Origin of the sequence: Poritiphilus flavus (assembly GCF_009901585.1) — a bacterium.
GTDB classification, from domain to species: domain Bacteria; phylum Bacteroidota; class Bacteroidia; order Flavobacteriales; family Flavobacteriaceae; genus Poritiphilus; species Poritiphilus flavus.
On sequence record NZ_WXYO01000002.1, the window covers coordinates 346,030 to 461,372 of the forward strand.

The following is a 115,343-nucleotide window of genomic DNA, read 5'->3' on the forward strand; positions in this document are numbered from 1 at the left end:
GGCATAATTCGGCTTCAGTTTTCTGTCTAAGCGGGCGATAAATAGTTCTTTCCGCTCTTCTTCACTGTATTTGGACGTGTCAAAGGTGATCGTAAAGTTCCGGTGTGCGGGTACACTGTTATTGTGGATGGTGATGGTGTCGGATCCCTTTTTCAGATCAATATAAAAGTCATCGTAAAAGGTATTTGCGGGGAAGTACACCTTAGCAACACCAAGATCGAAGTTATTGGGCTTTTTGGCCACGATAAAATCCGCGGACTCCGGGTTTTCTTTAGGTACCTTAAGGGCGCCGCGTTTTCCTTCTACCGGGATCATGAGTTTGATCATATTATCGTCCAGATCCCGGATGCGGATCTCTACCTGATACGTCATCCCCTCTTGAATCGCGATCTTACCATCGTTATAGAGCTCGTTGTAAATGCTCAACCGGTTTCCCGGAGCTTTAAAGCAACGCTGAAGTCGCTGTTTAGACTTTCCAAAATGCTCATAATCGATCAAAGTGTTGATATATCTTGATTCCGAAAAAGAAAAGCTTTCAAAATCGTAATCCGTGTATACTTTGCCATTGACAATTTGCTGCACCCCGTAAACTCCGTTCCTGTTCGCCGCGAGATCCTGCCGGTCATAAGTCCCGATCGCAAATCCGATAGTGCCTGCGGCATACACTTTATCAGCGAGGAAAGTACCGTTGGATTGCTTCCTGAAATTTACCTGCACCTTTTGACTGCTCTGATTCACCTGCGCATTTCGCGAAAGGGGATAAGCGAATACCTTGGTAAGGATTGGGTTAGTGGCATCCCTTACCTCCAAGCCATAGAGAAGGGGATTGGTGGGTTTTTCAGATACGGAACTGCGTATTTCGAAATGGAGATGAGGACCTGAGGAGCCACCGGTATTCCCGGTAAAGGCGATTACCTGATCTTTACTTACTTTGAGTTCCCCAAAATCCGGAAACATCTCTACCTCATAGGACTTTTTCTGGTATTGAATCTTTTTGACATAGGCTTCTATTTCCGGTGAGAATTTTTGCAAATGGGCATAAACCGAAGTGTAGCCGTTGGGATGTGCAATATACAGAGCCTTGCCATACCCCCAATGAGAGATCTTTATACGGGTAACCGTTCCTTCTGCTATGGCGTAGATGGGAAGTCCCTGTCTTTGCTGTGTTTTGATATCTATTCCGGCGTGAAAGTGATTGGAACGGAGTTCTCCGAAAGTGCCGGCTAATACCAAAGGAATATCCAGAGGTGATCTGAATGCGTCCCGGGGATATTTTTCCTGGCTATTCAGGGCGATTGCCATTAAGAACAAGAAACAGAAAAATGTTCTTCTCATAGGTGCGGCGTTAATGCGAAATTAACCAATAGGTTTGAAAACGTAAAGATTCAGGAATCAAATTCCAGGCCATTTTTGTAAGTCAACGATTCTAAACCAATTAAAGTATTACTTCAAGAATAATTCGTAAAACTTTTGCGAGGTCTTAAAGGGAATGTTAACTTTGTGTATAACGCATTGACATTTGCACATGAGCGAATTGGCCGAAATCGTTGATTCTTTGGAAAATAAGATTAGCAAGTTGTTGCATAAGTTGGAATTGCTCAACCAGGCTAACACCAAATTGGAAGAGGAGTTGGTTACTCTTAAAAATAACCACCAAAGCGCGGCGGAGGCTGTTTCAGAATGGGAAGAAAAATATAAATCTCTCAAGCTCGCAAATACGATGCTGGGCAGTGATAAGGATAAGACAGAAGCAAAGCTCAAAATAAACGCATTGATCAGGGAGTTGGACTATTGTATGGCTCAACTTGCTGAATAGTATACAGTTATGACGGAAAAGCTGAAGATAAAGCTTTCTATTGCGGACAGGGTATACCCTCTTACGATCGACCCGAGTCAGGAGGAAGGATTGCGCAAGGCCGCGAAGAATATCGAACAGCTGGCGAAAAAATTTGAGCAGAACTATGCCGTTAGGGACAAACAGGACGTTTTGGCCATGTGCGCTCTTCAATTTGCATCTAAAATAGAGCAAAGAGGTATAGATAAATCGGAAGACACAAAAGAGGTTGCAGAGCGGTTAAAGGCTTTAGGCGATCTTGTGAATTCCAAGCTTAGCATAAAATAAGTTCTTTTAAATAGCATTTAAATTACTGCCCACATTGGTATCTAATTTTTGACAAACTCAACACTAATTTGTTTGAAAAGGGTGAGTTTAGTTTGTAAAAGCAGGCCTTCTCGAAAGGATCCTTGATCAAGCTGTTAGCCCTAAACCTGTTTATTGGAGTTTGTACAGAACTTCCATCAATGTGGGCTTTTTATATTAAATAATCTGGATATATGGATATAACAGCAATAGGAATAGGGGCAATCGCAGGACTTGTAATCGGGTTCATTATTGCGAAATTCCTGGAAAAAGGCAAGGCTTCCAAAACCATTGGAAATGCAAAAAAGGAAGCCGCGGCCATCATCAAAGATGCTAAAATAGAGGGGGAACAAGTTAAGAAAGACAAGATCTTCCAGGCTAAAGAGAAGTTTTTAGAACTCAAGGCTGAGCACGAAAAAGTAATCATCAATAAAGACAAAAAAATAGCGGAGGCTGAGAAGCGCACAAGGGATAAAGAATCCCAGGTGAGTGGCGAGCTTTCCAGGAATAAGAAACTAAACGATCAGCTTGAACAGCGCATCAAAGAAGTAAATCACCGTCGGGAGTTTTACGAGAAGAAACAATCTGAACTGGAAAAGCTGCACAAAAGCCAGATACAACAGCTGGAAGTGATCTCCGGCCTGTCCGCGGAAGAAGCCAAAAGCCAGTTGCTGGAATCGCTTAAGGAAACGGCAAAGACGGATGCCATGACCTATATGCAGGCCACTCTGGAAGAAGCGAAACTTACCGCTCAGCAGGAAGCCAAAAAAATAGTTATCAATACCATTCAACGTATTGGCACTGAGGAAGCTGTAGAAAACTGCGTATCGGTGTTCAACCTGGAGTCGGACGATGTAAAAGGAAGGATCATTGGGCGGGAAGGCCGCAATATTCGCGCTCTGGAGTCCGCAACCGGCGTTGAGATCATCGTGGACGATACCCCTGAAGCCATAATCCTCTCTTGTTTTGATTCTGTTCGGAGGGAGGTAGCCAGATTATCGCTTCACAAATTGGTCACAGACGGCAGGATACACCCGGCAAGAATAGAAGAAATCGTAAAAAAGACCGAAAGGCAGATCGAACAGGAGATCGTGGAGGTAGGTAAACGGACCGTCATCGATCTGGGTATTCACGGATTGCACCCGGAACTTATCCGGGCGGTAGGGCGTATGAAGTATCGTTCCTCATACGGCCAGAACCTGCTGCAACATTCCAGGGAGGTTGCCAAGCTCTGCGGTGTGATGGCCGCAGAATTAGGCCTGAACCCAAAGCTTGCCAAAAGGGCTGGTCTGTTGCACGATATAGGGAAGGTACCCAATACGGAAGTCGAGATTGAAACTCCTCACGCCATATTGGGAATGCAGTGGGCAGAAAAATTTGGTGAAAAGCCAGAGGTTTGCAACGCCATAGGCGCCCACCATGACGAAATTGAAATGAAACACCTTATTGCACCGGTGGTGCAGGTGTGCGACGCCATAAGCGGAGCCAGGCCGGGAGCCAGAAGACAGGTATTGGATTCCTACATCCAAAGGTTGAAGGACCTGGAAGAGATCGCCTTTGGTTTCGGTGGTGTACAAAAAGCTTACGCCATTCAGGCCGGAAGGGAGTTGCGGGTAATTGTTGAAAGCGAGAAGGTCAGCGACGATAAGGCAGCTCAGTTATCCTTTGAGATCTCACAAAAGATCCAGACTGATATGACTTACCCCGGGCAGGTGAAAGTTACCGTGATCCGGGAGACCAGATCGGTAAACGTTGCGAAGTAAACCAAATAAAGGTCTCTAAAGCCTGGAAGAACTACTGATCTAATAGAATTTACCATTGTCGGCATTCCTTTGGATCTCCGAAGCGGATTTGAGTATGCCGTGCATTGCAATGTATATGCCAGGATCCAGCAGGTTTGCGGCACCAATAGCCACTCCCAGATTTATCGGGGCATCAGAATTGGAAAATCTTTCTGGCCGCATAGCGCCAGTCAATATAACGACCTTCCTGTCTACCCTGGAACTTAAGAATGCTGCGGTGTCCATCATGGTATCCGTCCCGTGCGTAACCACATAGGCGTCTGCCACTTCCTTATTTATGAGATCTGCCAGGCTTTGCCGGTCTGCTTCCGTGATCTCAAGACTGTCTTTCTGACTGGCTGTGTGTATCTCGTATTCAAAAGATGGATCTAGTTTCGAAAGGATCCGTTCGGTAGCCGGTTCTCCAAACTCAAAGGCCCATCCGCCCTTAGTCTTAGGATAATCCTTATCTATGGTTCCCCCGGTTTGAATAAATAGGATTTTCATCGTGGTGTTTTATAGGTCTGTGGCCTGCTTTAGTGTGGGTGCTTATATAAATTCATTGGATCGCTCCATCGTGGAAGCCGGCCCGTTTCCAGGTACCCTCTTCCAATACCCATACCGTGGTGACCCTGAATGCCCGTTCTTCGCTGACGCTATCCCGGGTTTGTGAAACCAATACCTTAGCCGTTGCTATGGCAGAACCACCGAGTTGCTGAATTTTGAGCTCCTCCATGCGATAATCGTGCACCACCAGTTCGCCGGATTCTATGGCACTTTTCCTTTTAACCAGGTAAGATAACCAGGACGATTTCCCGATGGCTGGAGAATTGCCATTGGTGTGCTGGTATTCTTCCGTGATGAGCCCTTCCAGCTTTTCGATATCCGCTGAGGCAAATGCCTGATTAAAATTTTCTATGGAGGTTTTCAATGTGTCCTCATTCGCAGTCTTATCCGGGCTTTTTCCCGAGCAGGCGAATATCAGAACAAGGAGAAAAGACAGGAGAACAGCTTTCATATTTCGTCGATCGGTAGAAGTTGGAAGTTACTCTTCTTCTGAAGAAGCTTCAGTGTCAGGTGCTTCTTCAGCTTCTTTATTCAGGTTGTTTTCAAGGATATTTAATTTTTTAAGCTTCGCCTTCCAGGTAGCCAGAGCATCTTTATGCCTTTCAATATTCTGGATGACCTCCTGCACTACCGGACTGTTTTCTGAGGCATTGGAGAAAAATTGCAGATTGTTTTCCAGTTGGCGGATCTCGCTCTTACTTTCATCGATCTTTCGCCTGATGAAAGTACGTTCGTTCATTATGGCCCGATCGTTGTCTGCCTTCGCCAGTTGCTGGATCTTGTTTCCGTATCGCAAGAGCTCGGATTCCTGCCGGCTAACATCGAGCTTCTTAAAAAGGGCGTCAAGAATTTTATTGAATTTGCCGTTTATGCTTTTCTTGTTATAAGGCACTCGTCCATAGGTCTTCCATTCATCGATAAAACCTTTGATGGTGCTGATGTCTTTGTCCCGGTCTCCGGTCAGCTGAAAGGCCCTTAGCTTTTCTATGCATTCACTTTTTTTGAGGAAGTTTTCATTTTCTTCCTTAAATGCCGCATTTTTTAGGGCGTGAAGCCTATCGAAATAGTGATTACAGGCATCCTTGAACTCGTTCCAAATCTTATCCGAATATTTTCTGGGCACATGGCCAATGGTTTTCCACTCCTTTTGAATACGCTTCATTTCCGGAGTAACTGTATCCCAGTCTTCGCTATCCTTCAGGCTGATGGCCTTTTCAAGCAGAGCCCGCTTCTTATCAAGATTTAGCTGCTGTTCTTTTTTCAGGTTTTTGTAATAGGCATTCTTATTCCGGTTAAAACCGCGTACAGCTTCTTTGAAAGCAGCCCAGGTGGCCTCGTTCACCTTTTGAGGTACTTTACCAGCCTTGAAGAATTCCTCCCTTAGCGCCTCTACCTCTCTGATCTGTTGCTGCAAGGCCCTGTGGTTGGTGGAAACGTTGGCTCCAATAGCCTGTATTTTAGTAATAATCTCGTTTTTGGTTTCCAGGTTCTTTTCATAGACCTTATCTAGCTCTTTGTAATGCTCCTGCCTTCTCTGGTGCATTACTTTGGTCGCGTTACTGAAACGCTCCCAGATCTCTTCCCGATGTTCCTTGCCTACCGGGCCTATATCCTCTTTCCAGATCTTGTGAAGCGTCTGCAGCTCCCGGAATGCTTTGCTGAGGTCAGGCTCTTTGGTCAATGCCTCTGCCCGCTCCACGATCTTCATCTTTTCTTCCAGATTGTGTCTGAAATCCAGATCTCGAAGTTCACGGTTAAGGTGCAGAAAGTCGTAGAAGATCTCTATATGATGGTGGTAGGTCCGCCAGACGTCATTGTAGTTCGCCCTTGGGACGGGACCTGCGTTTCGCCACCTTTCCTGAAGGTCTTTAAAGTTTTTGTAAGTGGTATTGATATCCTCTTCAATATTGACAAGGCTCTTGAGTTCTTCTATGATCTCCAGCCTGTTCGCAAGATTCAGCTTTAGGTTTTGTTCCAGGTTCTTGTAATACTGGTTTCGCTTTTCGCGATAATCCGAGTAGACCTCATTGAACTGCCGTTTGGTGACTGAACTGTAACGGAAGTCTATTTCATTACCCCCTTTGCTGATGAACTCCTCTTTTTTGTGTTCTAAGAATTCCTGAAACTTAAGGTCGAACTCGTATTTAATACCATCCACATGCTTTCGAATGGCCTGTACTTTTTCGTTACGTACGAGTCGCTGTAGTTCTCCGACCAGGTTTTCCATGGACATGGAGTGGTAGTCCAGGATTGGAATGTGATGTCTTCGGTGATTATCTTCGTCCTCAGCGTCTTCAGCGTTGGATTCATCAATTTCTTCTATAACATCTTCTTCCGTTCCGGCTTCCTTAGCAGGGGCATTTTCGTCTAAGGTTTCCGATTTTATTTCAGTGCTTTTCTCTGAATCTGTTGTATTTTCAGTAGTTTCTGAATTTTCATCCCCCCCTACATCTTCCTGTAGTTTTTGATCTTTCTCTTCCAACATCCTTTAATGTTTTTCTTTCCACGCCCATTCTCCAATGTAAGATACTAACAACCTACTTAACTGACAAGGTTAAGAAACTTCTTTTTGGCGGATATTTCTGGCCTTAGGTAAGGCTAAAATCGTATAGGTAGAGGATAATAGACTATGAATTCCAGATACTCCAGGCCTTTTCTGCCTGAAGTTCAAGCATTTTCAGGCCGTTGCTGATGGCGGCACCCTGTTTTTCGCCTTCCAGCAGGAACCGGGTCTTTTCCGGGTTATAAATTAGATCGAAGAAAAGGTGAGTAGAAGAAACGAATTCATAGGGGATGTCCGGCCTCTGTTCAACATTGGGGTAGGTCCCCAATGGGGTACAATTCACAATCACGGAGTATTGTTCCATAACATCCTGATTGAGATCCGAATAAGCCAGGGCCTCTTCCCCGGGATTCCTGGACACAAAGCGAAAAGCTATGTTCAGTTCATTAAATACAAAGGCGACCGCCTTGGAAGCTCCTCCTGTACCGAGGATCAAAGCGGCCTTGTGAGCTGGTGTCAGCATAGGTTCAATGGCTTTTTGGAAGCCATATATGTCGGTATTAAAACCGGTAAGCCCATTGCCATCAAATTTGATGGTGTTCACTGCACCGATCTCAGCCGCTTGGGGATGTAATTGATCCAGAAAGGGGATCACATCCTCTTTGTAGGGAATAGTCACGTTTAGCCCTCGTAAGGCCTTATTTCGCAGTGTTTGGAAGTCTTTAATGTCTTCTATATCGTAATTCTCATAGATATGATCAGAAAGCCCTAGCAGCTCAAATTTCTCGGTAAAATATTTGCGTGAAAATGAATAGGATATGTTCCTGCCTACCAGGCCGAACTTATGCTTTTTGGTTTCTGTTTTTTCCATACCAATCCAAAGCTAATAAAATTAATACTCCAAGAAGGGCGAAAACCGCGGCCCACCAGGTCTCGCTTTGGCCAATTTCAGGAAGGTAACGCTCGTAATTCCTAATGATCTTATCTCCGTTGGAATCCAAAAGCGGAAGCCCTTCGGCATCCAGAACAAAGATCGTTCTTTTCCAGGGCCAGACCACCCCAAGGGATCCTGTTATAAAACCTATGATCACCGCAGTGGTAAGATGCTTAAAACGCTTCAAGACATAGCCAAGAAGATGTGAGAGGCTCACCAGTCCGGTCGCGGACCCCGCGGTAAAGACTGCCAGGATCTTAAGTGTATTCAATCGTTTCGGATTCTGTGCAAAACTGAAATCGCCCTGAAAAACCTCGGACATGGTGTCGTACAAAGCGTTTACCGAATCGACCAAAAGAAGTACGTAATTGCCGAGTAAAATGAGAATAAAGGAGCCGGAAAGACCTGGTAAGGTCATACCCGAAACACTGATAATCCCACAGAGAAAAATAAACAACAGGTTGTCATTTTCTTTGGCCGGGTTAAGAAAGCTTATGGATATTCCGACGATCAATCCCAGTATTCCAGCTGGTATTGTCCGCTTGTTCCAATGCTCAAAATCCTTGGCGATATAATAGATGGAACCGATGATCATCCCAAAAAACGCTGCCCATACAAACAATTCCTTTGTTTCGAGAAAATAGTCCAGCAATTTGGAGACGCTGAAATAGCTTACCAGCATGCCGAAAATCAGCAGGGTTAGGAATTGCCCGTTGGTATAGCGATAGAAGCTCCTGAACCTGCCGTTAAACAGCAATTTGAAAGCCTTCAGATTGATTTTCTGCAGGGAATAAATGAATTCCTCATAAAACCCTGCCACGAAGGCCACAATGCCCCCTGAAACACCGGGCACCTTGTTGGCCGCACCCATACAAAGTCCTTTGATGACCAAAAAAAACTTATCTAAGAACGATCTAGGTTGGTGCATATGAGGTCAGTGCTTATTTTTTAGATGCGGTTTTCTCCAGGATAAAAATAAGTGAAAACCCCAGAGCGGCAAGTACAACGGCATAGAGTAATTGAGGATCTCCATCAAAAGTCAGAGGCGATACGCTGGCTTCATTAACCGGAACGACCTTATCTCCAAAAGTTTTAGTTTCCAGCACTTTTTTCCAGGGCCAGATCTTGTTTAAAGAACCTAAAATAAAACCTGTCAATAATGCCAGGGTAGGGTTTCTGTAATTTTTAAACATCCATTTAAGGAGTCTGGCAAAACTGAGCAATCCAAACACGGCTCCTACGGCTACTGTGACCACTACGGTAATGTCTCGTTCGTGCACAGCATCCAATATGGTTTTATAGGAACCGAGCAGGACCAGGATAAAAGCTCCGGATATACCCGGCAGTATCATTGCACAGACTGCAAGCGCTCCTGAAAGGAACAGAAATGGCAGGCTTTCCGTGTTTTCCGAAACGGGGAGCGTAGTAATGTAGTAGGCAATACCGGCCCCAACCAAAAGCATGATCACTGCAGACAGGGACCACTTTTCTATGGACTTTCCCACAAAATAAACACTGGCCACCACCAGCCCAAAAAAGAATGCCCAAAGCAAAATGGCCTGGTTTTCCAGTAACCAGCTGATCAATTTTGCCAGGGAGACCACGCTAATGGCAATTCCTGAAAACAGCGCCAGCAAGAAATTCCCGTTTAGCTTTTTCCAGGCCGCCTTAAAGCCTTCATTCTTCAAGACTTTAAACAAACCCAGGTTGATGTTGTTGATGCTGCTGATGAGCTCTTCATAGATGCCTGAAATAAAGGCTATAGTTCCTCCTGAAACCCCTGGAACCACATCAGCTGCTCCCATGGCCATTCCCTTCAGGGCAATAAAGAAATATTGTAGTCGGTTGCGGTCTTCCATAAAAAAGAAAACACAAAAGTAGCCTTTTTATTCTGAAGCTTTTCGGGTATTTAACGTCCCTTTTAGGTTTTAGAAGCAGTCATACCCAGACCGGAATAAAACCCAGAGAACCGCCAGGGGTCTTGCAGATTATTTTCGAGCGTGTTTTTTGGTTGCAGCAATGATATTCTGAGCCCAGGCCGAGTGATAATAATCCGGAAATTCACTCTCAAAAAGCGCTACCTTGGCCGGATCCGCGGTAAGTGCCTGCAAAAACTTATAACGTGCCTCGATCCGCTCATTTAGCATCAGGTAGAGACCTACCATTTTGTATTGGATCTCCGCTTTTTCCGGATAGAATTCCAGGCCTTGTTTCAGGATTTGCACCCCGGCCTCAATTTCTTCATTGGCCACTACAACATCGGCCCATTTCAGCCAGGTATCCAACTCGTAATTCCCCAGGTCTACCGCTTGCTTATAGGCAAAATCGGCCTCGTCAAAGTTGCCCAGGGCTGTGTGTATCCTGGCACATTTCTTCCAGTACAAGGGGTTTTCTCCATCAATATTGATGGCTTTATTGACATAATAGAGCGCCCTTTTCAGGTTGTTCTTTTTGAAATAGAAGTCCGTAATGGCCAGCCATCCCTTGTCTAAGAGCGGGTCTTCGTGAACGGTCTGGTAGTAGTAATATCTGGCCAGATCATCGTTTTTCAACTGCTCATAGCATTTACCCATTCTCAAATAGGCATGCGAAGTAGGGTCTTCTATTTTAATAGTGGTTTCGTAATTCTCGATGGCCTCCTGGTACTTACCAAGTCTCTCCAGTACTTTTCCCTTTTCAAAATAAGCGCCAATGAAGGAATCATCAGATATAATAGCAAAATCAAAAGCTGCCAGCGCCTCCTGGAACATGTTTTCCGTGAAATATTGTTTGCCCAATTGATGCCAGGCCACTTGTGAATAAGGGTTCCTGTCCAGATAGTCGTTCAGGTATCGAATGGCACCTTTGAAATCCTCCAGAAATTCAAAACAGTAGATAACATTGTAAAGCGATGAATAGTCTTGTTGATCAAAGGAAACACAGACCTTAAAATTCTCTTTGGCCTTTTCAAAGTCGTCCATAAAAAGATATTCCATACCCAATAGGGAATAAATATCAAGGCTGCCTTCGGACAATTCGAGCGCCTTTTGCAACATGGCTACTGCCGCTTCATGGTTGTCTTTTTTGGAATAGATATTCGCCCGCTGAATGTAGATCTCATCGTTGTTCCCGTCCAGGGATTGAAGGTGGTCCAGGATGGTCTCGGCGGTGTCCAGATTGTTCTCAAAAACCAGGACTTCCACTTCCAGAAGTTTTAACTCCGTAGCATCGGGATGCTGCTGTAATCCAATCTTAATAGCTTTTTTCGCCAGGGATATCTTGCCATTATTCAGGTAGTGATGAATGATGTCTTCGAAGTCTTCTGCATCAAAGAAATAGACGTCATCTGTCTTCAACATTGATTCAAACTTGGCGATGGGGTGGCTGGGTCTTTCGTTAGGATCTAACGCCATAGAATGGTGCTTGGTTAAACTATGGAATTAAAAATAATCTTTTTGAGACTACAATTTCTTCCGAATTTGGGCTATATTATTAACAAAGTAGTTAACAGCTTTATTGCTTGTAACTTGTTAAAATTTCGAGGATCAGATCGCAACCCTTGTCAATCTCTTCCGAGGAAATAGTGAGCGGAGGGGTAATGCGCACGGCCCTTTTTTCAAAGAGCAACCAAAACAAAATCAACCTCTTTTTAGCAGATTCCAAAACCAGATAATTGGCAATTTCCTCATGTTTCAGGATCAATGCCAGCATCAGTCCCTTACCCCTGATCTCCTGGATATAGGGGTGCTTAAGTCTGTTCCTTATCTGTCTTTCCTTTTCATAGATATCATCAATTATGTTTTCGTCCCTTAGTGTTTTTAAGGTGGCCAAACTGGCTGCGGCTATTACCGGATTGCCTCCAAAAGTGGTGATATGACCAAGCTCCGGATCCCTGCTAAGTAATTTCATATGTTCCCCGGAAGCCGTAAAAGCGCCCACTGGCAGCCCGGAGGCCATACCTTTCCCCATAACCAGAATATCCGGGATGCAATTGTAGTGCTGAAATGCAAACCACTTACCAGTTCTGCCAAAACCCGGTTGTATTTCATCCAGTATCAGTAATGCTCCCGCTTCGGTACAACGCTTTCGGACCTGCTCCAGGTAATTGGGCTCCGGAACTATAAAACCGGCTCCGCCCTGAATGGTCTCCAATACCACAGCCGCGGTCTTATCCGTTATACGGGATAACTCATCTTCCCGGTTGAATTCGATATACGAAATATCAGGAAGCAACGGCCTGAAGGGAGCTTTCCGACTTTTAAAATCCATTAAGCTCAGGCTTCCGAGAGTATTTCCGTGATAGGCGTTTTTCGCTGCGATGATCTGAGACCGTCCCGTTACCCTTCGTGCGAGTTTTAGTGCCCCTTCCATGGCTTCGGTTCCCGAATTTACCAGGTAGGTGCTTTCCAATGGATCCGGAAGTATATTCGCCAGCATTTGGGTATAGGTCACGGCAGGTTCCAAAATGTATTCCCCGTATACCATAACATGCATGTACTTTTCGGCCTGTTTGCTGACCGCCTCCACAACATTAGGGTGGGAGTGCCCAAGCGTACAGGCGGAAACTCCTGCAACAAAATCGAGATGGGCTTTACCGTTCGCGTCATAGATATAACTTCCCTGAGCACGGGTTACCTCTAAAGCCAGGGGATGCGAAGTGGTTTGTGCCTGATATTTCAGGAACTCATTTTTCATTACTGCGGGAGGTTTTTTTGTCGGTTCCCTCTTGCTGCGGTTTTATTGCCTGTGTATTGGAAGGTGGGATCTTATTTATTGGATCTCCCTCATTGGCACTGCGCTGTTCTTCTTCCGCTTCAATATCTATGGGGTTGCTGATCCCCTTAATGACGGGCAGTACCAGATTGTTGTCATCCTCGTCAAAAATATCATCCTTAGACCGAATGCGCTCGTCTCCCCTCCAGATAAACCCTTTTAGTTTTCGGCTGTTTTCCGGAAGGTCCTTTTCCGGGAAGATATCCCCATCCGGATCGGTTATAAAAGTGATGTCCTCAATATCACTTTCTGCCAGGGTCATTCGGATTTTACTACATATGGTCTTGTTGATCCCTATGAGTTCCTGATCATCGTTATACATATAGTAGATCACTTCTGTATTCTTGATAAGGTCTACCAGTTTGAGCTCATTTTCGATGAATTTACCAAATAAGTCCTTCCCCTTTGCCTGATTAAAGCCTTTTTTACCGATGGTATCCTGAGAAATTATAAAGGCGTTATTCAATACTTTCAGGGAGTCCAGTTTATCTGTTTCCATGTCATTGAGCAGATGTATACTATCTCCTGTCATCTGATTTTCCATATTCCAGAGGATAGGATCAGTAATTAACTGGGTTATACCTGTGCGCTGCTCAAAGTGAATAGAGTCTGCCTTCCCGCTGAGGTCGGTTTTGTAGAATTTGGAATTGCGAAAAGCCCTCAGAATTCGTTCTTCAGGTTTTCCAGTGACCATTAAGGTATCTCCGTGTATATACATGGAGTCCTTCTCCACCAGGCCGATAAAAACACCTCTTTTGGTGGCAAAAACGGAGTCCCTTGCCTTAAAAACCTCGCCGTAATGGGCCTTTATCACCGTATTATTTAAGGTGTCCGTAACCTTGATGTTGTTGGTCGCTGAAGCAAATTCGGAAGCCTTGTCAAAAAACAAACTATCTCCTTCAATAATACGGTTGTTATAGTCTATACGGGTGTTCTGTATGCCGTAACCGCTTTCGATCTTGGTATCGTAAAAACCACGCTCGCAGTACATCTTATAGGTTTCTCCCGTTATGGTACTCGGCCCGTACATATACAGATTTTTGGAAGTGGTGTAGTAATCCAACCTCTCGGAATCTACTATATAGTCAGGGTTTTTGATGTGAACACTATCCAGGAATTGGTACTTTTTGATCTCCATAAAATACCTTCCGATCTCACTGGTGAGGGTGTTGGCAGAATCAATGACCGTACCTGAGGTATTGTAATAGGCTTCCTGTTTCTCACGGTCAAAATAGAGGGTATCCGTACGAAGGGTCATGTCTGCATTATTCAAAACCACCTGCTCCCTGGCTTTGGCTAAACGGGTGTTTCCGTCGTAGTCGATTTTTTTACTCCTCATTTGTACGGAGTCGCCCTGCTTTAGCAGTATATTACCCACCGCCTTCAGCTTGTTTTCTTTTTGGTAGAAAACAGCCGCATCGCACCATAGACGGGCTCCCTGATGCTCAAACTCTACCTGACGGGTATCTTTGCTGAAAATAGCCGCTCCCGGATAATTCTCCTCATCCTTGGTAAAGTTCGCCCCGTAAACAATGTTGATTTCCTTCTGCTCCTGGGGTTCTTCCTGGGGGTGAGCTGCCCAGACAAAAAATAAGATAAAGGTTAGAATAAAATGACTTCTCAAAACCCAAATTTTGCCCAAAAATAGCTTTTTTTGGAGGAGCCAGACAAAGATTAGCACCGATTTAGGATTTCACTGCCCGTTGATACCACCGATTACTTCAAGATCGGTATTGCTCTGTTTCAATTCATTTATGGCTTTAGGAGATACCTTTGTACCCCAGAGGTAGACCCTTTTCAGTGCAGGAAGGGCAGCGATGGACTCCATGGCGTCATCCGTAACCTGCGTCCCATATAAATTCAGAGCTTCAAGATGTTCCAGGCCTTGTAGTTTGCTGACTCCGGCATCTGTGATCGACGTTTTTTCCAGTTGCAGCCGGGTAAGGTTGGTGAATGCCGCGACGGGCTCCAGCCAATCATCCTGTACGTTGCTCCCGGCCAAAGAGAGCCATGTAATGTGTTCGCTGGCCTCGCCCAGTACTGCCAGGTTTTCTGCGGTAAGACTGTCACCAGAGAACTTCAGGTCCAGGAGATTATTTTCCGCCCCAAGCGACTTGATGCTAAAACCATTTTCTCTTATTTTGTTTAGATTCAGGCTGTCCAGCGGTTCCAAAGACACTGAGGCATACCAGGGTTTGATCTCGGTATCCAGTTGATAGAGTCCTAAAAGTACTGGTTTTACCCCTTCCTGGACCTCTTTAGGGTTCAGTACCTTTTCCGGATCTGCCCCCTGGCTTATCCACCAATGCAGTACCTGAATTTCGTTATACGATAGCGGTTCTCCTCTGGGAGGCATATATTTCTCACTAGAGGGGCTTAACGTAACTCTTCTAAAAAGTTCACTTTCCAATGGATTTCCCGCAGCGATTACCGGCCCATTGTCTCCACCTTCCTGAAAGGCTACCAGATCTTCCATGTTCAGACCACCCCGCTGCTCTTTATTGTTGTGACAGGCCACACATTTGGATTCTAATATAGGATAGACCATCTGCGGATAGATCAGTACCGTATCTACGTCACTCAGGCTGGGATATTCATTTTCGGGCTTTTCCTTGCTGAACAGGCCTTTAAGGGGTTCCGGTGCGTATTCCACCAGGTAATCTTCACCATGGGTGATATTTCCTCCTAAATGGCCTTCCAGGACCAGTATGAGAACAATCCCGGCAGAAAGCAGTTTGTGAATTACTTTGGAATAGTTACCCGGCTCGCGTTTTATCCACCATCCGACTGTGGCCGCAACAGCCAGGCCAACCCCTAACCATCTGTGCCAGAAAAGCTCACTTTCGGGATAGTCTCCTCCATTAGCCAACAGCCAACCGCAAAAGGCCGCCAAAATCGCACTTAGTGCACCCAGAAACCAGGCTGTAGAAACCAGGCTGTGATAAGAAGTAGCCTCTTTTCGCTTTTGTAGCCATTCAAATACTATGGCAAGCAGTAGAAATCCTATGGGAAGGTGAACGATTACGGGGTGAAACCTTCCCAGAAAAGTACTAAAGTCTAATGCGATCATATGCGGAGGAGTTCTTTGGTATTTTTTTTAGACCCTGTGAAGCTTTATGGGGTAAGTCTTTCCTGAGGCCCATTGAGGTACGTAAAGGTTTTCGTCATTATCTACCAGCACATCATGCGGATTTCTGAAAGTCACACCATCATAAAGTGGAGGCACCAGACCATCCTCTTTGTACTCGGGAGCGTTACCTCCTGGCAGGGAGACCACCTTGTTGTTGCTGTCCAGAACGGCCAGCATACCATCATAAGAATCCCAGGTTTTAGTAACTATAACGGCAAAGTAGATATTCTCTTTATGGATCACAGGGCGGCAGATCCAGCATCCGGGCAGCGAAATGGTCTCCAGGTGTTTACCATCCAGTGAAAATCTTTTGAATTCCTGTTTGGTACGCGAGGTGATCAGCAGGCTTGGATTTTCCGGATCCCTGTTGTCCAGGGTTACCCCGTGACAGCAATCGAACTGCTCTTTACCATTGCCTTTTCCACCAAAATGCCTGATATACTCTCCCTTGGAATTGTACTGCATGATGTAATTCTCACCGTATCCATCGGCAATATAGATATCGCCATTGGGTGCTACAGCGGTTTCTGTAGGCTTAAATTGCTCTTCTTTCTCATAGGCTGATACTTCCTTAGGGCTGCCAAAGGTCATCAGTATTTGGCCATCCAGGGTGGTTTTAAAGACCTTGTGCGTATCCGGGTCGGTGATCAGCAGAAACTGATCGCTTCCTTCGCCGCTTATGGTCAGCCCGTGAGCTCCGGGGAAATCTTTGCCCCAGGAGTCTAGTACTTTTCCTGATCTGTCATAGATCAGTATGTTGTTATTGTCCTTCCCGGTGGTGGTCATTAATATCCGTCCCTGGTGATCAAGCACCATTTCATGGCAGTCATTAACGGGGATCTTCGAAGGATCCTGAACTCCCCATTCTTTATCAACTTTATACTTGAATTCTCCATGTCCAATGACTTTGTCTTCCTTCCAGGGGTTAAAAGTATTGCGCCCAAAAGATAGATATGGAAGGGCGGCGCCTGCCGCAACGGCCATGGAGGAGGTTTTAATAAATTTTCTTCTCCTATTGGTTTTGTTGTTCATCGTATTAGGTTTTGTTATGCCAGAATTTCTTTTACCACTTCGCCGTGGACGTCTGTAAGCCTGTAACGTCTGCCCTGGAACTTAAAGGTTAATCTCTCATGGTCTACCCCCAGCAAATGCATTAGAGTGGCCTGGAAATCGTGGACATGTACGGGTCTTTGTACCACATTGTAGCCAAAATCATCAGTAGCTCCGAGCGTTAATCCTTTTTTGATCCCTGCGCCAGCCATGAATATAGTAAAACATTTGGGATGATGATCCCGACCGAAATTGTCTGCGGTAAGCTGTCCCTGGGAATAATTGGTACGTCCGAATTCTCCACCCCAAATCACCAGGGTGTCTTCCAACATTCCACGCTGTTTCAGATCGGAGATCAAGGCAGCGGTTGGCTGGTCCGTGTCCTTACACTGAACTCTGATGGCGTTTGGCAGGTCCCCGTGCTGGTCCCAACCCTGATGGTATAACTGAATGAATTTAACATCCCGTTCCGCCAGGCGTCTCGCCAATAAGCAATTGGCTGCAAAAGTTCCTGGTTTCCGGCTGTCTTCTCCGTACATTTCGTAAATATGATCTGGCTCATCAGAGGTGTCCATGATCTCAGGAACTGAAGTCTGCATGCGGAAGGCCATTTCGTACTGTGCCATTCGGGCCAGGATCTCAGGGTCTCCAATGTCTTCATGGTTCATTTGCTGAAGTTTTTGCAGATGATCCAATTGGTCCCTTCGGCCATGCCCGTCTACTCCTGGTGGATTGGTCAGGTACAATACCGGGTCTTTTCCCGACCTGAACTGAACCCCCTGGTGTTGTGATGGGAGGAAACCATTGCCCCACAGCCGGGCATAGAGCGGTTGTCCCATTTTACCTTTGGTAACCAAGACTACAAATTCGGGGAGGTTCCGATTGTCGCTTCCCAGTCCGTAACTCACCCATGATCCTATGGAAGGCCTTCCGGGAAGTTGGGAACCGGTCTGCAGAAAGGTAATTGCCGGGTCGTGATTAATGGCCTCTGTATACATTGATTTAATAAAACAAAGCTCGTCCACGATCTTGGAAGTATGCGGCATAAGGTCGCTCATCCAGGCACCACTTTCACCGTGTTGTTTAAAATTGAAAATGGTTCCCGCAAGAGGAAAAGAGGCCTGCCCCGCGGTCATACCCGTCAGGCGTTGCCCACCTAAAACACTTTCCGGAATATCCTGTCCGTTGAGTTTGTTCAATAAAGGTTTGTAGTCAAAAAGATCTATCTGAGAGGGTGCGCCACTTTGAAAAAGGTAGATCACACGTTTTACCCTCGGCGTGAAATGTGGTTGTCCAAGCGCGCCTCCACCGTTGAAAGAAGGGGCTAGCCCGCCTTTATCTTTGGCAAAAACTCCTAGCGGATCCAGCATGGAAGCCATGGAGAGGGCTCCCATTCCCAGGGAGGTTTTCGTCAGAAAGTCTCTTCTGCTATAATTCTTATTATGATGGTGGGTACACATGAGTTCTTAATTTGTGATTTTTAGCTTTTCTCAGCTATTCAATACCGATCTTATCTCTTCATATAGGTCTCGTCATGATTGAGTATCGTACTCGCTACCATGGTTAAAGCAGCGGTCTTTGCCGTCTTTAATTTGGGGTCAATCTGTTTCCGACCAACGGTCAGCAGGGCCTTCGCCTGTTGGGGGTCCTTCTCGAATTTTTCGGACTGGGAGTCGTAGAGGGAAGTCAATACTTCAATTTCCTCCTTCTTCGGGAAACGGCTTGTTGCCAGCCTGAATCCATGTACTATCTGATCCTCCCGATTATCCCCACCTTCCTCAAGCATCCTTACCGCCAGGATTTTGGAAGCTTCCACAAACTGTGTATCGTTCAGCAATACCAAAGCCTGCAGTGGGGTATTGGTATTCTCCCTTTTAATGGTACATACATCTCGTGGGGGAGCGTCAAAAGCGATCATAGCAGGGTGAGGAGCCGTTCTTCGGATAAAGGTGTATAAACCCCTTCTATACAAACTGTCTCCTCCGGATTCCTTGTATCTTAATAGTATATGTGAAAAATTCGTCTGTTCTATCCAGAGATCCGGAGGTTGATAGGGTTTTACACTTTTACCACCAACGGTTTGGACCAGCAGGCCGCTGGCCGCCAACGCATTGTCCCGGATCATTTCCGCCGGAAGACGATAGCTATTGCTCCTTGCCAGGTAATAGTTATTTGGATCTGCCTCGCGAAGCTCATCGGAAACCAGAGACGACTGCCTGTAAGTGTGAGACATGACCATTTGTTTCAGAAGGTATCTGATATCCCAATCGTTTTCCATGAATTCTGTGGCCAGCCAGTCCAGCATCTGCGGATGGGAGGGGAGGGACCCCTGAACTCCAAAGTCCTGAGGCGTGTCTACCAGTCCTTTTCCGAATATCATTTGCCAGTAGCGATTGACCGCAACACGAGCGGTGAGCGGATTCTCATCCGAAAATATCCATTGGGCAAGTCCCAGCCGGTTTGCGGGAAGTCCTTCCGGGAATTCTGGCAGTGTTTCCGGGGTACCTGGTTGAACCTCATAAGTTGGCTGCTCATAGTCTCCGCGATTATAAGCAAAAGCCTGCCTGCCATCTGAAAGTTCCTCCATGACCATTACTTCCATAACGGGTTCCATTAGGGAAAGCCAATCAGCTCTGAGTTTATGCAGGCTTTTTTCAGCTTCCCTGACCTCCGGATCCTTTTCAACCCAATAATCGGGTGCCGGATTTTCGTTAATCCCGGCTTTCTCGGCCAATACTTTTACCTCCTGATCCTGCAGCGCCCTGGAATAAAAGTAAATATCATCCAGCATACCTTTAAATATGCCGTTCTCACCCGTAAAAGCACGGCCACTTTTTGCGACCCGCACCGGTTGATCATTAAGTTGATGATCTCCAACCCTGATGGTCTTAATAGACTTATACAGCCTGTCATAAACTACTTCCATCTCCGGCCTTACCCCATTAACAAATAGGTTCAGGCCAGCGGCCTTACCCGTTCCCGAATATGAAAAGCCCAGGTGATACCATTGATTCGTTTTGATAGAATCCTTGCTTCGAACGTGAATGTAATTGTGAGGTAGCGAATTGATCAATCTGGCATTTACCCGGTTAAGGCTATCCAGGTAGAAATCCCATCCTCTCCAAAAGTTGTTTTTATTCCCGGAGGTCCCCAACAAGGTTTGGGTTTTTCCTACCTCTCTTTTGGTTGTATTCGCCCACAGCACCGCCGAGAACTTATCCGTTAATTCAAAATTGGGGATTTCACGAAGATAAACTTCATCGTATTCTCCCGTAAACCGCAGTGCTTTTCCTTTTACCCCTTCGGTCTGAATTGGAGCTTCCAGCGAGGTGACTTTTTTATTGCCATCCACAAAATAACCTCTCTTTTTATTCGGATCCTTGGTAAGGGCGTCAAATGGAAAATGGCCCAGCAGGCCTTGTTGCTTATGGCCTTTTGGCAATTGCCTGATATAGGTATCCAGGGCGATCTTTTCCTTTTTAGTTAGGGCCAGCTGTTTTTCTTTGATCTGTATCTCTTTCTGAAGGGATTCCAACTGCTTTTCAGTCTCAGGATCCGGAAGCGCCAGCATCGGACCGTAATTGCCGTCATCGCCCGTCATTCCCAGTTCCTTGACGTTGTTAAAGAAGGCCGTTAGCTTATAATAATCCTTTTGGGAGATCGGATCGAATTTATGATCGTGGCATCGTGCACAGTTCATCGTTAACCCTAGTAAAGAGGTACCTACCGTCTCTGCCCGGTCCCAGACGTAATTAAGCCGGAATTCTTCGTCTATGGCTCCACCCTCAGCAGTCATAGGGTGATTTCTATTAAATGCCGTGGCCAGTTTTTGTTCCTTACTTGCATCAGGCATCAGGTCGCCCGCAAGTTGCCAGGTCACAAACTGATCATATGGCATATTGTCCTTAAAGGCATTGATCACCCAGTCCCTCCAGGGCCACATCAGCCTCCATCCGTCCGCGTGCAGGCCGTGGGAGTCCGCGTAACGCGAAAGATCCATCCAATCCAATGCCATCCGTTCTGCGAAGGCATCGGTTGTCAATAGTTTATCCACTACTTTTTCGTAGGCTTCGGGAGTTTTGTCCTCTAAAAAGGAATCTAATTCGTCAATAGTTGGTGGCAAACCGGTCAGGTCCATATAAACCCTGCGCAATAGCCGCTCTTTCTCTGCTTCGGCTGATGGCTGAAAACCCTGCTCTTTCAACCTGCTTTGCACGAACTGATCTATGGCATTGTTCGAGCTCCATGAAGGTTCAGTGGCCGGTGGTTCCGGCTTTTGAGGTGTTGTAAAGGCCCAATGCTCTTTCCATTTTGCTCCTTGCTCTATCCATTTGATAATAATGGCTTTTTCCCTATCGGATAAATTCAGGTGGGAATCCTCAGGCGGCATTACGATCTCAGGATCTTCGCTAAGTATCCTGGTGACACTTTCACTTTTGGAAGCATTACCTGAAACAAAAGCCCTATTACCGCTTTTCAGACGGGCGAAAGCGTATTCTTCCAGGTCCAGTCGAAGACCGGCTTTTCTACTGTTTTCGTCAGGACCGTGACAAGCATAGCAACGGTCTGAAAGAATGGGTTTGACATGGAAGTTGAAGTCTATCTCTTCCGGTAGCTCTTCATAAGCCGTTTCCACCTCCTCAGGTAGGGACACACCGCATGAGGATAACAGTATAACTGCCATCAAGACATAAAAAATCCGAAGCTGCATATTTGATCAGAGTTGATCTTAAAGATATGGATTTTTGCCTAAAAGAGCTCGAAATGACGCCGTTTGAGCGGATTCGAAATGAATTTGATCAAATCCGTTATATTCCTGTAAAAAATGACAAAAAATGAGAAGTCTGGGCGGATTTTAGGCGAAAACTGCGGCTCAGGACTTGCGGTGGACCGTTTGTTTCCGGTCCGGACCAACGGAAACGATCTTAATGGGAACCTCAAGCTCCTTCTCGAGAAATGCGATGTAATCGTTTAGTGCCGGCGGAAAATCCTCCTCGGAGCTAAGTCCTGTCAGGTCCTTCTTCCAGCCTTTCATCTCGGTATAAATTGGGCTTACATTTCCATCTTCGATACTATATGGTAAATGGGTGATCTCTTTTCCATTGTATTTGTAGGCAGTGCATACCTGGATCTTTTCAAATCCACTTAGAACATCTGCCTTCATCATCATCAATTGTGTAACCCCATTGATCTGGACCGCGTATTTCAACGCTACCAGGTCTAACCATCCGCATCTTCTGGGTCTGCCTGTCGTAGCTCCGAATTCATTTCCGACCCTACCCATGGTTTCACCATTTTCGTCAAATAGTTCGGTGGGGAATGGACCGCTACCCACACGGGTTGCATAGGCTTTAAAAATGCCGAATACCTCACCGATCTGGCCGGGAGATACCCCCAAACCGGTACAGGCTCCTGCCGCTGTCGTATTGGAGCTGGTCACGTAGGGATAGGTCCCAAAATCAATGTCCAGTAGAGATCCCTGAGCGCCTTCGGCGAGTATCTTCTTGTTCTCTCGCTGTGCCTGGTAGATGTATTCCTCGCTGTCAATAAAGGTGAGTGATTTAAGAACTTCCACTGCTGCGCAGAATTCATCTTCCAATTCTTTGAGATCGTACTGAATATCTACATTGTAAAAGTCGATCATGGCTTCGTGCTTATTGGCCAAAGCCCGATATTTCTTTTTCCAGTTCGGCAGTTCCAGATCTCCTACCCGCATGCCGTTCCTTCCGGTCTTGTCCATATACGTAGGACCGATACCTTTTAATGTTGAGCCAATTTTGGCTTTTCCCTTGGCAGCTTCGGAAGCTGCATCAAGCAGGCGGTGTGTTGGCAGAATAAGGTGAGCCTTGCGGGAGATCAACAACTTGGATTTAATGTCGATATCGAATTTCGCGAGGTTGTCAAGTTCTTTCCTGAAGACAACAGGATCGATAACTACACCATTTCCTACCACGTTGACGGCATTTTCGTGAAATATCCCGGAAGGGATGGTATGAAGAACGTGTTTAATGCCGTCAAACTCCAAGGTGTGCCCTGCGTTAGGACCTCCTTGAAATCTGGCTATGATATCGTAATCTTTGGTAAGTACATCAACAATTTTTCCCTTTCCTTCGTCTCCCCACTGGAGTCCTAGTAGTAAATCTACCGCCATGTAATATATTGGTTAGTTTTTAGCTTCTTCTTCCCGGTTCCTTGTGCCGTAGAAGTATAGCGAGTGATTGTTGATTTTTATGTCGAAGACCTCTTCAATGGTTTTTTTGATGGATTGTATTCGGGGATCGCAGAATTCTACCACCTCCCCTGTATCCGTGAGTATAACATGATCGTGTTGGTGATCAAAATACGATTTCTCGTATTGCGCCTGATTTTCCCCGAATTGATGCTTGCGGACTAATTTGCATTCCAAAAGGAGTTCTATAGTGTTGTACAAAGTAGCCCGGCTAACACGATAGTTCTTATTCTTCATGTTGATATAGAGCTTTTCTATATCAAAATGGTCGTCCCGATCATAGATCTCCTGGAGAATGGCATATCTTTCAGGCGTTTTCCTGTGCCCGTTCTCTTCCAGAAAAGCGGTAAATACGCTCTTTACTATCTCTTGGTCTTTGGTGTTCCCCATAGCAAATTAAGCTACATCAATGTACAAAGGTACGTCGAAATTTTAAATTCTGGTGACTTTCTCAATACCGTTTATACGCCTGAGATTTTCCATGAGTTTTTTTAGGATGGACTTGTTTTTCACTACAACAGTTATCCGGCCTGTAAAGGTACCTCCGTCCGTGCTGAAATTGAGATTCCGCATATTTACATGCATATTGTCCGAAATGATCTCGGTGATCTCATTCATCAATCCCAGATTGTCAATACCTGTAAGTTTGATCTCTGATGTGAATTCTTCCTGTGTTGAATCTATCCATTTGGCACTGATAATGCGATAGGCATAATTAGATTGTAGTGAAATGGCATTCGGACAGCTTTTGGAGTGTACTTTGATTCCTTCATTCACACTGATAAAACCGAATACCTCGTCGCCTGGAATAGGATTACAACATTTGGATAACTTGTAGTTGAGCTTTTCCTCCTCCTTCCCGAACACCAGCATATCGTACTTAGAGGTAATCTCTTCCTTATCTATCCCTTCCGGAACAGCCTTTCTGCGGATCTTGTTCTTGAAGAAACTGATGAAAGCATTGTTGTAAGAAGATGCAAAATCCTTGATCTTTTGGTTATCAATAGCACCAATGCCTACCCTGTAGAAAAGATCTAAACTGGTTTGCAGCTTGAAGTAGACCACCATCTTATTGATGACATCCTCGTTGAGGTTGATTTTCTGTGATTTTAGTTTTCTGCGCAGTATTTCTTTGCCTTCTAATGCGATCTCCTTCTTCTCTTCGCGCAGGGATGAACGAATTTTGGACCTGGCTCTTGCAGTAGTAGCGTAGTCCAGCCAATTCTGATTCGGTTTGGCGCTGTCCGATGTAATGATCTCAACCTGATCCCCACTTTCCAGGCTACTGTTAAGCGGTACTAACTTACCGTTCACTTTGGCACCACGGGTTCGCATTCCCACTTCGGTGTGGATGTGGAATGCAAAATCCAGGGGGGTAGCCCCTTTTGGCAGGGATTTCAGCTCCCCTTTGGGTGTAAACACGAAGATCTCCTTGGAATAGAGGTTGAGCTTAAACTCTTCAACAAAATCCACCGCGTTCCCATTGGCATTTTCCAGGGCTTCCTGTAAGCGGTTCAGCCAATCCTCAATACCCTGTTCTTTTTGTTCCCCGTGTTTGTACTTAAAATGGGCAGCATAGCCTTTTTCCGCGATCTCGTGCATGCGCTCGCTACGGATCTGTACTTCAACCCATTTGCCTTCGGGACCCATTACAGTTATATGGAGGGCTTCGTACCCGGTTGACTTTGGAGAGCTTATCCAGTCCCTTAACCTGATAGGGTTAGGGGTAAAGTGGTCCGTTACTATAGAATATATCTTCCAGGCCAGGAACTTTTCATTCTCCCGGTCTGATTCGTAGATGATACGGATGGCGAATTTGTCATAGATCTCATCAAAGGCCACATTCTGAGCAAGCATTTTCTTTCGGATGGAGTAGATAGACTTCATCCGGCCCTTGATGTGATAGCTAAGCCCTTCCTTATCGAGCGAATCTTTGATGATATTGGAGAAATCTTCTATATAAGTGAGTTGCTCTTCCTTGGTATGCTCTATTTTTTCAAGGATATCCTTATAGACTTCCGGTTCGGTATACTTAAGACTGAGGTCTTCCAGCTCTGTTTTGATATTATAAAGTCCAATCCTATGAGCCAGCGGAGCATATATGTACAAGGTTTCGGAGGCCATTTTTACCTGTTTGTGCTCTGGCATGGCGTCCATAGTAAGCATATTGTGATAGCGGTCTGCGATCTTAATGATGATCACCCGAACATCGTCGTGCAGTGTCAACAGCATCTTGCGGAAGTTTTCCGCCTGCTGTGAAATGTTCATATCCTTTTTCAGGTGGGCAATCTTGGTAAGGCCATCTACGATACGCGCCACAGTCTCCCCGAACATACGTTCAATATCGTCCAGGGTGTACTCAGTATCCTCAACCACATCATGTAAAAGGGCAGAAGCAATGGAAATAGCGTCCAGGCCAATTTCCGAAGCTACGATCTTCGCCACGGCAATCGGATGAAATATATACGCTTCCCCGGACTTCCTGCGCTGATTCTTATGCGCATCTACGGCCACGTCAAATGCGGAGCGTATCAGTTTCTTGTCATCCTTTGACAAGGTCTGATAGCTTATTCGGAGTAGTTCCTTGTATTGCTTGGCAATCTCCTTGTTTTCCTCTTCTATTGCAATTTCCGTCCTCATGACTAGATCCTTATCCCAAATATTGCAAACGACTCCTCTTCTACGCTTTTTTGCTCCGGCTAAGCCGGCTTGTTTTGTGAAGAGCGGTTTGGTTCAAACTGACGCTTAGATTAAAATTACCACAATCTTTCTTAGGAACCAACAAAAATCGTGCCTCCAAAGGGTATCATCGATTAGCGGTAAATATGGCAGTTTGCCTGCCTTTGTGCTGAAAAACAGCCATCAAAGTGTCAGGGAGGGCTTATGTCCTTAAGTTGCGGATCCTTTCAATAAGTGGTGGGTGGGAGTAATGCATAAAGACATAGGCAGGGTGCGGAGTAAGGTTACTCAAACTGTTTTTGGAGAGCTTTTTTAGGGAGCTGATCAGCGGATGGGCCGCAAAAGTACTTTTGGCGTAGTCGTCTGCCTGGAACTCAAACTTTCTCGAAAGAAAGTTCATAGCCAGGCCGGTAATTTCTGAGATCGGACTGTAAAGAATCCCAAAACCGATGAGTGCGGCGTGAAAACTGGGTTGTGTAACCCTAATAGCCAGGGAAACGTCCGGATTATTGACAAAAAGGGACAACAGATAGAGTGTAAATCCTGTGAGCAAAACAGAGGTCAGTAAGTTGAAAATGATATGATGCCGTTTGTAATGACCTACTTCATGGGCCAATACGGCTACGATCTCTTCTTCATCCAGGTCCTCTATAAGTGTATCGTACAGCGTAACCCGCTTTTCCCCTCCAAAACCTGAAAAATAGGCATTCGCTTTTGTTGAACGTTTGGAGCCGTCTATCACGAAAATATTGCGCAACTCAAAACCCACCTGACGGGCATAGTTCTCGATTTTCTGCTTTAGGCTACCTTCTTGTAAGGGAGTCTGTTTATTGAATATGGGTACGATCAGCCGACTGTAAAAGAGGTTCATGAATATGGTGAATATCGCTATTACAGCCCAGGCATAGATCCAGAAATTGCGGCCAGCCCATTGAAAGAACCACAATATCAGCGCTAGAATAACCCCTCCCAGGATCAGCATCATTATCCAGGATTTGAGTTTGTCCAAAAAGAAGAGCTTAGGAGTGGTCTTGTTAAATCCGAACCTCTCCTCAATTACAAAAGTCTGATAGTAGGAAAAAGGGGTGGTTAACAGATCGCTTCCAATCAGAATAATCCCAAAGAAGCACAAGGCTATCAAAATCGGGTTTTCAAACTGAGCCCTTGCCAGGCCGTCAATCCAGTCAAATCCCCTAAATATCAGAAACGCCAGGGTAAGTAATAGGGAAAAGGTAGAAGAAAGCAAACCGAAACGGTGATTGGTTTTCTTGTAGGCCTGGGCCTTTGAGTATTCCTCTTCATCAAAAACATCCTTCAATTCCGCAGGTACGGGGTCCTGAAACTTAGAGGCATTCAAATACTCCAGGAAGGTGTCCAGTACAAATTGGATTACCAGGATAGCAATGATGATATAAAACAAAGTCGTGTGGTCCATATAAGGGTTGTTTGGTTCTGATTTGGCGCTACTTAAAGGCTCTTTGCCTTTTGGCCTCAAAGATAATTATTGCCGCTGAAACAGAGACATTCATAGAATCTATTTCCCCCTGCATAGGGATGATAATATTTTGATCCGCGTTTTGCAGCCAGGTTGCTGTTAGTCCGGTAGACTCAGTACCAACTGCAATAGCCGAAGGCCCTGTAAAATCTACCTGGTGATAGGGAATGGACGCACTAAGAGCCGCAGCGTATATGCCTATCTTTTTTTCTTTTAAATACCGGATGACTTCCTTAGAGGATGCCATGCCAATCTGGACGGTAAAAATGCATCCTACACTTGAGCGGATTACATTGGGGTTGTACAGGTCTCCCTTAGGGTCTGCGAGGATCACCGCATCCAGCTTTGCCGCGTCGGCGGTCCTGAGCATTGCTCCCAGGTTTCCCGGTTTCTCCGGAGACTCCGCTATCAGGATAAGCGGGTTCTTATTTTCAAATTTCAATTCCTCAAGGCCGTGGATTTTGGATTCAGCTATGGCGACTATCCCTTCCGTCTTTTCCCTATAGGCAATTCGCTGATATACTTCTTTGGAAACTTCCACCAGATCTGGCAGGTGGGCAAGGCCGTCCAGGTACTGCAAAACCCTGTTTTCTTCAACAATACCGGAGTAGAAAAGCACCGTATACATCTTATATCCGCTGTTTAGGGCCATTTGAAATTCCCGGGTACCTTCCAACACAAAAAGGCCTGACTTTTTCCTTCCTCTATGCTTCTCTTTTAGAAGTACTAGTTTTTTGATCAGCGGATTCTGCAGGCTTTCAATATATTTGCTTTTGTGCATAGGCACAAATGTAGGGCAATCCGTAAATATTGGATAAAAAGTTCGACAAAGCCCCAGTAATTAAATCCGGAATCATGAAAAAAAATGTCTTATTCCTCGCTTTTTTAGGGCTATTTGCCTGTAAGGAGGCACCTAAGGAGACTAAATCTGAATCTCAGCCACAGGAATTGTCCATGAAGAAAATGGAGAAAAAATTCCCTGCGGAATTACAAAAAGTATTTAATGCCCATGGGTCTCTGGAAACATGGAGGTCTTACCGCACCCTGGCCTACGAAATGCCCAAGGATGAAAACAGTGAAACACATACTGTTGATCTTTACAACCGTAAGGACAGGATTGACACCCCTGCTTATTCTATGGGTTTTGATGGGAAACAGGTTTGGTCTTTAGACCCTGACGAAGTGTATGGCGGAGATCCGGTATTTTATCATAACCTGATGTTCTACTTCTACGCAATGCCCTTTGTGCTTGCGGATGACGGGATTGTGTACGGGGAGACGGAAGATTTGGTATTTGAAGGCAAAAACTATCCTGGTATCGCCATCAGCTATGAAACCGGAATAGGCACCTCACCTAAGGACGAATACTATATTCACTACGATCCGGACACCAATCAAATGGCCTGGTTGGGATATACGGTGACCTATCGCACCGGGGAAAAATCAGAAAACGTCAAGTGGATCCGCTACAACAACTGGAATACAGTCGGTGAAGTTAGTCTTCCCGCCTCTATTACATGGTACAATTACGAAGGACGGGAGATCAAGGATGCGAGGAGCCCTGTTCCCTTTGAAAATGCAAGCCTGGAAAAAAATGCCAGACCTGATGCATTCTATGCCATGCCTGAAGGAGCCAGGGTCCGAGAGCGTGGGACAAAATAGGTCGGATAGCTAGAAATATACGGTTAATACCTGCCTGGTCTATTCTCCGGCGTATTTTTCCGAATACCTTTTCCACAGTTCAGTCTGGTGGGTTTCCAGGGAGATCTTCCGGCCATCAATGAAAGCGTGGATGAGTTGATTCCCACGCATATCTAGGGCATCACCTTCTGAGACAAACAAGGTCGCACTTTTGCCGACAGCGAGGGTGCCATAAAGATCGTCAATACCCAATATTTTAGCGGTATTCCCGCTGATCAATTGCAAGGCTATCTCTTTATCCAGACCCTGACCAGCAACCTGTCCGGCATAAAAAGGAAGATTCCGGGTTTGGAAGTTCGAAGAACTGGCATTCTGCAGGCCTACCAGAAGCCCAGCTTCCACAAGCAATTTTGGTAGTTTGTAGGGCAGGTCGTAATCATCGTCATCAAAGACCGGAAGGCGATGCGTATGGTTAACGAGAACCGGAATGTTGTGTTCTTTTAAGAATTCAGTAAGCTTATAGGCCTCATAGCCACCAACCAATACCAATTCCTTAACACCTGATTGCTTAATCAGCGTTATGGCATCAATGATCTCTTTCTCACCCTGGGCATAGATAAAGAGTTTTTTGGATCCTTCAAACAAGCCCTGAGCGGCAGCATAAGCAGGGTTTATCTCTGTTGCTTTCGCCTTTCCGTATGCCAGTGCATTTTGCAGAAAAACTTCCACTTCTTCAACCTGCTTTTTATAGTCTTTGTTGGGTTGATACCCTCTGGGTTCTCCAAGCCACCAACGCCCTCTTCGAAAGGTCCCGGGCCAATTGAGATGTATACCGTCGTCCTCCTTGATCACGGCGTCTTCCCAGTTCCACGCATCAAATTGAACGATTGATGAGGTTCCTGAAATCCGGCCGCCTTTAGGTGTTATCTGTGATAACAATACGCCATTCGGCCGCATACTCTCTACAACTTTAGACTCCGCATTATATGCTATAATGCTTCTTATATGGGGAATAATGTTTCCGATTTCGTCCTGATCGTTGCTGGCGCGTACCGCATTTACTTCAATGAGACCCAGGGATTTCCCCGGAGCTATAAAACCAGGGTAAAGGTGTTTGCCTTCCGCATTGATGATCTGACCTTTGGTCTCCACATTCGTACCAAGGGCGGTGATAAGACCGGCCTCGAATACCACAGTCCCGTTTTCCATTACGTTTCCGTCTCCCAGGTGTATAGTGGCAGCTGTAATGGAAATGGGTTCAGACTGTACTTTGCCTGGTGTTTGCTGAGAAAAGGCAGAAAACTGTAAAAACAGGGCTGCCAGAAAAAGGCTTAGTATATTTTTCATCCTTATTTGAATTTATAAGCTATCGCAGTGAAATCTTTCTTTTTTGTTCTGTCTGGGAGTTTGGGTCTTTCCTCCCGACTCCTTTTCCTTGAGCATTAGGTTGATGAGCTTGTTTCGCTCTTTTTTGATACTTTCCCGTAATTGACTGTCCTTCTCGAGGTCAAAATAAACGGCGCCCTCTATCAGGGTTTTTTCCGCTTTGGCGTAAACAGACATCGGATGCTTGTTCCATAATACAAGATCCGCGTCTTTGCCTATTTCAATACTGCCCACGCGATCATCAATGTGCAGCAACTTAGCCGGGTTGATGGTAACGGTTTTCCAAGCTTCTTCCTGGCTCATTCCGCCGTATTTAATAGTCTTGGCCGCCTCCTGATTCAGTCTCCTGGACATTTCGGCGTCATCGCTGTTAATTGCTACGGTCACACCCTGCTGTGCCATTATGGCCGCATTGTAGGGTATGGCGTCGTTTACCTCAAATTTATAGGCCCACCAGTCGCTAAAGGTAGATCCCCCAACACCGTGTTCCGCCATTTTATCCGCCACCTTATAGCCTTCCAGGATATGGGTAAAGGTGTTTACCGTGAAATCGAATTTTTCCGCCACCTTCATCAACATATTTATTTCGCTTTGAACATAAGAGTGGCAGCTTATAAAGCGTTCACCTTTCAGGATCTCACTGATCGCTTCCAGTTCTTCGTCAGCTCTGTAAGGTTTTCCGCTGTTTTTAAGGGCCTCATATTCTTTAGCGCGCTGGAAATAGTTGATAAAAACCTGTTCTACCCCCATTCGTGTCTGTGGAAAACGGGCAAAACTCTGCCAGTTACTCTGCTTAACGTTTTCACCCAGAGCGAATTTGATGAATTTTGGTGAATTGGGAAAGATCATATCATCCGCGCTCTCACTCCATTTCAGCCGCAAGATCGCGGACTGTCCTCCAATTGGATTGGCTGATCCGTGAAGCAATTGGATCGTCGTAACCCCTCCGGCCAGATTGCGGTAAATGTCCATGTCTTCATGGTCTACAACATCTGTCATTTTAACTTCCGCCGAGGAGTTATGACCTGCTTCATTAATCGCCAGACCTGCAATATGACTGTGCTCATCGATGATACCCGCGGTCAGGTGCTTTCCAGTGGCATCAATGACCTTTGCTCTGGAGGAATTTAGATCCTTGCCTATCTTCGATATCTTTCCGTCTCTTACCAGCACATCCGTATTTTCCATAATTCCCGCATCCGCTCCGGTCCAGACCGTGGCGTTCCGGAAAAGCAGGGTCTCCGACCTGGGTTTGCTGGTATAACCGTACCCGACATTGGGAAAGGTAACCGGAACTACTTCAGGTTTTTGGTCCTTTTCCGCGCTTTCGGACTTTTTATCTGCCAAAGCGCCGGTTTTGATCGCTTTAAAGGTGGATCCGTTCCCATTGGGAAGGATCAACCTTCCGGAAAGATTTTCAGTAGACTCATAGGTTCTGCCACTCATTCTGTAGCGTTTCTCTCCTTTATCTGTTTCAAAGGAGAGTTCAAGCCAATCATTCTTGTAAGCTATCTTGGATTTGAGTTTGTTGGTATCTTGTTTGACTTCTGATTTTAATTTCCCCGGTTCTCCGCTAATGGAAAGGGAATAGGTCATTCCGCCGGCTATCAGGTCATACTCTCCCCGAATGTCCTTCTGATCTTTATCACTGATCACATTTATCTGACCCTGCACCCAGTTTTCATATAAGGTGGTCTTGCGGTCAAATATATCCCCGGAGGTAATGAGAAAATTCGCGTAACTGCCAGGCTTTAAAGTGCCAATTTTATCGGATTTTCCCAGTATACTGGCGGGTGTGGTGGTCAGTGCCGCCAAAGCTTTTTCCTTAGGAAGGCCGTACTTCACTGCCTTGATCAGGCTCGCTTTGAATTTAGAAGGGGTTTTTAACTGATGAAGCGTAAAAGAGAAATCAATCCCCTTGTCTGCAAGGACTTTAGGATTGGCAGGTGCCTGGTTCCAATGCCTCATATCTGCAAGTGAGACATAATTCGCCTCGTACGGATCGGAAACATCGTAGGCGTCCGGAAAGTTAAGGGGTAGAATCAAAACAGCATTGGTATTTTTGATCGCGTCTGCAGCTTCGTACTCATCTCCTCCTCCCAAAATGGCGTATTGAATTCCCTGGGCATCCCCAATTTTATCAGCGCGAAGCACATTGCCTTTATCTCCTGCCGCAAAGATCTGAGGGAGGCTACGATTAGAGATCAGGGCCTCCAGGGAGCGGTCCTTGGTATCGGAATTTCCTTTGTCATACCAATCCGCATCTGAATACATTTGCCGTAGTAAGGCCATGGCCCCCATTAGTGAAGTAGGATAGGACTGCCTTTTCGCTATGCTCTTTTTGAAGGAAAAAAATTGGGCCGAGCGATCGTCCAGAATGCGGTCGGCATCATCTCCCGTAGCATTTAAAGCTACCAGCACGCCGGTGCCCCGGGCAATTCCATCCCTTATATGAGAATTCACCACTCCAAATCCGACTTTTCGCAGTTCCTCTGCTTTTTTATCGTCGTACTTGAATTTCGCGATAGCGTTATTCTCCGGAGTGATATGGTCATTCCAATAAAATCCCTCCCGGGTCGGGTTATATTGGGTTGATCTTCCCTGTGATTTAGCTTTCTTCGGCTGTGCTACTCCAAAATCAGAAAATACATCAATGAACGAGGGGTATATGGATTTGCCGTTTAAGTCGATCATAACGGTATTCTCGGGAATAGCCACTGAGGTTCCGGCCTGCACCACCTTTCCATGCTGTATCAGGAGTGTACCATTAGCAATCACCTGGCTTGGTGTTACATTTATCCTGGCATTTGTAAAGGCTGTGTAATTGTTGTTTTTGGCTTTAACTCCATCGTTGTCCGGAAAGTAGTCTTGAGCAAGCAGTGAAGCACCACACCATAGGAAGGTGAGGAGAACAAGTCTCATTTTCATCTGTAGTGAATTAGTTAATTAGTCGTTTTAAAAATAAGCGAAGTCTCAGGATTTATCGGCCTATTTTGTTTTTTTAACACTATAAGGGATGGTCTTGGTGATAGGTTACCAGCAGGGTCACCACCCTACTGTAGCTCTTAAGACCATCTTCCTGATTGTTTGCCTTTAAATACGTATTAAAAATGCTCTTGAAAACCGGTTCCAGAGGGTTTTCAAAAGCCTTCCAAAACTCATTCATGGCCTGGAACTCCAATTGTATGCCTTTGTTCACCTTGCCGTAGAGCTCTTCAAATTGTTTCTTGTCCTTCCTACGGATATCAGAAAGACAATAGCCCAGGGCATAAGTAAGGGCCGTGTATTGGAAATAAACATCATCATTATTTAAAGTCACCAGGTATCCTATAAAGTTGGTCTCGTTCTCAGCCGCATACCCTATCTGATGCCCAATTTCGTGCCCTGCAACCACGGGAAACCTGAAATTCGGAAGACGGCCGTTTACCTGGGCTTCATTGGTGAAGGGATTCAGATATCCACCATAACCCATATAACTCAGCATGGTACTGAACAATGAGGTCTTGGCACAGGGAGAATCGTAGGCTAGCGTAGGCCATTGTTCCTGAAGTGCATCAAATCCAGCTATGGTTTTTTTAAAGATCTCTTTTTGAGAATAGGGGATATCAATCTTTCTGGTGCTATCTGAATTGATCTTCACATGGATCTGGTTAGAAGCCTGAATGAGGGTTTCAGTGAAGTCCACGAGTTGTTTAAAATCGTGCTTTTCAGTTAATTCAAGGGATTTGGACAATGGAAGCCGGTAATAATTAAAACCCCAGTTGATATGAAAAGTCAGGTAGACGATGGAGAGCACCATAAAAACATCCCGAACAAAGACTTTGGGCTTTTTACCTATTTGACGCCAGTTTCTATAGAGGTATCGAATGGCCAGAATTATAAGCAGGGCATAGATCAGATCGCCCACTGAAAAAGGGATCCATCCCAATAAGGTCCGAAATAGTCTGGAGACCAGAGGATAAAATCCCTGACTGTAATACTTTTCTATGAATTCCGGAAAGCTCGCGAGAATCTTTACCAGCACGATTTGGGGAATAAGGGAAAGCGCTATGCCGTTCTTGAGCTTATCATTCATGCCTTCAAAAATAGTTATTATCTGGTTCCATAAGAGATCAATCTGTATTTTTGGGGCATATGATTTAAACTATGAGTGAAGCCATCAGACAATTGGAGCCTTCCGCCGTTTGGAATCGATTTGCAGACCTGAATGCTGTGCCAAGGCCCTCAAAAAAAGAGGGAAAAGTAATTCAGTTTATGCTGGATTTTGGAGAGAAACTGGGTTTGGACACCTTTAAGGACAAGGTAGGAAATGTCATTATCAGAAAGCCTGCAACCCTTGGGATGGAAGATAGGAAGACCGTCACCATACAGTCTCATCTGGATATGGTCCATCAAAAGAATTCAGGAACCAATTTCGATTTTGAAAAAGAAGGGATCCGAATGCTCATTAGTGAAGATTGGGTAATAGCCGAAGGAACTACGCTTGGTGCGGATAACGGCCTTGGGGTTGCCGCCATCATGGCAATTCTTGAAAGTGATAGCATACCTCACCCACCTGTAGAAGCGCTCTTTACTATAGATGAGGAGACCGGGATGACCGGAGCCATGGGCCTGGAAGCCGGAGTATTGCAGGGACAAATCCTTTTAAACCTCGATACGGAAGAAGATGATGAGATTGACATAGGCTGTGCGGGAGGATTGGATGTAACTGCAAATGGTGTTTATAAAAAGCACGCGGTAATGGATAATGCTAGAGCATACAATATTTCTGTTAAAGGTCTTAACGGAGGGCATAGTGGGATGGATATACACCGAGGCCTTGGAAATGCAAATAAGATCATGAACAGAATACTGTTTGAGGCTACTACTTCATTTGGGATCCAATTGGCTGAAATTGATGGCGGAGGTCTGCGAAACGCTATTCCCAGAGAGAGTTTTGCCACTCTGGTAGTGAGTTCGGATAAAGAACAGGACTTCAAAATTGCTATGGAGCAGTGGATAAATACCCTGAAGGTTGAATTTGCCGAGGTAGACCCGGCCCTGGAAATTACTATTACTCCCACCGAGCTTCCGGGTAAGGTTATGGACCCTGAAGACCAGCAAAGGATACTAAGGGCTATTTATGCCGCCTGGAATGGTGTTTACACTATGAGTACATCCATAGCAGGCCTTGTGGAAAGCTCAAACAACATCGCCAGAGTGCTGGTTGGGGATGGAAAGATCACTATATCCTGCCTTACCAGGTCTTCCGTGGAATCGTCCAAGGCAGACCTTGCCAATACGCTTAAGGCTGTTTTTGAACTTGCGGGTTATGCGGTAAAGTTCAGTGGAAGCTATCCCGGTTGGCGCCCAAATCCGGATTCTGAAATATTGAAGGTGCTTAGCAGTCAATACAAAACCTTGTTTCAGGAGGAACCCCGGGTTGTTGCCTGCCATGCCGGTCTGGAATGTGGCATACTGGGGCAGCACTACCCGGAAATGGATATGATCAGTATAGGGCCCACCATAGAAGGAGCTCATTCGCCTGATGAACGATTAAGTATACCCTCAGTTCAAAAATTCTGGAAATTCCTGAAAGCAGTGTTGGAAAACACCCCTAAAAACCAGGACTAAACTTTACTGTTCAAGATCTTTTATCTCCCCTGCCATGATGCCAGGGTTGAACGGTATGGATCTGTACGCTAGCGATTAGTGCTATTCCTGACCGCTATTGGCGATACCAACAACCTCAAGATCGAAGACCAGGTCTGCATTAGGAGGAATTGGTCCGCCTCCCTGGGCGCCATATCCAAGATGCGGCGGGATGAACAAACGGATCTTATCGCCCACTTTCATCGTCAATAAACCTTCTTTGAACCCAGCTATCAATCTGGAATCCGGACTGTAATCCATTGGAGAAGGAGAGAAATCACCACGATGCATATCGTTGATCTCGGCAAACTTTCCGAACTTCTCGGCAATTTCTTTCTGGCTGGTATCAAACAAAGTACCGTCTGCTAACCAACCGGCATAGTGCACCAGCACCTTCTGCCCAACTTTGGGTTGATCTCCCTGGCCCTTCTGCATGCTGTGGATCTTAAGTCCTGAAGGTAGGGTAGTGGCCGCTTCCTTCTGACCGGAAAGTTCGGTGGCGAAATCAGCCTGCATTTTTTTCATTTCTGCTACGCGGGCTTCTTCTTCGGCAAAGTAATCGGACATCACTTTAGGGGCATCAAAGGCCTTGGCTTCCTTGCCGTTGCGTATGATCTCCACTTTATTCATGACCACATCGCTTATCGGACGGTCCCTTTCGTTGGTCGGAACCGTTGCAATGGAATCTACAATTTCCAGGCCCTTAACCACCTCTCCAAAAACCGCATGGCAACTAACCCGTGGGTTACCACATGGCTTTAAGAAACCGTTCTCATCGTATCCGTCTAAGAAGGGAGTGGCTTTATGCGTAATAAAGAATTGGCTGCCATTGGTAGCAACACCTGAATTGGCCATAGAAAGAATACCCTTTTTGGAATGCCTTAGGGAATCGCTCAATTCATCTTTAAAACGATATCCGGGGTTTCCACTACCTGTAGCGGTAGGATCGCCTCCCTGTATCATGAAATCTTTGATCACCCTGTGGAAAACCACCCCATCGTAATACCTTTTTTCCTTGTACTGTTCACTCACAAAAGGATTGGTTCCTTCGGCCAGGGAAACAAAATTCGCTACGGTTACGGGAGCCTGCACATGCTCTAGTTTCACAATAATATCTCCCATATCTGTCTGAATATCAGCGAAAAGGCCATCTCCTAAGTCTGTATACTTACTTGATTTACAACCTGCTAGGATGAGAAAAAGGGCAAGTGTTGCAAAAGCGATTTTCTTCATGGTCTGTCTTTTAATTTACTGTTTTATCTTTTTTCTGTTGTTTTTCTATTTTCAAAATGCTTATGGTCGTTTTCAGGGGGACATTGATTCCGATCCTCTTGTCGTCTCCATGGTATCCGTATCCCAGTGAAGAAGGGACAAGAAATGTAGCGACCTCATTTTCTTTAAGTAGTTTTACCGCGTTGCGCAACCCCGGAAACAGTTCCTGTTTGTCCACTTTGTAAGTGATCACCCCAATTTCGTCAGCTTTATAGATCGTATCATTCTGTAGATTACGAATATCGTAGCTAAGGGTCACCAGGTCATCCGGCTCCGGCAAAATACCTTCGCCTTCCACCTTATTATCGTAGTAGTACCAGGAGCCGCTGGCTGAGGAAATGTATTGATGCAGGCTGTCCCTTGTAATAATTTCCCGGATCAACTGCTCTTCCTCCGCAAGTAACTTCTTATTTCGTTCAACGGATTCCTTGTAAAAACTGCCGCTTTGTACTTTTATGGGTTTTCGGGGTTCCGGCCCGGCACAGGAGAGAAGGAAAGCGAAAAGGATGAAATAGCTCAGGGTCTTCATGCGTTTAGATTAAGTTCGTAACCCTTTAATAACGATTCGAAATACGCAATAGTGCCTTTCATGTCGTCTTCGCTACGCCCACCGGCCGCATTGGTATGCCCTCCGCCGTTAAAATGGGATCTCGCAAACTCATTTACAGAGAAGTCACCCACTGAGCGGAAAGAGATCTTAATAATGCCTTCTTCCCGGTTTTCTATAAAGATGGCAGCAAAGTGAATTCCTTCAAGGGTAAGACCGTAGTTCACGAATCCTTCAGTATCTCCTTTTTTGAAATTATGCTCATCTAACTCATGCTGCTCCAGGGTGATGTAAGCCGTCCGGAACTTTTCCAGTATGACCATATTTTTTAATGCACGACCAAGTAACCTCAGGCGGTCCGGACTGTTATTGTCGTATATCCTGCGATGTATCTCTGTATTTTGAGCTCCACAATCTATGAGTTTGGCGACAACCTGATGGGTGCGACTGGTGGTAGAAGCGTATTTGAAGGAGCCCGTATCCGTCATGATACCGGTATAGAGACAGTTGGCTATATCTTCTGATATCTGATCTGCAGCACCAAGGACCTCCAGAAAATTAAAAACCATCTCGCAGGTAGAACTCATATTGGTATCCGAATAGGTCACTCTGGCGTATTCCTGCGGTTCCTGATGGTGGTCTATCATGACGAAATCCGTAGTAGCAGATTCCAAATGCGATTTCATTTGACCGGTACGATCAAAATGATTGAAGTCTAGTGTAAAGATGATTTCTGCCTTTTTTAGATGTCGGACGGCTTTTTTTTCGTCTTTCTCAAAGATAATAACGGATTCGTTACCCGGTAACCACTTCAAAAATTTTGGATAATCATTCGGCGCAATAACCCTGGCGTGGTGACCTGAATTTACAAGGAAGTGATACAGTCCAAGACAGGAACCCATGGCATCGCCATCCGGGTTTTTGTGGGGTATGATCACTATTTCTTTGGGTTCGGTAAGAAGTGTCTTTACGACCTTAACATCCTCTAAATTCATGCGCTCAAAGATACAATTTAATAACATAGTCTTATATCATAAAAGTCTATTTTTATGATTTGAAAATCCACATTATTATGTTTCGATTGGCCGCCATTCCACTGTTGTTATTGCTTATTAGCGCCTGTACCTCCAATAAAAAACCGGCTGAGGAAACGGAGGTTCAGTGGGATGTCACCATAGCTTTCGGCTCCTGTAACAAGCACGATCTGGAAAATCAATTGTGGGACGATGTCCTAAAAGCCAAACCGGACCTATGGATATGGGGAGGAGACAATATATACGCCGATACTTCGGATATGGAGGTCATGAGGAATATGTACGCCAAACAGGACAAAGTTCGCGGGTATAGAAAGCTAAAGCGTGAAGTCCCGGTAATCGGTACCTGGGATGATCACGATTACGGTCTGAACGACGCCGGCCTAGAATTCGATAAAAAGGCAGAGAGCCAACAGGCCTTTCTGGATTTTTTAGCCGTTCCGCAGAACAGCCCCAGGCGTTCAAGGCAAGGGGTCTATGCCGCGCATCAGATCGGTACAAGGCTGGGAATGGTTAAAATACTGGTTTTGGATACACGCTATTTTCGCAGCTCGCTAACCGATGCGACCGAAGAGGGAAAACGGTTTCAGCCCGGGCCATATGGCGAAGGCACTTTGCTGGGGGAGCAACAGTGGAGTTGGTTGGAAGCCGAATTGCAGAGTTCTGAGGCAGACTTTAACCTCTTGGTCAGTAGTATACAGTTCCTATCAGATCAGCACGGATTTGAGTGCTGGGGTAATTTTCCACATGAAACAGAGCGCTTAAAGCAGCTATTGCTTAAAACAGGGGCAGCTAATACTGTGATCGTCTCCGGAGACCGGCATATTTCAGAATTCTCCAAAACCAAGTTGGATGGATTACCCTATCCCTTGATCGATTTTACCAGCAGTGGACTTACACACCCCTATTCGGATTTCGATGGGGAGGCCAATCCTTACCGCATCGGAAATGTAATATCCGAGAAGAGTTTTGGCTTGTTGCGTTTCAACTTTTCCAAGAATGAAGTCCGGATGCAGATGGTTGGGGACGAGGGTGTAATTTACCAGGAAATACGACAGACGTATTAATCTTGCTGGTTGTGGGAAGAAAGTGTATTTTTGCCCAAAATTTTTAAGAATGACAGGAAACAGAACCTTTACGATGATTAAACCGGATGCGGTAGAGAACGGCCATATTGGAGCTATTCTCGAAAAAATAACAGCTGCCGGATTCAAGATCGTAGCCATGAAATATACCCAGATGAGCCGAAGAGATGCCCGGGAGTTTTATGCCATCCACAAAGAGCGTCCGTTCTTTGGAGAACTGGTAGAATTCATGACCAGGGGCCCCATCGTATCAGCAATACTTGAAAAAGACAACGCGGTGGAGGATTTCCGTGCCCTCATAGGGGCTACCAATCCAGTTGAGGCGGCCGAGGGAACTATCAGAAAGCTCTACGCGAAAGATATAGGAGAGAATGCCATTCACGGTTCAGACAGCGATGAGAACGCTGCAATTGAAGGTGCTTTTCACTTTTCCGGAAGGGAAGTTTACTAAGAAACCTATTAAAGATATGAAGGAGAGCTACCATCAGGTAGCTCTTTTTATTTACCGCAGTATTATTTTCCGGATCAGCTCTTTGCCCAATTCATCATTGAGCATTTTAATGATCTTGGATTTACCGAGACTCAGCTCTTCCCTCAGCACGGAAGAAGAGAGGGAGACATAGAGCGTACTTCCCTGGAGTTCCACTCCGGTGGTGTAATTGGCAACACCATTTCCCATAAGGTTCTCCCAGGCCAACCTGGCATCTACCTTATCCATTCCCTGTTGTAACTTATTCTCCGAGATGAATTCACTCAAGGCTTCACCCAGGGAAAGATTGTTTTTTCTTCGCTTTAGCATCACTCTAACGAAATGGGTTCGTACCTCTTATAATAGTAGGTAATATTTTCTTCATTTACAACAGAAAAACGATCCCGAGATACATCCTTTAACAATTCCTGCCATTGACTCAGTTCGTTTTGATAATTCATGTAGAATTCGCTCTCCATCTGGCTGATCTTAAAAAGTTCAGCATCGTCGGTCACCTGGAATGTGCCATCTATTTTTGGATAGGCCTTTTTTCTAAATCCTTCAAACCCTTCGATTTTTATATAATCCAGTGTGGTGTTGCTTCCATAATTCTTTTCAGCGCCGTCCGGGAACTCCACCCTGTCTATCTCCCAATACCCGTTTAAATGCACGAGATCTTCCTGTTTAAGTGGAGACCTGCAGCTTATCAGCAATATGGAAATACATAACCAAAAGAGTGAAAGTCTCATAAATTGAACAGTTCAAAGGTTTGGTGTATGGATTTAACGATACGCTCGGTTCGGTCCGGGTGTGTGTCACTGATAAATATCTGCCCGAATTTGGAATCGTCTACCAGTTGGATGATGTGGGCTACCCTGTTTTCATCCAGTTTATCAAAAATGTCATCCAGAAGCAGTATTGGGGTGGTTTTGACCTGATTTCTCAGGAAGTGAAACTGCCCGAATTTTAAGGCGATCAAGAAGGATTTCTGCTGACCCTGACTGCCAAATTTTTTAATCGGATAGCCGGTGATCTCAAAATTAAGGTCGTCCTTGTGAACGCCTACGCTGGTATATTGCAATTGCCTGTCCTTATCCAGATTTTGTTCCAGCAGGGTGCTCAGATCGTTTTTTGAAAGATGACTCTGATATTTTAATCCCACAAGTTCCTGTCCCCCGGTTATTCGATTGTATTGCTCCTGGAAAATGGGGATGAATGCTTCAATAAAACCCTGGCGTTCCTGGTGTATGTAGCTGCCGTATTCCTGCAACTGATCGTTATAAACACTGAGGGTTGTGGGATCAAAAGTCTGGTTAGCCGCGAAGTACTTAAGCAGAGAGTTTCTTTGAGAAAGTACCTTGTTGTAATTTAAGAGTGCCTGCAGGTAGGACTTATTCGACTGAGATATTACCCCGTCCATGAATTTTCTCCTGGTATCACTGCCCTCCAGTATCAGATCGCGGTCTGATGGTGATATGATTACAAGCGGTATCAGCCCAATATGGTCCATTATACGTTCGTAGGCCTTCCCATTTCGATTGACCACTTTTTTAGATCCCCGCTTGAAACTGCAGACGATCTTTTCTTCCTTGCCCTCTTTATCGAAGGTTCCGTCGATGAGGAAAAAATCTTCACCATGTCGGACATTCTGCGAGGTAACCGGGTTGAAATAGCTCTTGCCAAAAGCGAGGTGATAAATGGCATCGAGTACATTGGTTTTGCCTTTTCCGTTGTCTCCCACAAGACAGTTGATCTTTGAATCGAACTCAAAGTTTCGGGAATCAAAATTCTTGTAATTGACAAGTGCCAAATTCTTAAGAAACATGCTTGCAGAATTAGTTGAAGGCTAGAAGAGGTGCAAAATATCGAAAATTAACGAATAAATACCCTTTTCATTTTAGATAAAAACTTTATTTTTGCGCGATCAATTTAAATAAGATGGCAACATATAAAAAGAGGGGCTACAAACCAAAAAACAAAGCTGAGGAACGCGATCTAGATGCGCAGAAAAGTACCACGGCTGAGGTTTTTAGTACCTTGGATGAGAGTGCTTCGCGCTCAGAGCAGTGGGTCGCCAAAAATCAGAATTACATTCTTGGAGTAATCGGGGTTATTGCGGTTGCGGTTTTAGGATATCTCGCCTATAACCAGTTTATTCAGGCCCCCAAAGAGGCCAATGCCGCCAATGAAATGTTCTATCCTCAACAGTATTTTGACCGTGCCCTGAACAATCCTGCAGAAAGGGATTCCCTATTCAATCTGGCACTGAACGGGGCAGAAGGGAAATATGGTTTTCTGGATATTATCGATGAATATAAGGGAACAAAAGCTGCCAACCTGGCCAGTTATTCTGCTGGGATGGCCTATCTGAATATGCAGCAATACCAGGAAGCTATCAGTCATTTGGAGAATTACAACTCTGATGATGCCATACTTGGCGCACTCGCCAAGGGAGGTATCGGCGATGCTTTTATGCAGCTCGGACAACCGGCGGATGCACTGGGGTATTATGAAAATGCGATTTCCCATGACACCAATGAGTACACCACTCCTAAATACCTTTACAAAGCTGGGGTAACCGCGATGGAACTGGATCAGAAAGATAAGGCGCTTACTTATTTTCAGCGAATCAAGGATGAATTTTCATCCTCCCAGGAAGCCAACACCATAGATGCTTTTATTGGTATGGCCAAAAGTGGAACCTAAATGGCTACTTCAAATAAAAATTTATCGGTTTACGATAAGACCACGATCCCAAACGCGAATCAATTTCGGTTTGGGATTGTTGTTTCTGAGTGGAATGTTGAGATCACTGAAAGTCTCGCAAAAGCCGCTCATGACACCCTTATAGATTGTGGGGCGCTTCCGGAAAGTATTATCCGATGGGATGTTCCCGGAAGTTTTGAGCTGACATTCGGGTGTAAGAAGATGATAGTTCAGGAGGAAGTGGACGCCGTAATTGCCGTAGGAAGTGTTATTCGCGGAGAAACTTCTCACTTTGACTTCGTTTGCAGTGCTTCCGCTCAGGGTATCAAAGATCTGAACGTACAGATGGATACCCCTGTTATTTTTTGTGTATTAACTGACGATACCCTGGAACAGGCCAGAGCCCGTAGCGGAGGCAAACATGGCAATAAGGGTACGGAAGCTGCTATTGCCGCTATTAAAATGGCTTCGCTGGGGAAGGAGTAATTACAAGTATACGTCCAAGATTAAGATCAAGTTTAAGTTCAAGACCAAGTTCAATGGATTGGTGTTGAATTGTAAATGTTGGATTGTTAGACAGTTGGATGGTTAGACAGTTGGATGGTTAGACAGTTGGATGGTTAGATGTTTGGAGAGTTAGATGGTTGGAGAGTCAGATGGTAGAGGGTTAGGTGGTTGGACGATTGGATGGTTAGACTATTAGACTGTTGGCTGTTAAGACGAATTCCTGAATTATTTCCCAATTACGTTAAAGGGCCAATATCGTATATCTAATATCGTACATCATATATTGGTCTTATGCTTTGCGCTAATCGCCAATCGCCGACTATCAACGGACAACCATCAACTAATAAAAATGCGGCAATTTGAAAATTTGAAAATGGGGGAATTTAGAAGGTTGGATGGTTAGACTATTGGACTGTTGGCTGTTAAGACGAATTCCTGAATTATTTCCCAATTACGTTAAAGGGCCAATATCGTACATCTAACATCGTACATCTAATATCGTACATCATATATCGATCTTACGCTTTGCGCTATATGCTGAGCACAGACTATCAACGGTCAACTATCAACTGACGAACCTTACTGTTAACATTTTTTGGCAAGTATACTTCGGCACTTTTTTTGATTTTAAGTACCTTTGAAGGTATACCACCATGGGAAGATTCACAAAATTACGTAAGAACAAAAAATTCAAATATTCGCCCCGTTATTATGACGATAAGGGAGAGGGCAATCCTTATAAAATAGGGCATAAATTGGATAAATACAGGACTACGGTCGGCTCTCAAGGTGGGATTAAAGGCAGGTTCAATAATGCCATGGCCGATATGAGAGTAAAAGGAGACCCCTATCTGAAGTTGCGTATGATCATTATCATCGCCATACTCATCCTGATATTTCTCTACATAATAGATTTTGACATATCCATATTCTTTAGTCGCTAATGGCGGATATTATTCAACTTTTGCCAGATCATGTGGCCAACCAAATTGCTGCAGGAGAGGTCGTTCAACGGCCTGCTTCCGTAGTTAAGGAACTTTTGGAGAATGCCATAGACGCCAATGCGGGCTGTATCAAATTAATCGTCAAGGACGGGGGGAAAACCCTGATCCAGGTGGTAGACGACGGCATTGGGATGAGCACTACAGATGCCCGTCTGAGTTTTGAGCGCCACGCGACTTCTAAGATCAGGAATGCAGAAGACCTTTTTAGTCTAAACACCAAGGGATTCAGGGGAGAAGCACTGGCATCCATCGCGGCCATTGCCCATGTAGAAATGCAAACGCGGCCTCATGAAGAAGAATTGGGAACGGCCCTAAAGATAGCCGGAAGCAAAGTATTGTCTCAGGAAGTATGTAGTAGTCCGGAAGGAACCTCGATAGCTGTAAAAAACCTTTTTTTTAATATTCCGGCGAGACGGAATTTCCTGAAGTCAGACCAGGTGGAGCTTCGTCATATCACCGATGAATTTCACCGGGTGGCATTGGCTCATCCAGGGGTTCAACTCCATTTTTACCATAATGGTAATGAATTGTTCAACCTGCCGAAAGTCAAACAGAGACGTCGGATTGTCAATATATTTGGGGTGCGTATGGACGAAAAGCTGGTTCCGGTTGAGGAGGAGACCCAGGTCGCCAGGATCGGCGGTTACATCTGCAAACCACAATTCGCAAAGAAGAGCAGGGGAGAGCAATTCTTCTTTGTCAACAATCGATTTATTAAAAGCCCCTACCTGCATCATGCGGTGGTCGCTGCTTTTGAAGGGCTGATAAAACCGGATACCTTTCCGGGATATTTCCTGTTTCTTGAAGTGGATCCATCCTCTATTGATATCAACATCCATCCGACAAAAACCGAGATCAAATTCAATGATGAACATAGCCTGTACGCCATTTTACGGGCAACCGTAAAGCACAGCCTGGGCCAATTCAGCGTATCTCCTGTCCTCGATTTTGAAAGAGATCAGAATCTTGATACCCCTTATGCCTTCAAGGACAAACAGGCAAGTCAACCCCGGGTAAGCGTAGATGCCGGATTTAATCCCTTTAAAACTGACAGCAGTTCTTTCCAATCAGCAGCATTCAGAGAAAAGAAAAGTGCTAAGGGTTGGGAGAATATGTATGTTGGGTTGGAGTCCGGACAAAAGGAACAGGCTTTTAGCAGTGTTCAATTTGAATCTGACCCTTCTTCCACAGCACTTTTTGAAGCCGATACTGATCTGAGCGAATCCGCTGTTACCACATTGCAGATCAGGAGAAAATATATCCTGACCACCATTAAATCGGGCTTGCTAATCATTGATCAGGGACGTGCGCATCAGAGGGTGTTATACGAGAGATTCCTTAGAAGTATAACGGTGAAAGAGACAGTAAGCCAACAATTGCTATTTCCCTTAGTCCTTTCGTTCTCAAAACCAGAAATAAGCGTTATCAACGAGATCAGAGAGCCACTTTCTCAGCTCGGCTTTATTTTTGATACGGTAGAGGGTGAGGACGTTCGTATCAGCGGAGTACCACCAATGGTGCCTGAAAGTGAGATAGGGATCGTCCTGGATCAGCTTATTTCGGACTGGCAGGATGGGATAAACGAAAGCGGTTTTTCGCAATCTGATATCCTCTGTAAAACCCTTGCCAAAACCCTGGCGGTGAAAACGGGAGAACTTTTAGACAATAACTCCCAGTTAGCCCTGGTAAATGACCTCTTTGGTTGTAAGGAATCAAAGGTCAGTCCGTTTAACAAACCGATATTCGTTACCATCCCTGAAAGCGATATCGATAAAAAATTTATTTAAATGGGTAGACTTACCGATGCTATTAAGCACCTTCTGATCATTAACATACTCTTTTTCGTAGCTACAAGTATTTATGGGGATCAGATGTATCAATGGTTTTCGCTTTGGTTCCCCAAAAACGAAAACTTCGCTTTTTGGCAGATCGTATCGCATATGTTTATGCATGGCGGCTTTATGCATATTCTCTTTAATATGTACGCTTTATGGGCATTTGGTACGCCTTTGGAAAGGATGTGGGGTCGTAATAAGTTTCTCTTCTTCTATTTTTCAGCAGGATTGGGTGCCGCGCTGATACATACAGGGGTGAATTATTACTATTTTAACCAGGGACTTGAGGCATTGGTAAACGCAGGCATGGGTGAATCTCAGCTCATAGAGATCATAGCTGCCGGGAAATACAGCCCGGACTGGTATAATATAGCTCCAAGGAGTGTTATCGACAATTTCCTCAGTGCTTATAGTACTCCTGCCGTAGGTGCTTCCGGGGCTATTTATGGCATTTTAGTGGCCTTTGGAATGTCTTATCCGAACAGTGAACTTTTCCTTATCTTTCTACCAGTGCCCATAAAGGCAAAATTCTTTATACCTGTACTGATAGGCCTGGATCTTTTTTCAGGAGTTACAGGATATTCTATTTTTGGAAGTGGAATAGCCCATTTTGCCCATATTGGTGGGGCCTTGTTCGGCTTTATTATGATGTGGTACTGGAAAAAAAATCAGTTTAACAAGAATCGTTGGGACCTTTAAATGACCTCAGGAAATTTAAAATATCAATTTGCGCGTTTAAGTATCGCTGAAAAGCTGATCGTAATTAACCTTGTGGTGTTCATACTCGATGGGATCATTCCCTTTTTGTTGGATTTGCCCAAGAATAGCCTGTCACAATGGTTTGAACTGCCCAAGGACCTTTTCGCTTTTATTTCTCAACCCTGGTCCATAGTTACCTACTCATTTTTTCATGCGGGGTTTTGGCATTTGTTCTGGAATATGTTTATGCTCTATTTTTCTGCCCGCATCTTCCTGAACCTGTTTGGCCCCAGAAAGTTGATCAACGTTTACTTTTTGGGGGTGATCTTTGGGGGATTACTGTTCTTGCTGAGCTACAATGTATTTCCGGCCTTTTTAGGGCGCAATTCAGCCCTGGTGGGGGCCTCTGCGGGAGTTACGGCGGTTCTGATCTTTATCTGTGCCTATATTCCCAACCAGGAGGTACGGGTCTTTTTCTTTAATGTAAAGCTTTGGTATATCGGCGCCTTTTTTATTCTGGTCGATCTTATTCAGATCCCAGGCGGACAGAACGCAGGCGGCCACCTCGCCCATCTCGGGGGAGCCGTCTTAGGTTATGTGTACGCCCGTCAATTGTTGCAGGGAAGAGATATTGGTGCGGGCTTCTCGAAATTGCTTGACGGTTTTGCAGACCTTTTCAAGAAAAAGGAAAAAAAGGCTCCGTTAAAAACAGTCTATCGCAAAAAAGCAGGTACCAAAGGATCGCCAGTGGATTACGATAAAGAAAGTCGTCAGCGAAAGATTGATGCTATTCTGGATAAGATCAGCAAATCCGGCTACGAAAGCCTGTCAAAGGCGGAAAAGGACTTTCTTTTCAAGGCGGGCAAAGAAGACTAAGAGTCCGCGTCCTACCAACCTAAATCCAGGAGATAACAATCAAAGGCATCTGCAAGCAGGTGCAGTAACAAGGCGAACCCGATCAGACGGGATTTACGGAATAGAAGCAGCAGCATATAAAAGGCCATCGCCCAATAGGTATGGAGAGGGTGGAAACCAATACTGCAACGGGTGGCATCGTAAATTGGAGAAGCCAGCAGGTGATCCAGATCTATCAGAATTCCGGCCAGAAGAATGCCGATTACCCGCCATCTACCTTCTTTGAAAAAAAGGAATCCTATCGCAAAAGGCAGCCCGAAATGTATTCCGTAGTGTATTAAAAACCTAAGCATTGTTAAGATCAATTGTCAGGTTCTCAAGATAATCCAGGCTTGAGGTGCCCTCATTAAAGAGCAGGTCCAGGATACTCAGGTTTTTCACAAAACCGTGTCTGTCTGAAAACACTTGAATATATTCCTGCTGCTCGAAGGCGATCTCTTTTTTGGCATTGACCAAAAAGCGTCCATCCTGAACATCATCCGGCTCTGCCACGTAGCCTACAGATTTTTCAAAGGGCATGTCCATTCCTATACATTCGCAGATGGTTTCTATGGTCTTAAGGTTGAAATCTAACAGATAGGTATACTCCTGATGGTATAAGGGTGCCAGATCATCTTCGTAGAATTCAAAAAAAGGAGACGTTCTATATGCCGTTTGAAGGGTTCGCCAGTGTTGTCTTTGCCAACTGTAGGCATTTTCCAGGCGCACATCTTTGGTGAGTTGCCTTCCCTGTTCCCCACCTACATGTTTGATCGGGATGGAAAGCAGATGCCTACCCTGATCCGTGGCAATATAACATCGGTTCCTGTAGGTCTGTTTCTGGTAATTATCCCATACCTCCCAGATAAGCTTTTGCTTTAAGATCACTCCAAAAGTAAAAACACTTGGAAAGTAAACCGGATGTAGAAGTACTTGCAATGGTCGGTTAATTTGTGGATTTGTTTATTTGATAGTTTCTAAGAGAATTCAATTTATTTGTGATACTTTCCAGCTTACTTCTCAACAAGTCGTAGTTCTCTTTAGAAATAAAACCTAGTTCATTGCATAGAATTAGTTGGTTCAATACTTCGACGGCTGAACCGAATGAGATGGAGGTGAAATGCGCCTTTTCTTTATTTGAAAGTCTTGTTGTTCCCTCTGCGATATTTGAACAGATGGAAACAGATGCTCTTCTCAATTGGGACATCAAACCGTATTTCTCATAATCTGGTAAGGTAGCAGTGATATTGTAAATATCTTTGGTGAATTCTTTGGATTCTTTCCAAACGTCCAGTTTTTCAAAGGCAAATTTAAACATACAAGCAAAACGATCTTTACCGAATAAACAAATTAACAGATATCAAATTTACTCGAAAAATTAATGCCTTCTGTTCACTGCTCACTGCTCACTGCCTACTTCTTCGCCTTCTTCCTTCGCTTCCAGAAGAAATCAAAGACAAAATAGGCTGCAAGAAGGATCAGGAAATGTTTGAAATAAGAGCGCGGTTCCCCATCACCCCCAACAGTAGTAAAGATACGGTCCCATCTGGGTCGCCAATTGGCCAGTCCATCGTTGAAATTGTCAAAACTCATCCAGATGAACACGGGTTTACCTACGATATGGTTTGCCGGCACATAACCCCAGGTCCTGCTGTCTTCGGAGTGGTCCCGGTTATCACCCATCATCCAGAAATAGTCCTGCTCAAAAGTATAGGTCTTTGCCAATTGCCCATCTATTCTGATCTGATTCCCGGAAATACTGATCTTTTTTCCCTCGTAATCCTTGATGATCTTTTTATAAAGAGGAAGTGTTTCAAGATTAAGTGGAACCTGATCCCCTTCTCCGGGAATGTAAATAGGGCCCATATTGTCGTTGTTCCAGCTGTATCGCGAATCCTGAGGGAAGATATTGTAACCTCTTTGTCCTCTGGGCTCTATAATTTTTACTACCGAATCGATATCCGAATGGTTCCTTAGTTTTTGAACCATTTCGTCCGTCAGGGTAGCTTCGCGTTGCCTGCTTTTTTCCTCGGTAAGCGAAAGCCTCGCCTGTCTGAGGACGTTAATAGGAATTCCTGAAGATTTGGTATAGATCTCAATTTCGCCCTTGGAATTCCTATTGTAACCCTGGGCATATCCTGTAAGGGCATCTGCCTGGGCCTGATTCAGAGTCGTGGCGATATACTTTCTGATAAACTCATCTATTCCCAAACTAGCCAGCAGTCGGGAAGAAACCCCTTTTTGGGCATAAATATTGTAGTCATACTGGACTTTCGCCCTGTCTGACAGGACCAGTCGCTCACCATTCACAAAAACATAACCATCCCTGACTTCAACAGAGTCTCCCGGGACGCCAACACACCTTTTTACGTAATTGGATTTTTTGTCTATAGGCTTTTTTACGCCTTTTTCTTTTTTAAAGAATACCCTGACCGTATCCGCCGGCCAGCTAAAGACCACGATATCGTTCTTTTCTATCTGCTCAAAACCCGGCAGTCTGAAATAGGGTAATTGCGGTTTTTTCAAGTAAGACCTTATACCCAACAACGGCAATGTATCGTGAACCATGGGTGCTGCAACAGTGGTCATTGGTGTCCTTGCGCCATAATGGAATTTACTTACGAAGAGGAGGTCGCCAATTCTAAGTGTACGTTCCAGGGAGCCCGTTGGAATTACATAAGGCTGCATGAAATAGGTATGTACCAGGGTGGCAGCCACTATGGCAAAAACAATGGAGCTAACCCATTCACCCAAACCGCTTCTGGGATGCAGGCTTCGATCCTCAATGTATTTAACGTCAAGAGCATAATTGACATAGTAGATGTAAAAGCCAAGTGTAAGGATTACCAACCAGGTTTCTGCCAGGCTGTTTCTGCCAAAACTTCGGATGGTTTCAACCCAGATCACTGGAAACATCAGCAGATTGATGATAGGGATGAATAAGAGGATAACCCACCATTTGGGCCTTCTTATTATTTGCATCAGCACAATAGCGTTATAAACCGGTATTGCGGCTTCCCAGGGTTTTCTCCCTGCTTTAAGGTAGAGTTTCCAGGTTCCCAGGAAATGTATAAGTTGTACGACTAAAATGAAAATGATCCACTGTGTGCTGTCCATTGCAAACGGTTGTTGTATTTTGTTGTTATTTGATCTGGCATGGGAGTCCCTGGAAACTTAGTCCTGTATAAGAATACGCCATAACTCTTCTTTTGTTACTTTTTTTAACCCAGGTTTAACACATCTTTCATGCTGAAAACCCCTTTTTTACCGAGGATCCACTCTGCGGCTATCACTGCCCCAAGGGCAAAGCCTTCTCGATTATGAGCCCTGTGTTTTATGCTAATACTGTCTACCTGACTTTGATATTTTACCGTATGAGTTCCGGGAACTTCTGCTTCCCGTAGTGACGTAATTGGGATTACCTGCTCTCCGGTTTTTTCCTCATTCCAGCTTTCGTAAGAAGACCTTTGGATGATATCTTCGGCTAGCGAAATTGCAGTTCCACTGGGGGCGTCAAGCTTTTGAGTATGATGGATCTCTTCCATGGAAACTTCGTATTGTTCGAGATTCTTCATCATATTGGCCAGGTAGGCATTCAACTCAAAGAATATGTTTACGCCCAGGCTAAAATTCGAGGCATATATAAAAGCGCCCTGTTGCGTTTTGCAGAGTTCCATGGCCTCATCGTATCTGTCTAACCAGCCGGTTGTACCGGAAATCACTGGTATACCATTGGTAAGGCAGGTGCTGATATTGTCAAAAGCTGCGGTAGGTATACTAAAATCAATGGCAACATCTATATTTTTTGAATCTAAATGAGGGGTATCCAGGTCTATTTTGGCGACTATCTTATGACCGCGTTTTAGAGCGATTTGCTCGATCATTTTTCCCATCTTCCCGTATCCGAACAAGGCGATATTCACTGGTAATTTTTTAGAAGGGTGTTATGAGTTTTTATTCGATCTGCAATATTACAATAAAAGAAGCTAGGAAAGCTAAATAAGCCTGGTAATCCATCGAATTTGCGCAAGTGTTCCACCAGGAAATGTAGATTTTCCTGCCTTAGATCCTAAAATCTTATGGTAAGCGCCATTCCGTAATTCGGGTCCGAAGTAATAGGGTGATAATCCAGGTAAGGCTGTATTTTAAGGCTGAGGTCTTCATCCACATTGAACTGTTTCAAATGCGAATCAACGTTGGCATCAATGATATTCAGGGCATAGAGGGCAATGGTAATCAAGAGCGCAAGATCCCTGTCTCTCTGAAAGCGTTCCTGGGCGTCCTGTAGCGCCTCATCCGACAGATCCGGGCTTCCGGGTATGATCCCGGAATTGTTGATGTCGTAGAACTCGTCATCCGTAAACCCCGCTCTCCTCCTTTTAAAGGCATCTCTGAAGCGGTCATAGCGATCGTCATTATAGATGTAGGCATATACGCCGGTTCCTATCGCGGCGTAAACAATAGGTACTTTCCAATATCTGCGGTTGTAGATCTGTCCGAGTCCGGGAAAGACAGCCGAATAAAAGGCGGCCTTACTCGGGGCCAGGGGGTTTACCTTTCTTTTTTGTACCTCCTCAAACACAATACCCTGTTCTTTCAGGTCGGTCTTTAAGGAATCAGAATCCTTTTCCAGGGTTTCCGGCTTGGTCTCCTGAGCCGTGATAGCTGCAGTGGAAAGGAATAAAAAAAGTAAAAAATATAGGGCTTTACTCACCTGTGATCAGCTTTTTCAGTCTGAGGAACTCCTCCCTGGAATGAAAAGGGATCGTTATTTTCCCCTTCCCATTCGTATTGGATCTCACCTCCACTTTGGTAGAAAGGCTTTGAGTGATCTCGTTCATCCCCTCTTTCGCGAAATCCGGCAGACTCGGCTTTTGAACCGCGGTTGAGGAAGTTTTATCTCTTTCGTGATAGTTTTTGACCATTCTTTCGGTTTCGCGTACCGAGAGGTTATTTGCTACTATCTTCTCGTAGATAGCGATCTGGTCTTTAGCTTGGTCAATGTTCACAAGGCTACGGCCGTGGCCCATACTAATAAAACCGTCGCGCATCCCGGTCTGAATGATGGGGTCTAACTTCAGGAGGCGCATATAGTTTGCGATGGTCGATCGTTTTTTCCCGACTCTTTCGCTCAGTTTTTCCTGGGTCAGTTGAATCTCATCGATCAATCGCTGGTAGGACAAAGCGATCTCAATCGGATCCAGGTCTTGCCGCTGAATATTTTCAACCAGGGCCATTTCCAGGGATTCCTGGTCGTTCGCAATTCGAATATAGGTTGGGATGGTCGCCAGTCCGATCATCTTGGATGCCCGGTATCGCCGCTCCCCTGAAACGAGCTGATAGCGGTTAAAATCGAGCTTTCGGACTGTAATGGGCTGTATCACACCCAATTCCCGTATGGAAGTGGCTAACTCCTTAAGGGCCTCATCATTAAAATTTGATCGGGGTTGGAATGGATTAACCTCTATAGTGTCAACATCCAATTCCACGATATTACCTACGACCTTGTCCGCATTCTTATCTGAAACTGAATTGATGTCGTTTTCCGGATCTTTTAAAAGTGCTGATAGGCCCCTTCCGAGGGCCTGTTTCTTTGTTGCCTTCGCCATTATACTTTCTCTCTGTTCTTTTTGAGGAGCTCATTGGCCATATTGAGGTAGTTACTAGCTCCTTTACTGCTGGCGTCGTATTTGATGATACTTTCGCCATAACTGGGCGCCTCGCTAAGGCGCACATTGCGTTGGATAATGGTATCAAAAACCATATCCGCAAAATGTTTTTTCACTTCTTCCACGACCTGATTGGAGAGTCTTAAGCGGGAGTCGTACATGGTTAAAAGCATACCTTCTATGTCCAGATCCGGGTTGTGGATCCTCTGCACGCTTTTTATGGTATTAAGCAGTTTTCCCAGTCCCTCAAGAGCAAAATACTCACATTGTATAGGAATGATCACAGAATCAGCCGCGGTCAGTGCATTCAGTGTAAGCAACCCCAGGGAAGGGGCGCAGTCCACCAGGATGTAATCGTAGGAATTTTTCAGCTCTTCGATAGCCTTCTTCAGCATGTATTCCCTGTCGTCCTTATCCACCAATTCTATCTCAATGGCTACCAGGTCTATATGTGCTGGTATCAGGTCTACATTAGGCGAGGAAGTCTGGATAATAGTCTCGGAGGCATCACGGGTATGCTCCAGCAGTTGATAGGTGCCCAATTCCACTTCGTCCACTTCAATCCCCAGTCCTGATGTAGCGTTAGCCTGAGGATCCGCATCTATGAGCAGGACTTTCTTTTCCAGTACACCCAGCGAGGCAGCCAGATTTACCGTGGTGGTCGTTTTTCCGACGCCACCTTTTTGATTTGCTATAGCAATAATTTTGCCCATTATCGTAGTAAGTTAGGCGTTAAAAATACGATTATTTCACCTACCAAAAAATGTAATTTGTTAACACAAAGTGAATAAGTAGTACGGTCCGTGTTAAAGTGCGTTAAAGAAGGGCTTGCTGTGTAGATTTTCGGAATGGGAGCTTTCTAAATATGGCGGTTTGGAGATTTGAAAATTTGATACTGTGAAATTGAGGAATTGGAGGTTTAGATGGTTGGATAGTTAGACGGTTAGACGGTTAGATGGTTAGACGGGAGGATGGTTATATTGTTAGACGGTTTCTTGAATTGTTTTCTAATTGCTTTAAGAGCTGATATCGTATATCGTACATCGTATATCCGCTATACGCTAAGCGCTTACTACCAACAAATGTAAAACTAAGGAATTGGAGGTTTAGATGGTTGGATATTTAGATTGTTGGACGGTTAGATTGATAGAAGGTTGGATTGTTAGACGGTGAGACGGATAGACTGCTAGACAATTAGATAGTGGTCTGTTCACTGTTCACTTATTCATCCTCCGAAGCTTTAGCGAAGGAGGGCTGTTCACTGACTACTGTTCACTTATTCATCCTCCGGAGCTTTAGCGAAGGAGGGCTGTTCACTGACTACTGTTCACTTATTCATCCTCCGAAGCTTTAGCGAAGGAGGGCTGTTCACTGACTACTGTTCACTTATTCATCCTCCGAAGCTTTAGCGAAGGAGGGCTGTTCACTGATTACTGCCTACTGTCCACTGCCTACTGAACAAGGGGTTCTAAACCCCACCCCGGAGTTAAATTAGATGTTGTTACTGCATTTTGCAAGCAGTAAAGGTTTAGATAAAATTCAAACAAAAGAGTTTAAGTTCTAAGTTTAGCATTTTAAAGGTTAAGACTGCCAACTGCCAACCGCCAACTGCCAACCGCCAACTGCATACTGAAAACTACTCTTCCAACAACAGCTCCAGGATCTGAATGGCTGCATCCGCGATCTTTGTGCCCGGACCAAAAACGGCAACTGTTCCTGCATCGAACAGAAATTGATAATCCTGTTTAGGAATTACACCTCCCACAATCACCATAATATCCTCCCTTCCCAGGGACTTCAATTCCGCTATGACCTGGGGGACCAGAGTCTTATGCCCTGCTGCTAGTGAAGAAACCCCAAGAATATGCACATCGTTTTCAACGGCCTGAGAAGCTGCTTCACTAGGAGTCTGAAACAGAGGCCCGATGTCTACATCGAAACCGAGGTCTGCATAGCCGGTGGCTACTACCTTTGCTCCCCGATCGTGGCCGTCCTGACCCATTTTTGCGATCATGATCCTGGGTCTGCGCCCGTCTTCCTGCGCAAATCGATCCGCCAGTTCCCTTGCTCTTTTAAAGCTCTCGTCCTCTTTTATCTCTTTTGAATACACTCCGGTAAATGATTTTATCTCTGCCTTATGCCTGCCATAAGACTCTTCCAATGCATTACTTATCTCCCCGAGGGTGGCCCTGGCCTTTGCTGCATCTACTGCTAAAGCTAGCAAATTTTCTAATGTATCGGACGAGGAGGAACTGGGATCATTTTTGGCTTTTGCTACTTCAGTTATTTTGGACAGTATGCGCTCGACCTCCTGGGAATCACGATGCTGTTTTAGCTCGTTCAGCCGGTTCAGCTGTTGTTTGCGTACCTCCGCATTGTCCACTTCAAGAATCTGGAGCTCATCTTCTTCGTCCAACGCGTATTTATTCACACCTACAATGATGTCCTGGCCACTGTCTATCCTGGCTTGTTTACGGGCGGCGGCCTCCTCTATACGCATTTTGGGTATACCAGCCTCAATGGCCTTGGTCATTCCTCCCAGGGATTCTACTTCTTCGATCAATTCCATTGCTTTTTCCGCAAGTTGATGTGTCAAGGATTCCACATAATAACTACCGGCCCATGGGTCCACCGTTTTAGTGATCTTGGTTTCCTCCTGAAGCAGGATCTGAGTATTACGGGCTATCCTGGCCGAAAAATCCGTAGGTAGGGCAATCGCCTCGTCCAGGGCGTTGGTGTGCAAACTTTGAGTACCACCGAAGACAGCCGCTGCCGCTTCAATGGTTGTCCGGGCTACATTGTTGAACGGATCCTGTTCCGTAAGACTCCAGCCGCTGGTCTGGCAATGGGTGCGCAATGCCAGGGATTTTGCGTTTTCCGGATTGAATTGCTTAACCAGTTTGGCCCATAGGAGCCTGCCGGCCCTTAGTTTTGCGATTTCCATGAAATGATTCATCCCGATACCCCAGAAAAAAGACAGTCTGGGCGCAAAATGGTCTATAGCCAAACCTGCTTTTAGTCCTGTTTTAATATATTCCAGTCCATCCGCCAGAGTATAAGCCAATTCCATATGCGCGGGTGCACCGGCCTCATGCATATGGTAACCGGAAATACTGATACTATTGAATTTGGGCATGTTTTTGCTGGTATACTCAAATATGTCCGCCACCAACTGCATTGAGGGAGTAGGAGGGTAGATATAGGTATTCCGTACCATGAATTCCTTAAGGATGTCGTTTTGAATGGTCCCTGCCAACTGTACAGGCGATACACCCTGCTCTTCGGCCGCAACAATGTAAAAAGCCATTACCGGAAGTACGGCTCCGTTCATGGTCATGGAGACGGACATCTTATCCAGGGGAATGCCATCGAAGAGTATTTTCATATCCTCCACGGAATCGATAGCCACACCGGCCTTACCCACATCGCCAACTACTCTTTCATGGTCACTGTCATAACCCCTGTGGGTAGGAAGGTCAAAAGCCACGGAAAGCCCTTTCTGCCCGGCCTCCAGATTTCGTCGGTAAAAGGCGTTGCTTTCCTCCGCGGTAGAAAAGCCTGCATATTGCCGGATCGTCCACGGACGCTGAACGTACATGGTCGCGTATGGACCCCTCAGATAGGGCGGGATCCCAGCCGCAAACTCCAGATGGCCTACTTCTTTAAGGTCTTCTTTGTTATATACCGGCTTTAACTGTATTCCCTCGGCGGTTCGAAATTGGCTATTGGTATCAGCCGCTGTCGAGGAAGCCGTTGCTGCTCCGGAAAGGCTCAGATGCTGCAGATCTTTTCTACTCATGACTTAATCTTTTCTTTTCGGTTTCTTCTGACAGACGTCGCTCTAAAACTGGTTCTATACTGGTCTTTCTGCGATCGGTTTTTAGGAATGGATCGCGTTTAATTTCAGATTTCATACGGTCTGCCGGGTTCTGGTATTTGTTGGTTCCCACCAGAATTTCTGCTGAATTATCAAATGCCTCTTGCTCTTTTGCTGCACTTTCTCTGATCTTTTTTTGGATTTGATGGTCCTTAAGCTGCCTGAGAAAACCTCCGCCTTTTTCTAGCTTTTTGAAGAGATCAAGGGCCTTTTCAGAAAGCTGGCGGGTCAGGGTTTCGATATAATAAGAGCCATCAGCCGGATTGGCCACTTTATCCAGGTAACTCTCATGTTTAAGGATGAGCAGCTGATTTCTGGCTAATCGGTCCGCAAATTCATTGTCTTCATGGTACAATCCGTCGTAAGGCAGATTGCATATGGTGTCTGCGCCTCCAACAATAGCGGAAAGGCACTCGATAGAAGTGCGCAGCAAATTCGTATTATAATCGTAAAGCACTTTATTTCGTTTAGAAGGGAAGGCAATAAGGTGGAAATTCACTTTTATCCCATACGCCTCCGAAAGCTTGCTCCAGAGTAACCTCAGGGCTCTGAGCTTGGCAATCTCGAAAAAGTAATTTCCTCCAATAGCCACCTTAAACGAAATTCCGATCGTATCCAATCCCAAATCATCCAAAAGCTGCAGATATTCATTGGCATGGGCCATACCATAAGCCAATTGTTGTACCGTATTAGCCCCGGCATTCTGATAAAGGCCGATATCCACATTCAATGGAAAATATTTCTCATTTCCTGAATGTTTTTTGCAGATGTCCATGGCAAGAGACAGATCCTCATCCTGGCTACCGCGCCAACTTCCCTGTCTGGCAAACTGGCCTACAGGATCCAGGCCAAGGTATAAGGAGGCCACCTTTAGCTGCAGGGCTTCTAGCTTAGGAATGAAGGATTCACCAGGGTATTCCTCAAAATTTAAATGCAAGGGAATCCGCGTCAGATCAACACCGGTGAACAATCCCTCCAGTTCCACTTGCTGAGACGGAATATTGATCAAAAGGCTTTCTGCACCTCTGTTCAAAGTATCTTTGATCTTTTCGTTGGCCGTGCTTATAGCGTCTAGTTGGATTTCTTGTCCTACTTTCCATTCTTCTGGCGCTGAACTTACTGTAATATTCAGATCTTCTAGGTCTTCGAGGCTGTAAAACGGCTTTACGACTATACCCTCCGGAGATCCCCATAGCAGCGATTCGTTGTAATCCGCACCCCTCAGGCCAGCCTGAATTTGTTGTTTCCACGCCTTAGCGGATACTTTTGGAAATTCCTCAAAAAGCTTGTTGCTATTCATCTTTTAAATTCTTTAAGCTATCCTCGTATTCGATCAGGTATATTTCCTCATTCTTTTTCTTGAGGTAATACTGTTCCCTGGCAAATTTTTCCAGTTCCTTAGGGTCTGATAGTTTTTCAATGATCTTTCGGTCTTTGGAGATCTCTTCCCGTAAAAATTCCTGCTGCTTTTCCAGTCTTTTGATCTCTTTCCTGAGCTCCATATGGATCAACAGAGAATTGGTGTCAAAAAATAACATCCAGATCACGAATACTGTCAGGACCAAAACATAAATATTGCTTACTATGCCAAACCACTTTTTATTTCTCAGTTCTTTTAAACCCATGCCAGATTATCCCAGTTTATCATTAATAATGGTACGTACGATATCTACGGCCACAGTGTTGTATTTGTTGTTCGGAATGATAATATCTGCATATTCTTTGGTGGGTTCTATAAATTGATCGTGCATTGGTTTTAAGGTTGTCTGGTATCTGTTTAACACTTCTTCAAGATCCCGGCCACGTTCGTTTATATCTCGTTTGAGCCTTCGTATCAGTCTTTCATCGGAATCCGCGTGCACATAGATCTTTATGTCGAACATATCCCTTATCGCGGGGTTGGTCATAATCAGAATGCCTTCTACGATCATAACTTTCCTCGGGTGCGTCAAAAGCGTGTCTTTAGTCCTGTTGTGCTCGGTAAAAGAGTATACAGGTTGTTCAATTGCCTTGCCCTGCCGCAACTTTGTGAGGTGTTTACCCAAAAGATCAAAATCTATGGCTTGCGGATGATCAAAATTGATATTAACCCTCTCTTTATAAGAAAGATGGGAAAGATCATTGTAGTAGGAGTCCTGGGAAATTATCCCTACTTCACCTTGCGGGAGTTCGTTAATGATCTGATTTACAACGGTGGTTTTTCCGCAACCAGTACCTCCGGCAATTCCAATTATCAACATAGTTGTTACTTTATTTCAAAAGTAAGTATTTGACCTGAAACCGCTTTTCACAACACCTTCTCATTTCAATTGCATAGTTAGGTTAAAAAGCAATTTCAAAATATGACGAAATTCATATTTGAATGTTTTTTTAAGGGATACTTTTACATGGAATTTGGAGGAGATGCTCCCTTATAAATGGCAAAAGCTCAAAACTTATGGTGTTCGAGCTGGTAGGATTGGTTTTGACGCATTTAATAGAAGGGTAAGCCTGAAATTATTAGGGATTCCGCGTGCCGGTCTCCCAATTTTATATAACTTAATAAACTCTAAAAATCAAGCAGGAGAATCCTGAAAAACAACACTTATGAATCCTACCTATAAGGTTACCGTCAATGAAAATTTGAGTTTCAACCTGAGCGCGGAAGACCTGAAGAATATAGATATGCTGAAGAATGCGGATTCAGCTTATCACATTCTACAGGACCACACTTCTTTCAAGGCTCAGATCACTGCTTCAGAATACTTCAAAAAGCAGTATTCCGTAAAGATCAACAACAACAGTTTTGAGATATCCATAGAGGATCCGCTGGATCTGCTTATCGAACAGATGGGTTTTGCCCTTGGTTCAGCCAAGGATGTTAGTTCCATTGAGGCTCCTATGCCTGGATTGATCCTGGACATCAGTGTGTCTGCAGGTCAGGAAGTCAATGAAGGAGATCCGTTGCTGATCCTTGAGGCGATGAAGATGGAGAATGTTATTACTTCCCCCCGAAATGGTATAGTAAAGTCTGTGCCTATTAGTCAGGGAGAAACCGTGGAGAAGAAACACTTGTTAATTGAATTTGAATAATCCCTTACTATGAAAAAAATACTGGTGGCCAATCGCGGGGAAATCGCGATAAGAGTTATGAAAACAGCCAAAAGGATGGGAATAAAAACCGTTGCGGTGTATTCCGAAGCGGATAGAAACGCGCCGCATGTAAAGTTTGCCGATGAAGCGGTTTGCATTGGTGCCCCACCATCCAATCAGTCCTACCTGTTAGGGTCTAAGATCATCGAGACTGCCAAGGCTCTGAATGTTGACGGAATTCACCCTGGATACGGCTTTTTAAGTGAGAATGCTGACTTTGCCGAAGAAGTAGAAAAAAATGGGATCATTTTTATCGGACCAAAATCCAAGGCCATTCGGGTTATGGGGAGCAAGCTCGCCGCCAAAGACGCGGTTAAAAACTACGATATCCCTATGGTACCTGGGATAGACCGGGCCATTACGGACGTAAAAAAAGCAAAGGAAATAGCAGGGAAGATTGGCTACCCGGTTCTCATTAAGGCCTCTGCGGGAGGTGGAGGTAAGGGTATGCGTATTGTGGATAAGGAAAAGGATCTGGAGTCCCAGATGAACCGCGCGATCAGTGAAGCTACTTCCGCCTTTGGAGACGGGTCTGTTTTTATAGAAAAATATGTGACCTCTCCCAGGCATATAGAAATTCAGGTAATGGCAGACAGCCATGGTAACGTACTGTACTTTTTTGAAAGGGAGTGCAGTATACAAAGACGTCATCAAAAGGTTGTAGAGGAAGCCCCGTCTGCCATTCTAACTCCAGAGCTGCGTGAGCAGATGGGGGTAGCGGCAACCAATGTGGCAAGAGCATGTGATTATCTAGGAGCCGGTACTGTGGAATTCCTTATGGATGCGGATCACAACTTTTACTTCCTTGAAATGAATACCAGATTACAGGTAGAACACCCAGTCTCTGAACTGATCTGTGGGGTAGACCTGGTGGAACTTCAAATACGTGTGGCAAGGGGAGAGCCACTTCCTATGAAACAGGAAGATCTGAGTATCAATGGCCATGCGCTGGAACTCAGGGTGTATGCAGAAGACCCTCAAAATGATTTCTTGCCGAGCGTAGGGACACTGGAAACCTACAAACTACCGGTAGGAGAAGGCATTCGTGTGGACAACGGTTATGAAGAAGGGATGGACGTCCCGATCTATTACGACCCGATGTTGTCTAAACTGATCACCTATGCACAGGACCGGGAGGCGGCCATTCAGCTTATGATAGAAGCCATCACAGCGTATGAAGTAGAAGGCGTGCAGACTACATTGCCCTTCGGTAAATTCGTATGTGAGCACGAGGCCTTCCGATCCGGGAATTTTGACACGCATTTTGTGAAGAACTACTATTCCCCGGAAGCGCTGCAGGAAGATAAGGAAATAGAAGCAAGAATAGCCGCTTTGGTTGCCTTGAAACAATATATGGAAGACCAAAAGCAATTGCGAACACCAACAAATTAACTATGGATCCGAAAATTGAAAAACTTAACGAACGAGTTGCACTGGCCCATATAGGTGGTGGACAACAGCGGATAGACAAACAACATCAAAAGAAAAAGCTTACCGCCAGAGAAAGGATAAACTACCTGCTGGATGAAGGTTCTTTTGAGGAAATGGGAGTACTGGTAACTCACCGGACCACTGATTTTGGGATGGAAAATGAGATCTATTTCGGAGATGGTGTTGTAACCGGTTATGGTACGATTGACGGTCGACTAGTCTATGTCTATGCCCAGGACTTCACCGTTTTCGGAGGGGCACTTTCCGAAACCCATGCGGAGAAGATCTGTAAGGTCATGGATCTGGCAATGAAAGTTGGAGCACCTATCATTGGACTGAACGATTCCGGTGGCGCCAGGATTCAGGAAGGAGTTCGTTCCCTTGGAGGCTATGCTGATATTTTTTACAGGAACGTACAGGCCTCAGGTGTAATTCCACAACTATCCGCAATTATGGGCCCTTGTGCCGGTGGCGCAGTATATTCCCCGGCCATGACGGACTTTACGCTCATGGTGGAACAAACCAGTTATATGTTTGTAACGGGTCCTAATGTGGTAAAAACAGTGACTAACGAGGAGGTTTCTTCGGAGGAGCTGGGTGGGGCAAGTACTCATGCCAGCAAGTCGGGCGTGGCTCACAGGACATCTGCTAATGATGTGGCTTGTATGGAAGATGTAAAAAAGCTCTTGAGTTATTTACCGCAAAGCAATCGGCAGAAGCCCGAGAAACTGGATTATGTGCTTGGTGAGGAAGTCCGGGATGTTCTGAGTGATATAGTACCGGACAACGCCAACAAGCCCTATGATATGCACGAGGTAATAGACGGGATCATTGACGAGGATTCTTTCTTTGAAATTCATGCGGACTATGCTGAGAATATTATTGTGGGCTTTGCCCGTCTGGGTGGAAGGAGCGTAGGGGTGATTGCCAATCAACCCATGTTTCTTGCAGGGGTGCTCGATGTAAAAAGCTCCATAAAAGCAGCCAGGTTTACCCGTTTTTGCGACAGTTTTAATATCCCGCTTTTGGTACTCGTAGACGTGCCCGGATTCCTTCCCGGAACGGATCAGGAATGGAACGGTATAATTGTACACGGGGCAAAGCTGTTGTACGCTTTGAGTGAAGCCACGGTTCCACGGGTTACGGTGATTACCAGGAAAGCCTATGGTGGAGCTTATGACGTGATGAATTCTAAACACATTGGGGCTGATTTCAACTTCGCATGGCCAACGGCTGAAATAGCTGTTATGGGTGCTAAAGGTGCCAGTGAAATAATTTTTAGAAGAGAAATAGCATCGGCTGAGAACCCGGAAGAAGCGCTTAAAGAGAAAGAGACGGAATACGCGGAGAAATTTGCGAATCCCTACAGGGCCGCCAGACGTGGGTTTATAGATGAGGTGATCTTACCTAAAAATACCCGGCGGAAACTGATCAAGGCTTTTGCCATGTTAGAGTCTAAAGAGGTAGTACCACCCAAAAAGAAACACGGGAATATTCCGCTTTAGTGGTTCATTCTGTATACAGTTTTATCTCTAATACGTATAAGGCATTTTTCATTTTAAGCTCGGTAAGTTGACCTTTAGGATTGAGGGAAGTTTTTGTCAGGTCGTGCGCAGTATTTTGATCTATTGGTTCGATATAAGTTTGTGTCAAGTCGAGCGAGGTAATCTGACCCTTTAGATTAAGGTAAGTCCTTGTCAGGTCGAGCGCAGTCGAGACCTCATTCATCTTCGGGCTTAAAATCCGAATGACTTACATTCCTGCACTCAGCTAAGGTCTGAAGCAGGTCAAAGTCCTCGTGAGCAAGGGCTTTTTTCTTCTGACTACTCCATTTTTTAAGCTTTTTCTCAAAAGAAATGGCTTGATCAATATTATTGAATTCCTGGCTAAATAGTAACGTAACAGGCCGGCGTTTATAAGTGAAACAGGACTGGTTTAGCCCGGCCTCATGTTCTTTAAGTCGACGGTTTATGTCATTCGTGACTCCTGTATAGGACAGACCATCTGCACATTCAAGGATATAGATGTAGTATTGCTTCATTATATTGATTAGGTCTCGACTGCGCTCGACCTGACATGGCCAGAGCTGTTGTTTTATTTTGGGTCTCGACTGCGCTCGACCTGACATGGCCAGAGCTGTTGTTTTGTTTTGGGTCTCGACTGCGCTCGACCTGACATGGCCTGGTGGACGCTCGACCTGACAATGGTTGTTCAGGGTCTGAAGATAGGCTTTCGGACTGCAAGAAACATGCAAATCAAGAGGGCAAATAAATTACCCCGCTGGACGAGTCTTTCCGGGCTCCGGTGACGGAGCTAAGGACGTTTACCTTGTTTTCCAGCCGAAGTACACCCATTAAAGAAAAGACCAGGGCTTCCTTGTATTCAATCAGTTGTTTGTTCGGGATTACAAGACTTACGGTACTACCTAACTTTCGTTGTAACAGGTTCATCATAAAGGTATTCAAGGCCCCTCCTCCGGTTACAAAAAGGGTATTCGTTGCTTTAGAAGTATGCTGTTTTACCTGAAGCGCGACTTGTTCGCAAATATGATGAATAGCAGTATGTAGTAAGTTTTCCAGGGAGTCATCGCAGGCATCTACTAGAGGGACCACCTTTTCCGTAAACCATTCATAACCCGTAGATTTAGGAAAAGGAAGCTTATAGTATTCCAGGGCGTTTAATTGAGAAAGTAAAGTCTCGTTTATTGAGCCCTTTGATGCCCGTTCACCACCCTTATCATAGGCCAGTCCTGTTTTTGCCGTAATATGATTCAGTATCATATTGGCCAGACCTATGTCATAGGCAATCCTGGAACCCTGGTGCTTAAAGGAGACGTTGCTTATGCCCCCCAAATTGAGGCAAAAGTCGTAATGACCAAAAAAAAGCTCATCCCCTATAGGTACCAATGGAGCTCCTTCACCACCAAGGGCCACGTCGTTCGACCGGAAATCACATATTGTCTTTATTCCAGTGCTGTTAGCCAGGTGCTGCCCGTTCCCAATTTGAAAAGTAAGGCCGTTCTCAGGCTGGTGATGGGTGGTATGACCGTGACTCGCGATAAAATCTACTTCCAGGTCTTTTCCCTGAAGAAAGCCATTCACCTGCTCACCTAACCATTCGCCGTAGCTATTGTGAAGTTTTAATAGCGCATCGGCCGGGAGAAAAATGGAATTCTTTAATTCTTTACGCATTTCAGATTCATAGGATATGGAACTTCCCTCTTTAATATCGAACCGCCAATTGTTTTGATCGGATTGAATATGACAGTACGCCATATCCAAACCATCCAGGGATGTGCCAGACATTAGTCCAAGAACCTTATATGTTTTCATGATCGTAATTTTTTACAGTTACCGGAAGCATTCCTACGGCATTAGACCGCCCCAGGAAATGATAGGCGGCGTTCTTTTGAAACTCGGGAAAGTCCTGATAAGCTACAATTACGGCTTCCAGGCTTTGTAAATCAAATAAATTCAGAACATATGGGTTTCCGAAGAGGTACAATACAACCTTTTTAGTTCTGGATAGCGTACGGATAAATTCCAGTTGTTCTGCCGGGATGTCAAAATTGTTCTGAGGTTTGACTTTTGGGGGTACCAGCCCTATAAGTATTTGATCATAATCACCAATCACTTTTTCAAAATTCGAGAATTGATCTTGAGAACTGTAGCAATGTTCAAAGGGAAGCTCCTTTGCTATGGTATCAAAGAAAAGCGAATCCTTTTGAGCGGATAGGCACAGGCCTATAAATTTCCCACCGCTGAAGTCCTTTAGCTTGTCCGGATTGCCTCTGACAAAACTAAGACTGTGTTCCGCGAGTTTCTGATTCAGGACTGCATGATCGGTTCCTGAAGTTGCAGGAATTTGGGTGGCGGTGGCCATGGCCTTTTCCTTTAATTTCCAGATCCTTTCAAAACTTTCCTCTACCAGCTGAGGATCTGCCTCTTTTGCAATTTCCTCAATACCTTCAGGCACGTTTTCCGCAAAGCATAATATGTCGTTCCCGGCAAGGAAAGCCTGACACTCCAATTGTCCTTTTTTCTCAAAACGCCGGGACACCGCATGCATATTAAGGGCGTCGGTAACTACCAGACCATCAAAGCCCAATTCCTTTCGCAAAACTTCCCTGATAATCTTTGACGATACCGAGGTTGGTGTCTCGGTATTTCCGGTAAGCGCGGGCACTGAAAGATGACCTACCATGACCGAATCTACTTTGTTTTCTATAAGTTTTTGAAATGGGTAAAGCTCATTGTGTAATAAGGCTTCTTTGGACTTATCGATCAAGGGTAATCCAAGGTGTGAATCCGTTGCCGTATCTCCATGACCTGGAAAGTGCTTGGAACTGGTTAGCAGTCCGACACTTTGCATACCTTTCATCATTTGGATTGCTTTACGGCTTACCGGTTCTTTGTTTTCACCGAAGGATCTATAACCAATAACCGGATTTTCCGGATTGTTATTGATATCAGCTACTGGCGCAAAGTTCCAGTGTATCCCGGCATTCAAACAATCAATAGCCATCTGCTTTCCTACCTCAAAAATAAGATCATCTCCCTCCGGAATCGCGCCGAGGGTAATGGCATAAGGGTATTGCGGAGTATTTTCCACACGCATGGCCAGTCCCCATTCTGCATCTATCGCTATGATCAAAGGGTATTTGGCAGAGTTTTGATACCTTTCGATCAGTCCCTCCAACACATCCAGACTTTTGGCGTTGTAGATCACCTCCTTTTTGCCTTCGTAATTGGTTGCAGCGCTGGCCCGACTGTGAAAAAAACACAAGCCTCCAATAGCGCTTTCTTTGATGAGTTTCTCCAGTTTAAGGATCTCTTCTTCAGAATCATTGATAAAGGCAGCAGGCATAAACAGTTGCCCGATCTTCTCCTGAAGACTAAGGCTATGCTTTGCAGTTTGGTAAGGGATTATTTTAGGCATTGTTCTCAGCTCCTTTTTTGCCATAATCAGGCGGATATTTAATGTATTTCAGCAAAATAATTGAGGGTAAGGCTGCGAGTACAACCCAGATAAAAAAGCCATCGTAACCCAGCCATTCCTGGACAAAACCGCTAATCAGGCCGGGTAGCATCATGCCCAGAGCCATAAAACCTGTCGCCAGGGCATAGTGCGAAGTTTTTGAGACCCCTTCAGCTATATAGATCAGGAAAACCATAAAACCGGCAATGGCAAAACCGTAACCGAATTGTTCGAGAACTACCGTAGTTACCACAGCTGCAATATGCGAGGTTTTGGTAATCGCGAGAAAAGCGTAAAAGGCATTTGGGATATTGAGCGAAAGCACCATTGGAAACATCCACTTTTTTAGCCCGTCCCGGGATATTAGTATTCCGCCAAGTATGCCACCAACTGTGAGCATAATTACCCCAATGGTACCATAAATTGTCCCTACCTCTGCCGTGCTGTAACCCAGGCCTCCTACGGCCGGATCATCCAGGAGAAATGGGGAAGCCATCTTGACCAATTGGGATTCCCCCAGCCGGAAAAACAGCACAAAAGTAAGGGCCATTCCCATTCCGGGTTTCTTAAAGAAACTGATAAACACCTCCATAAAACCTGAAGGTTTTTCCAATTTGATGCCTTCGGAGCTTTCGTATTTGGGAGTCACAAAAAAATTGGCCAGCGTTAGGGAGAACATTAGCAATGCGGCACAGATCATGGTTATGGACCACGCCTTAGTGTTGTCGCCATAATGGTTTTCCAGAAAACCCGCCAGAATAACCAACAATCCCTGGCCGGTTACATTGGCAAGTTTGTAGAAAGTGCTTCGGACTCCTACAAAAAAAGATTGTTTCTCCTGGGTAAGCCCTATCATATAATATCCGTCCGCGGCCACATCGTTGGTGGCAGAAGCGAAGGCCGCCATCCAGAAGCAGGCGAGGGTGGTTACAAAAAAGATATTGGTAGGTAAAAACAGACCTATCCCAAGAAATGAAATTGAAACCAATAGCTGCATGAGCAGGAACCACTTTCGTTTGGTCCAGATCAGTTCCATAAATGGACTCCAAAGCGGTTTTATTACCCAGGGAAGGTACAGCCAGCTGGTATATAACCCGATGTCCGCGTTGCTGACACCCAGTTTTTTGTACATGATCACAGAAACGGTAACAACCATTACGTAGGGGAGACCCTGGGTGAAATACAGCACAGGTACCCATGCCCATGCCCATTTGTTTTTCTGTATCATATCCGCGTTTCGTTTAAATGTAGTACAATTGATTTGGTTTCAGTTCTATAGCGATCCAGGAAGGTGACAGCAATCGCGCCTTTTTTGGCAATCAGTTTTTTTCCAAGATTGAATACGGAGCGGCCATTGAGATGTATTTTGGCAATCAGTTGATTCATATCGGTGGTGTCTAGCTGTTCCGGTTTTCGGGTAGCATAAACGAGTGCATACTGATACTGATCCGGTGCGTGGAGTTCAAATGAAAGTTGATAGAAATTCGAGGCTTCCTTTTGGCTCAGAAATTCAGGCTGTGCGTTTAGCAATTCACCCTTTTGGTGGGAGGCAGGCGTTAAGGCAGTCTTTTGGTAAAGCCGTTTTTGGATATGCTTAACCACATCCTCTTTTCCGGATAGCAGTGATTTTGCACTAAAAAAGGCGTTCCCCTGCACTTCGGGAAGGCTTCGCGCAAATTCCAGTTGTTTCGGGAGCTCTTTTTTCCTCTTCCAGGCCTTATCGCTGTTATTCCTGATCTTATATGCCCCGTTTCCAATGTATAAATTCGTGTGTTTAACCTTCGCACTCCACCAGTTTACCAGTTTTCGATGTGAGGCTACTTCCAGGTCCATACTCCAATAGAGCTGAGGGATAAGATAGTCTATCCATCCCTTTTCCATCCAAACCAAGGGGTCCGCATACAGATCCTCAAAAGTGGTCTGCCCTGCCCTGGTATCTGAGCCATTGGGGTCAGTTGAATTGTTCTTCCACACCCCAAAAGGACTTATGCCGAATTGCACCCAGGGTTTGTGCGATTTAATACTGCGATGGGCCTGTGCTATCAGAGAATCTACATTACTTCTTCTCCAGTCTTCCAGATCCTGATTCGGATCGGCATATGCTTCAAAACTTTGTTGATCGTCAAAGTTTTCACCCTGAATTCTGTAGGGGTAAAAGTAGTCGTCAAAATGGATGGCATCAATATCGTAACGGGCAGTCACTTCGGCAATTACCTCGACCAACTTTTGACGAACTTCAGGAAGTCCGGGATTGTAGTAGTATTTCTTCCCATACTTTATCATCCAGTCCGGGTGCAGAAAATAGTCGTGATCCTGGGCCAGCACTTCCGTTTTAAGATCAAATGTAGCCCTGTATGGATTTAGCCAGGCGTGGAATTCGAAACCGTACTCATGGGCTCTGGCGATCATCCATTTCAAGGGATCTTCATCGGCAGCTGGGGCTTCACCCTCCTTTCCTGTAAGAAATCGGGACCAAGGAGCCAGATCCGAAGGATACAGGGCATCACCGGCAGTGCGTATCTGCACGATCACGGTGTTAAAATTCAGGTCTTTATAGAATTTTAGAAGGTTTAAATAGTCTTTTTTTTGTTTCTCCCAGGAGTCTGTACCCCTTGCAGGCCAATCGATGTTTACTACCGTAGCGATCCAGACGCCCCTGAATTCCGTTTTTGGTGATGGTAAACCTGGTTTTAGCACCTTACATGAACTGAAAAGAAGGACGAAAGCAAGAAGAAGTGTACCAATAGAACGGATGCGGGAAGTTGGTTGATACTTAATGCCGTCTAAGGAGGAGTCTTCCAATGGTTATGGTTATTTGTCTGCTAAGTTAAGAAATCCCATTGCAGCTTGGTTTGCAGTGGATGGTCATTTGGAAAATTGCCTTCAGCCTTTTCGAGGGTCTCGCCCGTTTGGAAACGAGCGGACTCTCGATATTACAAGGAGTATCTTCCTTTGGCTATTCAAATAATGCGATACTTAGGGTCTGTTGAATTTGTAGCGTACAAAGCCCTCCATGGCCTCGTATTCTGCCATTCCCAGGGCATTGTATTTGCGTGCGGTTTCCGTGTTTCGCTGTTCGGCACGTTGCCAGAATTCCCTTTCGTCATTTCCCGGGAACATAGCACTGTCTTTCTGAGATTGATGCTTGAAAATTGCATTTTTTTTGCGGTTCATGTCTTTAGGGCCTATTGGCACAGTCATTTCCATATCCGCAATGTCCCATTCCTGCCATGCCCCGCGGTACAACCATACATAACAGTCGTTGATCCAGTCCGATCCTTCGCGAACGAGACGGTCTATGGCCGCATAGATGATCTGCAAACATACCCTGTGAGTTCCGTGTGGGTCTGAAAGGTCTCCGGCAGCGAATATCTGATGTGGTTTTACTTTTTGGAGCAGGTCATAGGTAATCTGTACATCTTCTTCGGAAAAGGGATTTTTCTTCACGGTCCCTGTTTCGTAGAATGGGAGGTTCTGGAAGTGAGCGTTATTTTCATCTACACCACAGTAGCGACAGGCAGCAAGGGCTTCTCCTTTTCGGATCAGGCCTTTGATATTCTGAATTTCAGGGCTGTCTACCTGCCCGGGTTTTTTGGCGCTTAGGAATGCCCTTACTTCCAGGAACTTTTTGCGCAATTCCTCGTCTTCTGCCTGGATGTCCGTGGCAAAATCCAGAAAGCGGATAACTTCGTCGTCAAACACCGCAATATTTCCTGAGGTTTGGTAGGCGACATGAACTTCATGTCCCTGATCCACAAGTCTGAGTAGTGTTCCTCCCATAGAGATCACGTCGTCATCCGGGTGTGGGCTGAAGATCAGCGAAGTCTTTGGGTAGGGATCTTTGCGTTCCGGACGCTGACTGTCGTCCGCATTGGGTTTTCCACCGGGCCATCCGGTAATTGTTCTTTGCAATTGGTTGAATACGATAAGGTTGATATGTTCCGCTGAACCTACCTCTGCGATCAGGTTACCCATTCCGTATTCGTTGTAATCTTCATTGGTGAGTTTTAGAATAGCTTTGTTGAGCTTTTCGGAAAGCCATAGGGTGGCTCGTTTGATGAGTTTTTCATTCCAATCGCATTCGCTTACTAACCAGGGAGTGCTTATCCTTGTGAGCTCGGAGGCGGCTGCCTCATCCAGTATGAAATCGCAATTCTGGTGGTTTTGCAGAAAGGTGGCCGGAACGGATTCACGTATACTGCCTTCAACAGCTTCATTGATGATCATGGCCTTACCTTCTCCCCAGGCCATTAAGATGATGCGTTTAGCGGATAGAATGGTACCTACACCCATGGTGATGGCCCTGGTGGGTACATTTTCGAGTCCAAAAAAGTCGCTGGCGGCATCAAGGCGAGTAACCCGATCGAGCCTCACTAATCTGGTCTTACTGATTAAGGAAGAGCCGGGCTCGTTGAATCCGATATGACCGGTTCTACCGATTCCCAGGACCTGGATATCTATTCCGCCTGCATCTTTGATCTTTTTTTCAAAGTCTTCACAGAATTCACGGACGTCCTCTTTATCTAATGTTCCGTCAGGGATATTTACATTTTCTTTTTTGATGTCTATATGATCGAAGAGGTGTTCGTTCATAAAGCGTACATAACTGTGGATGGAATCCGGTTCCATCGGGAAGTACTCATCCAGGTTGAAGGTTATCACGTTCTTAAAGCTCAGGCCCTCCTCTTTGTGGAATTTTACCAGGAAATCGTAGACTTTGGTAGGGGTGGAGCCGGTTGCTAATCCTAAAACTGCCATTTTTCCTTGCTTTTGTCTTTGCCTGATCAGATCGGCAATTTCATTGGCCACGAAAAATGATGCGTTTTGTGAACTGTCGTGCACATAGGTGTTGATCTTTTCAAACTTGCGGGATTCTTCATCCCTTGGGAAGCTTGCGGTTGTTGGTTTTGTTGATGTTTCAGCCATTTTTATCTAATGATTTAACCTTAGTGAACTACAAAGGTACGAATTAAATTTCATTTTTGCTGTTTTTTGCCGTTTATTTTGCTGTTTAATGCTTTTTTAACATTAAATTAATCTTGAAACAACAAAAAACAGCATTAGAAAGATTTCTTTATCTTTGCCCTGAAAACCAAATTTTATGTTGAAAGAAGAGCGACAAAATGCTATTCTAAATGAAGTTGCCCTGCATAATAGAGTGTTATTGACAGACCTTGCCGAAATGCTGGATGTCTCCATAGACACGGCCCGGAGAGACGTAAAGGAGCTGGACGCGGAGAATAAATTGCGGAAAGTGCATGGGGGAGCTATTTCATTGGGATTTACCGGCCCAACAGCATCAAACAACAATACTTATGCGCTGGAAGAAAAGATCAGCATTGCAAAAAAAGCGCTTAGCCTCCTAAAAGAAGGTAGTGTGGTTTTTATAGATGGCGGAACGACCTGCCTGGAACTGGCACGACTGATCCCGGAGTCTCTTCAACTGACCTGTTTTACCCTGAGCCTGCCTGTAGCCTTACAACTGCTGACAAAACCCAATGTGGAAGTGATCCTTATAGGAGGGCGTATAGCCAGAGAAGCCCAGATCGCTACGGGTTCCAGTGCGGTTCATGCGCTTTCGGAGATCCGCGTAGACTATGGTTTTATCGGTACAGGCTATGTAGATGCTTTGCACGGACTTACCGAGTTCGACTGGGACATCGTACAGGTAAAAAAAGCCGTGATACAAGCATCAAAAAAGGCGGTACTACTATGTATCTCTGAAAAGCTTAACTCCCAACATCGCTATAAAACCTGCAATATCAGTGCAATTAACACTATGATCACTGAGCTTGACCCAAATAATAATTTATTGAACCCTTTTAGAGAACACGAAATACATCTTCTTTAGACATGTCAGATTATACAAAAATCACCGAAACACCTTCGAATTATGATGGCCTGGAGCTTATGGATACTCAGGCCATTTTGGAGAATATGAACCGAGAGGATCAAAAAGTTGCCCTGGCGGTGCAGCAGGCGATCCCACAGATCACCAAACTTGTGGATGCCATTGTACCGCGATTTCTTGACGGGGGAAGACTCTTTTATATTGGTGCCGGCACAAGCGGAAGGTTGGGTATCCTCGATGCGTCGGAGATCCCACCTACCTATGGCCTACCTCATGAACGCGTTATTGGCCTGATAGCCGGGGGTGATATAGCTATAAGAAAATCAGTGGAACATGCGGAAGACGATACTACCCAGGCATGGAAAGATCTCATGGAGCATCAGATGACGGAAAACGATACGGTTGTCGGAATAGCTGCTTCCGGAACTACTCCCTATGTGCTGGGAGGTATTAAGGATGCCCGTGCCAAAGGGCTTTTAACCGCTGGAATCACAAATAACCCGGGATCTCCCCTTGCCGGTTTGGCCGAGATCCCGATTGAGATCAACGTAGGGCCGGAGTTTGTCACCGGGAGTACACGAATGAAAAGCGGAACCTCCCAAAAGTTGGCCCTCAACATGATATCAACTGCCCTTATGATACGGATTGGGCGGGTAAAGGGCAACAAAATGGTAAACATGCAACTGAGCAATAACAAGCTGGTAGACCGCGGAACCCGTTATGTTATGGAAGGACTTCAGGTGGATTATGAAAAAGCTCAGGCCATCCTAAAAGAGCATGGTTCGGTAAAAAAGGCCCTGGAGGCTATGCGAGAGGGGGGCAGTGAGCAGTAATCAGTGAACAGCCCTCCTTCGCTAAAGCTACGGAGGATGAAATCAGTTTGCAAATGACGGTAAACGGTGTCAGTTCGAGCGTCCGCCCGGCCAAGGCGTTCGGACGGGCAGTCGAGACCTAGCCGGTCGGTAGGCAGTGAACAGTAAACAGCCCTCCTTCGCTAAAGCTACGGAGGATGAAATCAGTGGGCAGTGAGCAGTAAACAGTAATCAGTGAACAGTAATCAGTGAACAGCCCTCCTTCGCTAAAGCTACGGAGGATGAATAAGTGAACAGTTGGCAGTGAACAGTACTCCATCTAATTGTCTAGCAGTCTATCCATCTAATCATCCACCAGTCTTATCATCCAACCATCCAATCGTCTATCCATCTAATCGTCCATCAGTCTATTCATCTAACCGTCCAACAATCTAATCATCTAATCATCCAACCGTCCACCAGTCTATCCGTCTAACCGTCCAACAATCTAATCATCCAACCGTCCATCAATCCAACTTCAGTAGGAAAAAAGGCGATCCTTGTGAAGACCTTATAGAGTTAAAGAAATAGCTATTAATTACTACTTGTATTTGGGCTCAGGCGGTAGATACCTTTACCTTCTACGGCAACATAGATCAATCCGTCCGGTCCCTGACGTACATTCCTCACCCTGCCTATACCGTCCATCAGTTTTTCCCTGTAGGTGACCTTATTATCTTCCAGTTCTAGCCTTTCCAGATATTGAAAAGCCAGGGAACCCACAAGAAGGTTTCCCTTCCAGTCTGGAAACTTATTAGAATTCACAAAGGTCATACCGCTTGGTCCTATAGAGGGTACCCAATAGTAAACGGGTTGTTCCATACCTTCTTTTTCAGTGATATCCGTAATAGGGGTTCCGCTGTAATTGATGCCGTAGGTGATCACCGGCCAGCCGTAATTCACGCCTTTCTGTACAATATTGATCTCATCTCCGCCCCTGGGACCGTGTTCGTGGATCCAAATCGCCCCGGTGACCGGGTTTTTGGCCATTCCCTGAGGATTTCTGTTCCCGTAAGTGTAGGCAGCTTCTACCGCACCCTGAGTACCTACGAATGGGTTGTCTTCAGGAATTCGGCCATCGTCGTGAATTCTGTAGATCTTACCCCCGTTCCGGCGAATATTCTGTGGATTTTCATCCCTTGATCCACGGTCTCCAATAGAAAAGTACAGGTATCCATTATTGTCAAATTCCAGTCGGGATCCAAAATGTTGTCCTTTGGTAGTATTTGGTGAAGCTTTATAGAGTAACTCCTTGTTTGTCAATGAGTTATTATTCAGTTTGGCTCTCATTATAGCCGTATTTCCCCCACTTCCCGATCCTTCCTCCGAGGAGTAAGAGAGATAGAGCCAGCCATTTGAGGCGTAATCGGGATGCAATTCGATGTCCATAAGACCTCCCTGGCCTCTGTAATAGACCTCTGGAACATTGTTAATCATGATCTTTTCACCATCCTTAAAATGGATGATTTTCCCTGATTTTTCGGTGATCAGCATGCTGCCATCGGGTAAAAAGACCATACCCCAGGGGATTTCAAGGTCTTCTACGATGAGTTCGGATGAAAAATTGGTTTCTGTCGGGGTATTTATGTCATTATCTGCCTTTTGAGCGCAGGAGAAGGTGGTCATTACAACGAAAAAGCAAAGAAAAATTATACTTTTTTCCATTATCACACGTTAAAATAATAATAATTAATGTAGGCTAACGCCTAAAGATAAAGAGAAAATATAAGTTTAAACAATTACGCTCTAGAATATCCTGATCCCAAATCAAGTGTATTCTTGCCATAACACGAATTAACCTATGCTCCCTAAAAAATCAAGGCATTTCTTGTATGCCCTACTTTTGATTTTGTCGTCAATTGTAGGTTCTTCGGCCATAGCAAATACGAAAGTTTACGAGCTTATATCTGAGATCTCCGAGGCTGTTGAGGAAGCTGTTTCCATAAAGTCGGATACGGCAAATGATACTGAGCTAACAGAAACTGTCAACAACACAAGCGCCATCAATACGAACGCATCGGCGGTAAGTGCCCCGATGTTTATGACCATCATCCAGAATCCGGATGATACGGCTGTATGTTCTATTGACGGTAGTACTCTTGCAAAATTCTTTCTTTGCGGAACCAGCGATATACGTACGCTTACTCTGAGTCAGAGTGGCGGTTCCTATAGCTGGGAAAAACTAGATCCCAACCGCTGTGCACCCTCAATCAGCGAAGAATGTAACAGTACCGATAACAGTTGTTATGACGTGGTTGGTACGGGTTCTACCTACAGCCTGGATTCAGCGGGTGAATTCCGAGTTCGCGTTGGAAGCGGGCAGTATTACTATTTCAGGGCCTCACTTAACCCCCTTGATCCTCAACTTATCAAGGAGGATATTATATGTGGTAACCCAGGTAGGGTAGAGGTAGTTAATGTTCCAGCCGGTTATGAATACAGCCTGAATAGCTCTACCGGCCCTTTCCAGACCGATCCCTTCTTTGATGTGACTACTGCAGGAACTTATCAGGTATGGGTAAGGTTGCAGAATGTTTCCAGCAGTGCCTGCCTTTTCCCTTCCAATACCGTAGATGTACTGGATCTTGATATCGATGTGGATGTTACGGCTAACGATATTCTATGTAGCGGGGAATTGGGGAGTATCGACGTTAGTGTTAGCGGAGTTCCAGGATTCTATACGTATCGCCTTATAAAAAATGGGGTTACGGTGGATACCTTCGGACCCGATGGAGCCAGCAACTATACCTTTGCCAATGTAAGTCCAGGGACCTATAGCGTAAGGGTAGAAACTAATAAATGTAACGAACTCGTTACTTTGGATATCAATGGAGACCCCATCGACATCGGGAATGGTATCAGTCCTATTGATGTTTCGGCAACAGCCTCTGACAGTTTTGGTTGTGGCGCCGCATCCGTAGACGTAACCATTACGACTACCGGGGGAACCTCTCCGTACCGTTATAGCCTGGATGGCGGGACTAATTTTAGTGCTCCATATGCCGGGACCACTATGTTTACGGTAACAACTTCTGGAACCTATAATATATTAGTGGAAGATGCCAATGGTTGTCAGCACACAGCCAGTGTGGATGTGGAAGACCTTCCTCCGCCAGTATACAATATAGTAGCGGAAGATGCGAATTGCGGTGGTGCTAATGACGGTCGGATCACAGTGAATGTTACCAACGGATTCGGATATAACCTGGAATTCAGTATAGACAATGGAACCAACTTCCAGGGAAGTAATGTCTTTAACGGGCTTGCTCCAGGTAGTTACGATGTGGTTGTTCGCTACCAACAGGGTGCCTTTTCATGTACTACTCCGGCCTCTAATGAGACTATAGGTACACCTTCCAGTATAAGTGGTACCGCGAATCCGGACTCTGTTCCCACCTGTTTGAATGAAACAGGCGGACAAATTACCATTTCAGGCGTTAGCGGCGGAACACCGCCTTACGACTATAGTATAGGTGCAGGATTCAGCACAACCACCACCTTTACCAACCTTGGGGTTGGGACATATACTCCACAGATCAGGGATGCAAACAATTGTGTTTTTACACTGCCTCCGATTGTATTCAATGCGCTGGACAAACCTACGGACCTGGATTTTGCCATTTCAAGCCTGAATTGTGCAACGGCAACAGCTTCAGTAACCGTTACGGAAACGGGAGGAACCGCACCCTACACTTACGAGATCATCGCACCAGCAGGTAGCGCCATAAATAATGGAAACAACCCGGTATTTACAGGGCTCGGCCTGGGTACCTATACTTTTAGGGTTACCGATAACGAAGGTTGTTCGTATGATGAGAATTTTGCCATTACGGACATCAGTTCCATTGGAGTAAACGCACAGCAGACCCAGGTGGTTCGATGTGTTGGAGAGAGTAATGGAGAAGGTAGGTTCCTGGTTGACGGTTTTGATAATACCTATACCTATCAGATAGACGCGGCGGCCCCGGTAACCGGGCAGACCAACGGAGTGATTAACCTTACTGGCCTTGCGGCAGGAAGCTACAACATCCTGGTTACAGACGAGGATACCAACTGTACCGATACCGCCACCCTGGTGATCGAGGAACCGGCAGTGGCCTTTGCCATTGGTAGCCTGAATGTGACCGCGATGAGCTGTCAGAATAACAATGTAGGTGCGGTAAGCATCAATACCGTAGGCGGATGGGGCGGTAACCGCTATTCACTCACACTTCCGGATGCTACTACGCTTGGACCTAAAAATGGGAATACCTTTTCCAATCTTACCCAGGATGGTTCGTATCAGGTAAGTGTGACCGATGCAAATGGTTGTACGATCACAGATACCTTTACTTTGACTTCTCTGGACTCTCCGGTTCTGACCGTAGACACCGGAGCCTCCGATTACTGTTATGACAACGTAAACGCGGCTACCATTGTGGTTAATGCCACTGGTGGAGACGGGTCTTACCAGTATAGAATTAACGGCGGTTTGTTAGGCGGTAGTAATACCTTTAATGGCCTTACTCCCGGAACCTACGATATTGAGGTTGTAGACGGTAACGACTGTAGGGACGATATTACCGTTACCATAGAACCTGAGATCACCGCTACAGCGACCACAATACAGGAATTGGATTGTGGTGGACCTCCGGCACAAATCCAGGTAAATATCAGTAATGGTTACCCTTCTGGTGGTGATTATGACTACTACAACGTAAGTATCAACGGAGGAGGATATACCACAACCAATACAAACATTACAGGAAACTCTTTTATTTATAGCATTCCAAACGATGGTTCCATTATTGCGGATACAACCTATCAGTTTGAGGTCTATGACAGCCAGGGATGTAGAACTGAGACCAATGTGGTAACTATCTCACCTCCTGAAACTATTATTGGTGCGGCAGTACCAACGGATACTACCTGTGGCGATAATAACGGTATCATTACCCTGGTACCGGATACCAATTTTGGTGTACCTCCTTATGAGTACAGCGATAATGGCGGAACTACCTTTACGTCTCAGAATATTTATTCTGGATTCGCCCCGGGTACCTATAACACTTTTATGATAAGAGATAGCAGAGGTTGTACTACAGCATTGCTTTCGGCCACTGTGGGAGCAAGTGTGGCTGTTGATGCCACTGTAGTACCAACCGATGCAGTTTGTGCGGCCGGAACTGTGGAAGGATCCATAGATGTTACCGGGGTAGCAAACGGAACAGCGAATTATACTTATACCCTGGAGGATATTAACGGGGTCGCCGTGGCCACCGTAGGCCCAACCCCCGCGACAACAGCTAATTTCCCAAATGTAGCTCCCGGCACCTATACCGTGGTTACTACAGATGCTTCCGGATGTGAGGACAGGGATACAGTGATCATTTCACAAAACCAGTTAGATCTTATTCCAGTATCACCACCGCCAACCACGGATTGTAATACCACATTTACGTATATCGTGGATATTGTTGGGGGTACGCCACCTTATATGATTGGCTTGGTAGGAGATCCGTTGGTTTCACCCAACGTCGATGCCGATACCCATGATTTTACCGGCCAGGTAGGCTATGGAACCACGTATTTTGTACAGGTGGTTGACTTCTTGGGTTGTACCTATATCGAACAAATAGATCCGATTGATCCTCCTACACCATTTACAGTTACGGCTTCAGCGTCCATTGCTTCTTGTACCGGAACAAATGGGGAGATAACATTTACAGTAGATGGCATTGTTCCGAGTCCGGCAGACTTTACCATCCAGGTTCAGAATACGGATACCGGTGCCATTATCTCCGGACCTACCTCATTTACCAACGAACCTATGCCTTATACGGATACCATTACAGGTCTGCCACCGGGGAATTACCAGGTTCTTGTAAATGACGATAACACGAATTGTGACGCCAGCGCCCTGGTAAATATCACTACAGATATCCCATCCTTAGTAGTGGATAATAACGAACCTGCAAATTGTAATGTTGGTGCTCTTGTAACGGTAAGAGGTACGGGAGGAACCGCTCCCTATGGCTTTGCCTATGTGCCAGCAGGAGATCCTGCTCCGACCACATTTACAACACAAACGACATATGAAATACCTGGTCCTTACCCTGCGACCTATGATTTCTATGTAGAAGATGCTAATGGCTGTACCAGTTTTACACCTGTAATAGTAACAGAAGATCCTGGTGTTCCAACGCCAACCGTGGATGTGATCAACCAGTGTACTGCTGTCGCTAACTATACGATCAACGTTACCTCTCCTTTAACTACGGGTCCTGCTCCGGAGGATACTTTTGAATACGATATAGGAGGTGGTTTCCAGAGCAGTCCGAATTTTACCGTTCCGAATCCCGGAGATTATACCATTGTGGTAAGGAATGGCTATGGGTGTACTAATACAGTTGTGGCCCGGGTATTCGACTTTTTTGCGATTTCCGCCAGCGCTACTACAGAGCCTACCTGTAATGCCGGAGATGGTGTTATTACGGTGAATACCTCCGGAGGTAGTGGTAACTTCAGGTATGAATTAGACGATGGGGTGAACCCAGTGATCGTTCAGATCAATAATCCAGTATTTACCAATCTGTTCCCCGCGAACTATACTATCCTGGTAACAGATCTGGATTCAAATACTATTCCTTTATGTGATGACACGGTAACCGTTGATGTAACCGTGGTGAACACTCCGGATATAATTGAACCCGTAGATAGTGAAAACGTAACCTGTAATGGCGCTGATGATGGCTATATCAATGTACAATTGCAACCAGGTACGGATACCGATAGCCCTTTTGAATACTATCTCTATATCGGCGCAAGCGGTACACCGTTACGAGGTCCTCAGGCTTCCGCCTTATTTGATAACCTTCCACCGGACACCTACCAGGTAGAGGTGGTCTCGGACAGAGGCTGTTCAGACAGATCAGGCAATATTATCATTACAGAGCCTACAGTTCTGCAATTGGCAGAGACGCATACAGACTTTGTGTGTGACCCGAACAACAACAGATTTAATACGGCTACCATTACCGCTTTTACCGATACCAACGGAGACGGTACTGGAGCCAATACCGGTACAGCACCATATACCTATTCCATCACAGACGGTACCACTACCATTAACAATGGTACTAATAACGTGTTTGAAATAGTGGATAACGGTACAGACCAGACCTGGTTTGTTACCGCTACGGACCAGAATGGATGTCAGGAAACCGTACAGGTAGACCTGTTTGCACCAACAGACATTACCTTTAGCTTTAACGTTAACCCAATCAGTTGTGATCCGGCTGACGGAGTAAGTGTCAATCCGGGGTCAATAGAAGTTATTATTAATGAAGGGCCCGGCAATTACCTTGTGGATATTCTTCCGCTTTCCGGATCGCCACTGAGTTCCGGAGGAACGGACCGTGTAAGCTGGCCGATAAGCATCCCCGGAGATTACATCTTTGAGGTGACGGTTGTAGGCGGATGTAGCTATTTGACGCCTATTGTAAACGTTCCCGAATACAACACTATAGAAGCTGTTGTAGCTGAAACAGAGCCGGTAACCTGTTTTAACGGTAATGACGGGGAGATGAGCATTCAGATCAACAACTATACCGGTCAATACAACTGGGAAGTTTTCTCCGTAGACAATTTCGGAGTTGAGACTACCACTGGAGTAACCGGAACCTTTGATACTAACGTACAGAACCCAGAAACCATTACTGGACTGCCAGCGGGTAACCTCGTGGTAAGGGTTGAAGCCTTGGATAGTCCGTTCTGTGATACAGTAAGTAATGTAGCTACGGTCAGAGAGCCGGATAGGGCACTAACTGTTACCGCGACTCAAACCGCAGACGTAACTTGTGCCAATCCAGGCTTAGGAGAGATCTTCCTGGAAGGTGATGGAGGATGGGGAACCTACGAATATCAGGTTGTCGCACCGGACGGGGTTACCATTATTCAGGATTTCCCGAGCACAAATGTTAATATTACTGGACTTTCAGCGGGATTGTATACCGTTAACATTCGGGATGTGGAAGGATGCCCGGAAACAACCACAATTGATCTTCCGGCCCCAACGCCGATTACTGCCGGGATACAGATAGTGAATCCCTTGGCTTGTCCGAATGACAACGACGCCGTGATTGAAGCTCATACGATAGCAGGAGGTCAGGGACCAGGTAATTACCTCTTCCAGTTGAACAGGCTGTCTGATGGTACTCAAAGTGGTCTGCAGACTACCCCTACTTTCAGCAATTTGTCTGCAGGAGATTATACCATTACCATATTAGATGGATGGAATTGTACCTTTACAACTACCATGATCACGGTTCAGGATCCTGATCCGGTTATAGGTGAATTGGTGGAGCTACAACCCCCTGGTTGTGGTAACCTGGGTGTAATGCAACTTACGATCACCAATCCGGAAGTTGGCGTAAGCTACTTCTACCGAAGAGCAGGAACCGCGGATCCGTTCCAGCCGTTCGATGCCCTGGACCCACTGGCGACTACGGTACAGATCACAGAGGATATTACCATAGATCCGGGACCATTCCAGTACGATGTTCAGAACTCCAACGGTTGTCCTTCTGAGGTATCGAACCAGATCTCACTGGATCCGGCAGCAGCCTTGGTCGTGGTGCCTGAAAGCTACCTTATACAGATCAATTGTGCTGATCAGCAAACCGGGATCATCAGATCAGAAGCCTTTGGTGGTATTGGAAATTACGTATATACATTGGTTAATAACGACCTTGGAGCTCCTGGTAACGGAGGAGTACCTGTTGCTCCGCCAACTGCCGGAGATATCCTGGCAGGACCACAATCTTCAGGGATCTTCAGGGATCTGGGTGCAGGAACCTACTGGGTTTTTGCCCAAAGTGGAGGTTGTATCGCTATTACTGATCCGATTGAGATCACAGATCCGCCACCATTAGTACTGGACTACCTGGAGGCAGTACCTGTAAGCTGTTATGGAGATACTGATGGACAATTGATCATTGAAGCAAGTGGAGGAACCGGAATTATTCGCTACTCCATAGCCGATCAACTGAGTGAGTTCTTCGAAGGAGATGACCCTATGTTCCCTAACCGCAAGACCTTTACAGATCTTGAACCAAGGACTTATGAAGTGATCATCCAGGACGATTTAGGATGTACCATTACACAAACTATTGAGATAACTGAGCCTACAGAACTGGTAGCTGGAATCGCGGATTCCACTCCGGAAACCTGTCTGGGTGATGCGGATGGTACCGTTACACTTACCGTAAACGGTGGAACACCTCCATATGAGTTTGCCCTGAATTCCACCGATCCGGCAGACTTTGCACCAAATCCGGCAATGTTCTGGGACAATCTTGTAGGAGGAGATACCTATGTGATCTTTGTTAGAGATGCCAACGATTGTGAAACCAATGTGATCGTTCCGGTAGGTATTGGAGTGGACCTTCAGCCGCTTACGGATATTCAATACGGATGCGATGGCATATTCCCGAATAGTACGGTAACGGTGTCCATGCAGGATACAAGTCAATACTCAGATCTATTATTTGCCTTAAATCCTGTGGATCCTACAGATGCGATTACGGCCCTTGCAAGCACTGAAAGGACCTGGGGCGATCTGCCCGCGGGAGATCATACGGTTTACATTTACCATTCAAATGGTTGTACCACATTTGTAGAATTTACTACAGATGCCTATGACCCTTTGACCCTGGATGCGGTAAAATCCGGCCCTAACGAGATTACCGCTACGGCAACAGGAGGTTATGGCGGATATGAATACTTCTTCCAGGGGGTTTCTTTTGGAGATGTGAATGTGTATGAAACGAATGAAGATGCCATGGTGAACATCCGTGTTGTAGACGACGGCGGATGTGAAGCTACCCTGGCCATTCCGTTTGATTTCACCGGCATGCTGGAGATACCTAAGTTCTTTACTCCGGACGGAGATAACAATAACGATGTCTGGTTCCCCAGAAACAGGGATTTCTTCCCCTTTATCGAGGTGAAGATCTACGACAGATATGGAAGGGTAGTGGCCATTCTGGACCAGGTAACTAACTGGGACGGAACCTACGAAGGTGCTGAATTACCTACCGGGGATTACTGGTATGTAGTTAACGCCAACGACAAGGAAAAACAGCAATACGTAGGCCATTTTACCTTATATAGATAGTATTTTTTTCAATGGAGTATGGTTGAGCAAGCGTCAAAGAGATTTGGCGCTTGTTCTATTTTAAAAGGCTCAGTTGAAGGGGGATTTTATACGGCTTAAGAGCTAAATGATCAATTCAGATTCAATTTTACTTCTTTAACAGTTTTTGCGTGGATTTTGTGTGAGCATGGCCTAACTTTGAGTGTATGGAAGCACTCAGGAAATATTTCATGTCTGTAGAGGATCTGTCTGCGGGAGAGATGGATTTCCTACTCTCTCATATTAAGACAAAGGAAATTCCAAAGGGTACGCCCTTGTTCCAGGAAGGCGATTTGGTACGTTCCATCTATTTTTTAGAAAGTGGAGTGCTGCATCATTTCAATTATACTCCGGAAGGGGAGAAGAAGACCTTAAGACTACGCGAGGCTCCCTGTTTTTGTACGGACCTGGAGAGCTTTTCCACAGCCAAAAGGTCTGAACAGAGTTGCGTGGCCATGACGGATTGCACCATACACGAATTGACGAAACCCAAATATGATTCTCTTATTAACACTAGCATGAGGTGGAGTAATTTTGTTAAAACGATTACCGAATTGAGTTTGGTTAAAGTACTTGAAGAAATCAAGGAGATTGCAAACAAATCCGTCCGTGAGCGTTACCACGAACTAGCAGAAAAAAGACCAGGCCTGCTCCAGGTTGTGCCGCTACAAACCATAGCTTCTTATTTGGGTACATCCAGGGAAACACTACACCGTATCAGGAGAACAGAAATCCTTCAGAATTCTTAAAATTTTGTTAGTGTGTCATTTGACACATTTTTTGATTTTTAAAGGGGTCAACTTTATAGTTGTAACACATCAATGAAGTAAGACCATTTAAAAACAACTCCAATGAAAAAGTTCGGATTATTAGTTCTTCTGTTTGCCGTTCAATTGGCCATGGCCCAGAACGGTTCAAAAAGTTTTACGGCCAGTGTACTTGCTACACAGAGCGAAGAAAAAGCCTGGGAAGTTATCACCGAGGTATCCCAGTGGAAAAAATGGGATAAGATGGTGATTGATACCAAATTCGATACTGATTTTAATGAGAAAACCACAGGGGTGATGATCCGTCCGGGAGGTCAGATCAATGAGTTTAAGATAGTTGCTGTGGACCCGGGTAGATCCTATACTTTCAGCCATAAGCTGTCTTCAGGAATGCTTTATGTACGGAGGACGGTAGCTCCGGCAGATTCAGGGTCAAAGATCACGGAGGAAGTCTGGTTTAAGGGGATCTCTAAAAAGACCTTTGAAAAATACTACGGCCCTGATTTTGAGCAAAAGCTTCAAAATAATTTGGAACGATTGAAAGGATTACTGGAAAGCTGAGGTTATTCCAAAAAAAGAATTTACAAGGCCGAAGGTATACTTCGGCCTTTCTGTTTCAGGCAAATTTTTGGTAAAAAGATATGATATCTTTATACAACTCTTTATTTTTGTCACCCTTTTGAAATGGATGGCCAGAGCCGTCAGTTTGAATCTGTAAACCGGGATGTGGCCCCACGGCTGCGCTCGGGGCAGGCTCCGTCTGGTACCCAGACTGCTTATATTAGTACAGTTTGAGCTTCGGAGTATGAAATATTGAAATATCACAGTCTAAACTGTGAATCGGGATGTGGCCCCACGGCTGCGCTCGGGGCAGGCTCCGTCTGGTACCCAGACTGCTTATATTATTACAGTTTGGGCTACGGAGTATGAAATAATGAAATATCACAGTTGAAACTGTGAATCGGGATGTGGCCTCACGGCTGCGCTCGGGGCAGGCTCCGTCTGGTACCCAGACTGCTTATATTATTACAGTTTGGGCTACGGAGTATGAAATAATGAAATATCACAGTTGAAACTGTGAATCGGGATGTGGCGCAGTCTGGTAGCGTACACGCATGGGGTGCGTGTGGTCGCTGGTTCGAATCCAGTCATCCCGACAGTAAAGAAGAACCATCGTCATAAGGCGATGGTTTTTTATTTTTAGGCCAATCGGAATTGATTCCAGTATTGGATTGTAAATAAAAAACCACTATGAGCGAAGCGAACAGGTTCTCTTTACTGTCTTCCCCCCCTCTCTGGATCACGCGAACTTAGTGAGCGTAATCCAAATAAGTAGTTTAATTTCTTAGGAATTTCTTTAATTACTTTTGAAAGTGAAGCTATTCCGGCCAAGGTTCGGGAACGATTATTGGCATATCGATACTAATGCCAATGAACTGGCCTTGCTAAAAAGTAAAACGAGAAGAGACTACTGAAGATAACACCTCTCTCGGTAGTATTAGTTTGGAATGTTTCGGGACGCTTGTAGCACAAACTTTGTTTTGCTCGCCGTTGGGATTGTAAAAATTGGTGGTATCAAATCTTTATTTTGGTAAACTCAAGGATTTAAATATTTTTACTCTCGGCAATGAAAAACTTCAAGGACGCAATCTCGTTGTTTTTTGCAACCCTTTTCTTCTCTTTAAAGGTTGCAGGTTTTCATGTGCTTACCCATCATACAGATGATACTGATGTTCAGCATTGTGAGCTCTGTGATATTACAACTACAATAAGCTTTACACCCCATTTGTCCTCAGATAGTGAGGCCATATCTCAGACAACAATTCTTTTTTCAGAACTAAAACTGAAAAGTGAGGCCCCACAAGATGTTTTTTATAATGAGCCCTTAGAAGGCCTTCGTTTTACAAGACCACCGCCACAATTTTCTTAATCCAAGTTTTAACTTTTGAATAGGCTTTGAAGAGACACTTATTGCCTTTTCTGTACCTATATATTACCAGTATATCCTCATTTATATGCTGGTGCTTTAGGTATAGTAGTATTTGAATTAAAAAACTGGATTAACCCTTCCACTAAAGGATTGCACATCACATAATGATGGACATAAATGCGATCCATTCTATTAATTAATCCTAATGATATCATGCTTAAAGCAATAAATGTGACCAAGTCATATAGTGGCGAGGTTGCTTTAAAAGACGTTTCCTTTGAAGTTGGCAAAGGAGAAATTTTCTGTCTTTTAGGTCAAAACGGAGCAGGAAAGACCACAACTATAAATATCTTTTTGGGTTTCATCAAAAAAGATGGAGGTCATGCCTTCGTTGGTGATAAAGAAGTTGGTAAAGATGAAATAAACCAGCTTACCGCTTATATCCCAGAGACGGTACAATTGTATGATAATTTTTCCGGAGTTGAGAATCTAAACTTTTTTAGTCGTTTAGCAGGCTTCACCTACACTAACCAAGAATTAGAAGACTTTTTAACCAAGATAGGACTAGAGAAAGATGCACAGCACAAACGCCTCTCGTCCTATTCTAAAGGAATGCGGCAAAAAGTGGGAATTGCTGTGGCATTGGCCAAAAACGCCGAGGTGATTTTTATGGATGAACCTACTTCTGGTTTAGACCCAAAAGCTACAGCAGAATTTACCAAGATATGTAAAGAATTGGCCGCAATGGGTAAAGTGATTTTTATAGCAACGCACGACATTTTTAATGCAGTGGAATTGGGTACCACAATTGGTATCATGACAGAAGGAGAGCTCGTGTACACTGCCAACACCAAAACAATAAATGCAAACGAATTACAGGATATCTACCTAAAGACTATTTAAAAATGAAAAAACTTACAATACTATTTGTCCTATTTACGAGTTGCGTCCTATGGGGACAAGAAACCGTTACAGGGACCATTATAGATAATCAAGCTGAACCAATAGTTGGGGCAACGATAACCATGCAAGGTACAGTAGGCACTTACGGGAAACTAACTGATAACCAAGGGCAATTCAAGCTCAGCGTTCCCAATGGGAGTTATACACTTGAGATTCGTTATTTGGGATTTCAATCCTATAAAGATCAAGTAGAAATTATTGCAAGTTCTCCTTTGGATATAGGAACCATAACCTTAAGTGAAGGTACGGAACAGCTTCAGAGCGTGGAGGTCATTGGCCGTGCGAGAACTGATTACAATAGTGACTACTCGTTCTCTGCGACCAAAGTTGCTATTAAAAACAAAGAGTTGCCACAAGCGGTAGCCACAGTAACTAAAGAACTTATTGCCGATCGTCAGGCATTTCAGTTACCTGATGCCGTTAGAATAGTAAGTAATGTTGCACTCACAGGACTTTATAATCACTATAATATTAGGGGTATTACGCAAGGGGATGACGGACAAGTAATAAATGGTATGCGTACGCGTCAGTATTACTTTTTACAGCCGATTACGTCTCATTTAGAAAGGGTTGAAGTAATTAAAGGGCCCTCTTCGGTAACCTTTTCCAGCGCCGACCCTGGAGGTACGGTCAATATGGTGACAAAAAAGCCCTTGTTCGAAAAACGCAGCGAAGTGTCTATAGCGGCAGGTAGCTTCGGTACGTTAAGAGCCACAGCCGATTTTACAGGACCTTTAAATGAATCCAAAACCTTACTTTATCGTTTTAACGCTGCTTATCAAGAGGCAGATTCTTTTAGAGATGTTGTTAACAACAATGCTCTATTATTTGCTCCGTCTTTGAGTTACGTTCCTGACAAAAACACCTCTTTGAATGTGGAAATGATTTATAATAATGCTGCAGGCAATTTAGATAGGGGACAACCCATATTCGGTGCCGTTGATGATGATTATGATCCAAATAGCACACCTATCACCTTGAATCCTGGTGCAATCAACGATTTTTATAATACCAGGGAAATAATATTAATGACAAGCTTTAGTAAAAAGTTAGGTGAAAATTTTGGATTTAATGCCCAGTATATGAAACAAACCTGGGATGAGGATCTAAAAGAACATAGGGCAGACGCTTTTCGTCAGGCATTTGATGTCGATGGTAATGTTGTTCCTAATCTTATCGCAATGCGATTTGCGGAAAGAGAACAGGCTTGGAACACAGATAATATAAGTGCATTTTTTACCTATGACTTAAAAACGAATAATGTCACCAACAAAATCCTGGTAGGATACGATGCCACCCGTTGGGAAAGAAGAATTGGTGGAGCAAATAGCGCAAGGGACTATTTGTTAAATGATGGTACTGTTGGAAGATTCAGACCTGGAACAAGTGATCCGAATGATTTTCAGCAAACAGCTGATGGACTTTTGGTTCCTGTTGTACCGCATTTGGATCTAACCAACCCTTTCAACGGAATTAGAAATACTAATGACTATGTAATTAGACAGTTTGAAATTCCCGCAAACTTAACAACTTCTGATGGTATCTACATTCAAAATCAGTTCAAAGTCGGAAAGTTTTCCGCTTTATTTAATTTGAGATATGAATGGTTTAAAGATATTTTTGATTACGAAGGTATCAATGAGCAAGAATTTAAAACTAGCGCTTTTGTACCAAGGCTCGGTCTGACTTACGAGCTGAGCAAGGACATTAGTGCCTATGCAACCTATTTAGAAGGCTTTCAGCCACATACCAACACCATATCATTAAATCCAACTGGTGAAGGTTTCTTTTGGACTGCTTCACCTGGGAGGTTTGATCCTTTAGAGAGTAGCCTAAAAGAAATTGGTGCTAAGGCAGAATTTTTCAATGGAAAAGTATTTGCCAACCTGGCCATTTTCGAAATTACCCAAAAGAACATTTTAGTTGGTGATACCTTTGATTTAGATAACTTAACAACCATTGGCGAACAACGCAGTAGAGGTTTTGAAATGGATATTTCTGGTTATGTTTCGTCAAATTTTCAATTGATAGCGTCTTATGGCTTTAACGATGCTGAAATTTTAGAAGATTCCATAGAAGAATTTGTTGGACAACGAATTGGAGGTGCCCCCAAACACAATGCAAACTTTTGGGCACGTTACGATTTTATGAATGAAACTATGAAAGGTATTGGATTTGGTTTAGGTGCTCAATTTGTAGACGAAAGATTTACATGGTACAACCCTACGTATCTTCCCGATAGAGTATTGCTACCATCTTATACTGTATTCGATGCCGCTATCTATTACAGACCTGCGAATACAGGTATTCAATTGACCCTAAAAGCAAATAATTTATTTGATGAAACGTATTGGTTAGGTGGTCTTAATCCTTCTAGGTTAGGTCCAGGAGCACCTAGAAATTTCTTATTGAACGCCACGTATAAATTCTAAGAGATGCGTAGGACGGTAATCTATTTGATGGCGCGCCAATTATGGATAGAAGCTTTGCGTTCTAAAGTAATGCAAATAGTCTCAATATTATTGGGCCTTCTATTAGTTTTTGCGATCTACACAGGTTGGGAAAATTATCATGAGCAGAATTTTACCAGAGATGCCATTCAAGATGAAGTTCGGCAAAGTTGGGAGAACAATCCAGACAAACATCCACACCGTATGGCACATTACGGATCTTTTGCATTGCGTTTAAAGCACACCTTAAGCGTCTTTGATTTAGGGATGGAAAATTACGTTGGGAATGCTGTTTTTTTGGAGGCCCACAAGCAAAATACGGTCAACTTTTCCGAAGTGAGCATGTCCACTGGGCTACTGCGCTTTGGGGAGGTAAGTTTGGCAATGCTACTTAAAGTAATCGTTCCTTTACTGATTTTCTATTTAGGATTTGCCACTATAGCAGGAGAACGAGAAAACGGCACGTTAAAATTACTAGTAGGACAGGGAATTTCCAGAAAAGAAATTGTCTTTGGCAAATGGTTTGGGCTTTGGAGCATTTCCCTGGTAATACTGGTCCTTGTATTTTTAATTCTGCTTGGTTTTGTATTTGCGGAACTAGGACATACATCTTCTTCAGATGACCTTCTAAGATATCTTGTTCTGGTATTCAGCTATATACTGTTTTTCGGTATTTTGAGTGCGATTGCCGTTTTAGTTTCAGCATTCAGCAAAACCACAAAAGGGGCTTTGGTGAAATCGTTGGGTATTTGGCTGTTGTTCGTGGTTATTGTTCCAAAATCCTTGCAAGCTTTAGGCTATTATTTGTATCCAACACCTTCTAAGATAGAATTAGAGACTTTGGTTGAGCACGATTTAAAAAAGTTAGGGGATAGCCACGACCCTAATGACCCGCATTTTAATGCGCTTCGTGATTCTGTTTTACAAGTAAACCAAGTCGATAAGGTGGAGGACTTACCGTTTAACTACGGTGGTTTTGTTATGGCTAAGGGTGAAGAACTAAGCACCAAAGTTTACTTAAAGCATCAAAAAGACCTTTATACGGTTTATTTAAAGCAGAACAACCTAGAGCGATTTTCCGCTTTTGTTAATCCCTATTCTGCAATTAAAAATCTGTCTATGGCATTTTCGGGTACAGATTTTAAGTCTTTTCTTCATTTTAAAGAGAAAGCTGAAACATATCGCTATAGATTGGCGCAGGATATGAACCGATTACAAATGGAATTAATTCCTAATAAAGGGCACGTTGGGCCCAACAAGATTTCAAATAGGTACTGGAAAGAATTTCCACCATTTAAATATCACTTTTTAAGTATTTCTCAGGTCTTTAAGAATGAAGCTGTTTCCATTTTTGCATTACTATTATGGAGTGTTTTGGTCCTATTTGGGATGTCCCAATTGGGCGCTAACCTAAAAGCAATTTAAATGTATAGCCTCTTAATTACTTCTTTCATAAGAACAAGGATATTCCTGTTGAGTTTAGCTTTATTACTCACCTTAGGTATTATCAGCATTCTTATAGGTAAGCAATACCTAGTAAAGCAAGAAAAGACAATTGTAGCGGCAAAGCAATTTCAAAAAGAAAGTATCAATAGAAATGTAGAATATCATGGGGATGATCTTGGGTTATTGCTCTATTATTTACGTTTCACCTTGATAAAACAACCTACTAACATTAGCGCTATTTCTATTGGTCAGAGCGATGTAAATCCACTCTTACAGACTGTGACCATTCGCGGATTGCAAGGGCAGAAGTATGACTCTGATTTTGAAAACCCGTCTTTACTGATGTCGGGTAATTTGGATTTAGGTTTTGTAATTATTTATCTCTTTCCTTTAGTATTGATTGCCATGACATTCAACTTGTATTCTGAGGAGAAAGAGCAAGGTACTTGGCGTATTCTAGCTGCACAGACAAATGCTAAAATATCATTTTTACTAAAAAAGTTATCGGTAAGAATTCTCTTCATACTTTTTGTTTTAGTGGTGTTATTGCTATTGGCGGCCGCATACTTGCTAATACCTATGAATACATATTTTTGGGCGTTGTTTATGCAAGGTATTTTATATCTACTGTTTTGGAGTGCTTTATGTTTGCTAATTATCTCTTTTCGAAAAAAATCAAGCTTTAATGCATTGAGCTTAATTTCTATTTGGGTTGTGCTGACCATATTATTGCCAGCTACCGTAAATAATTATGTAATCAATAGGTATCAAGTGCCAGAAGCATTGCATGCCATGATCGAACAACGAGATGGATATCATGAAAAATGGGATTTGGAAAAAGATGTTGCTATGAGTGGTTTCCTAAAGGAATATCCCCAATTTAAAGATTTGTCGGTACCTGAAGATGAATTTAGTTGGTTATGGTATTATGCCATGCAGCACAATGGTGATATGGAGTCTTATAAAACCGGTCTGGATATGAAAAAGAAAATTCTAATGCGGAATAAGGTAAGTGAAAGGATAGCTCTTTTTGTGCCTACCATGCACGCGCAACTGAGCTTTAACAAATTGGCCGGGACGGATATGATCGGTCATATGAACTTTTTGGATGCCCTAACAGATTTTCATGCCAACCTTCGGTTAGGTTTCTATCCAAAAATATTTGATAATGCACCTGCAGATGTGATAGATTGGCAAAAACATCAGGCTAAATATTTTGAGCAAAAGCGGGATTTTAGCTGGAATTTACTTTTACTACCAACCTTGCTGATTACATTGCTGACAGCTAGTATAGGTTTACTAAACCTAAGGAAGTTATAAAATTGAAGGTCGGAATTTCCGGCCTTTTACTTTTCAGGTATTCCCATGCACAGTAGCGTTCCAATTTTTAGGGAAAATCAAGTTTAAGTTCAAGCTCAAGTAAAAAAAGTTCTTAGGGTGTCACGTTTTGATGGCTATAGTTGTCATTATCTTTATGTACAACAATACTGTAGTTTTGGAGGATTACCAGTCAAAATTGTTTCCGTATGCCTATAACATCCTGGGTTCAATAGAGGATGCAAAGGATGTTGTTCAGGATATTATGCTCAAGCATATGAATCTTGATAATGTCAAGGTAGAAAATACGATCGGGTATTTGATCCGGTCTGTCATCAATCATTCCATCAATATAAAAAAACGTTCCAGTAAAATGACTTCAGCAGAGGTATGGTTGCCTGAACCTATGGCTACTGAAAAGGCAGACTCAGACCTGAACAAAGAAGAAATAATCTCGTATTCATTGCTGGTTGTTCTTGAAAAGCTCAGCGCAACGGAAAGGGCTGTTTTTATTTTAAAGGAAGCTTTCTCATATTCTCATCAAGAAATAGCTGAAGTACTTCATTTGAAAATTGAGAATTCCAGAAAGTTGTTGAGCAGGGCAAAATCCAAACTGGATAAAGGGAATGGGTATAACGATCAAAAAAGTCATGAGGACCGTACGGAGTACCTTAGAAATTATGTCAACATAGTAAAGAGTGGCGATGTGAATAAGCTGGAAAAGCTATTATCCGATGATATTAAATTAATGGCTGACGGAGGAAAAGACATCAAGGTGTTAAGAAATATAACAAGCGGGAAAAGCGCAGCTTTGGATCTAATTATGCGCGTATTTGAAACATTCCAGGTAAGTCAAAAAATTAAGATCACCGAAATCAATCATCAGCCCGCACTTTTGTTTTTTGATGAAGATCAATTGGTTAACTGCCAGGTTTTTGAGCTTCATAATCATAAAATAAAAAGCGTATTCTCAGTAGTAGATCCCCTCAAACTGAAGCATATAGAATATTTGCTTGTCACGTTTTTCATGATGTAATTGTCAATCTACCAAATAAAACAATTACAGATGAAAACACTTTTGCGATTGGACTGCAGTTCCAGGTCCAATGGTTCAATATCCAGAGAACCTACAGAATACTTTGACACGGTAGTTCGACATGGTCATTCGTTCAACGTTGATGAAATGGGACATCATGGGCTACTTACAGAAATCAGGGCTTATTTGATAACAACAAAAGGCGGCCTTATTAAAGGAACTGCTTTTGAAAAGTTTGATTTCCAGACCCCTTACCTGGAGGCCATTCTAAATTTTATTGGAATTTCTGTTGTAAAACAATTTTCAATAGAAGGTACTGCGAATGAGCATTTGGTGGAAAAAAATAAAAGCGAAATCAAAAAGGAAATAAGAAGCTATTTTAATAATTAATATCATGAACAACGAAGAAAAAATAATTCAACAAATCACCAAATTTCTTAAAGGAGGTGATACCAGTGATCTTGAATTACTAGATCAGGCATTGCACGATAAATACATCAATGTTCAAAACGGATATTTTGGTGAAAAGGGTATATATATCATTGATAAAGAGAGGTATTTTTCTCTGATATCGAACAAAACATTTGGCGGAAATCCCAGAAAAATGGAGGTAAATTCTATAGATATCGAGGGAAATATTGCTATGGTCAAAGTTTCGCTGGAAAGTTCGGAGTTGAAGTTTAAATCTTTCATCTCGCTGGTACAAATAGAGGACAGCAGTTGGAAGGTGATTGGTAATTTTCCTCACGTAATGCCTAACCTCCGGAACTCATGAAAACCGATTCAGATCTATTTGAAGATGTATTAATTGATAATGCATTATTGGTAATGCCAGATCAGGGTGAGAAGATTGAATCCCATGGAATATCGATAAACTTCAAGGTCACAGGTGAAACTACCAATGACCAAATAGGAGTTTATGAAATATGTTTGGCGCCGAAAACAATTGGTGCCAAAGTGCACTATCACCGCTTCATGGACGAAACCTTCATCATTCAAGAGGGCAAGGTAACATTGAGCCTTGGAGAGCGGAACATTGTGGCTGAAAAGGGAGCTGTCGCTCATATTCCGAGATTTACTCCCCATGGGTTTAGAAATGATAGTGACAAGGCTGCAAAGCTGCTTTTGATTTTTAATCCTGCTCAGAACAGGGAAAACTTTTTCAGAGAACTTCATGAAACACTAAAGGAGAGACCGGTAGACCCTCGTAAATTTTTAAAGCTTTATGAAGAGTACGATAGCTTTCCATTGGACATGAATAACATGATACAAGTAGAATAACGTATCAGCAAACCATCCTTTCCCAAGCGAAAACCTTTTCTTGAGAGGCGCGGATTACAAATCCGCGCCATCGAGTATGAAGTTTAAGTTTAATTTTAAGCTCAAGTAAAAAGAATCTTTACGAGCCCGACACGATTCTAACTTTCTAAATCCTCCCTCTTTTTGGATCACCGCTAGGTAATACAATCGACCCAATGAAGCCCTTTTCAGCAGAAAGCCGAAATAACCAGGGCTTATCTCCCTGGCTACTACAAAAAAGATTTTAAACGAGGTAAGAAGCATCTTACGGAGAAAAGCGGTATATAATCCCGAATATTTACCCTAAAACCAAAAGTTTCATATGTTTGTATTCTCCTTATCACTTGAACATGGCCAAAAAGTTCTCCCTCACTTTTGCTCTGATCCTTGTATGCTTGTTTTCCTGTACCTCTGATGATCCAAAGGATTCAGACCCTAATGGTTTGGACAGGATAGAAGTAACCTCTTTTAAGATATTGAATAATGACAAGGCGGGCATAACTTCCGAAACAGAGGTATTGGCCGAAGGGGATAATCCCATCACCATCACAGACCACGGTGTTTTTCTACAGAAGAATAATCAGTTCTACGATAAGGTAGCCCTGGGGGCACTTAACGAAAGGCGTTTTCAAACCACTGTGAGTTCTGGCCTGGTGAAAGGAGAAAGTTATTCCATATATCCCTATATCTTCGCAAAAAACACCTATTTCTACGGGGATACTCTCGATTTTGTGAGTAATGTAGAAATAGATTTTGAGATCACTGAGGTCGCTCCCCTGAAAGGCTTTATCAATGACACCATTGTAATAAAAGGCCGGAATTTTTGTATTTCAACAGAGACGAACAAGAATATCCTTCAACTGGGTGATGCCGAACAGCGACTTGTATTTGAATCTGACAGCCTGCTGAAATTTGTAGTCCTTCCCAATATTTCAATGCCCGAATTCAAACCCGAATTGACTACCTGCGGGGTTTCAAAAGCGTTGGAGCAAAGTTATTCAATTCTTCCTCCGGTATTCGATTCCATAGCGCCCTATGAGGCCTATGTTGGCCAAACCGCCCAGATCCATGGAGAAAACTTCCATTCAAATATCAGTAAGTTGTGGATAGAAGAAAAGGAAATAGCACTGCAAGAAGCCTATGACATTGACAAATTGACCTTTCAGATTCCTGAAGGGCTTTCAGCCGGACTGCTGGATGTTAAGATCCAGGTGCTGGACAAGATCATTGAAAAGACGGGATACTATCAAAGCACAACTCCGGTAATAGAGGAGCTGGATAAGCGAATGACAGGCTTTTTAGACACGCTTACCATTAAAGGAAAATACTTTCTACAACCTAACAAAGAACTGGATATACTGGTAGGCGGGAGATCTCAGACCATATTGTCCGCTACGGACAATGAAATTGAAGTAGTGATCGATCAGTATTTTGAAGAGGAGAATCCTGAATTGGTACTGAAAACTGCCAGTTTTGAGCTCACCGAAGAAATCACCATGCTCCCTCCGGAAATCATTTCCATAGAGAAGGATGTTTATCACATCCTGGAGGAGGAGATCAAAGTGAAAACAAAATATTTCATCCCAACAAGGGAAAATATGGAAGTTGGTGGTGGTACATTGAATAGAAGTTGGTCCGTACCCGAAGTGGATGAGGAGGGGAACATAATCATTTACTCCACCAGATGGTTAAAGAGTTCCTACAACTGGGAGGCTCAATTTGGCTTTGCGGAAATCGGCGAAATTGAAATAAGTCTTACCACCGCCTATGGTAACGCTTCCCAAAATTACAAGGTGTATCCACCTCAAATAGATGAAATAAATGAGACCCAGTTTTTCTATGGAGATGAAATACGTCTTGAGGGAACAGATTTTGCCTACAACGGAGTAAGTGAGGTATTGGTAGATGGTCAAGCCCTGGATACTTATTCAATGAATGACAGCTGGGCCAGTTTTTACCCCCCTTTTTCAATAGCTCCGGGAAGCCACACAGTAAAAGTTATAACGGGAGGGCAGGAATCCAATGAAATTGACTTTGAGATCATAGCAGCTACAGCCACAGCTCTGATCAACAACTCCGGAACCCGAAAAGATATCTACACCATCACAGGAACAAATTTGGAAAGATCCTCTTCTTATGCCATAGCGGCTAATGGCACAGGATGTAAGGTCATATCAAATTCAGAAACTCAACTGCAATTTACGCTTCCCTATAACGTATTGTTAGAACCCAGTCTTGCAATAACGTTCACCTACGGCAATCAAATTACCAATGTTGGTAACATAACCGGTATAGAACCTTTTGAGAACTACGAAAATTTACAGATACCCAACGACGCTTTTTATTGGCTGCATTCTGGTTATAACACGGATTTTGAATACTCAGGTAAACTGTATAATCTAAACCTAACGGGCCTTTATGAATACGATATAGTTTCTAACAGCTGGAGCGCCTATGACACCAATGTTCCTGGCTTCAGTAACACCCGACTTTCTACGTATAAACCATCCGTAAATGGAGATGAGGTCTATGTGCCCAGCGGTAATGGATTTCAGGTTTATGATATGGTAAACAAAAGTTGGGAGTATGTTGCTCTGAGTCTGGAGGTAGATGAGTACTTGCAGAATGGGGTTGTTTTAGATGATGTTGCTTATGTGGTCACGAGGGGTGTTACCAATGCGGATCCTTACGAGTTTTACATCTACGATCTGAATACGCATACCAGGACCCTGGGATATCTTCCGGCACCTATTCGCAGTTATAGAAGTAAAATGTACCAACTCGGGGGTAAAATTATCTATGATATATTTAACGAGAACATTTTCATGTATAACCCTCTAACATCAACCTGGGAAGATCTGGGGCATCCTATGGGGACCTACAAGTTTAATTACGATGTGAATATATACGAATACAATAACAAGCTTTACTATAGTGGCGGACAAGGAAACTCCCTTATCAGGTACGAAATGTACGCCTATGATTTTGTAACAAAAACCTGGACGGAAAAGACCCCCATGCCCGTCAAATTACTGCATCATGTAATGATAGGGCAGGGAGACTACCTGTATTTTGGTCTGGGAGAATCTGATTACTATCTCCGTCACTCCCATATGTATCGGTATAAGATCAGCGAAGACCCTCATTAAAATGAAAATAATTGAAGTTAGATCGATGAAACGTCTTAGTATTTTACTTTTTTCAGTTGTATTTATTACCGGGATTAGTTGTAACAAAGACGGGACCGATGATAATACAGGGCCGGTATTCAGTTCTTTACCCAGAGCGGTCATGGGGGAGGAAATAGAAATTGACGGTGAGGGGTTTGAATTGGGCAGGCTTCAGGTGTTTTTTGACAATGAAGAATCTGCGGTAAACTACGTTACTAACAAGAAAATTAAGGTCGTGGTACCGCGAACACTGGAAAGATATAACCCTACTGTTCGTATCGTAGATCTCAACACCAATGAGAATGTGCTTGAAGAAACATTCCTGCTTAGGACTCCAGTCGTTTCTGGTTTCAGCAGTGCTGAAATATCCTTTCAGGAAACTTTAAAGATCCAGGGTGAGAATTTTGATAGCAACGAGGACTTTGTGCAGGTTGAGGTAAATGGTGAAAGGGCCGATGTGCTTAGGGCCAATCACAACGAAATTGATATTTATTTACCTACCGCAATATTTAAAAGCGATCTTGAAGTGAAGGTGACCGCACAGCTACAGGAGGTAGTATCTGAAGTGCCATTGCAATTGAAGGAACCGGAAATTCTAACTTCCTCAGAAAGCTTTTGGACAGGAGGGGAACTGGTCCTTACCGGAATGAACTTTAATCCTGATATGAATATAGGTAAGGTATTTGTTGACGATAAGGAGACCACCATTTCAAGAGCAAGCAAGGACGAGTTGACCATAAGGATTCCGGTAGGACCTTACGAGGACTTTGTCGCCAATAAGGTTGTGTATCAAATGGGCGGACATGAAGTATCCCTGGATATTCAATATGAAATACTTAATAATTCCATCGTGGTAGATACTAACCCGGGCATAAATGGTACCAAGCCGGTTGTTTATGCGGGTAAGGCCTATGCTTATTTTCAAGGAGACGAGGTTGACTTTGGTTATAAAAATAACCTCTACCAGTTTTCTGCAGATGACCAAAAATGGGAGATCGTAGAGGGGACGGAATTTGAAGGCTATTTGGAAAGCCTGACCTCCAATGAGAAGGGTTTTTTATATGTATATAGTACGGTTGCTGACAATACCCGGATCTTAAAAAAGATCAATCTGGCAGATTTTTCGGCAGAAGAGATCCAACTACCATTTAATGACAATAGATACGGTAGTGTAATGTTCTACTTCCAGGATACTTTTTATATGATCAATGGTAAATCTTATGACGGCAATACAACAAGCAATGTGGCCACCAGCTATCAGTATGACGAGCTTTCAGAAACTTGGTCTGAATTGTCCTCAGGCCCCATTTGGGAGCATTTCAAGTTTTATAGCACAGGTCTGAGCGGTATTTTTCATTTTGATGGTATAATGCATTACAACTATTCACCACAATCCGGTGTTACCAAGGGCTATCGCTTAAATCCAGACTTAACACTGGATGATGATTCGGCACGCTTCTATTTTCAATACCAGGGGGCCATAATTAACCAATACTTCTACTACGGTGGATTTGGTAATTATTTGAATGATAAACCGGGCATTGAACACCATCTGGGGTCAGCCTGGGAGATAGGTAATTTCTTTGTTTTAAACGACAACATATATTTCCGGAAAGGGTCGGACGACTATACCCGCAAGCTAAAAAAAGAGATACTAAATGAAATTTTATAAGGTTTTATTTGTCGCTTCCCTGCTGATCCTCACCGGATGCTCCTTGGACGACGAAGCAGATTCCACTCCTCCGGAACTTACCATAACTGGCTTTAATACAAGTAAAGAGGAGGTCGAGCTTGTTTGGGAACTGTCAAAAGGCGCTGATATTATCATTGAAGATCTTTTGGTATACCGTGAAACCTTTACAGATAATTCGGGCAGGACCTTTTTTGAACTGATCGAAAGCCTGCCTTCATCGGCTAAGAATTACAAAGATCTTAACGTTCCTTACCTGCCAAAGATCAGCTATGTAGTAAAAGTGAATTATCGCTTAAATACGGACGATCTTAGTCAGACTACCCTTATAGAAAGTGAGCCACAGGTCTTTTCAAGAGTATTTCCTGAATTTGATCAGGTACCTTTTCAGGTTTCCAGAGATCCGGCAGACAACAACATTTATCATATTCTGGACAGATCGGGAACGGCACAACTCGCTCGCTATGACGGTTCTTTTAACAGGATCATTCAGAGGCACGAACTAAGCCAGAATTTTGAGTACTATGACAAGTTTATCTTTTCGGGGAATAAAATAGTGACCGGAGACCTTACCGGAACCATTTCTTTCATAGACAAGGACACCTACAATGTGGATACACAATACACGGCAGAACTCATAGACGATTTTGAAACTTTCGGAATTGTAGGGGATCGCCTCTATTTCGTTGATGACTTCTCCTTTGACTATATTGATCTGACTTCCGGAGAAACATTGAAATTTGGGTTAGGTCAGGGATTCAAATATTTCGAAGTCCTTGAGAATGGAACACTGCTCACCTTAGGTTCGGGGCCTCATACCTCCGGTGCCTCTATCTACGAATTTGGTCCGGATCTGGACCCGGTTACCGGCTGGGACTTTTCGCTAACCCGTACTGAAAGTACCTTTCCTGACCAGAATTTAGATGGGAATGACATTGACGAGTTTATAGTAAGCTGGAATAATGACAGAAGCCAATTCGTGACCGGGATAGAAGGAAGGTTTTTTAATATTGCGGATCTGTCTCCCGGGCCTGTGCTCCAAAATGTTACCGGTAAGAACTATCTGAGCTTTTTGTTCCATCAGAATGGGGATATCTATGCCTCTGTACAGAAAGAAAGAATGATACACGTTTTTGATGGGCAGACCTTTGAATTAAAACAAGAGATCCCAACCAAATTATATCCCATATTTCCAATGCTTACCGATAATGGCTTGTCTTGTATAGGTGCCTATGAGCAAATAGAATATTGGGGATATGACTATGGCTACGGTTCTGGTTTCAATTCAAAATGCGCGCTTGAAACCTTCTAAGCTTTGGAGCTCTAGACAATCGTCGGTATAATAGCATGTCCTTGAAGTAACCTGGGCCAGGTTGCCCAATCTACCAGAATGTTAACTTTTTTGTACAAAATCATTAGTTTTGGAAATATTCCATATATTTGGTAATAATCCAAAATATGGAACGTTCAGGAACCGCAGATCTGTTATTGCATGGGGGAGCAGTACCGCCCTGGCTCTTTAATCGTATGAAACAATTGGCATTGCCCATAGTTGAAGCGATAATAGAAAACAACGGCCGGGATGATTTTTTAGAACGCCTGTCCAACCCTTTTTGGTTTCAGAGCTTCGGGACGGTCATCGGAATGGACTGGAATTCCTCAGGCGTTACCACCACAGTGCTGAAAGTCTTGAAACAATCCTTAAATCCGGTTTCAAAACGCCTGGGCATTTATGTCTGTGGAGGCAAAGGCAAACAATCCCTCCAGACTCCAAAAGAATTGCTTGGCGTTGGGGATAGGACAGGTCTGGACGGTGATCACCTGGCCCAATGTAGTAAGCTAAGTGCTAAAGTAGATAATACAGCATTGCAGGATGGGTTCAATCTTTATATTCACAGTTTTGTAGTTTCGGAAACCGGAAAATGGTCTGTCGTTCAACAAGGCATGCACCATTCTAACGGCATGGCACGACGCTACCACTGGCATTCCGATCAACTGAAGTCCTTTGTACAGGAACCACACACGGCAGTTTGCGGCAGAAACCAGGGTGCTATCCTGAATTTAGTGCATAGGAAAGCAGCATCCACTCAGAAGGGGATATTGGACATTGTAAGGGAAAATCCCGATCGCATCTTAAAAGAAGTACCGCACCTTTTGGTACCTGTTTATCATCATATTGAGCCCAAAGATGTTGATATGAAACGGCTTGGAAGCGTACTGTGGTTAGCCCAGGAAAGTGAGACCGGGAATTTTAAGGATCTACTCTTATTAAAAGGCCTGGGTCCGAGAACCCTGCAATCCCTGACCTTAGTAAGCGAGATCATTAACGGCACCCCTTCTCGTTTTGAAGACCCTGCGCGTTTCGCTTTTGCCCATGGGGGCAAAGATGCCACCCCCTTTCCAGTACCGCTAAAGGTTTATGATAAGACCATAAACACCCTGAGAGACGCCGTGCAAAGAGCTAAAATAGGCCGTACAGATAAACTTAAGGCCATTAAAAGTTTGAGTACTTTGGCCCAAAAGGCCGAAAAGAACTTTACCCCTAATTCCAATTTCCATGCCCTGGTGAGAAAAGAAAATGAGGAGTCTTATAAATACGGCGGCAGAAGTGTCTTTGGCTTTGCCCGTCCACCAGGCCCCAGGCAGCTTAGTTTGTTTGAGCAGGATTGAAGTTCAAGTATACGCCTAAGTTCAAGCTCAGGTTTAAGTTTAAGCCTGGCAAAGAAGATACTATAAACTACACCGGACAACATTCAATTTTGTTTTACCGAAAGACATAATTAAGATCGCGAAGCATCATTTTAAGGACGGATTGCTACTTGATCAAAAATATTCATCGTTCTTGGCTCGCTTTCTAAATAGCGTAAGGACTTATTCAATGGTTAGCCTTTCCCCTTTAGAATTCCCGGAAAATTCAGGAGCATACATACTTTGCAAAGTGGATACGCCTGTGGAAAAATTACCACCGTTATTGGCTCTCAGGTCGTATTCAAGAACATATGTGCCTTTAGGGAGATTATCAAAGAAAAAATGTGTTGCCACATCCTTAGTGGATTGATAATACCCCAAACCATCTTGCCATTTATAAGTGGAAATCACGTCCAGGGGCTCCAGACCGGATGCTCTCAGATCTTTTAGGTGGACAAATTCCAGATCTTCCTTAGAACTTATTTCCAATCTTACCGTAATAAGATCACCAAGACCTAAGCCTGATCCTTCATTTATGGGAATAAGCCGGTCTCCCTCCAGGGATTTTTCCTTTAGGAATAATCTTTTACTGATCGTTAAGGGACCATTTTTGGAGTCCTGCAGTCTGTCCAAGTCCTCAAAATATTGCCAGTACACCCCCCCAAATCCTGATACCTTGCTTTTATTCTGAATTTTGATAGTGGCCATCTCATCAGTTATTTCATCTTCAGACCAGTTAATTTTCATATAACCTGTACCTGCTTCTTTTTTGGTAGGTTCTAATTTCTTAGTCTGAATTTTTTGATTTCCTATTGAGATCACGGTATTTTCGGATACCGAGAGCCAGTCGCTGCCTTGTAAGAGTAATGCGTAAATTGCTTCTGTAGTGGCTTTGGTGGTATTCCACTGATGGGTTCGTTTATTTTTTAACAACCATAATTTAAGACCATCTATAGTTTTCTTATCAGCGCCAATTTCAGTAAAAGCTTCAATTAACAGCGCCTGGGTTTCAATCGGAGCCTGAAACCAATACCAACCAGCCGTATTTTCCTTCCAATAGATCCCATTTTCTTCACTTTGTACGGCCTGTTCCTCCAAACCATCCATAATCTTTTTTGAGTCCTCCTTATTGCCATATCTGGCCAAAATGAGTGAAATCATAGCCTTGTTATAAAGTGATTTGGCTAGCCAATTTTCTTTACAGAGTTTAAGGTATTTTATATGGATAGTTTTTAGCTCTTTGCTTAGGGGGTGACTCTCCAAAAAGAAACTTCTGGAATAGAGGTAATGAATATCGCTGTTTGTCAAAGTAATTTTGGTGGAGCGTAAAGTGTTCTTAAGGGCTTTTTGATGCCTTTTGATAAACTCCTGATCCAGATATTTTAAAGCCTTGTCAATAATGGTTTTGGATTTTTGTTCATTTTCACTTTGGATATTCATCTTGTTTAAATGGCCAAAACCCGCTACAATATGTCTGGTGATAAAACTATTCGCTCTGCCTCCGGCAAACCAGGGAAACACTCCTGATGCCAGCTGAAGTTCCCTTAGTTTAACTAAGGCTTGCAGCTGTTGGTCAGCTACAGCGTTTTTCTCAAAAAGCTTCCCAAGTCTTGCCTGGTTTTCAATTTCATTTTTGGAATCTCTTACCCAAGGCGTTTCAGCAATCAAAATAGATTGTAATTCTTCGTTTTTTTCTAAAGTACTTGCTTTATGCCCGGAGTTAGCCCAACTCTGGAAAACTTCAGCTATTTTAGGATTACTCTTCATTATGTGCTCTGCAACGGCATTCGCATATAATCTGGAAAAGGTCTGTTCTGCACAAGCATGAGGAAATTCTATAAGATACGGCAAGGACCTTATGGCGAGCCATGCCGGATTTGAGGTGTATTCCAATGTAAAGCGGTGATGTCTGAGCGAATTGGAATTCTGGGTTTTTAGTTTTTCTAAAACAACCTCTTTAGTATTATTGGGTAATACCCATACCGGTTTGGATTCAGTGATTAAAATTCTATTTGACAAAACAGGAATGATCACACTTTCACCATCGCTCTTATTTCCGGATTTTGCTAAAACCTTAAACTGAACTGCATTGATATTTTCCGGGATATAAAACTTCCAGGATACATTTAGATCATTGTTGGGGGCAATAGAGAAGTTTTGGCTTTGGTCACTATTAAAAACTCCTGCATCCAGGTGTTCCATGGTTACGGGATCAAATAGCTGCAAAATAGCTGTTCCGGTTTGTGGATCGGAAGTTAGGTTGCTGATTTTGGCGGAAAACACAAGGCTGTCCTTTTCTCGGAGAAAACGCGGATAATTTGGAACGATACTTAGGTCCTTTTGTGTGATTGCCGTTTTGGCCAAACTTCCCAGTTCTAAATCCTTAGTATGGGCTAGCATCATGAAATGCCATTTGGTCAATGCCTGAGGTGAGTTGAAATTAATGTTGATAGTCCCGTTAGAATCAGTTCTTAAACTGGGAAGGAAAAAGGCCGTCTCTTTCAAGTTGGTCCTGGTTTCAACCTGTAGCGCTTTCTCTAGTCCTTTCTTGGTGGTTAGGATCACTACACCGTTTGCTCCCCGGGAACCGTAAATGGCTGTTGCGGCAGAATCCTTTAAAACAGAGATATCTTCAATGTCTGATGTTTGTAGGATTATTTCGTTAAGTTCGCCATCAGCAAAATCTACAATTACACCATCTATAATAAAAAGCGGCCTGTTTTTGGAGTTTAAAGAAGATATTCCTCGTATTACGACCTCCGTCCCTGAGCCAGCACTTCCAGCGGTATGAGTTATTTGCACTCCGGCAGCTTTTCCGGATAGCTTGTTTTCAATGTCATTTCTTACACTGACTGCATTGGCATACACGGCAGCGGTCAGATCTTGCTTTCGGACCACTCCATAACCGGTAATAACAACCTCGTCAAGAGCCTGAGCATCTTCAGTTAGTACCATGTTCACCGCTGCAGATGGAGGAACCGGAGCCATATCATTCAAGAAGCCTAAATAACTGAAGATAAGTTCTGAGCCTATCGGGGCATTTATGGAATAATATCCATCAAAATCAGTCTGAGTACCAAGAGTTGTTCCATTGACCATGACGTTCACACCGGGTAAGGGAATCCCATCGGGATCCGTTACAATACCGCTTATATTACCTTCTGCCCTGGGAGGTTCATAGGTTTTGTTCTTGAGCTTTTGAAGATATCGATTATTGTCACTTTTAGTGCTGCCGAAATCAAGTCCAAACCAGTTAAGCTGATGATAGTTTTTAAGAAAAGAAAGTACGTTAGTCCTAAGTGCATAGTTGAATTTTCTAAAGTTGGTAGTTCTAAAGGAATTTCTATCTTCAATTCTGGGAGCATACGGACTATAATAGTTTGCCCATTCTAATTGTTGGTTCCATTCATGTTTCCTGAACTGATCCAGGGAAGCGTCATACATGCTTGCCAACACCTCGGCTTCTGCATGTTGGTTGTCAGAATTAGTTATTTTGAAACTCCAGGTTTCATTTGAGTCCGGTACAAGTTTATTTCTAAAACTTATAGTTTCAATAGACAACCCTTTGGTCACTTGAGGAAAGTCAACCGCAAACTGTTTGGAATAAAAACTGTTGAATTTGACAAAATAGGCATTGAATACCATTTGGTCCTTATAGTGTTCCCTGACTGGAATTTTTATGGAAGATATCCCTTTTTTGATGTCAATCTCCTCCTTATAAACCTCTTTGTCATTGCAATATCCCTCGAGGAAAAACTTTACCTCTTCAGCAGCGGTACTGAACTGAAGATGTACAAATCCATCGCGTTTATATGCGCTATTTATTATTTTATAGTCAAAAAGCTGAGTGCTTGGAATTGAGGATTCATTTGTATCATATACATCAAACCTTCTTTCAACTTTTACCGTATCCTTTAAATTATCGATCGCACTTAGTACCATGGTATAGGCACCTATTTGCCATTGCTTCATGTCGCCCAATGCTATTTTGTCCTCCCCATTCGTTTGCATTTGTTTTTTTAAAACCATTTCTCCCTTGGGCCAATGCTGTTTGAGGTCTAAGCTATCATAGGGCTCATTAGGGAAGAGCCTTCTATATTCTGATTTTTCGATAATATGGGCTTCTACTAAACTCCAGGGTTTTTTACGAAACACGGTAGTGGGTTCTCTTAATTTGAATATTTGTATCTCAACGAGAGCCGGAATTGGTTGGTGGTTTAAGTTTTGGGTCTTAATGCCAGCGCTGTTTGTCTCGTTCCTGTTTAACGCTGAGGCAATTTTAAGCCTGGCCTCAAGGTTGTGATAGCCTACTCGGACGACCGTCTCAGCGGACCTTGTTTCTCCATTGATATCTGTGACTTCCGCGTTAACGCTATAAGTGTAGATTGGCTTATGATTTGGGGTAATGGTAGAATCCGGAACGGATAAAAACGGAATCTTAAAATCTCCCTTCTCTGTGGTTTTGATTTCGCCCTGGGCAACTACACGAGGTTTACCCTGGTAGTATAAACTACCTCTCAGAGAAGTTGTATTGCGTTCAACGGTGTATTTTACAGTTGCATTTTTAATAGCGGTTCCTAATAAGGCTTCTGCATTACCATTCACCAGTACAGAATCCCCCACCAAAAGATTTTCTTTTACCTCTTCAAAGGTAACTTCAAAACGAGGTCGCTTATATTCTTCAACTGAGAAACTGACTTCTGCCATTTCGAAATCGTCGATTTTGTACCAATACGGATCCTCATTATCTTCTTCGGTGCCGTAATCTTCGTCCATTTCTATTGTGAATTCCCCTGTTAAGGTATTTCGAGGTATTTCGTACTGACCGTGAACTGAACCATATTCGTTCGTTCTTAATCGTATTTCCTTGAGTTCTTCGTAGTTCGTATCATATACCATTAGCGTAACCCAAACATTTGGGACCACCTTGGTTTTCCCTTTCTTTGTTTCAGTGACTATTCCTTTAAAATAAAGTGTTTGCCCGGGCCGGTAGATGCTCCTATCCAGAAATAGTGACATTTTTGCCATGTGATTATCCTCGTAATAATCATAGCCATTTTTTGCACCCAGCCAAAGGCCCTGATTTGCGATGCTGTCATTTCCTTTGGTTACGGATGCCTTTAGATTATAGGATTCCTTTTTTTGTCTTTTAACCGAAAAAGTGCCTTTAGCATCTGTTTCTCCCACCTGTAGATAATCCTTGTCATCCCTGAGGGTAATTTTAGCGCCAGAAATTGGATTTCCATTTGACCTATGGAGTAATTTGAGATTTAAGCGCTGATCAGTCAGTGAAGATAGCAGTACAAGGTTGGTAACCTGTGCTTTTTCATAAGCGTAGATTTCATTGAGAGTCTTGGGGGCCTCCAGGCTGGATGCAACTATTAAGTAGGCTCCTTCAGATAGTTCTGGAAAGTCTATTTCAGTACTATGGCTATAAAAGTCTTTCCGCTGTTGAAGATTATAGAACATCGAGGCCGCGGCTTTCTTCGAGGAAATTACATCCAGGGCAAGGCTATCATGCTGATAATAATAGGCACCCTCCATGAACGCGTTTGGAACGGAGTAAATCGATATGTATAGAGAATCTATATTCTTAAAGCTTACCCTACCTAAAAATGGCTTATTGGGTACTATGTTTTTCTCAATTTCAATATCCAGCTCCTGTCTTTCTATTTTATTCGTTAGAATTTTACATAAAAGCCCTCCATCCGAATTTGGATATTTATCAATGACCTCTTTGCATATATTATGGGCTTTTATTCGAAGTTCGGCGGATTGAGGGTTGCTTTTGGCATTAGAGATATTACTGGCCTTAAACAGCTGTTCGGCGATTTCGTAGGCTATGACTCCTGAAATCGGGTGGCCGTCATAGTTTTCGAGCAGTAGTTCTAATCTATTTAAATACAGTTGGTCTTTATCTCCCAAAGAAGATTGATCCCTCGAGAATTTTAGTCTTTGAATAACAACATCAATATATGCGGTGGTGTCCTGGTTTTTATGAAAAGACTCCAGACGTTGATACAGCTTTAGCGCCTTTTGATTTGAAAAAACGCTATCAACTGTAACGAAAGGTTCTTCAACAAACTTCTCTGTGGATTCAAAGATCACAGGATCAGTTAGAAAGAAGCGTTCACTCGGTCTGTTTACATACCAGCGGTCAATTTTATGGAAGGTCAATGCTCTGTGCATCAAGAAATCGTAAAGCGTTGGCCTGTATTTTTTAGAAGTATTACTTTCAGTGAGAATTGCCTTGAATTTTTCAATGGATATATCCTTTAGCCTATTGGAATGCTGTAAAGCCTCTTGGTGCTGATCTGCTATGAAGGTTACCAGGGTATTGAGGTCCCACTTTTCAAAATCATCGGTTTGGTCACTGTTTAAGGTCTCAGTCCTGGTGCTTATTTTATAGCGATTATGCGCCAGGTACTGCTCAAAAAATCCGGCATAGACAGATTTAAGAAGAGCATCTGTTGGAAATTCGGAAGCCTTTATTTGTTCTTGAATTTCTTTAACGATGCTTTTTTGGGCATTCTCTTCCAATAACAGAGCAAACTTGGATTTGTAGATAAAGCTCTTTACAATTTGGTCACTGTCATTGCTCCTATCGCTTTTTTGCAGGATCTTATCTACTACCTCGGAGGCGCTTTTGAACTTTCCCTCCAGTTCAAATTGTTCGACTTCCTTCCAAAGTTTTTCGTATTTGGTTTGGGCGTAAACACACTGGAATCCCAGGGCGAGTAGCATAAGGAGTATTGCTTTTTTCATATCGGTTGATTTTCCCCCTAAGTACCAAAGTTATGTGCTAAAGCTCAAGTACCAATGAGTAAACTGGTCATATTGTTTAGGGAAACGAAAATGCGACAACTTTCATTATCGCATTCTGGAACTTCTTATTGAGAGCGAAAATCTCTTTCAATTGGTTTACCATACCACCGTTTCCGGAGACAATGATCTCGCCGATCTTATCAGCGATTTTTTCAACCTATTATTCCATCTCCTTCAACTTGAAGAGCTCTTGTTTTTGGCTTTGCGCGTCCAACTGGCCGAGGCGGCTAAGTTTGTTTGAGCAGGATTGAGGTTCAAGTTTAAGTTCAAGGACACGTGTAAGTTTAAATTCAAACTTTGAATTGAAAGTGACTTTCGATGCCTAAGAGCCACAGAACCGAAAGACTAGCTCATTTCCAATTTTGGTACAATTGTTTCAAAAAAAGAAGGTATGCCGCAGCATTAGCACACCTGCTTATTTAGTTCACCAAAATCATTAGACGGAAAAGAAAATAATCGCTACCGAATCTATTGGTAGCACTTTTTGAACCTTATGTACCTAAAAATTGCTTCTTCGTCATTTTAGCAAATGACCCATGGCTTCAATCCCCTAATATTACAAGGAATCTGATCATCTGGTTTTGAGGATACACAATGAGGTTGCTGAACCCGGGAACGACCTTAATGCAACTCATTAAAGCATAATTGTCCCAGCCGGACGCAAGCATTCTAAAAGAGAAAATACTAAATATGGCCACAATACGACTCCTGGTGAATGGAACTTCCTATGAAAAAGAAATGGACCCTGGCATACCACTGCTTTGGGCATTAAGAGATATCCTGGGGCTGACAGGTACAAAATTCGGCTGTGGTATTGCCCAATGCGGGGCCTGCACGGTACTTATTGAAGGTAAGGCGGTGCGATCTTGCAGTATTACATCAGAATCGGCAACAGGCAAAGATATCCAAACCATAGAAGGGGTGGAGGCCACTCCTTACCGCTCATTACAACAAGCCTGGATTGAGGAGCAAGTGCCGCAATGCGGTTATTGTCAAAGTGGCCAAATCATGAATGCCATTGGGCTTTTAAAGAGCAATCCACAACCTACGGATGAGGAGATACTCAGTGCTATGGCGGGCAATATCTGTAGATGCGGTACATATCCCAGGATCTTGAAAGCGATAAAATCCATTCTGGATAATCCTTCCAAATCCAATAACATATGAAAACGATGAATTCCAGGCGCGATTTTTTAAAAACAACAACACTGGCAGGTGGTGGGTTGGTATTAGGACTGAACTTCTTGCAGAGCTGCGTAAGCGAAGTGGTCAGTATGCCTGCCCATGTAATACCCCTGGTCGGATTGCAAAATGGGTTTGAAGCCGAAGGGGCGTTTCCCATTACAGACTTTCTGCAAATCCGCCCAGATGGCAGTGTTTTCTTAAGTTTAACCAAGTATGAAATGGGCCAGGGGGTAAGTACCGGGCTTACTTCCATCCTGGCCGAAGAACTGGAGGCCGATTGGGAAAAGATCAACGTCAGGTACATCAAATCCTCGGTAAGTAAATCGGACGCCACCGGAGGGAGCACCAGTACCTTACAACACTGGGACCTGCTTAGAAAAGCAGGAGCATATGCAAAGCAGCTGTTGATTGAAGCGGCTGCCAGGGAATGGTCAGTGTTTAAAGATGAATGCTATGCAGAGAAAAACTACGTTTATCAGCATGGCAGTGATGTAAGACTGGAATATGGGCAGTTGGCGGGTAAGGTAGTGGTACCGGTTAATTACAGAGAACTATTTGAAACTGTACCCTTAAAATATCGATCCAAATTCAAATTGATAGGAAGGAGCCTGAAGAGCAAAATAGTGCCGGATATCGTGGTGGGAAGACATCCCTATGCCATTGACCTTCGATTGCCGGATATGAAATACGCCGCAGTGCTCCGCTGCCCGGTGTTCAAGGGCAGGCTGCTAAGTTTTGATGCTTCCGAAGCGCTAAAAATATCCGGAGTAGAAAAGGTGGTAAAGATTGATGGGGTCACTCTGGATCCGGTTTCCCATATAAGGGATGGGGTCGCCGTTATCGCCAATTCCACCTGGGCGGCATTCCAGGGAAAACTTGCAGTGAGGGCTGAATGGGATTTGGGGGACAACGCCAAAGTAGAACATGAAGAATTTGTAGCGGATTGTCTACAGCGACTGGATAGTGACGAAGGCCGTGAGATTCTGCGAATTGGTAGGAAGGTGAAGGAGTCCGAAATGGATGAGGTCATCTCATATACTTATGAGTTTCCTTATCAGCATCATGCATGTATGGAACCCCTGAACGCTACCTCGCACTTTAAGGGGGAGTCCTGTGAAATGTGGGTGGGAACTCAGTCTGCAGATAAAATCGCGGCCAATATTGAAAAACATCTTGGGATCAGAAAAGAAAATATCAAGATCAACTGTTATCCCAGCGGAGGAGGTTTTGGCCTGCGCTATTCTTCTGAATACGCGCTGGAGTCTATGCTGGTATCCAAAGCAGCAGGTGGTGATTTGGTCAAGATGTGTTACAGCAGAGAGGATGACATTAAGTTCGATTATCTGAATCCTTTTGAGCTCAACAGACATACAATGGGTATCCAGAACGGTAAAGCCGTATCCTGGGATTTCAAAAATGTCATGGCCAATTGGGGTGGGAATCTGGGTTGGATGTACTACAATATCCCAAACCGTTCCGCAACACAGGTAACGGTTGATGGTTTTACCCACGTAGGGGCCTGGCGTTCGGTTATGGCCAATGCCGAAGGCTTTTCCACTGAATGTTTTATCGACGAGGTCGCCCATAAACTGAACAGGGATCCCCTTGAATTTCGACTTAGTCTGCTTCCCAGAGGTAATATGGTGGATTTTAATCATAGCTATCAATGCAATATCAATAGGCTTCGGGGCGCTTTGGAACTAGTGGCCAGAAAGGCGAAATGGGGTAAACAGATGCCCGAAAGGCATGGCCAGGGTGTTGCGGTTTATCCTTATATGCACGGTAATGGCTATGGGGCGGTAGTGGCAGAGGTTTCTGCCGTAAACAATGAAATTAAGGTGAACAAGATCACCGCCTCTATTGACTGCGGTCTGGTGATAAATCCGGATCAGGTCCGGCAACAAATGGAAGGAGGTATTATCTGGGCCCTGTCTGCGATATTATACGGAGGAACAGAATACGTTAACGGCGTGGTGCAACGCAGTAATTTTCACGACAATCCGGTACTTCGGATCAATGAGATCCCAGAAATTGACGTACATGTCTGTGAAAACGATGAAAGCCAACCCTGGGGCGTAGGGGAAATAGGCGGACCTCCCTGTTATGCGGCTGTATGCAATGCCATTTTTGCGGCAACCGGCAGAAGAATAAGGAAGTTACCCATCTCCAAAACCCTTTCAGCCAATATTTGATTTTCCTGCATCAAGACAATCCGCCTTTCTGAAGATCTACCATTACGATTCTAAAGGCCTACCTTCTTTTTTTAAGAGCAGAGCACTGATAAGGTTCACAACCGCCCCAATGAGAAAGACCATAAAGAACATTACAATACCCTGAAACCAGGGGGTATAGGCAAATTCAGGCATTTGTGCCAGTTGTTCATTAAAGGCCGCGAGCTCCGCAGGGCTGAGGTCTTGCCTTTGCCATGCGATAAACTCTTCTCTCTGAAAAGCAAAAAACAGCATACTGTGAATTGCCATAACCAGAGCTGCAATTCCGGTAATTCCCATTCCAATAAGAAAGGCCTGGCCAAAACTAACCGCACCTTTGTTTAGCTTATCCCGAAAATAGCGTACCCCAAAAGGAATACACAAAAGCGATAGGGTAATGGATATATAGCCAAGGGCCTGGGAGGCACTAACCCCGATAGATTGAGCCACCATCAGCCAATTAAGTGTTCCCAGGATGCTGGAGATCAATCCACCTGCAATTCCATATTTTAAGATGTATCCTTTCATGGCTTAATGTTTAAATGATGAATGCTCAAATCTAGAGGTATTGGAATTCTCAGCTGTCCTACCAAAGTAGGATTTCATGCTTTACAGGGAAAATCATCCTAAAGTAGGATGCATGGACACCCAACATTATAATGCCTGGATTTTTAAGGTATCTCAGCTATAAGATTTCAAGGTCTCTCCCTATTTTGATCGCCTCAGTTCTCCTTTTGGCGTCTAGTTTGACCAATATTTTGGATACATGTGACTTGACCGTAGTTTCAGCGATAAAAAGCCTTTCGCCAATCTCTTTGTTCGAAAGTCCGTTGGACATTAACTGAAGTACCCGTAATTCCTGAACACTTAAACTGGATTTGCGAAGTATGCGTTTACTGTTTTCTCTCTTTACAAAAAAGTACCTGCTGATGATCACCCCAAGAAGTAAAAACAAGGTGCCGGAAATAATAAGATACAGATTTTCGGACCCGCCCAGGGCGAAGAGTGACCAATGCTCCAGTTGAAACAGCAGCAGTATTACCACACATAAAGCCCCAAATATTAAAATGGTCTTTCTCATTTTTCGCTCTGATCACTTTTTATGAAGTCGGTCTATTGATTGTCTTTGGTCTTACCAAAAATGAACAACAACCCAAGATAATTAAATTTTGCGGCTGCCCATAATCCGGTAAATGTGGGGTAAAGAAATCTTTCGGAAATCGTAATACATCTAAGTAAGGTGAACTTTAATAAGGGTTTTTCATGTATACATGACCGTATAAAAGAAACGTCTGTACCTTTTGGCATAACGTTGTAGCCAATGCGAGAATCTATCGTAAAAAAACTCGATTTTGGTGTAGCCAAGCGTTATGTTGATTTTAATCACCATAACCAAATTTACAATAATTTTACAATTAATTTACATTATATTTACAAATATTAATTAATTACTGAACTCATATATACTAGATTCTCTCTTGATATCTATTAACCGATTATTTCAATTTCCTTTTCCTCCATTGCTCAAACTCCATCATTAGTTTTTCATTCGTAAGGGGATAGAGACCAATTATTGACGTTCCTCCCTGGACCTTTTCCGACACAAATTCTTCGAACAAGGTCATCTGCAGGCATTCCTCGGCTACTTCATCGGCTATCTCGGAGGGTACTACTATTACCCCATCATCATCGCCGATAACAAAATCACCTGGGAACACGGCCACATCACCACAACCAATGGGCTCATTTATCGCAATGGCCTGATGAAGCGTCAAATTCGTGGGTGCTGAAGGTCTTTGGTGGAAGGCCGGGAAATCCAACTCAGCAATCTCAGCCGAATCCCGAAAAGAACCATCGGTTACCATTCCCGTTACACCTCGTTTCATAAGTCGGGTTGCCAATATGGAACCCGCAGACGCGGCCCTGGCATCCTTTCGGCTGTCTATGACCAATACATGAGCTTCAGGGCATTCCTCAATAGCTATGCGCTGAAGGTGCTTAGGGTCTTTGAAAACCTCAATAGGATTTAAGTCCTCCCTGGCGGGAATGTATCTTAAGGTATAGGCCTGCCCCACCATAGTGGGTTTCCCGGGTTTAAGGGGCCTGACCTCCTGGATAAACTGATTCTTTAGGCCTCTTTTAAACAGACAGGTTGCAACGGTGGCAGTACTTGCCTGTCTCAGTTTTTCTATGGTTATTTTATGTTCCATGATTTGTGAATTCCATGCTTATCTCAAGACTTTTTATGTTAAAAATTTGTCAGTGTGACAAATATATGTAATTTTGGTAAACCAATCTGGTTAACCAATTGTGATAAACAAGTATTTCTCTCCATTCTGTGGTTTGATTTTACTAAATACCGGATAAATAAATCATTCCCTGGAAGCACTGATTTCTATGGTTGAAGCCAATTCCAAAGCTGATAAAAGCTGGGC

At 44.1% G+C, this 115,343-nt stretch carries 87 protein-coding genes, 1 tRNA gene and 1 other RNA gene (1 of these 89 running past the window's edge); 38 read left to right on the forward strand and 51 right to left on the reverse strand.

What is annotated here, in order from left to right:
- On the reverse strand, nt 1-1,335 hold the 5' portion of the coding sequence (locus GTQ38_RS05045; RefSeq protein WP_161434391.1) for a M23 family metallopeptidase. 357 nt of this gene lie to the left of the window's left edge; the window shows 1,335 of its 1,692 coding nt (coding positions 1-1,335); its start codon is at nt 1,333-1,335; its stop codon lies beyond the left edge, outside the window.
- A gap of 190 nt (nt 1,336-1,525) precedes the next feature.
- On the opposite strand from GTQ38_RS05045, the gene GTQ38_RS05050 reads away from it, so the two are divergent.
- The 4 genes from GTQ38_RS05050 to rny all read left to right on the forward strand — a co-directional run bounded on the left by GTQ38_RS05050 (nt 1,526) and on the right by rny (nt 3,903).
- Nucleotides 1,526-1,816: a hypothetical protein gene (locus GTQ38_RS05050; protein ID WP_161434392.1), complete on the forward strand. Its 291-nt coding sequence runs from the start codon at nt 1,526-1,528 to the stop codon at nt 1,814-1,816.
- 9 nt (nt 1,817-1,825) lie between these two features.
- The gene (locus GTQ38_RS05055; protein ID WP_161434393.1) at nt 1,826-2,122 is read left to right on the forward strand and encodes a cell division protein ZapA; all 297 of its coding nucleotides are present in this window, start codon (nt 1,826-1,828) and stop codon (nt 2,120-2,122) included.
- Between the two features lie 55 nt (nt 2,123-2,177).
- Nucleotides 2,178-2,284: non-coding RNA, 6S RNA (gene ssrS, locus GTQ38_RS05060), on the forward strand.
- A gap of 50 nt (nt 2,285-2,334) precedes the next feature.
- A complete protein-coding gene (gene rny, locus GTQ38_RS05065; RefSeq protein WP_161434394.1) occupies nt 2,335-3,903 on the forward strand; it encodes a ribonuclease Y in 1,569 nt (522 codons plus the stop codon).
- Between the two features lie 39 nt (nt 3,904-3,942).
- Here rny and GTQ38_RS05070 read toward each other — a convergent pair whose 3' ends face one another.
- The 18 genes from GTQ38_RS05070 to GTQ38_RS05155 all read right to left on the reverse strand — a co-directional run bounded on the left by GTQ38_RS05070 (nt 3,943) and on the right by GTQ38_RS05155 (nt 28,041).
- Complete coding sequence (locus GTQ38_RS05070; RefSeq protein WP_161434395.1) at nt 3,943-4,428, reverse strand: asparaginase domain-containing protein; 486 nt, start codon at nt 4,426-4,428, stop codon at nt 3,943-3,945.
- A gap of 52 nt (nt 4,429-4,480) precedes the next feature.
- Nucleotides 4,481-4,939: a nuclear transport factor 2 family protein gene (locus GTQ38_RS05075; protein WP_161434396.1), complete on the reverse strand. Its 459-nt coding sequence runs from the start codon at nt 4,937-4,939 to the stop codon at nt 4,481-4,483.
- A 27-nt stretch (nt 4,940-4,966) separates the two neighbouring features.
- A complete protein-coding gene (locus GTQ38_RS05080) occupies nt 4,967-6,973 on the reverse strand; it encodes a DUF349 domain-containing protein (protein WP_161434397.1) in 2,007 nt (668 codons plus the stop codon).
- 142 nt (nt 6,974-7,115) lie between these two features.
- On the reverse strand, nt 7,116-7,862 hold the full coding sequence (locus GTQ38_RS05085) for a shikimate dehydrogenase family protein (protein WP_161434398.1): 747 nt from the start codon (nt 7,860-7,862) through the stop codon (nt 7,116-7,118).
- Nucleotides 7,834-8,853 (reverse strand): DUF368 domain-containing protein, encoded by a 1,020-nt coding sequence (locus GTQ38_RS05090; RefSeq protein WP_161434399.1) that lies wholly within the window; start codon nt 8,851-8,853, stop codon nt 7,834-7,836. The genes GTQ38_RS05085 and GTQ38_RS05090 overlap by 29 nt, the downstream gene beginning before the upstream one ends.
- 13 nt (nt 8,854-8,866) lie before the next feature.
- Nucleotides 8,867-9,784, reverse strand: a complete 918-nt coding sequence (locus tag GTQ38_RS05095; protein ID WP_161434400.1) for a DUF368 domain-containing protein — start codon at nt 9,782-9,784, stop codon at nt 8,867-8,869.
- 129 nt (nt 9,785-9,913) lie between these two features.
- Complete coding sequence (locus GTQ38_RS05100) at nt 9,914-11,317, reverse strand: tetratricopeptide repeat protein (RefSeq protein WP_161434401.1); 1,404 nt, start codon at nt 11,315-11,317, stop codon at nt 9,914-9,916.
- A 100-nt stretch (nt 11,318-11,417) separates the two neighbouring features.
- Nucleotides 11,418-12,599, reverse strand: coding sequence for an aspartate aminotransferase family protein (locus tag GTQ38_RS05105; protein ID WP_161434402.1), 1,182 nt, complete (start codon nt 12,597-12,599; stop codon nt 11,418-11,420).
- Nucleotides 12,589-14,301, reverse strand: coding sequence for an OstA-like protein (locus GTQ38_RS05110; RefSeq protein WP_161434403.1), 1,713 nt, complete (start codon nt 14,299-14,301; stop codon nt 12,589-12,591). The genes GTQ38_RS05105 and GTQ38_RS05110 overlap by 11 nt, the downstream gene beginning before the upstream one ends.
- A 69-nt stretch (nt 14,302-14,370) precedes the next feature.
- Nucleotides 14,371-15,747: a c-type cytochrome domain-containing protein gene (locus GTQ38_RS05115; RefSeq protein WP_161434404.1), complete on the reverse strand. Its 1,377-nt coding sequence runs from the start codon at nt 15,745-15,747 to the stop codon at nt 14,371-14,373.
- Nucleotides 15,748-15,774: 27 nt separating this feature from the next.
- A complete protein-coding gene (locus GTQ38_RS05120; RefSeq protein WP_161434405.1) occupies nt 15,775-16,839 on the reverse strand; it encodes a 6-bladed beta-propeller in 1,065 nt (354 codons plus the stop codon).
- Nucleotides 16,840-16,853: 14 nt separating this feature from the next.
- Nucleotides 16,854-18,317 carry a DUF1501 domain-containing protein gene (locus GTQ38_RS05125; protein ID WP_238857798.1) on the reverse strand — a complete coding sequence of 488 codons (1,464 nt, stop codon included), beginning with the start codon at nt 18,315-18,317 and terminating at the stop codon, nt 16,854-16,856.
- A 50-nt stretch (nt 18,318-18,367) separates the two neighbouring features.
- Nucleotides 18,368-21,568, reverse strand: coding sequence for a DUF1553 domain-containing protein (locus tag GTQ38_RS05130; protein ID WP_238857799.1), 3,201 nt, complete (start codon nt 21,566-21,568; stop codon nt 18,368-18,370).
- Between the two features lie 162 nt (nt 21,569-21,730).
- Entirely contained in the window at nt 21,731-23,008 is a 1,278-nt protein-coding gene (locus GTQ38_RS05135; RefSeq protein WP_161434406.1) for an adenylosuccinate synthase, read from the reverse strand.
- 12 nt (nt 23,009-23,020) lie between these two features.
- The gene (locus tag GTQ38_RS05140; protein ID WP_161434407.1) at nt 23,021-23,476 is read right to left on the reverse strand and encodes a Fur family transcriptional regulator; all 456 of its coding nucleotides are present in this window, start codon (nt 23,474-23,476) and stop codon (nt 23,021-23,023) included.
- Nucleotides 23,477-23,518: 42 nt separating this feature from the next.
- A complete protein-coding gene (locus GTQ38_RS05145; RefSeq protein ID WP_161434408.1) occupies nt 23,519-25,726 on the reverse strand; it encodes a RelA/SpoT family protein in 2,208 nt (735 codons plus the stop codon).
- A gap of 241 nt (nt 25,727-25,967) precedes the next feature.
- Nucleotides 25,968-27,200, reverse strand: a complete 1,233-nt coding sequence (locus GTQ38_RS05150; RefSeq protein WP_161434409.1) for a M48 family metallopeptidase — start codon at nt 27,198-27,200, stop codon at nt 25,968-25,970.
- Between the two features lie 28 nt (nt 27,201-27,228).
- The gene (locus tag GTQ38_RS05155; protein ID WP_161434410.1) at nt 27,229-28,041 is read right to left on the reverse strand and encodes a TrmH family RNA methyltransferase; all 813 of its coding nucleotides are present in this window, start codon (nt 28,039-28,041) and stop codon (nt 27,229-27,231) included.
- 74 nt (nt 28,042-28,115) lie between these two features.
- Between GTQ38_RS05155 and GTQ38_RS05160 the strand changes: the two genes are divergently transcribed.
- A complete protein-coding gene (locus GTQ38_RS05160; protein WP_161434411.1) occupies nt 28,116-28,922 on the forward strand; it encodes a DUF6503 family protein in 807 nt (268 codons plus the stop codon).
- Nucleotides 28,923-28,961: 39 nt separating this feature from the next.
- Here GTQ38_RS05160 and GTQ38_RS05165 read toward each other — a convergent pair whose 3' ends face one another.
- The 3 genes from GTQ38_RS05165 to GTQ38_RS05175 all read right to left on the reverse strand — a co-directional run bounded on the left by GTQ38_RS05165 (nt 28,962) and on the right by GTQ38_RS05175 (nt 34,362).
- Nucleotides 28,962-30,248 carry an amidohydrolase family protein gene (locus GTQ38_RS05165; RefSeq protein ID WP_161434412.1) on the reverse strand — a complete coding sequence of 429 codons (1,287 nt, stop codon included), beginning with the start codon at nt 30,246-30,248 and terminating at the stop codon, nt 28,962-28,964.
- Between the two features lie 12 nt (nt 30,249-30,260).
- Nucleotides 30,261-33,215, reverse strand: coding sequence for an amidohydrolase family protein (locus GTQ38_RS05170; protein ID WP_161434413.1), 2,955 nt, complete (start codon nt 33,213-33,215; stop codon nt 30,261-30,263).
- 79 nt (nt 33,216-33,294) lie between these two features.
- Entirely contained in the window at nt 33,295-34,362 is a 1,068-nt protein-coding gene (locus GTQ38_RS05175; protein ID WP_161434414.1) for a DUF3810 domain-containing protein, read from the reverse strand.
- Between the two features lie 71 nt (nt 34,363-34,433).
- Between GTQ38_RS05175 and GTQ38_RS05180 the strand changes: the two genes are divergently transcribed.
- On the forward strand, nt 34,434-35,900 hold the full coding sequence (locus GTQ38_RS05180) for an aminoacyl-histidine dipeptidase (RefSeq protein WP_161434415.1): 1,467 nt from the start codon (nt 34,434-34,436) through the stop codon (nt 35,898-35,900).
- An 81-nt stretch (nt 35,901-35,981) separates the two neighbouring features.
- On the opposite strand, the gene GTQ38_RS05185 is transcribed toward GTQ38_RS05180, so the two are convergent.
- The 3 genes from GTQ38_RS05185 to GTQ38_RS05195 are packed head-to-tail and all read right to left on the reverse strand — an operon-like array spanning nt 35,982 to nt 38,732.
- A complete protein-coding gene (locus GTQ38_RS05185) occupies nt 35,982-37,151 on the reverse strand; it encodes a peptidylprolyl isomerase (protein WP_161434416.1) in 1,170 nt (389 codons plus the stop codon).
- Between the two features lie 10 nt (nt 37,152-37,161).
- The gene (gene gldI, locus GTQ38_RS05190; protein WP_161434417.1) at nt 37,162-37,719 is read right to left on the reverse strand and encodes a gliding motility-associated peptidyl-prolyl isomerase GldI; all 558 of its coding nucleotides are present in this window, start codon (nt 37,717-37,719) and stop codon (nt 37,162-37,164) included.
- Nucleotides 37,716-38,732, reverse strand: a complete 1,017-nt coding sequence (locus tag GTQ38_RS05195; protein ID WP_161434418.1) for a DHH family phosphoesterase — start codon at nt 38,730-38,732, stop codon at nt 37,716-37,718. Before GTQ38_RS05195 ends, gldI begins: the two co-directional genes overlap by 4 nt.
- Nucleotides 38,733-38,809: 77 nt before the next feature.
- On the opposite strand from GTQ38_RS05195, the gene GTQ38_RS05200 reads away from it, so the two are divergent.
- Both GTQ38_RS05200 and GTQ38_RS05205 read left to right on the forward strand, forming a co-directional pair.
- Nucleotides 38,810-39,838: an alkaline phosphatase D family protein gene (locus tag GTQ38_RS05200; protein ID WP_161434419.1), complete on the forward strand. Its 1,029-nt coding sequence runs from the start codon at nt 38,810-38,812 to the stop codon at nt 39,836-39,838.
- Between the two features lie 49 nt (nt 39,839-39,887).
- Entirely contained in the window at nt 39,888-40,307 is a 420-nt protein-coding gene (locus tag GTQ38_RS05205; protein ID WP_161434420.1) for a nucleoside-diphosphate kinase, read from the forward strand.
- Between the two features lie 51 nt (nt 40,308-40,358).
- On the opposite strand, the gene GTQ38_RS05210 is transcribed toward GTQ38_RS05205, so the two are convergent.
- Genes GTQ38_RS05210 through recF form a run of 3 tightly spaced genes read right to left on the reverse strand, consistent with a single transcriptional unit; the run spans nt 40,359 to nt 42,150 of the window.
- Entirely contained in the window at nt 40,359-40,655 is a 297-nt protein-coding gene (locus tag GTQ38_RS05210; protein WP_161434421.1) for a DUF721 domain-containing protein, read from the reverse strand.
- Nucleotides 40,655-41,074: a hypothetical protein gene (locus tag GTQ38_RS05215; protein WP_161434422.1), complete on the reverse strand. Its 420-nt coding sequence runs from the start codon at nt 41,072-41,074 to the stop codon at nt 40,655-40,657. Before GTQ38_RS05215 ends, GTQ38_RS05210 begins: the two co-directional genes overlap by 1 nt.
- Complete coding sequence (recF, locus tag GTQ38_RS05220; RefSeq protein ID WP_161434423.1) at nt 41,071-42,150, reverse strand: DNA replication/repair protein RecF; 1,080 nt, start codon at nt 42,148-42,150, stop codon at nt 41,071-41,073. Before recF ends, GTQ38_RS05215 begins: the two co-directional genes overlap by 4 nt.
- 113 nt (nt 42,151-42,263) lie before the next feature.
- On the opposite strand from recF, the gene GTQ38_RS05225 reads away from it, so the two are divergent.
- The 6 genes from GTQ38_RS05225 to GTQ38_RS05250 all read left to right on the forward strand — a co-directional run bounded on the left by GTQ38_RS05225 (nt 42,264) and on the right by GTQ38_RS05250 (nt 47,952).
- Complete coding sequence (locus tag GTQ38_RS05225; RefSeq protein WP_161434424.1) at nt 42,264-43,031, forward strand: tetratricopeptide repeat protein; 768 nt, start codon at nt 42,264-42,266, stop codon at nt 43,029-43,031.
- Nucleotides 43,032-43,517, forward strand: a complete 486-nt coding sequence (gene ribH, locus GTQ38_RS05230; protein ID WP_161434425.1) for a 6,7-dimethyl-8-ribityllumazine synthase — start codon at nt 43,032-43,034, stop codon at nt 43,515-43,517.
- Nucleotides 43,518-44,191: 674 nt separating this feature from the next.
- Nucleotides 44,192-44,482 carry a riboflavin synthase subunit beta gene (locus GTQ38_RS05235; RefSeq protein ID WP_161434426.1) on the forward strand — a complete coding sequence of 97 codons (291 nt, stop codon included), beginning with the start codon at nt 44,192-44,194 and terminating at the stop codon, nt 44,480-44,482.
- Nucleotides 44,482-46,329 carry a DNA mismatch repair endonuclease MutL gene (mutL, locus tag GTQ38_RS05240; RefSeq protein ID WP_161434427.1) on the forward strand — a complete coding sequence of 616 codons (1,848 nt, stop codon included), beginning with the start codon at nt 44,482-44,484 and terminating at the stop codon, nt 46,327-46,329. Before GTQ38_RS05235 ends, mutL begins: the two co-directional genes overlap by 1 nt.
- Nucleotides 46,330-47,076: a rhomboid family intramembrane serine protease gene (locus tag GTQ38_RS05245; protein ID WP_161434428.1), complete on the forward strand. Its 747-nt coding sequence runs from the start codon at nt 46,330-46,332 to the stop codon at nt 47,074-47,076. It abuts the gene before it with no gap.
- A complete protein-coding gene (locus GTQ38_RS05250) occupies nt 47,077-47,952 on the forward strand; it encodes a rhomboid family intramembrane serine protease (RefSeq protein WP_161434429.1) in 876 nt (291 codons plus the stop codon).
- An 11-nt stretch (nt 47,953-47,963) separates the two neighbouring features.
- Here GTQ38_RS05250 and GTQ38_RS05255 read toward each other — a convergent pair whose 3' ends face one another.
- The 12 genes from GTQ38_RS05255 to udk form a co-directional block, all read right to left on the reverse strand.
- A complete protein-coding gene (locus GTQ38_RS05255; protein WP_161434430.1) occupies nt 47,964-48,284 on the reverse strand; it encodes a DUF6122 family protein in 321 nt (106 codons plus the stop codon).
- The gene (locus tag GTQ38_RS05260; RefSeq protein WP_161434431.1) at nt 48,277-48,909 is read right to left on the reverse strand and encodes a WbqC family protein; all 633 of its coding nucleotides are present in this window, start codon (nt 48,907-48,909) and stop codon (nt 48,277-48,279) included. Before GTQ38_RS05260 ends, GTQ38_RS05255 begins: the two co-directional genes overlap by 8 nt.
- 7 nt (nt 48,910-48,916) lie before the next feature.
- On the reverse strand, nt 48,917-49,288 hold the full coding sequence (locus GTQ38_RS05265; protein WP_161434432.1) for a four helix bundle protein: 372 nt from the start codon (nt 49,286-49,288) through the stop codon (nt 48,917-48,919).
- A gap of 95 nt (nt 49,289-49,383) precedes the next feature.
- Nucleotides 49,384-51,087, reverse strand: coding sequence for a signal peptidase I (gene lepB / locus GTQ38_RS05270; protein ID WP_161434433.1), 1,704 nt, complete (start codon nt 51,085-51,087; stop codon nt 49,384-49,386).
- A gap of 104 nt (nt 51,088-51,191) precedes the next feature.
- Complete coding sequence (gene dapB / locus GTQ38_RS05275; protein WP_161434434.1) at nt 51,192-51,893, reverse strand: 4-hydroxy-tetrahydrodipicolinate reductase; 702 nt, start codon at nt 51,891-51,893, stop codon at nt 51,192-51,194.
- Between the two features lie 146 nt (nt 51,894-52,039).
- A complete protein-coding gene (locus GTQ38_RS05280) occupies nt 52,040-52,684 on the reverse strand; it encodes a DUF5683 domain-containing protein (protein WP_317169041.1) in 645 nt (214 codons plus the stop codon).
- Entirely contained in the window at nt 52,677-53,579 is a 903-nt protein-coding gene (locus GTQ38_RS05285) for a ParB/RepB/Spo0J family partition protein (RefSeq protein WP_161434435.1), read from the reverse strand. The genes GTQ38_RS05280 and GTQ38_RS05285 overlap by 8 nt, the downstream gene beginning before the upstream one ends.
- A complete protein-coding gene (locus GTQ38_RS05290; protein WP_161434436.1) occupies nt 53,579-54,352 on the reverse strand; it encodes a ParA family protein in 774 nt (257 codons plus the stop codon). The genes GTQ38_RS05285 and GTQ38_RS05290 overlap by 1 nt, the downstream gene beginning before the upstream one ends.
- Nucleotides 54,353-55,275: 923 nt before the next feature.
- Entirely contained in the window at nt 55,276-57,438 is a 2,163-nt protein-coding gene (gene scpA, locus GTQ38_RS05295; RefSeq protein WP_161434437.1) for a methylmalonyl-CoA mutase, read from the reverse strand.
- The gene (locus GTQ38_RS05300; protein WP_161434438.1) at nt 57,431-58,816 is read right to left on the reverse strand and encodes a methylmalonyl-CoA mutase subunit beta; all 1,386 of its coding nucleotides are present in this window, start codon (nt 58,814-58,816) and stop codon (nt 57,431-57,433) included. The genes scpA and GTQ38_RS05300 overlap by 8 nt, the downstream gene beginning before the upstream one ends.
- Nucleotides 58,809-59,141 carry an FtsB family cell division protein gene (locus GTQ38_RS05305; RefSeq protein WP_161434439.1) on the reverse strand — a complete coding sequence of 111 codons (333 nt, stop codon included), beginning with the start codon at nt 59,139-59,141 and terminating at the stop codon, nt 58,809-58,811. Before GTQ38_RS05305 ends, GTQ38_RS05300 begins: the two co-directional genes overlap by 8 nt.
- Before the next feature lie 6 nt (nt 59,142-59,147).
- Complete coding sequence (gene udk / locus GTQ38_RS05310; protein ID WP_161434440.1) at nt 59,148-59,756, reverse strand: uridine kinase; 609 nt, start codon at nt 59,754-59,756, stop codon at nt 59,148-59,150.
- Between the two features lie 346 nt (nt 59,757-60,102).
- Between udk and GTQ38_RS05315 the strand changes: the two genes are divergently transcribed.
- The 3 genes from GTQ38_RS05315 to GTQ38_RS05325 are packed head-to-tail and all read left to right on the forward strand — an operon-like array spanning nt 60,103 to nt 63,584.
- Nucleotides 60,103-60,588 (forward strand): acetyl-CoA carboxylase biotin carboxyl carrier protein subunit, encoded by a 486-nt coding sequence (locus GTQ38_RS05315; RefSeq protein WP_161434441.1) that lies wholly within the window; start codon nt 60,103-60,105, stop codon nt 60,586-60,588.
- Nucleotides 60,589-60,597: 9 nt separating this feature from the next.
- Nucleotides 60,598-62,040 (forward strand): acetyl-CoA carboxylase biotin carboxylase subunit, encoded by a 1,443-nt coding sequence (locus GTQ38_RS05320; RefSeq protein ID WP_161434442.1) that lies wholly within the window; start codon nt 60,598-60,600, stop codon nt 62,038-62,040.
- A gap of 2 nt (nt 62,041-62,042) precedes the next feature.
- Entirely contained in the window at nt 62,043-63,584 is a 1,542-nt protein-coding gene (locus GTQ38_RS05325) for an acyl-CoA carboxylase subunit beta (protein ID WP_161434443.1), read from the forward strand.
- Between the two features lie 215 nt (nt 63,585-63,799).
- Here GTQ38_RS05325 and GTQ38_RS05330 read toward each other — a convergent pair whose 3' ends face one another.
- From GTQ38_RS05330 to nagB, 6 genes are all read right to left on the reverse strand, one after another.
- Nucleotides 63,800-64,120 carry a GIY-YIG nuclease family protein gene (locus tag GTQ38_RS05330; RefSeq protein ID WP_161434444.1) on the reverse strand — a complete coding sequence of 107 codons (321 nt, stop codon included), beginning with the start codon at nt 64,118-64,120 and terminating at the stop codon, nt 63,800-63,802.
- Nucleotides 64,121-64,334: 214 nt separating this feature from the next.
- The gene (locus tag GTQ38_RS05335) at nt 64,335-65,411 is read right to left on the reverse strand and encodes an anhydro-N-acetylmuramic acid kinase (RefSeq protein ID WP_161434445.1); all 1,077 of its coding nucleotides are present in this window, start codon (nt 65,409-65,411) and stop codon (nt 64,335-64,337) included.
- Nucleotides 65,398-67,041 (reverse strand): glycoside hydrolase family 3 protein, encoded by a 1,644-nt coding sequence (locus tag GTQ38_RS05340; protein ID WP_238857800.1) that lies wholly within the window; start codon nt 67,039-67,041, stop codon nt 65,398-65,400. The genes GTQ38_RS05335 and GTQ38_RS05340 overlap by 14 nt, the downstream gene beginning before the upstream one ends.
- Entirely contained in the window at nt 67,010-68,284 is a 1,275-nt protein-coding gene (locus GTQ38_RS05345; RefSeq protein ID WP_161434446.1) for an MFS transporter, read from the reverse strand. Before GTQ38_RS05345 ends, GTQ38_RS05340 begins: the two co-directional genes overlap by 32 nt.
- Nucleotides 68,281-69,858, reverse strand: a complete 1,578-nt coding sequence (locus GTQ38_RS05350; protein ID WP_238857801.1) for a glycoside hydrolase family 10 protein — start codon at nt 69,856-69,858, stop codon at nt 68,281-68,283. Before GTQ38_RS05350 ends, GTQ38_RS05345 begins: the two co-directional genes overlap by 4 nt.
- A 174-nt stretch (nt 69,859-70,032) precedes the next feature.
- A complete protein-coding gene (gene nagB, locus GTQ38_RS05355) occupies nt 70,033-71,982 on the reverse strand; it encodes a glucosamine-6-phosphate deaminase (protein WP_161434447.1) in 1,950 nt (649 codons plus the stop codon).
- Nucleotides 71,983-72,157: 175 nt separating this feature from the next.
- Here nagB and GTQ38_RS05360 point away from each other — a divergent pair, with 175 nt between their 5' ends.
- Both GTQ38_RS05360 and murQ read left to right on the forward strand, forming a co-directional pair.
- Entirely contained in the window at nt 72,158-72,907 is a 750-nt protein-coding gene (locus GTQ38_RS05360; RefSeq protein WP_161434448.1) for a DeoR/GlpR family DNA-binding transcription regulator, read from the forward strand.
- A gap of 2 nt (nt 72,908-72,909) precedes the next feature.
- Nucleotides 72,910-73,740, forward strand: coding sequence for an N-acetylmuramic acid 6-phosphate etherase (murQ, locus tag GTQ38_RS05365; RefSeq protein ID WP_161434449.1), 831 nt, complete (start codon nt 72,910-72,912; stop codon nt 73,738-73,740).
- A gap of 552 nt (nt 73,741-74,292) precedes the next feature.
- Here murQ and GTQ38_RS05370 read toward each other — a convergent pair.
- Nucleotides 74,293-75,423, reverse strand: a complete 1,131-nt coding sequence (locus tag GTQ38_RS05370) for a PQQ-dependent sugar dehydrogenase (protein WP_161434450.1) — start codon at nt 75,421-75,423, stop codon at nt 74,293-74,295.
- Between the two features lie 136 nt (nt 75,424-75,559).
- Between GTQ38_RS05370 and GTQ38_RS05375 the strand changes: the two genes are divergently transcribed.
- The 17 genes from GTQ38_RS05375 (at nt 75,560) to GTQ38_RS05455 (ending at nt 102,670) form a co-directional block, all read left to right on the forward strand.
- On the forward strand, nt 75,560-83,914 hold the full coding sequence (locus GTQ38_RS05375; RefSeq protein WP_161434451.1) for a T9SS type B sorting domain-containing protein: 8,355 nt from the start codon (nt 75,560-75,562) through the stop codon (nt 83,912-83,914).
- A gap of 185 nt (nt 83,915-84,099) precedes the next feature.
- Nucleotides 84,100-84,681, forward strand: coding sequence for a Crp/Fnr family transcriptional regulator (locus GTQ38_RS05380; protein ID WP_161434452.1), 582 nt, complete (start codon nt 84,100-84,102; stop codon nt 84,679-84,681).
- A 102-nt stretch (nt 84,682-84,783) separates the two neighbouring features.
- Nucleotides 84,784-85,260: an SRPBCC family protein gene (locus GTQ38_RS05385; protein WP_161434453.1), complete on the forward strand. Its 477-nt coding sequence runs from the start codon at nt 84,784-84,786 to the stop codon at nt 85,258-85,260.
- Between the two features lie 522 nt (nt 85,261-85,782).
- Nucleotides 85,783-85,856: transfer RNA gene (locus GTQ38_RS05390), tRNA-Pro, on the forward strand.
- A gap of 470 nt (nt 85,857-86,326) precedes the next feature.
- Nucleotides 86,327-86,629 carry a hypothetical protein gene (locus GTQ38_RS05395; RefSeq protein WP_161434454.1) on the forward strand — a complete coding sequence of 101 codons (303 nt, stop codon included), beginning with the start codon at nt 86,327-86,329 and terminating at the stop codon, nt 86,627-86,629.
- Nucleotides 86,630-86,842: 213 nt separating this feature from the next.
- Nucleotides 86,843-87,532, forward strand: a complete 690-nt coding sequence (locus tag GTQ38_RS05400; protein WP_161434455.1) for an ABC transporter ATP-binding protein — start codon at nt 86,843-86,845, stop codon at nt 87,530-87,532.
- Between the two features lie 2 nt (nt 87,533-87,534).
- Complete coding sequence (locus GTQ38_RS05405; protein WP_161434456.1) at nt 87,535-90,024, forward strand: TonB-dependent receptor; 2,490 nt, start codon at nt 87,535-87,537, stop codon at nt 90,022-90,024.
- Nucleotides 90,025-90,027: 3 nt separating this feature from the next.
- Nucleotides 90,028-91,467 (forward strand): ABC transporter permease, encoded by a 1,440-nt coding sequence (locus tag GTQ38_RS05410; protein WP_161434457.1) that lies wholly within the window; start codon nt 90,028-90,030, stop codon nt 91,465-91,467.
- Entirely contained in the window at nt 91,468-92,808 is a 1,341-nt protein-coding gene (locus GTQ38_RS05415) for a DUF3526 domain-containing protein (RefSeq protein WP_161434458.1), read from the forward strand.
- A gap of 154 nt (nt 92,809-92,962) precedes the next feature.
- On the forward strand, nt 92,963-93,841 hold the full coding sequence (locus GTQ38_RS05420) for a sigma-70 family RNA polymerase sigma factor (protein WP_161434459.1): 879 nt from the start codon (nt 92,963-92,965) through the stop codon (nt 93,839-93,841).
- Between the two features lie 30 nt (nt 93,842-93,871).
- The gene (locus GTQ38_RS05425) at nt 93,872-94,231 is read left to right on the forward strand and encodes an NAD(P)H-dependent oxidoreductase (RefSeq protein ID WP_161434460.1); all 360 of its coding nucleotides are present in this window, start codon (nt 93,872-93,874) and stop codon (nt 94,229-94,231) included.
- A 4-nt stretch (nt 94,232-94,235) separates the two neighbouring features.
- Entirely contained in the window at nt 94,236-94,616 is a 381-nt protein-coding gene (locus GTQ38_RS05430) for a nuclear transport factor 2 family protein (RefSeq protein WP_161434461.1), read from the forward strand.
- Nucleotides 94,613-95,122 carry a cupin domain-containing protein gene (locus GTQ38_RS05435; protein WP_161434462.1) on the forward strand — a complete coding sequence of 170 codons (510 nt, stop codon included), beginning with the start codon at nt 94,613-94,615 and terminating at the stop codon, nt 95,120-95,122. Before GTQ38_RS05430 ends, GTQ38_RS05435 begins: the two co-directional genes overlap by 4 nt.
- A gap of 368 nt (nt 95,123-95,490) precedes the next feature.
- Nucleotides 95,491-98,289, forward strand: a complete 2,799-nt coding sequence (locus tag GTQ38_RS05440) for an IPT/TIG domain-containing protein (RefSeq protein WP_161434463.1) — start codon at nt 95,491-95,493, stop codon at nt 98,287-98,289.
- A 1-nt stretch (nt 98,290) separates the two neighbouring features.
- Nucleotides 98,291-99,982, forward strand: coding sequence for an IPT/TIG domain-containing protein (locus GTQ38_RS05445; protein ID WP_161434464.1), 1,692 nt, complete (start codon nt 98,291-98,293; stop codon nt 99,980-99,982).
- Entirely contained in the window at nt 99,969-101,312 is a 1,344-nt protein-coding gene (locus tag GTQ38_RS05450; RefSeq protein WP_161434465.1) for a hypothetical protein, read from the forward strand. Before GTQ38_RS05445 ends, GTQ38_RS05450 begins: the two co-directional genes overlap by 14 nt.
- A gap of 146 nt (nt 101,313-101,458) precedes the next feature.
- The gene (locus GTQ38_RS05455) at nt 101,459-102,670 is read left to right on the forward strand and encodes a DUF763 domain-containing protein (RefSeq protein ID WP_161434466.1); all 1,212 of its coding nucleotides are present in this window, start codon (nt 101,459-101,461) and stop codon (nt 102,668-102,670) included.
- 201 nt (nt 102,671-102,871) lie between these two features.
- On the opposite strand, the gene GTQ38_RS05460 is transcribed toward GTQ38_RS05455, so the two are convergent.
- Nucleotides 102,872-109,453 (reverse strand): alpha-2-macroglobulin family protein, encoded by a 6,582-nt coding sequence (locus GTQ38_RS05460; RefSeq protein ID WP_161434467.1) that lies wholly within the window; start codon nt 109,451-109,453, stop codon nt 102,872-102,874.
- Between the two features lie 750 nt (nt 109,454-110,203).
- Between GTQ38_RS05460 and GTQ38_RS05465 the strand changes: the two genes are divergently transcribed.
- Both GTQ38_RS05465 and GTQ38_RS05470 read left to right on the forward strand, forming a co-directional pair.
- Nucleotides 110,204-110,680, forward strand: coding sequence for a (2Fe-2S)-binding protein (locus GTQ38_RS05465; protein WP_161434468.1), 477 nt, complete (start codon nt 110,204-110,206; stop codon nt 110,678-110,680).
- The gene (locus tag GTQ38_RS05470) at nt 110,677-112,890 is read left to right on the forward strand and encodes a xanthine dehydrogenase family protein molybdopterin-binding subunit (protein WP_161434469.1); all 2,214 of its coding nucleotides are present in this window, start codon (nt 110,677-110,679) and stop codon (nt 112,888-112,890) included. The genes GTQ38_RS05465 and GTQ38_RS05470 overlap by 4 nt, the downstream gene beginning before the upstream one ends.
- Nucleotides 112,891-112,932: 42 nt before the next feature.
- On the opposite strand, the gene GTQ38_RS05475 is transcribed toward GTQ38_RS05470, so the two are convergent.
- From GTQ38_RS05475 to GTQ38_RS05485, 3 genes are all read right to left on the reverse strand, one after another.
- Complete coding sequence (locus GTQ38_RS05475; protein ID WP_161434470.1) at nt 112,933-113,436, reverse strand: DUF4199 domain-containing protein; 504 nt, start codon at nt 113,434-113,436, stop codon at nt 112,933-112,935.
- 157 nt (nt 113,437-113,593) lie between these two features.
- Entirely contained in the window at nt 113,594-113,989 is a 396-nt protein-coding gene (locus GTQ38_RS05480) for a helix-turn-helix transcriptional regulator (protein WP_161434471.1), read from the reverse strand.
- Nucleotides 113,990-114,404: 415 nt separating this feature from the next.
- Nucleotides 114,405-115,118: a ribonuclease activity regulator RraA gene (locus GTQ38_RS05485; RefSeq protein ID WP_161434472.1), complete on the reverse strand. Its 714-nt coding sequence runs from the start codon at nt 115,116-115,118 to the stop codon at nt 114,405-114,407.
- Nucleotides 115,119-115,343: the final 225 nt, after the last annotated feature.

Coding starts and splice junctions, on each gene's coding strand:
- GTQ38_RS05435 (WP_161434462.1), top strand. CDS start 94,613: ATGAAAACCGATTCAGATCTATTTGAAGATGTATTAATTGATAATGCA.
- gldI (WP_161434417.1), bottom strand. CDS start 37,719: ATGAAGACCCTGAGCTATTTCATCCTTTTCGCTTTCCTTCTCTCCTGT.
- GTQ38_RS05345 (WP_161434446.1), bottom strand. CDS start 68,284: ATGATACAGAAAAACAAATGGGCATGGGCATGGGTACCTGTGCTGTAT.
- recF (WP_161434423.1), bottom strand. CDS start 42,150: ATGTTTCTTAAGAATTTGGCACTTGTCAATTACAAGAATTTTGATTCC.
- GTQ38_RS05370 (WP_161434450.1), bottom strand. CDS start 75,423: ATGGAAAAAAGTATAATTTTTCTTTGCTTTTTCGTTGTAATGACCACC.
- GTQ38_RS05380 (WP_161434452.1), top strand. CDS start 84,100: ATGGAAGCACTCAGGAAATATTTCATGTCTGTAGAGGATCTGTCTGCG.
- GTQ38_RS05480 (WP_161434471.1), bottom strand. CDS start 113,989: ATGAGAAAGACCATTTTAATATTTGGGGCTTTATGTGTGGTAATACTG.
- GTQ38_RS05285 (WP_161434435.1), bottom strand. CDS start 53,579: ATGGCGAAGGCAACAAAGAAACAGGCCCTCGGAAGGGGCCTATCAGCA.
- GTQ38_RS05085 (WP_161434398.1), bottom strand. CDS start 7,862: ATGGAAAAAACAGAAACCAAAAAGCATAAGTTCGGCCTGGTAGGCAGG.
- GTQ38_RS05400 (WP_161434455.1), top strand. CDS start 86,843: ATGCTTAAAGCAATAAATGTGACCAAGTCATATAGTGGCGAGGTTGCT.
- GTQ38_RS05185 (WP_161434416.1), bottom strand. CDS start 37,151: ATGAAGAAAATCGCTTTTGCAACACTTGCCCTTTTTCTCATCCTAGCA.
- GTQ38_RS05460 (WP_161434467.1), bottom strand. CDS start 109,453: ATGAAAAAAGCAATACTCCTTATGCTACTCGCCCTGGGATTCCAGTGT.
- murQ (WP_161434449.1), top strand. CDS start 72,910: ATGTCAGATTATACAAAAATCACCGAAACACCTTCGAATTATGATGGC.
- GTQ38_RS05425 (WP_161434460.1), top strand. CDS start 93,872: ATGAAAACACTTTTGCGATTGGACTGCAGTTCCAGGTCCAATGGTTCA.
- GTQ38_RS05205 (WP_161434420.1), top strand. CDS start 39,888: ATGACAGGAAACAGAACCTTTACGATGATTAAACCGGATGCGGTAGAG.
- GTQ38_RS05195 (WP_161434418.1), bottom strand. CDS start 38,732: ATGAATTTAGAGGATGTTAAGGTCGTAAAGACACTTCTTACCGAACCC.
- GTQ38_RS05235 (WP_161434426.1), top strand. CDS start 44,192: ATGGGAAGATTCACAAAATTACGTAAGAACAAAAAATTCAAATATTCG.
- GTQ38_RS05360 (WP_161434448.1), top strand. CDS start 72,158: ATGTTGAAAGAAGAGCGACAAAATGCTATTCTAAATGAAGTTGCCCTG.
- GTQ38_RS05070 (WP_161434395.1), bottom strand. CDS start 4,428: ATGAAAATCCTATTTATTCAAACCGGGGGAACCATAGATAAGGATTAT.
- GTQ38_RS05180 (WP_161434415.1), top strand. CDS start 34,434: ATGAGTGAAGCCATCAGACAATTGGAGCCTTCCGCCGTTTGGAATCGA.
- GTQ38_RS05450 (WP_161434465.1), top strand. CDS start 99,969: ATGAAATTTTATAAGGTTTTATTTGTCGCTTCCCTGCTGATCCTCACC.
- GTQ38_RS05175 (WP_161434414.1), bottom strand. CDS start 34,362: ATGAATGATAAGCTCAAGAACGGCATAGCGCTTTCCCTTATTCCCCAA.
- GTQ38_RS05080 (WP_161434397.1), bottom strand. CDS start 6,973: ATGTTGGAAGAGAAAGATCAAAAACTACAGGAAGATGTAGGGGGGGAT.
- GTQ38_RS05075 (WP_161434396.1), bottom strand. CDS start 4,939: ATGAAAGCTGTTCTCCTGTCTTTTCTCCTTGTTCTGATATTCGCCTGC.
- GTQ38_RS05055 (WP_161434393.1), top strand. CDS start 1,826: ATGACGGAAAAGCTGAAGATAAAGCTTTCTATTGCGGACAGGGTATAC.
- GTQ38_RS05090 (WP_161434399.1), bottom strand. CDS start 8,853: ATGCACCAACCTAGATCGTTCTTAGATAAGTTTTTTTTGGTCATCAAA.
- GTQ38_RS05325 (WP_161434443.1), top strand. CDS start 62,043: ATGGATCCGAAAATTGAAAAACTTAACGAACGAGTTGCACTGGCCCAT.
- GTQ38_RS05395 (WP_161434454.1), top strand. CDS start 86,327: ATGAAAAACTTCAAGGACGCAATCTCGTTGTTTTTTGCAACCCTTTTC.
- GTQ38_RS05160 (WP_161434411.1), top strand. CDS start 28,116: ATGAAAAAAAATGTCTTATTCCTCGCTTTTTTAGGGCTATTTGCCTGT.
- GTQ38_RS05120 (WP_161434405.1), bottom strand. CDS start 16,839: ATGAACAACAAAACCAATAGGAGAAGAAAATTTATTAAAACCTCCTCC.
- GTQ38_RS05440 (WP_161434463.1), top strand. CDS start 95,491: ATGGCCAAAAAGTTCTCCCTCACTTTTGCTCTGATCCTTGTATGCTTG.
- GTQ38_RS05225 (WP_161434424.1), top strand. CDS start 42,264: ATGGCAACATATAAAAAGAGGGGCTACAAACCAAAAAACAAAGCTGAG.
- GTQ38_RS05140 (WP_161434407.1), bottom strand. CDS start 23,476: ATGGGGAACACCAAAGACCAAGAGATAGTAAAGAGCGTATTTACCGCT.
- GTQ38_RS05170 (WP_161434413.1), bottom strand. CDS start 33,215: ATGAAAATGAGACTTGTTCTCCTCACCTTCCTATGGTGTGGTGCTTCA.
- lepB (WP_161434433.1), bottom strand. CDS start 51,087: ATGGACAGCACACAGTGGATCATTTTCATTTTAGTCGTACAACTTATA.
- GTQ38_RS05265 (WP_161434432.1), bottom strand. CDS start 49,288: ATGTTTAAATTTGCCTTTGAAAAACTGGACGTTTGGAAAGAATCCAAA.
- ribH (WP_161434425.1), top strand. CDS start 43,032: ATGGCTACTTCAAATAAAAATTTATCGGTTTACGATAAGACCACGATC.
- GTQ38_RS05385 (WP_161434453.1), top strand. CDS start 84,784: ATGAAAAAGTTCGGATTATTAGTTCTTCTGTTTGCCGTTCAATTGGCC.
- GTQ38_RS05415 (WP_161434458.1), top strand. CDS start 91,468: ATGTATAGCCTCTTAATTACTTCTTTCATAAGAACAAGGATATTCCTG.
- GTQ38_RS05050 (WP_161434392.1), top strand. CDS start 1,526: ATGAGCGAATTGGCCGAAATCGTTGATTCTTTGGAAAATAAGATTAGC.
- GTQ38_RS05375 (WP_161434451.1), top strand. CDS start 75,560: ATGCTCCCTAAAAAATCAAGGCATTTCTTGTATGCCCTACTTTTGATT.
- GTQ38_RS05165 (WP_161434412.1), bottom strand. CDS start 30,248: ATGAAAAATATACTAAGCCTTTTTCTGGCAGCCCTGTTTTTACAGTTT.
- GTQ38_RS05210 (WP_161434421.1), bottom strand. CDS start 40,655: ATGCTAAAGCGAAGAAAAAACAATCTTTCCCTGGGTGAAGCCTTGAGT.
- GTQ38_RS05290 (WP_161434436.1), bottom strand. CDS start 54,352: ATGGGCAAAATTATTGCTATAGCAAATCAAAAAGGTGGCGTCGGAAAA.
- GTQ38_RS05340 (WP_238857800.1), bottom strand. CDS start 67,041: ATGGCAAAAAAGGAGCTGAGAACAATGCCTAAAATAATCCCTTACCAA.
- GTQ38_RS05335 (WP_161434445.1), bottom strand. CDS start 65,411: ATGAAAACATATAAGGTTCTTGGACTAATGTCTGGCACATCCCTGGAT.
- GTQ38_RS05100 (WP_161434401.1), bottom strand. CDS start 11,317: ATGGCGTTAGATCCTAACGAAAGACCCAGCCACCCCATCGCCAAGTTT.
- GTQ38_RS05215 (WP_161434422.1), bottom strand. CDS start 41,074: ATGAGACTTTCACTCTTTTGGTTATGTATTTCCATATTGCTGATAAGC.
- GTQ38_RS05095 (WP_161434400.1), bottom strand. CDS start 9,784: ATGGAAGACCGCAACCGACTACAATATTTCTTTATTGCCCTGAAGGGA.
- GTQ38_RS05470 (WP_161434469.1), top strand. CDS start 110,677: ATGAAAACGATGAATTCCAGGCGCGATTTTTTAAAAACAACAACACTG.
- GTQ38_RS05125 (WP_238857798.1), bottom strand. CDS start 18,317: ATGTGTACCCACCATCATAATAAGAATTATAGCAGAAGAGACTTTCTG.
- GTQ38_RS05130 (WP_238857799.1), bottom strand. CDS start 21,568: ATGCAGCTTCGGATTTTTTATGTCTTGATGGCAGTTATACTGTTATCC.
- GTQ38_RS05150 (WP_161434409.1), bottom strand. CDS start 27,200: ATGGACCACACGACTTTGTTTTATATCATCATTGCTATCCTGGTAATC.
- GTQ38_RS05135 (WP_161434406.1), bottom strand. CDS start 23,008: ATGGCGGTAGATTTACTACTAGGACTCCAGTGGGGAGACGAAGGAAAG.
- GTQ38_RS05145 (WP_161434408.1), bottom strand. CDS start 25,726: ATGAGGACGGAAATTGCAATAGAAGAGGAAAACAAGGAGATTGCCAAG.
- GTQ38_RS05305 (WP_161434439.1), bottom strand. CDS start 59,141: ATGGGTTTAAAAGAACTGAGAAATAAAAAGTGGTTTGGCATAGTAAGC.
- scpA (WP_161434437.1), bottom strand. CDS start 57,438: ATGAGTAGAAAAGATCTGCAGCATCTGAGCCTTTCCGGAGCAGCAACG.
- GTQ38_RS05410 (WP_161434457.1), top strand. CDS start 90,028: ATGCGTAGGACGGTAATCTATTTGATGGCGCGCCAATTATGGATAGAA.
- GTQ38_RS05255 (WP_161434430.1), bottom strand. CDS start 48,284: ATGCTTAGGTTTTTAATACACTACGGAATACATTTCGGGCTGCCTTTT.
- GTQ38_RS05465 (WP_161434468.1), top strand. CDS start 110,204: ATGGCCACAATACGACTCCTGGTGAATGGAACTTCCTATGAAAAAGAA.
- GTQ38_RS05430 (WP_161434461.1), top strand. CDS start 94,236: ATGAACAACGAAGAAAAAATAATTCAACAAATCACCAAATTTCTTAAA.
- GTQ38_RS05115 (WP_161434404.1), bottom strand. CDS start 15,747: ATGATCGCATTAGACTTTAGTACTTTTCTGGGAAGGTTTCACCCCGTA.
- rny (WP_161434394.1), top strand. CDS start 2,335: ATGGATATAACAGCAATAGGAATAGGGGCAATCGCAGGACTTGTAATC.
- GTQ38_RS05455 (WP_161434466.1), top strand. CDS start 101,459: ATGGAACGTTCAGGAACCGCAGATCTGTTATTGCATGGGGGAGCAGTA.
- GTQ38_RS05250 (WP_161434429.1), top strand. CDS start 47,077: ATGACCTCAGGAAATTTAAAATATCAATTTGCGCGTTTAAGTATCGCT.
- udk (WP_161434440.1), bottom strand. CDS start 59,756: ATGTTGATAATTGGAATTGCCGGAGGTACTGGTTGCGGAAAAACCACC.
- GTQ38_RS05245 (WP_161434428.1), top strand. CDS start 46,330: ATGGGTAGACTTACCGATGCTATTAAGCACCTTCTGATCATTAACATA.
- GTQ38_RS05155 (WP_161434410.1), bottom strand. CDS start 28,041: ATGCACAAAAGCAAATATATTGAAAGCCTGCAGAATCCGCTGATCAAA.
- GTQ38_RS05315 (WP_161434441.1), top strand. CDS start 60,103: ATGAATCCTACCTATAAGGTTACCGTCAATGAAAATTTGAGTTTCAAC.
- GTQ38_RS05475 (WP_161434470.1), bottom strand. CDS start 113,436: ATGAAAGGATACATCTTAAAATATGGAATTGCAGGTGGATTGATCTCC.
- GTQ38_RS05485 (WP_161434472.1), bottom strand. CDS start 115,118: ATGGAACATAAAATAACCATAGAAAAACTGAGACAGGCAAGTACTGCC.
- GTQ38_RS05320 (WP_161434442.1), top strand. CDS start 60,598: ATGAAAAAAATACTGGTGGCCAATCGCGGGGAAATCGCGATAAGAGTT.
- GTQ38_RS05300 (WP_161434438.1), bottom strand. CDS start 58,816: ATGAATAGCAACAAGCTTTTTGAGGAATTTCCAAAAGTATCCGCTAAG.
- mutL (WP_161434427.1), top strand. CDS start 44,482: ATGGCGGATATTATTCAACTTTTGCCAGATCATGTGGCCAACCAAATT.
- GTQ38_RS05405 (WP_161434456.1), top strand. CDS start 87,535: ATGAAAAAACTTACAATACTATTTGTCCTATTTACGAGTTGCGTCCTA.
- GTQ38_RS05330 (WP_161434444.1), bottom strand. CDS start 64,120: ATGAAGCAATACTACATCTATATCCTTGAATGTGCAGATGGTCTGTCC.
- GTQ38_RS05445 (WP_161434464.1), top strand. CDS start 98,291: ATGAAAATAATTGAAGTTAGATCGATGAAACGTCTTAGTATTTTACTT.
- GTQ38_RS05420 (WP_161434459.1), top strand. CDS start 92,963: ATGTACAACAATACTGTAGTTTTGGAGGATTACCAGTCAAAATTGTTT.
- GTQ38_RS05105 (WP_161434402.1), bottom strand. CDS start 12,599: ATGAAAAATGAGTTCCTGAAATATCAGGCACAAACCACTTCGCATCCC.
- nagB (WP_161434447.1), bottom strand. CDS start 71,982: ATGGCTGAAACATCAACAAAACCAACAACCGCAAGCTTCCCAAGGGAT.
- GTQ38_RS05200 (WP_161434419.1), top strand. CDS start 38,810: ATGTTTCGATTGGCCGCCATTCCACTGTTGTTATTGCTTATTAGCGCC.